The sequence below is a fragment of the Puia sp. genome, assembly GCF_036500295.1.
Taxonomy (GTDB): domain Bacteria; phylum Bacteroidota; class Bacteroidia; order Chitinophagales; family Chitinophagaceae; genus Puia.
This window is the reverse complement of sequence record NZ_DASYCH010000002.1, coordinates 1-112,600: the sequence shown is the minus strand read 5'-3', so window position 1 is coordinate 112,600 and position 112,600 is coordinate 1. Positions and strand designations below refer to the sequence as shown.

Below are 112,600 nucleotides of genomic sequence, written 5' to 3'. Positions count from 1 at the left end.
CCGAGGGTGTTCACCTCTTCCCATACCGAACAGAGAAGTTAAGCCCCTCATGGCCGATGGTACTGCACCACAATGCGGGAGAGTAGGTAGCTGCCATATTCTTTGAAGCCTCATCATTTATTTGATGAGGCTTTTTTTATTAGCATCATTAGCATTTCCTATTCAAACTCCTCTCCTTATCTTTATTGCTTCTAATCATCCCTCCAATGAAGAAGCAACTTATCTTGACCTTTGCAAGCCTGACACTAGCTACCGGACTTTTTGCCCAAAAGCCTTCGTGGACCTCCCTTTTTGACGGTAAGACACTGAATGGCTGGAAACGACTGGCCGGCACCGCTGACTATAAAGTAGAAGACGGCGCTATCGTTGGTACCACTGTCATGGGCTCCGGCAATAGCTTCCTTGTCACCGACAAGGAATACGACAATTTTATCCTCGAGATGGACGTGCGTATAATGGATACCACCAGCAATTCCGGCATACAGGTGAGGAGTCATTATGATCCCGCAGGTCACCAGGGAAAAGGGCTTGTATACGGCTGCCAACTGGAAATAGATCCTTCTTCGCGGCGCTGGTCCGGCGGTATCTATGATGAAGGAAGACGGGACTGGCTATACCCGGTTTCGCTCAATCCCGCTGCACACGACGCGTTTAAAGTTGGACAGTACAACCATGTCCGGATCGAATGCCTCGACCATACGATGAAGACCTGGATCAACGGCACCGCCATCGCCAGCCTTTCGGATGCTACCGATGCCAAAGGATTTATAGGCCTGCAGGTTCACGCTATCTCTAAAGCCGCACTGGCCGGTGAAAAAGTCTTTTTCAAAAATATCCGCATACAAACGACAGACCTCCATTCGACTGTCTTTCCCAAAGGCATCTACGTAGTTAACACTATTCCCAACACACTGACGCGGGATGAAAAGAATAGCGGCTGGCGCCTGCTATTCGATGGTAAGACATCCAACGGATGGATAGGCGCCTATAAGAAGACCTTTCCCGAAAAAGGATGGGAGATAAAGGATGGGAAGATCTCCGTGCTCGCTTCCGAAGGTAAGGAGGGCGCTAATGGCGGAGACATCGTTACCCCGGATGAATTCAGGGCATTTGATCTTTCTTTTGATTTCTTCCTTACACCCGGAGCCAACAGCGGAGTCAAATACTTCGTTACCCTCGAAGAGAACAATACTGGATCTGCTATTGGCCTGGAATACCAGGTGCTCGATGATACCCTTCATCCCGATGCGAAACTGGGCCGCAATGGCGACCGGACCATGTCCTCCTTATACGATCTTATTCCTGCAAAAAAACAAAAACGGTTCATCCACCCGATGGGGCAATGGAACACAGGCCGGATCATCGTCTATCCCAACAATCATGTCGAACACTATCTCAATGGCATAAAAGTGCTTGAATACGAAAGAGGTTCAAAAGAATACAAAGAACTGGTCGCTATCAGCAAATACAAGAAATGGCACAACTTCGGTGAGGCGCCACAGGGGCATCTTCTACTACAGGATCACGGCAATTTCGTCAGCTACCGAAGCATAAAGGTCCGCGAACTTAAATGAGCCGCGGACGCTGATGAAGGTCGGGACTTCTACACGACAGGTTCCCAACCCTTCTCATAGCTTCGTTGCCAGAGCGCAGCGGCTTCCGTGTTGTTTAGAATATGTCCATTTGAAGGATCACAATGTAGTGTACCCGAAGTTCGCTGTGCTATATTCGCCAGGTGGCAGAGGTGTACACTTTTATAAGCTTCGTCTACAGGAGCTGTCAAGGCTGCTTCTTCCCGTATGGCCTTTACAAAATTCTCAAAATGATAGAGATCCATGTTGCCGCTGGCTGCTACGGGATTAGTAGGATCTGCCTCCACCTCTGACTTCACCTCCTTGACCAGCTTGTTCTTATCATCGAAGATCTTATAATCACCTCCGCCCAGATTGAGCAGGCTGCCTTTGTCGCCATAGATAATAAAACCGCGGTCACTGCCTTCCACAGGGAAATGATTACAGCTGCGGCCTTCCCAGGTGATCGCTTTTCCTTCTGCAAATTCAAAGCTGGCTATCTGCGTATCCGGAGTTTGCCAGTCATCTTTGAAGGCATATCTGCCACCGGCGGAAACAACTTTTTGAGGGAAGTTCAGGCCCAGGAACCACCTGCAGCAATCGATCTCGTGCGTCCCATTGTTGCAAGCCTCGCCGGTGCCCCAATGCCAGAACCAATGCCAGTTGTAGTGTACCAGGTTATCCTGGTAATCTCTTCGGGGAGCCGGTCCCTGCCAAAGCTCAAAATCCAGCGTGGAAGGGACAGGAACCTTTTTGCCATACCCGATGGATTTCCGGTTGTTTGCATACCAGGCTTTTGCGAGATAGGTATTTCCAAGGACACCTTCTTTTACTTGTTTGGCGGCGTCTATCAGGGAAGGGAAAGACCTCCGCTGGCTTCCCATCTGAATATGCTTTTTGTATTTGTGTAAGGCAGCCGCCAGGAGCTCGCCTTCGTGCGGGTTTTGGCCGCAAGGCTTTTCTACGTATACATGTTTGCCATGTGATGCACCCAGGATGGCCGCCGGCGCATGCCAGTGATCAGGGGCTGCAATCACCAGGGCGTCAAAATCTTTTTGCGTGACAAGCTTCCTTATATCGTGGACTACTATAGGCTGCCGCGGGGCCCCCTTTAGTGCCGCCAGCCCATTCTGAATAGCTTTTTCCTCCACGTCGCAGATATATGCCACTTCTACATTCGGTAATTGAGAGAAAGATTTTGCAAGATAGGCGCCCCTGCCATTGACGCCCATGACAGCGAGCACGACTTTATTACTGGGTGCCATTTTGCCACGGATCGGGAAGTTAATAATTGTCAGGCCGGCAGTGGCGAGGGACGTGGTGCGAAGAAACTCTCTGCGATGCATGTTTTTACGTGGCATTGGGCAAACGTTTTGTTTCTTTTAAAGGTAAAGGTTAATCCTTTTAGCACAATTGGGGGCCGGAAAAAAGCAGTAAGGATAGTCGGCGTGATCGAGCAAATAAAAAATCCTTTCCGAATGACCGGAAAGGATTTTATTACAAAGATGTATCGATTGATTAGATTAATAATCCCTGTTGTAGCCACCACCGCCGCCGCCGCGATCGTAACCACCTTTTTTGTAACCTCCGCCACCGCCGCCGCCGCCGAAGGATCTCTTTTTGTAACCACCACCGCCGCCGCTACCGCCGCCTTGTTGTTTAGGCTGCGATTCGTTAACGATGATTTTACGGCCCATTACTTCGCTGTCATACAGGTTAGTAATAGCTTGCTGTGCTTCGCCATCGTCTTCCATTTCCACAAAACCGAAGCCCTTGCTACGGCCGGAAACTTTGTCTTTTACGATTTTAGCGGAAGCGACACTGCCATGTTGTTCAAAAAGGTTCCTAAGATCCTCGTCGGTCATCTGCCATGAGAGGTTGCCTACATAGATGTTCATTGTACAAAAAATTAAAAAATGAAAAAAACCACTCTACCTACTGTTAGACTATAACGACTGAGGAATCTGACTGAATAGAAAGTCACGACAGCCTACAATAACACTAAAAATAATAGAGCTATTGTAAAGATAGCAATTTTTATTACTTATTGAAATTTTGTACTAAATCTCGGAAATTTAGTATTGGTCAGGTTCTCAGCGCATTTGGTATGCGTGAAAAAACGATTTTGTACCTGTCGTATTTGATTATTTTCAAATAAATAGCAGAAATATAGATATAATAATAAAAAAGCCCATGATTTATTTCATGGGCTTTAAACAATTAGCCGATTTATTAGCAGATTTTAGCAATTCGAAGTTCTAAACCGGGCGCGACTCAGTTGTTACCTATTCCGCACCAACCTCGAACTCAATTTCAGCTTCATTACTGTTGCCGAAATCGACCCGGGCTTTGTAAGTACCCAGTTCCTTGACTTCGTCAAGGATATGGATCCTGCGGCGGTCAATCTCGTAGCCTTTCTGGTCGCGGATTGCGCGGGCCAGCTGTACCGAGGTAACGCTGCCGAAGATCTTGCCACTGGTACCTGTTTTGGCGCCCACCTTGAGAGGAGAAGCCTTGAGGACTTCGATCACTTTATTGACCTCAGCCAGCAGTTTGGCTTCTTTCTTTTGCAGCTGCTTGACCCTTTCGTTCAGCTGTTTCAGATTAGAAGGGTTAGCTTCAACTGCGAATTTGCGGGGGATCAGGTAATTGCGGGCATAACCATTCTTCACGCTTACTTTTTCATGAGCGGAACCCAGGTTATCTACGTCTTGAATTAAAATGATTTCCATCGTTTGTTTTTTGTTCACCGTTTTCCCAATCCGTATCTGCGAAGCCGTTTGAGGGCGATTGACACTGATCCGGACTGTCCTCCCTTTCCATAGAAAAGGGTTAGGGTGAGGTTACTATAAAAGATTCTACTTCAACAGGTCTGTTACATAAGGTAACAAGGCCATCTGACGGGCTTTCTTCACCGCATCGGACACTTTCCGCTGATATTTCAGGGAGTTGCCGGTAAGGCGGCGGGGTAACAGCTTACCCTGCTCGTTCAGGAACTTCTTCAGGAATTCGGCATCCTTATAGTCGATGTACTTGATGCCGTATTTTTTGAAACGGCAGAACTTTTTAGCACGTTTCTCCGGCTTAATGGCCGTCAGATACTTGATCTCGTTTGCTTTTGGCATGGATTAAGCCCCCACTTTTTCGTTTCCTGTAGGTACGCCACTTCTCTTCCTGGTATTGTACTCGACGGCGTATTTATCGAGTTTTGTACCCATGAAACGTAACACGGTTTCGTCGCGGAGAATCTGGATCTTCAGCTTCTCATTGAAGTCGGATGGCGCATTGTACTCCAGAACCCAGTATAGACCGGTAGTTTTTTTCTGGATGGGATACGCCAGTGATTTCAGACCCCAGGGATTTTCGTGCACCACTTCTCCGCCGTTGTCTTTGACGATAGAAGCGTATTTTTTCTGAGCGGCTTTGTAGTCCTCTTCAGAAAGCACAGGGGTAAAAATCACCATCAATTCGTAATTGTTCATGATCCCTGTTTACTTGTTTGTTGTTAAAAAATATGAAACGGGCTGCAAAGCTACGGATTTCGACCGGAACCAGCAAAACGGAAACCCCCTAAAATAGCGGCTTGACAGTGTGTCAGCCGGACGACAATGGCATTTTCTTTGATTTTGGCCATAGGCATTATTTTAAGCCTTATTAAACATACTATTAAACACTATTTGGCATGCAAAAAGGAAATATCAGGGTTCAGACGGAAAATATCTTCCCCATCATCAAGAAGTTCCTGTACAGCGATCATGACATTTTTATCCGCGAACTGGTCAGTAATGCGGTGGATGCCACCCAAAAACTGAAAACCCTTTCCTCCCTGGGAGAGGCCAAGGGTGATCTTGGCGATTTGGGTATTGAAATTCAATTAGATACGGAAAAGAAGACCATTACTATCTCGGATAAGGGGATCGGGATGACGGGTGAAGAGGTAGATAAATTCCTAAACCAGGTGGCTTTCAGCGGAGCGGAGGAATTTCTGAATAAATACAAGGGGCAAAACGAAGCCAATATCATCGGTCATTTCGGATTGGGTTTCTATTCCGCCTTTATGGTCAGCGAAAGGGTCGATGTCATCACCAAAAGCTACCGGGAAGGGGCCCAGGCCGTCAAATGGGAATGCGACGGTAGCCCCGAATATAGCCTGGAAGATATAGAAAAGGCCGATCGCGGTACCGATATCGTATTGCATATCAACGAAGAAAGCCAGGAATTTCTGGATGCCGAGCGTATCCGGACCATTCTGAAGAAATTCTGCCGGTTCTTACCCGTTCCCATCCGGTTTGAAGGGCAGCAGATCAACAATCCTAATCCCGCCTGGACGAAAAAGCCGAGTGAGCTGACGCCGCAGGATTATCAGGACTTTTATAAGGAGCTCTACCCCTATAGCGAAGCTCCCTTGTTCTGGATCCATCTGAACGTCGATTATCCCTTTAGTTTGACCGGGATTCTCTATTTCCCCAAGATCAAACAAAGCTATGAGATCCAGAAGGACAAGATCCAGCTGTACAGCAACCAGGTATTCGTCACCGATGAAGTGAGCGACATCGTTCCGGAATTTCTTATGCTGCTGCATGGCGTCATCGACAGCCCCGACATCCCCCTCAACGTAAGCCGCAGCTATCTGCAGGGTGATCCCAATGTCAAAAAGATAAACAATCATATCACCCGGAAGGTGGCCGACAAACTGGAGGAGATCTTTACAAAGGAGAGAAAGGAATTCGAAGAGAAATGGGAAAGCCTCGGACTGTTTGTCAAATATGGCATGATGACCGACGACAAATTCCTCGACAAAGCGGCCAAATTCCATATCATGGAAGATGCGAAGGGCGGGAAATTCTATACACTGGAGGAATACCGGACGGCAACCGAGGCCCTACAAAAGAACAAGGAAGACCAGCTGGTCATTCTCTATACTACAAACCCGGTGCAGCAGGATAGCTATATCCAGCAGGCGCAGGCAAAGGGATATATCGTGGTCAAATTGGAGACGATCGTCGATGCCGCATTTATCAACCAGATGGAATCCAAATGGGAGAAAGTCCATTTTGCCCGCGTGGATGCAGACATCGTCGACAATCTCATAGATAAAGCCGAAGCCTCGGGCAGCGTGCTTAACAGCGACGAGGAATCTACGTTAAAGGAATTGTTCGGCCGGCAGATACCCGAACTTCATGTTACCGTGGAGGTGAAAGGCCTGACGCCCGAAGCGCCTCCCGTCATCGCCACCCGGCCCGAATTCATGCGCAGGATGAAGGATATGGCGGCCATGAACGGACCGATGGGTAGCTTCTATGCAAACATGCCCGACGAGGTGACGCTCACGGTAAACGGAAATCATACCATTTATCAGACGATCCTGAAGGAAGGCGATAAGGAAAAGCAGGAAAAGCTGGTTCATAACCTGTCGGATCTGGCGCTTTTGTCGCAGGGTTTGCTCAAGGGCAACAATCTCACCAGCTTTATCCAGCGTAGTGTTGACCTGATGAGTGGAGAAGCAAAACCCAAGATCATTTTGGAAGCTTAAGCCGACGGATCCGTGGTCCGTCTAGGCAGACGGTGCAAGGTCGATGACCTTCAATTGCAATGACTTTATATTGTTCCATTCGTTCTCTTCCAGCGTGAATACCACATCAACCGGTGTTCCTGCCTGGAGGAGAGCGAATTTTGATGCCAGCCCGAATCCGATGCCGTCGGCCTGATGAATGCCTTGCTGGAGGCAAAAGCGGATATGCTGTTCTTTCACGATCCGCGACCCTTTATCCGTCAGCCGGCGGGCGACAAAAACCGGCTGTGGGTTGCCGGGACCGAAGGGCTGCATCTGTTCGAGGATCTTGTAAAGACCGGGCCGTATCGCCTCGAAAGGGAGTTCGGCATCGATGATCAGTTCAGGCCGGAGGGATTGGGGCTGGATAGTGCTTGCGACGACTTCCTCGAACTTCAGGATGAACGCCTGCATCTGGTCAGGCTGGAGCGTAATCCCGGCGGCCGCAAAGTGCCCGCCGTATCCGATTAAATGCTCGCGGCAGGCATGGATGGCCTCGTATACATTAAATCCATTGACGCTTCTGGCGCTGCCGGCGATGACCTCGCCGCTGCGGGTGAGTACCACGGTGGGACGATAATAGCGTTCGATAAGCCGGGAAGCGACGATCCCGACCACCCCCTTATGCCAATGCGGCTGGTAGAGGACGGTGGATCTGCGCTCCGAATAGATGGGGTCCCCTTCCAGCATGGCCAGGGCTTCTTCCGTCGTATTGCTGTCCGCCTCTTTCCGATCGCTGTTGTCGGCGTGTAGCTGTCCGGCATATGACAAGGCATCGGGCAGGCCGGAGGACGTAAACAAATGCACCACTTTCCGGGCATCATCCATTCTGCCCGCGGCGTTTACCCGGGGGGCGATCATGAAGACGAGATTGATCATCTTTAACTCCTTCTGAAGTCCGCTCAGCTGGATCAGCGCCCTGATCCCATTGTTGGGATCCTCATTTGCTTTCTTCAACCCAAAATAGGAGAGGACCCGGTTCTCCCCATCCACCGGAACGATGTCCGCGGCGACGGCGGTGGCTACCAGGTCGAGGTATTGGAGCGCCGCTTCTTTGGGAAACCCAAGCCGGTCAGCGAGAGCGGTTATCAATTTGAACCCCACCCCGCAACCACACAACTCCTTATAAGGATAGGGGCAGCCAGGCTGTTTGGAATTGAGGATCGCAATGGCGGGCGGCAGTTCGGCGTCGGGCAGGTGATGGTCGCAAACAATGAAATCGATCCCCAGCGTGGCGGCATAACCAATGAGATCAACCGATTTGATCCCGCAATCCAGCGAGATGATCAGGGAAAACCCATTGGCGTGTGCATGATCGATCCCCTGCCGGGAGATCCCATAGCCCTCCCGGTATCGGTGCGGGATATAAAAATCGATTGTTTCCGGGGGGCCGAATTTCCGAAGGAATTGAAATACACAGGCTACTGCCGTCGTGCCATCGACGTCATAGTCCCCATAAACCAGGATCTTCTCTCCGTTATCCCGGGCCCGGAGGATCCTGCTGACGGCTTTGTCCATGTCCTTCATCAGCCATGGATCATGCAGATCGGTCAATTGCGGCCGAAAGAAACTTCGGGCTCCCTCAAAGGTCCGGATGCCGCGCTGTACCAGGATCCGGCAAAGGATTTCGTTGATTCCCAAGGCCGTCTGTAAGGCGCGGACCTCATCGGCGTCCGACTGCAGTATGTTCCAGCATTTTTCCATCCGGTTCAGTATTTCCTGTCCGTGGTATAGCGGACCAGTTCCTCGAGCCCCTTACGGGCATCGTTGTCTTCAAATTCATGGAGAATGGCAAGGGCTTCATCCCGGTAAGCATTCATGCGCGCGGTAGCGTATTCGATCCCGCCCGCTTCGGCAACCTTTTTTATGACGTGCTGCACTTTCTCCTGGTCCTTGTTCCGATTCTTGATAATATAGATCAATTCGCGGCGGGAGGCTTTATCCAGTTTATTGAGGGCGTAGATAAGCGGAAGGGTCAACTTCTTTTCCTTTATATCGTTTCCGGTGGGTTTTCCGACATCCTCCGACCCATAGTCGAAGAGATCGTCCTTGATCTGAAACGCAATACCCACCTTCTCACCGAAAAGGCGCAATTTTTCGGTCATCGCCTCATCTTGAGAGGCGGCAAATGCGCCGGCGGCGCAGGAAGAGGCAAGCAGGGAGGCCGTCTTGTTTCGAATGATCTCGAAATAGACGGATTCACTTAGGTTGAGCGATCTCGATTTCTCCATCTGCAGCAACTCTCCCTCACTCATTTTGCGGACTGCGTCTGATAGCAACTGTAAGACCCTGAAATCTCCATGATCAAGGGAAAGCATCAACCCCTTCGACAACAGATAATCTCCAACCAGCACCGAGATCTTTGTCTTCCACAACGCATAGGTCGAAAAGAAACCCCTTCGCTCCAGCGATTCATCCACCACATCGTCATGCACGAGCGTTGCAGTATGCAGCAGCTCGACAAGTGAGGCCGCCCGGTAGGCTGACTCATTAACGGGACCGCACAGCTTAGCCGAAAGAAGCACGAACATCGGTCGCAGTTGTTTGCCTTTGCGATTGACAATGAACTGCATGATCCTGTCCAGCAAAGGGATCTGGCTTTTCACCGCCTCTTTGAACGTCCTTTCAAAAACCACCAGCTCTTCGCGTAATATGGACTGTGCTATCTTCATTAAAGGGGCAATATTACTACTTTGAAAATATTTTCGGGTGAATGCATCGGATTTTAAATTTAGGGTGTCTAATGGTGGTTTCAATACAACTTTAATTTTATATGTATTGTTAAAAAAATTTGGTTATTGCTCACCAATATCTATTTTTGCACCATATTCTTCTCAGGTTTAATTCATTCATTCACATAAACTTCAGTTATGGCAAGTAAAAAATTGACTCTTTTATTTGGGTTACTCTGCCTGTTTATGTCATACTCGCAAGCTCAGATGGTGGGCAGCAGTTATGATATTCGGGACTCTTCTCTCATTCCTACAAAACGCCTGGCGCAGCACAATGAATTCTTGAATAATGCTTATCCTTTTCCGGCTAAACCAAGGAATGAATGGGAGATTGGAGTAAAAGGAGGGTACACCAATGGGTTTACTTCCGTCACTAACTGGGGGCCTACCGGAGGTTTTGGTTTTCACATCCGAAAGGCTTTAGGTTATGTGGTTTCCCTGAGAGCAGAATATGACTGGATCCGGCTGAGAGGTTTGAATTACCAATACAGCCAGTCCTACGGCCGTAACCAATCGCTGACGCAACCCAACCTTTTCCCGATCAATAACGCTACCGCGAATTTCGATCCTATCTTCTACAACTATCGCTCTACCGTTCACGAACTTACCTTCCAGACTTTGTTCTCCTTCAACAACATCAACTTCCACAAGGCGAAAACCGGATGGAATGCCTATGTTTTTGTCGGCGGCGGCCCGATGACCTTCTCTACGCTGTACAAACAGGATGCTTCGTATCTCCCGGGTTATCAGAACGTGATCAATAATTTCCCCAACCCCAGCTACAGTCATAAAGGAGATATCCGCAAACAACTGAAGAGTGTGCTGACAGGAGACTGGAATCACATTGCGGAAAGACCCAACACCACTGCAACCCTTGGCGGTGTGCCCCTGGTGCTTGTCGGTGTTGCAGGTGTCGGTTTCGAATTCAAGCTGAACAACCGGGTCAATCTTGCCATCGAAGACAAATTTACGTTCACGACCACTCCCTTATTGGATGGTGAGCAATGGCAGAACAACTACCAGCAGGGGGTTACCCAGGCTGTTGCTCAGACGACCTCCAAGGATCGTTACAACTTCGTTTCTGTCGGCATCAACTACAATATTTTTGCAAAGCATGCTGTTGAACCCCTCTGGTGGCTTAATCCCCTGGATTATGCCTACAACGAGATCAACCAGCCCCGTCACATGAAACTGCCCAAACCGGTTCTGGATGATACCGACGGTGACGGTGTTACCGATCAGTTCGATCTGGAACCCAACACGCCGAAAGGTGCTCCGGTTGACAGCCATGGCGTAAGCCGCGATACCGACGGTGACGGTGTGCCTGACTTCAAGGATAAGGAACTGATCACTCCGACCCAATGTCAGCCCGTTGATGCTGATGGCGTTGGCAAATGTCCTGATCCCCAGTGCTGTAAAGATCTCCGCGCATACATCGACTCCAATGGTGTAGGAATGGGTACGAAATGCCATATCGGCGATCTCCCCAGCGTCACCTTCAAGGGTCGTTCGGTCAACCTGACCAAGGACCACAAAGCAATGCTGGCTACGGTTGCCTCGAAGATGCGTGACAACCCCAACTGTAAGGTAGCCGTCATCGGTTATGGCGAATCAAGCAAGGCCGCTCAGCAGCTCAGCTGGGATCGGGTAAACGCTGTGATTAACTATCTGGTTGAAAAAGAAGGTGTTAGCGCTGATCGGTTTATCTTCCGCTACGGTCAGAGTGGTGGCGAAGAGAACACCATCGACCTGAAGGATGGCACCGGCGAAGAAGGTCCCAACACGGTACCGGCTCCGCACCCCAACCTCCGCAGGAAATAAGAATCTATATAAATAGTTAAGAGCGAGCCCAAAAGGCTCGCTCTTTCATTTTCAGCCATATATTTGCCCAAAAACCTTAACTTTGCAGGCCTTTATGCGTCAATTTACTGTTTTAATCTTGGGGGTACTCTTGTTCACGTCTTGCTCTCACTTTTCTAAAGTGATGAAAAGCAATGATTATGATTACAAATTGCGGGTGGCGGATAAGTATTATGCGGACAAGGACTATGGTCATGCCCAGCAACTGTTCGAAGAGCTTTTTCGGATTTTCAAGGGTAGCGAACACTTTGAAGACATTTATTACAAGTTTGCCTATTGTGCCTACTACCTGAAGGACTACGCCAATGCCGAAAACCTGTTCAAGGGATTTGTAGAGAACTTCCCCAACAGCAATAAGGCCGAAGAGATGGATTATATGCGGGCCTACACTTTTTACAAGCAGTCGCCAAAGGTAGACCTGGATCAGACCAATACGACGAAGACCATCGGTTTCATGCAGGCCTTTATCAATACGCACCCGGGTTCGGACAAGATAAAAGAGGCTTCGTCCATTATCGATAAGTGCCGTGCCAAACTGGAGGCGAAGGAGTATAAAAGCGCCCAACTGTATTATGACCTGGCCTACTATAAGGCCGCCGGCGTGGCGCTTGGCAGCCTGATGAACAGCTATCCGGACTCAGAGAAGAGTGATGATTACAAGTTTTTGATAATCAAGGCGGACTATCAATATGCGCTGCAAAGCGTAGATGAAAAGAAACCGGAACGTTTTGGGACGGTCATTACACAATGTAATGAGTTTATCGATCGTTTCCCTGATAGCAAATTGAACAAGAGTGTTCAGGAATATCTGACCATCTCGCAGAATAACATTAAATCGCTAAACAATGAGCAGGTTAAGAAGGCAAGTTAACGCAAACACTACCAACGTAGTGGAAACCAAGAACCTTACCGATATCAAGGCGAAGACCGGCAATTTGTACGAGTCGATCGCCATTATCGCGAAAAGGGCTAACCAGATCAACATCTCTCTGAAAGAGGAGTTGCATAACAAACTGGAGGAGTTTGCCAGCCACACCGATAGCCTCGAAGAGATCCACGAGAATAAGGAGCAGATCGAGATCTCCAAGGCTTACGAGCGGATGCCTAACCCGGCTCTCCTGGCTACACAGGAATTCATGGAAGAGAAGATCTACTATCGTCGCAATGACGACGATCTCTTTAAATAAATTCAAAGGGAGCATAAGAGGGCGCCTTATGGCGCCCTCTTGTCATTAGTATGATACAGGGAAAAAAGATCCTACTCGGCGTAACGGGCAGCATTGCTGCCTATAAGTCCCTCCTGCTGGTCAGGCTGCTGATCAGGGATGGCGCCGCCGTCAGGGTGATCCAAACCCCCGCCTCCCGCGATTTCGTTACCCCGCTTTCTCTTGCCACTCTGTCAAAAAATCCTGTTCTTTCCGACCTCTTTGCGGGGGATACCTGGGCTAATCATGTCGAGCTTGGGCGCTGGGCGGATATCTTCGTCATCGCCCCCCTCAGCGCCAATACCCTGGCCAGGATGGCAACGGGTCTTTGCGATAATCTCTTGCTGGCTACCTATCTTTCCGCCGTCTGCCCGGTCCTGGTAGCTCCGGCCATGGATGAGGATATGTGGCATCATCCGGCGACCCGGGAGAACTTGCGGCGTATTCAGGGCTATGGCAACCGGATCATCCCGGTTGAGAAAGGGGAACTGGCCAGCGGACTATACGGCGACGGCCGGATGGCTGAGCCGGAAACGATCCTTGAATTCATCAAAACAACCCTTGCGGAGAAGAGCGGGTCGCTCAGTGGCAAAAAAGCCCTTGTGACGGCCGGCCCCACGCATGAGGCGATCGACCCCGTGCGGTTCATCGGCAATCATTCCTCGGGCAAGATGGGGATTGCCATCGCGGAAGAACTGGCAAGCCGGGGCGCGGAGGTCCATCTCGTATTGGGACCCTCGTCCCAGGTGGTGGACGGAGCCGGGATCATCCTTCACCCGGTGACTTCGGCGGAAGAGATGCATCAGATTTGTGTCGCGGAGTTTGCCGGCGCCGATATCGCCGTTCTCGCCGCCGCCGTAGCCGACTACACACCTGTAGAAAAGGCGTCTGAAAAGATCAAGAAAAAAGAAGACAGACTGGTGCTCGAGCTGACAAAAACGAAAGATATTTTAAAGACGCTCGGCGGCCTGAAGAAGCCGGGGCAAACCCTGGTTGGGTTTGCGCTCGAGACGACCAATGGCCGGTCCTATGCGCTGGACAAACTGCAATCCAAGAACGCCGACCTTATCGTTCTCAACTCCCTTCGCGATGAAGGCGCCGGATTTGGCATCGACACCAACAAAGTCACCATTTTCGGCAGGGATGGCTCGGAGCTCGCCTTCGAAAAAAAGCCAAAGCAACAAGTGGCGAAAGATATCGTTGATACCATTGTAAAAAGGTTGTATGCGTAAAAGCTCTCTTCTGATCCTCGCGCTGCTGGGTATCGTGACCTCCCGGCTCCACGCCCAGGAATTGCAGGCTAAGGTCGCCGTCGTAGCCAATAGGCTCCCGTCCTCGGTGGATCACAAACAGTTTCAAACCCTGCAGGCGGCTTTGTATGATTTTCTCAATAACCGGAAATGGTCCAACGAGACCTTTCAAAACAACGAGAAGATAGCCTGTAATTTCCTCATCGACATCAGCAGCAGTGGCGCTAACAATACCTTCCAGGCTATTCTGACGGTCCAGGCCGGCCGGCCGGTATTTAATTCTTCCTATCAGAGTCCCCTGATCAACTACCGCGACGAATCCTTTGCTTTCCGGTACGTGGAATATCAGCCGCTGGAATTCAACGAAAACCGCGTTCAGGGATCGGAACCCTTTGCCGCCAATCTTACGGCCGAGGTCGCCTATTATGTCTATATGATCCTGGGCCTTGATTTTGACACCTTCGCCCTGCGTGGCGGCGACCCCTATTTTCAGAAAGCGCTCAACATCGTGAACAATGCACCGGACAGCCGGGATATCAATGGCTGGAAGGCATTCGATGGGGTGCGTAACCGGTATTGGCTCATCGAGAACCTCACCAACAGCAAGTATACCCTGGTGCATGATGCCTACTACAGCTATTTCCGCTCGGGTCTCGATCAGATGTACGACAAGGAATCCGAAGGTCGTGCGGGCATCCTCAATGCCCTGAATATGCTCAACACCGTGAATACGGAAACGCCCAATACCATGATCATCCAGTTCTTTTTCCAGGGAAAGGGCACCGAACTGTCCAGGGTCTTTCAGAAGGCCGCACCGGACGAGAAGTCACGCGCGGTCGACCTGCTTGTGCGACTGGATGTCTCCAATGCCAATAAATACAAACAGGAATTGCAATGAGAAGGATAAGGGTAGGGTGGCTGGTCCTTGTTTTATGGATGGGAGGAACCGGCTGTTCGGATAAGAACAGCGTGCCTTCCGGCATCCTTGCCAGGCAGGAGATGCAGAATGTGCTTTGGGATATGATCCAGGCCGATCAGTATCTGGATTTTGTAGCAAAGGACTCCGCCCATATCAATGTCAAGCTGGAAGACCTGCGGTTGTACGACCAGGTATTCCAGTTGCATCATATCTCCCGGGAGAAGTTTTCCGACAGCTATAAGTATTATATGGCGCATCCCGAGCTTACCCAGACCCTGATGGACAGCCTGCTTGCCATGGGGAACCGGCTTCGCACCGAGAATTATACCCGGTCGGTCACCCGGCCCACCGTTACTCCTCCGCCAGCAACACCCCCCGGCGCAGTGCATCCCGGTCAAAGCAAACTTGACTCTCTTCGAAAAAAAAGATCCGGCCTACCGGTGACCCCAATGCGGCGGCCGCTGCATAACCCAACAGCGATTCCCGGGCGAAAGCTGGCTGAGCCCTGAGCCGCTTTATGCGCACGAATTCGTATTTTTAGGTCCAAAGGCGGCTGAAACCGCATCAAAATCTCTTGCCGATGAAAAAATTAGTTGCTGGCGCCGATGAAGCCATTCGCGACATTCCCGACGATGCCGTCATAATGCTTGGCGGGTTCGGTCTCTGCGGAATTCCCGAGAATTGCATTGAAGCCCTTAGCCGGAGCGGTATCCGCCGGCTTACCTGCATCTCGAATAATGCCGGCGTCGACGATTTCGGCCTGGGAGTTCTCCTAAAGACAAGACAGATAAAAAAAATGATCAGCTCGTATGTCGGGGAGAATGCCGAATTCGAGCGGCAGCTGCTGTGCGGAGAACTGGAAGTGGACCTTGTCCCCCAGGGAACCCTGGCGACCCGGATCCAGATGGCCGGAATGGGGATCCCGGCATTTTTTACGCCTGCCGGTTATGGGACCGAGATCGCCGCGGGGAAAGAGGTCCGGGTATTTGACGGGAAACCTCATCTGATGGAATATGCGCTCCACGCCGATTTCGCGATCGTCAAGGCCTGGAAGGGCGATACGCTTGGCAACCTCGTTTTTCGGAAGACCACGCGCAACTTCTCCACATCGATGGCAAAGGCCGGCAATATCACCATCGTGGAAGTCGAACACCTGGTTCAGCCGGGCCAACTTGACCCCGACCATATCCATGTCCCCGGTATCTATGTCCATCGCATCTTTCAGGGCGGGGACTATCAGCGGCGGATCGAACGGAAGACGGTTCGGCTCACGGATTCAAAACACTAGTACAAACCCCGAAACTCTTCTTTATGGCATTGGATAAATTCGGCATCGCAAAACGGATCGCGCAGGAATTACGTGATGGGATGTATATCAATCTGGGCATCGGCATTCCCACCCTGGTGGCCAACTATATTCCGTCCGGGATCTCCGTCATGCTCCAGTCGGAGAACGGAATGCTGGGCATGGGCCCCTATCCTACGGAAGAAGAGATGGATGCCGATCTCATCAATGCCGGCAAGGAAACGGTTACCGTCTTACCCGGCGGCGCTTTTTTCGACAGCGCGGAAAGTTTTGGGATGATCCGGGCGGGAAAGGTCGACCTGACGGTGCTTGGCGCGATGGAGGTGTCCGATACGGGCGATATCGCGAACTGGAAGATCCCGGGCAAGATGGTAAAGGGGATGGGGGGTGCGATGGATCTGGTGGCCAGTGCCCGGAACATCATCGTCGCGATGCAGCATACCAACCCGAAAGGAGAGTCCAAGCTGCTGACGGCCTGTAGTCTTCCGCTGACCGGAGTGAAATGCGTAAAGAAGATCGTCACCGATCTGGCGGTACTGGATATCGGCCCGGAAGGATTTCTGCTGCTGGAGCGGGCGCCAGGAGTGACTGTCGAAGAAATAAAGGCCAAAACAGCCGGCAGGCTGATCATTCCCCGAGAAGTGCCCGAGATGAAGCTATAGGCGTCAAAACCCGCTCTAAAGCGAAAATACCGCGATGATATAGGATAAGTATCTCAACAGCCCCGCCAGGCCCAGGAATAGCTTTTTTTCGGGGTCGGACGTCCCACCCGTCAGATGGCCGCCACCAATCCCGTCCAGCAGCAGGATCAGCAAAAGATAGAAGAGCGAGCCCCCCTCGATCCAGAAAAGCGGGATACGGAAGATCCTCAGCTCGGCATTTCGGATGAGCGTGGGAAGACTTACGCCGATGATGACGACCAAAAAGCCATCGAGCACCGTTTCGGGCACGAGGCTGGCGTCCCCCCAGCCTTTCAGCGACCAGTAGGTACAGATAACGGAGACCAGGGCGGTCATAAAAAGATTAAGGGCGTATCGGAACCGGCCTCCGAGGTTCGACCGGAAAGTAAGAAAGAAGAACAGGAAGAGCACCAGGGAGATGATCCGGAAGGCTGGATAGGGTTCGCCGGCGCCAACCGGGCTGAGCCCGCCGATGAAGCCCTGAAAAAAGCAAAGCAGACAGATGACGGCCAGAAAATTGAAGGGCTCCTGGCCGTAAAGCCTGCGCACGAGGATCAGCAACGCCGGTAAAAGCGGTAGGAAAGTAACCCCCAGTAAAAAATAATCGGCAAAACTATACCCCGGTTTAAACATATTTCATCGGTGACGCAGCCGGAGTGTTTATTCTCCGCAATGATGGATACGGTCTGGTCTAATCGATGAGGTTATTCTTGACGGCAAAGAACACCAAACCTGCCGTGTTTTTCGCCCCAAAGCGTTCCATGAGCCGGTCCTTTATCGCCTCCACTGTCCGGGGGCTCACATCGATCTTTTGAGCGATCTCCTGGGCGGTGAATTCCATGCAGATGTAACGCACGACTTCCCTTTCCCGGTCGTTCAGCGTGATCTCCGTGTTGAGACTCGGAATGGTCTTGGTACGAACATGGGATTTTTTTAGTAAAATCCGGTTGACGAAGTTATTCAGGTAATATCCTTTGGTTGCCACTTCGATAATGGCCCGTTTGATCTCGGAGGGGTCTGCGCTCTTCAGCAGATATCCATTGGCGCCGATCTCCATCATATGGCTTACAAAGCGTTCGTCCTCATACATGGTAAGGGCGATGATATGAATAGAGGGGTATTGCTTGGCGATGATCTTGGTTGTTTCGATCCCATCTTTCTGCGGCATCCGCAGGTCCATCAGTACGACATCGGGTTCGGAGGCGGCCAGTCCATCGAGCAGTTCCTGGCCGTTCTCGGCTTCCTGAACGAACTTTATAGCACTGTACGGCCGTAGAGATAAAATGACACCCTTCCGGAATATCTTGTGGTCATCGGCTATTGCAACTTTAATCACACCCATAGGCTATTGTTACACACTCCTCCTAAAGATACATATAAATTCTAATCCTGCTCCTGCAGCTTATCTTCCTCTTCCTTAATGAGTTCGATAGTGACTTTATAGTAGGTTTGGGACATGTCCTTTTCAAAGAATATCTTGCCATGAAGCACCTTCAGCCGGCTTTGGATGTTTTTCAACCCCAGCCCCACATTACTCTTGTTCAGCTTGTTGAAGTCGTTCTGGGTAATTCCCCTTCCATCATGGTGCAGCCGGATGAAGAATTTATCTCCGCTGGTATTCTGGGTCAGGTGGATAAAGCTGGCATTGCTGTGCTTCAGAATGTTATTGACCAGTTCCTGGATAACCCGGAAAATGATCAGTTCGTTTTCTGCCTGTAGTCTTTCCCGGTAGTCATGAAAGCGCGAACTGGCGTTCATGCTCCCGGAGCCACTGATCTTCTGGAACAGGTCGTTGACGGCCGACTCCAATCCAAAATTCTTGAGGGTAGGAGGCATCAGGCTATGCGAGATATTGCGGATCAACTGGATCGTGTCGTCGATGATCTGCTTGGCATTGTAGATGCTTTGCAACTGGGTGGTCTTATCCAGATTGACCAGATTTTCATTGAGATAAAGCCGGGCGGTAGCCAACAGGGGACCCGCATCATCATGCAGGTCGGCGGCGATCCGCTGGCGCTCCTCTTCCTGGAGGCGGATAGAGGCATTGAGAAGAAGTTTTTGCTGATCCTGCTCCATCCGCTGCAGCTTCTGCTGATAGCGGATAACCTTTCGCTGGTGAAAGATAATAAAGACGATCAGCCCGATAGTAAGCGCTAACATTCCGATAGTGCCAAAAAACAGCACCAGGGATACGTTACCAGGGCTAGTGACTTCTAGGAGTATCATGAATTGGGTCGTCTCAGGGACAGGTTGGTTAGGGGTTTAGTGTATTTCGGTTTTTGTTTAACGCATTAAGTCTCAAGACTATCCATTGAATAGGGGGGCTTATAATGCTTTTTCATTATAAACGAGATGCAGAAGAGGATATTCTTCAATATTTCAAAGAAATTATTGATTACCCAATAATTGGACCGTTGTTGTTCAGAGAGCGAACCCGCGTAGATAAAAAGGAATAGGGTAGATGAAAAATAGAGAAAAAAAGCGATAATGATCCAAAATTTCTTGGTATTGTAAACAAATATGATATTCGGATCGCGGATTTGTTCGTATAGAAGTAATATACAATACGAAATGACAAGAATGGCCTCTACGGAAGCGGGCAGGGAGTCGAAGATATGCTCGCTTTTACCCGCAAAATTACTGATGGCGATGCCGTAAAACAGTAAGGCTCCGATAATCGGGATATACCGGAATTTCTTTTCGTGGAGCGACAGGTAAAAAAAAAGGGAGAATAACGTGAATTCAACGATCGTGAAGGCGAAGTAGACGAAGTTCTGCTGGATCTCGGTTTGGAAGAACCCGAGGAAAAACTCGGTTGCCAACGATAGGGTACAATAGAGAAATATTACCCACAACCCTTCTCCACGGTTTCGCTTAAGGAAAACCGGGTAAAGGATGATAGGTAATATTTCAGAAAGAAAAGCTAGGTGTTTTAATTGGAGCAATACCCTATTTTTTACTCAAATATAAATGGCATTGTCCTATAATCCAAGCACAAAGACAGATTGATTACCAAGGCCAAAAACCAATGCGGTCAGCGATCGTCGCATGGTCGGTGCCGAGGCTGCCGTTCTGCATAACAACCGTTTTCTTCAAAAGGTCCTGTCCGTTTGCGTCGATGCCGACATAAACCAGGGTCTTTTGTCCTTCTTCGTTAAGGCCATAGTAAAAGCGCATACCGACACAGCCGGGTTGGGCGAGGATCTGATCGATAATGTTCCGTCCCAGGATATACCCTTCGCGCTCTCCAGCATGTTTTTGCTTGTAGCTTTCGACGAATTCCGTAGCGGTCTCATGGCTGATCTCTTCCCCAATAGCAGCGTAGTCTTTTTTGGTAATTAACTCTTTTTGCAACATACAAGCGAGTTTTTAGAGGTTTGTAAAATGTTAGTTTGTAAGGCTAAATAACCCCTAAAAAAAAATCTGGACAACGGTCAAAATTTCTGTTAAAATGCTTTAAATTGCCTGGAATTCAAGTCTGTATTGACTTTGGCGGGATTTTACTAGGAAGATTACGAAGGTAAAATTGAGTAGTTTCACGTATGAAAAATAGTATTTTTACTATCCTTATTTTCGTAAAACGCCCTCGGGAAATTCCCCATATATTAGGATATTCACAGATCAGCGCGCATTGTGGATAACCCGAAAAGAGGACCCGGATCAAGGGTAGCGTAATTTAATTCCTGATTTTTCGTTTTTAGGTTCGGCACAACCGGAAATTAAAGGTAAATTCAATACCACATCGGGGGAAGGTGTCGTTTGGAAGGGAAAGAAGTTGACTGAATCAGGCCTTACCTGTTTGGTTTTAAAGGACATTGAAATCTTTTACTGGACGGTAAAACGGGACATTTGGATGGTTTGAGGCAGAATCCTTTCAGTCAACTTCCAATACAAATGTAGCCCTCGTGGTTTTGCCCGGCAAGAGAACAAACGCCCGATTTGTGAAATGCGGAAATTACTTTTTAAATCGTAAATATTCTAAGGAGATTCACCCGATCGACACATCATTAACCTAAATTAAGACCTATACCTATTAATTCTACAAACCTGCCGGTATGACTGCTGAATTAGTAATCAAAGTATCGATCGCTGATGATCATAAGATTTTCCGTGACGGTATTAAAATGGCTCTAAAGAACAAGGAATATCTCAGGATTTTATGGGAGGCCGAAGATGGAAAAGACCTGGTGCATAAAATGCAGATCAAGAGGCCGGATGTATTGCTGATGGATATCCGGATGCCTGAAGTGGACGGGATCAATGCGATTGGATTGCTTCGGAAAGAATATGAGGACGTTAAGATCATCGTTTTGACCATGTACGATGACCAGGAAATGATCTCCAAGATGATGGAAATGGGCGCCAATGCCTATCTGACAAAGACCACGGACCCGGATGAGATATACCAGGCCATCCTTACCTGCATGAATGACGATTTCTATTTCAACGACCTGGTAAACAAAGCCGTTCTTTCCAAACTGCAGACCAAACGGCAGGTACGGCAATTCTACCCAAGTCCCATTAAATTTTCAGAAAAGGAGATCCGTATTCTGAAGCTCCTGGCGGAGGACAAGACCACTGAAGAGATCTCCAAGGAGGTGTTTCTCAGCACCCGCACGATCGAAACCATCCGCCAGAATATGAAAACAAAGATCGGCGCCAAAACAATCGCAGGCCTGATCATGTACGCCATGCGGAACAAGATCATTGACTAAGCGCTAATAGAATCCCGATAATTACCGGAATGAGCTCATTGCATAAAAAAAGGCTATCCGGCCGGTGGCGGGATAGCCTTGAAAAAACTTTTACAAACCAGAGAAGATACCAAAACTACCTGATACAGCAACGGCGCTGATAACATTCAAAATGGATATTGGCGAACATCAGGCTTTGGATTTCATAGGAACCTGGACATGGACTCTCAACAGATATTGGATTCTTGGCTTTATAGAGGATACCGAATGTTTCAGAATAAAGTTGATTGACTATTGGATTTTGCCGGGTTTCATAGAATATTGAAAAAGGTTCTGGACGGTTTCTAGGACATTGGACGGTCTGAGGTTGCTAATCCCGTCAATCAACTGATACAAAAATAGGTTTAGCCGGACTGGTGGGCAAGCGCAGAAACGCCCTATTTTAACTTTTCAGCTTTTACTGCCTGTATCGTAAAAGAACGAACACCCATATCGTATAAATTCCTCTTTTATATTGGGAAAAAACCACTTATCTTCGTAGAGATCGTATATTCCGAAAACAAGTTGTTACGTATTTTACCTATAGTAAGTATTGCATTTTTTGTGTCAATTTGCAGTTATATCAGGCATCCTGTAAATTCTAAATCGTATGAAAAGACCCGAGTTTAACCAGGCAATCAAAGTTGCCATAGCCGATGATCATGCCCTTTTCCGTGCAGGGGTCAAGACGGCTCTTGCCGTAAAGAAAGATGTAGAGCTGGTGGCGGAAGCTGACAACGGAATGCAGCTTCTCAACCTGCTTAAGCACGTTGAACCGGATGTGATCCTGCTTGATATTCAGATGCCTATAATGGATGGCATCCAGACTCTCCCCGAAATTCGCAAAGATCACCCCCACGTCAAGGTCATTATTTTGTCCATGCACAATGACCATTCGATGATCTCGAAATTGATGGAGATCGGGGCCAACTCCTATCTCACCAAAAACTCCGATTCCGAGACGATCTATCAGGCCATAAAGACCTGCTACGAACAAGAGTTTTTCTTTAATGAGCTGACCAACAAGGCCTTGTTAACCGGACTGCGAACCAAAAGACCGGAGATAGGGGCGATGCAGGATGTGAATCTCACCGAAAAAGAGCTCACGGTCCTAAAACTCATGTGCGAGGAGAAAACTACGAAGGAAATAGCCGATATCGTCGATATAAGCCCTCGCACCGTCGAGGCCATCCGGGATAAGCTAAAGACCAAGACAGGCGCAAAATCGATGGCCGGCCTGGTTATGTATGCCGTAAAGAACGGGATAATCCAACAGCAGTAAAGCAAGACCCAGGAAAGGTGAACACCTCCACTGATTGGATCGATCATAATGGCACCCTTCTTCCAGCCGGAAATCCCATTCTGACGGCCGGCAACCGGGGGTTTCGCTATGGCGATTGCCTTTTTGAAACCCTGCTGGTAAAGGATGGCCGGATCCGGCTTCGAAACTTTCATTTCGACCGCCTCTTTCACGGGATCGACCGGCTCCAATTCAAGGTCCCCGCATTTTTTACTCCTGAAGGCCTGGAAACCAGCATTCTGGAACTTTGCAAACGAAATAGCCATCTTGCCCTTGCCCGGGTAAGGCTCTCCATATACCGAGGCGATGGCGGACTTTACGACCCGGCGACACTCACTCCTCATTATCTTATTGAATCCTGGGCGCTGAGCCCCCCGGACATTGCGTTCAACGAGAATGGCCTGGTGGTGGACATTTACCCCGATGGGATAAAATCCTGTGATGGTCTGGCTAATCTGAAATCCAGCAATTTCCTTCTTTATGTCCTTGCCGCGCTCTATGCCAAAGAACATCGGCTCAACGATTGCCTGGTGCTGAACAGCCACCAGCGAATCGCGGATAGCACTATCGCCAACCTCTTTTATATCAAGGACAGGCATTTGTGTACCCCTCCGCTGTCCGAGGGTGGGGTGGCCGGGGTCATGCGTCGCTTCCTTCTCGCATCCCTTCCCGCTGCGGGATTTAACGCCCGGGAACAGCCTGTCACGGCAGAAGATTTGCTGGATGCCGATGAGGTCTTTCTCACCAACGCCATCAGGGGCATCCGGTGGGTAGGATCATTTCGTACGTCACAGTATACCGGGGAATTTTCCCGGATGATCTATAACCAACTGATAAAAGAATTAGCTTGAGACCGGCCGTTTGTATCTTTTGGTTCCGCCGGGATCTCCGGCTGGAAGACAATGCTGGGCTTTATCATGCCCTGAACAGCGGAAATCCCGTGTTGCCCCTCTTCATCTTCGACCGGAACATCCTTGATCTGCTGGAAAATAAAACCGACCGGCGGGTGGAATTCATTTATGAGACCCTTATTACCCTGCACAAACAGTTGAATGAATGGGGTTCGACGCTTGAGGTCCGATATGGCCGGCCCGACGGGGTCTTCCATCAGCTGCTGGCGGAGTATACCATCACCGGGGTTTACACCAATACGGATTATGAACCCTATGCCACTGAAAGGGATGGGGAAATAAAGAAGTTGCTGGCGGCAGGGGACATTCCCTTTTATAGCTACAAGGACCAGGTCATTTTTGAGAAGAACGAAGTGCAAAAGGATGATGGAAGCCCCTATACGATCTTTACGCCCTACAGCAGAAAATGGAAAGCCCTGGTGAACGATCTTTCTCTCTCTTCCTGGCCCATAAAGAAGTACTGCAACCGGTTCCTTCCCCATCCCGGCGGGCCAATTCCCTCGCTCGCATCGATGGGATTTAAAAAAGCCGGCGAGCCCTTTCCTTCCGCAGTGATAAGGACCGACCTGCTGAAGAAATACGCGCAGCAACGTGATTATCCCGGAATTCACGGGACGAGTCATCTTGGGGTACATCTCCGCTTTGGCACCGTCAGCATCCGGGCGCTTGCGCGAAAAGCGAGTGAGGCAAGTGATACTTTTCTCAATGAACTGATCTGGCGGGAATTTTACCAGATGATCCTTTGGCAATTTCCACAGGTGGGAAAGGGTAAGGCATTCAAGCCTGCCTATGATCATATCCAATTGCGGAATAATGAAAACGAATTCGAAAAGTGGTGTGCCGGCCAGACGGGTTATCCGCTGGTCGACGCCGGAATGCGCGAACTGAATGCCACCGGGTTCATGCACAATCGGGTGAGGATGGTGGTCGCTTCCTTTCTTGCCAAACACCTGCTGATCGACTGGCGGTGGGGAGAAGCCTGGTTTGCGGAAAAGCTGTTGGATTTCGACCTCGCTGCCAACAACGGTGGCTGGCAATGGGCAGCCGGCAGCGGCTGCGACGCCGCGCCCTACTTCCGGGTCTTTAACCCCACGCTCCAGGCCCGGAAATTCGATCCTGATCTCCGTTATATCCATCATTGGGTGCCGGAGTGGGCGGAGCATTCATATCCCCGGCCGATCGTCGAACATGAAATGGCCAGAAAAAGAGCGCTCGAAGTTTACGCTAAAGCAGTCAAAGAAAGATAGCTCCCGCATGCAGGCGTTCGTAGGTTTGCAGCAGGATCCCGATGGCTTTTTTCCCATCCTCCCCCAACGTAAGCGAATAGTCATTGACATAGAGATCGATGTGTTGCCGCATCACCTGTTCATCCATTTCCTGTGCGTGCGACCGTACAAACTCCGGCAGCTGCGGGTAGTGGCTAAAGGCATATTCCAGGCTCTTTCGGATGAGGTCGTTTATTTTTTGAGCCAGGCCTGCGTCGAGCCCTTTACGTACGACGATGCCGCCGAGCGGGATGGGCGCCCCTGTCTCCCGTTCCCAAAATTCTCCAAGATCGATCAGCTTGACCAATCCCCGTTGCTGATAGGTGAAACGGTTTTCATGGATGATAACCCCGCAGTCGACGGCGCCCGACAACACCGCGTCTTCCACGCCGGAGAAGACCATGAACTCCTTTTTGCGGGCCTCGGGAAATGCAAGCGAGAACAGGAGATGCGCGGTCGTGCGTTGTCCGGGGATCGCAATCCGGCAGTCGTTGATGGCCGTTAGAGGGATCGGCCGGCGGGAGATGAGCAATGGACCGACACCCTTCCCCAATGCACCGCCGGCATCCAGCAATTCGTATTGTGGTAATACCAGCGGTAAGACCCCATAGCTTATCTTGGAGATATCCAGCCTTCCCTGCATCGCCCATTGGTTCAGCGTCTCGACGTCCTCCAGGTGGAGATCGAAATCGATTCCTTCCGTGTCGATCTTTTTGTTGATCAGTGCATCGAAGATAAACGTGTCGTTCGGGCAGGGACTGAATCCGAGAGAGAATTTCATACCTTATATTGTTTTGATCCCGTTGATGGGAAGTCCATTTTCCAATTTTTCCAATAAAACGATCAACTCTTCATTGAGCCGGGCAATGGCCAGGGGAATATTCCATTTTGTCTTATCCCGTACCCCTACGGCATTGGACACCGCCCGAAGCTGCAGGAAGGGAACACCGGCCTGTAAACAAACGTAATGCAGCGAGCCGCCTTCCATGCTTTCAACAACCGCAAACGTATTTTGTTGATGCCATTCGATCCGGGTGGGATCAGTCGTTATTTCATTGACAGTCATACCCCTCACAGGCTCAAGACCGGTCAGCGCAAGCAACCCGGAATGAGGGTTTACCAGGCGGCCGCCGGAAAAGGGGGGGGCATTCGGATCGGCCAGCTTCATATCGAACAATGATTGGAAGCGTTGTCCTTCCCATACTCCGACATCGGCCAATACTTCTTCACTGACGGCCAGCACTTCGCCGGGCTTTTTGCCGGTTAAACAACCGGCGATACCGGCTTGAATGACAAGCCCCGGGCCGGCGCTGTCGATCCCCCGGGTGAGGGCATAACAAGTCGCGAGAGGACCGACCCCGGTGATCAGCGGCGTAACGGAAACGAACCTGTTGTCTCGCGTCCGGTTTCGAAGATAGTCGATGGTTGGTTGGATCTCAAAGCCTGTAGCAGCGGCCAGTAGGATTTCCATTCCACAAATATCTGCATCTTAATTGTTACCTTTGCGGGAATTTTATCTCTAATAATACGGAAGAAAGAAATGGTGTATCTGACGCGCCTGGAACATTTCAATGCGGCCCATAAACTGTATAATCCGGGCTGGAGCAAGGAAAAGAACGAAACCGTCTTTGGCAAATGTGCCAATGAGAATTGGCATGGACATAACTATGATCTTTATGTGACGATAAAGGGAGAGCCGGATCCCGATACCGGCTTCTTATTCGATGCAAAAGTTTTGAGTGAGACCATCCGGGAACATATTATTGAAAAACTGGATCATAAGAATCTGAACCTGGATGTCGATTTTATGCGGGATAAAATGTGTTCTACCGAGAACCTGGCCATTGCCATCTGGCAACAGCTGTTACCGCATCTGCCGGCGGGCGTCGTGTTGCATGGGATCAAACTGTATGAGACGCCAAGGATCTATGTGGAATATTTTGGCTAACAGACATAAAAAATAAAATATGAGCGGCAACGAAAGAAGAGTGGCGGTCTTCCGCAAGGAGCATTTCAATGCGGCGCATCGGATCTTCAACCCCGCATGGGATGACCGGAAGAATGCCGAAGTCTTTGGGAAATGCAGCAATCCGCATTACCATGGGCATAATTACGAGTTGATCGTCAAGGTGACGGGTGTGCCCGATCCCGAGACCGGATACGTAATGGATATGAAAGTGTTGTCCCGGTTAACGACAGAAGAGGTGATCGAAAAATTCGATCACAAGAACCTTAATCTCGACACGGTCTATTTCCGCGACCTGAACCCCACGGCCGAGCACATCGCGATGGTGATCTATGATCTGCTTCGTGCAAGGATCGATCCGCGGCTGGACCTGCAGGTGCGGCTTTATGAAACGGAGCGGAACTTTGTGGAATACCCTGCCTGACACGATGGAAAATATTCAAGTAAAAGCAATATGGCATATACGAAAATCGAACAGTACGACGAGAAGACAACAGCGGCACTGACAAAAAGCTATCGCGAGTCAATCGATCTGTTAGGTGAGGATAGCAACAGGGAGGGTCTTCAGAAGACACCCGAGCGCGTTGCAAAAGCGATGCAGTTCCTCACACAGGGGTACGGGTTGGATGCGCATGCTATTCTGAACTCGGCAAAGTTTCATGAAGAGGTGAGTGAGATGATCCTGGTAAAGGATATCGAACTGTACAGCCTCTGCGAACATCATATGCTTCCCTTTTTCGGGAAGGCGCATATCGCCTATATTCCCAATGGATGGATCACGGGCCTCAGCAAGGTGGCCAGGGTGGTAGATGTCTATGCCCGCCGGCTGCAGGTTCAGGAACGGCTCACGACCCAGATCATGCACGCCATCAAGGAAACCCTCAATCCGCTTGGCGTTGCCGTGGTCATCGAAGCATCTCATCTTTGCATGATGATGCGGGGTGTTCAAAAACAAAATTCCGTCACCACTACATCGGCCTTCTGGGGTGAGTTCGAAAAGAACGAGACCCGTAACGAGTTTACCAAACTCATCTCTTCCAACCTGCACTAAAGCCGGGTGTCTTCGACTATTCACGCAAAGATTTTCTTTGCTGAGTCCGTCCTTTGTGGCATATTTGCCGTCCAAACTCGGATTAGTATGAAGCATGCGTACGTTTTCCCGGGACAGGGATCACAATTCCCTGGAATGGGAAGAAACCTATATGAGAATAGTGCTTTTGCCAAGAAGTTATTCGAACAAGCCAACGAGATCCTGGAATTCCGGATCTCCGATATCATGTTCAATGGCACCGAGGAACAATTGCTCCAGACTTATGTGACCCAACCGGCTATCTTCCTTCACTCCGTTATCGCCTTCAAGGGTATCGAGAACAGCAAACCCGAAATGGTTGCCGGCCACTCCCAGGGCGAATTCTCCGCACTTGTCGCCAATGGCGTATTAAGTTTTGAAGATGGGCTCAAATTGGTATCGGCCCGTGCCGAGTCGATGCAGCACGCCTGCGAACGCGAACCTTCGGGGATGGCCGCTGTGCTGGGATTGCCCGATGAAGTGGTGGAGAATATCTGTGCCGAAGTGCAAAAAGAGACGGGCGAGATCGTCGTACCGGCCAACTATAATTGTCCCGAGCAGCTGGTCATCAGCGGCTCGCCCAAAGGACTGCAACTGGCCGGTGAGCGGGCGAAGGCCGCCGGTGCGAGGAAGATCGTTCCACTAAAGGTAAGCGGTGCCTTTCATTCTCCCTTCATGGCGTCCGCCCAGGAAGAGTTGAGGGATGCCATTGAAAATACTACGTTTTATACACCGACCTGCTCCGTCTATCAGAATGTGGTTGCCAGAGCCGTTGTCTCGAAGGACGAGATCAAGAAAAATCTTATTGAGCAATTGACGGGCCCTGTCAGATGGACCCAGTCCATCAGGGCCATGGTTGCGGACGGCGCTTCTCATTTTACGGAGGTGGGGCCTGGTAAAGTGCTACACAAGCTGATCCACAAGATCAATCATGATGTGCTGATGGATGGGGTGCATTAGTCGACGGAACAGTTGACCCATCCCGCATCGAATTGGGCCGAGTATTTCTTGTAAAACCGGATGGCCGGTTCATTCCAGTCAAGTACCTGCCACACCATTCCCTTAAAATTCTTTTCCCGGACCTCCTGGATAAGGCGGTCGAAGAGTAATTTGCCGAGTCCCCGGCCCCGCATCTCCTGGGTAACGATAAGGTCTTCCAGATAGAGCCGCTGACCCTTCCAGGTGCTATAGCGGATGTAATACAAGGCAAAACCTTCGATCCGTCCTTCGACGGTGACGACAAAAGCCCACCATACGGGTTGTAGCCCGAAGCCGCTTTCGATGAAATGGTCAAGTGTAACCGTCACTTCCTGTGGGGCTTTCTCATATTCCGCCAGTTCGCGGATCAGTTCCAATAAGCGCGGGCAGTCCTCACGGACTGCCCTGCGGATAGTTATATTTTCCATATAGGTTAGTATCCCCATTTGACCCAGGTAGCGCCCCAGGTAAACCCACCGCCAAAAGCGGCTAATACGAGGTTATCTCCTTTTCTGAGCTTGTCTTCCCAGTCCCAGAGACAGAGCGGGATGGTCGCAGCGGTAGTATTGCCATACCGCTGAATGTTGATCATCACCTTCTCTTCCGAAAGTCCCATGCGGTGTGCTGTCGCATCGATGATCCGCTTGTTGGCCTGGTGGGGTACCAGCCAACTGATATCATCTCCGGTCAGTTTATTGCGTTCCATCAGCTCGGCACTGACATCGGCCATGCCTTTTACGGCAAATTTGAAAACGGCCTGCCCTTCCTGGTAAATATAGTGCTCCTTTGCGGCGACGGTCTCAAAAGAAGGCGGCCGCAGCGAACCGCCGGCCTTCATGTGAAGATGGTTCCGGCCGCTACCATCGGTTCTCAGGATACTGTCCAGTATACCATATCCCTCCATATTCGGCTCCAGCAAAACGCCGCCCGCGCCATCTCCAAAGATGATGCAGGTGGTCCGGTCGCTGTAGTCGACGATACTGCTCATTTTATCAGCGCCGATGACAACCACTTTTTTGAAACGGCCGCTTTCGATATACATGGCGCCGCTGGTAAGGGCAAATACAAAACCCGAGCAGGCTGCACTCATATCATATCCCCAGGCATTCTTCGCGCCTACCTTGTCACAGACGATGTTGGCCGTGGAAGGGAACAGCATATCCGGAGTAACCGTAGCTACGATGACACAATCGATCTCCATGGGGCTGATGCCCCGTTTGCGGCAGATCTCCTCCAACACCGGAACGCACAGGTCGGAAGTCGCCTTGCCTTCTCCCTTCAGGATCCTTCTTTCCTCTATCCCCGTGCGGCTGCGGATCCACTCATCATTGGTATCAACCATTTTTTCCAGGTCGGCATTGGTCAGACGGTCTTCGGGTACATATCCTCCTATCGCGGTGATAGCGGCGGTCATTTTCTTGCTCATTATAAATTTCCAATCAGGTGAAGAAAAGTTTTTTGCAAAGGTGGGGAAAAATATTCAAATCCGCCCCCCTAAGTCCCTTGCGCCGGCAAGTGCCATAAAAGTCGCCAGAGGCGATTGGTCCGAAGGACAGACATTAGCGTTTTGCCGGAAATGCGCTATTTTTCGGGTAGCGCATTTCCGGCCCATATTTTACCCTATTTTCGCGACTATGATCGCTTTTTTACGTGGTTCTTTCGCTTTTAAAAGCCCGGCGCTGGTTCACATGGACGTTGCCGGGGTGGGGTATGAGCTCCAGATCAGCCTGAATACCTATTCCCGCATCGAGCAACTGGAGAGCGGGATCTTACTTACTTACTTGCATATCCGGGAAGACGCGCATATCCTCTACGGGTTCTTCGACAGGGCGGAGAAAGACCTCTTTATCCAGCTTCTCAGCGTATCCGGGGTGGGCGCTTCCACTGCGCGAATGATGCTGTCCTCGATGAAGCCGGAGGAGATCACCCGGGCCATCCTCCAGGGCAACGCAAAACAACTGGAAAGTATCAAAGGGATCGGTAAAAAATCCGCCGAAAGGATCATCCTCGAACTGCGCGACAAACTGGGCAAATCAAGGGAAGAAAACACAAATATTTCATCTCTGATAAGCAATACCTTAGAACAGGACGCGTTAAATGCACTGATCACGCTGGGAATAGCCAGACCTGCCGCTGAAAATGCCATCAAAAAAGTCTTGAGTGAAGGGGCCGGAGCAGAAAAGATCGAGGACGTTATTAAGAAAGCTTTAAAAATTTTGTAAGCCTATCGGTGGAAATCTACCTAACTAATTCTTGAGGAAAGTTTGACCCGCCATTTGTTTCTGCTGATCCTGGCAACGGTAGTGTTGACGGCTGCCTCAGTTGTGTTTTGTACGACTGTTTCGGCTCATCCATTCCAGCAACGTCGGGATACAACAGCACCGGGTACCCGGCGGGATACGACAGGCCGCCGGACTGATACGGTAGGCCTGGCCGACTACTATCTCAGTCAGATGAGAAGAGCCGCCGACTCGATCCGCAGACAACGGGATTCCCTCCGGCGCGCGGGCAATGCACCCGCCTCTACGGGCAACGCTCCCGCTTCCACAGGCAACGATACGACACTTCGCACGCGCGACAGCCTTCAGCCGCGACCAGCCGTCAAAGACACGGCACGGCCCGGTGACAGCCTCCGCTTCCCCATCTACGATCGCCGCGGCGACCGGTTCTCCTATCCGAACAGGAACCCATTCGACCTCAAGAATCCGCCCAACCTGCGCGACTCCATCGTCTATGACCCGGTGACCCAGCAGTATTACATTATTGAAAAGATTGGTAATCAATACTATAGAAAGCCGACTTATTTCACAGCCGAAGAAATGCTGAAAATGTCCGGCGATTCGGCCGAGGATGACTATTTCCGCAAACGCGCAGATGCCCTGGATGCCCTTAACCGCCGCCTCCTGCGGCCCAAGCTGTCCGTCAGCGACAATCTCTTCAATCGCATCTTCGGCAACGGAAAGATAGACATCAAACCCCAGGGGAACGTGGACGTCACCGCGGGCTATCTGGGCCAGAATATCCAGAACCCGACCCTGCCGGAAAGCGCCCGCCGAACCGGCGGCTTTGACTTTAACGAAAGCGCCAATATCCAGGTCCTGGGTAATATCGGGGACAAACTAAAGCTTCCTATCAGCTATAATACTTTAGCAAATTTCGACTTTGAGAACCAGTTAAAGCTGGATTACACCGGCGGACCGGATGAGATCATCAAGAAGATCGAGGCCGGGAATGTGTCTTTCACCACCCCCAGCACGTTGATGACCGGCGCGCAGTCCCTCTTTGGGATCAAGACCAAACTGCAGTTCGGAAAACTCTCCGTCACCGCGGTTCTGGCCAACCAGCGCTCGCAAAAACAGAATGTTTCCTCCCAGGGCGGCGCCGCGGTGTCCACGTTCCAGTTCAAGGCGGACGACTACGACGAAAACCGGCACTTCCTGTTGGCGCAGTACTTCCGGAACAATTTCAACCGGGCGATGGCTACCATCCCCGTCGTCAGTTCCCAGGTGAACATCCTGCGCATCGAGGTCTGGGTAACCAATCGCAATGGGGTCGACACCGGTTCCCGCCAGATCGTGGGCCTGATGGACCTTGGGGAATCCTCGCCTTACAACAACCGGATCGGCCGCGGTAGCAATACCACCGGACTCCCTGACAACGATGCCAACTCCGAATACCGGAGCATCATCAACGACCCCGCCAGCCGGAGCCCCTCGACTGCCGCAACCAAGCTTAATTCCCTGGGTTTGACCCAGGTGCAGGACTTTGAGATCGTTTACGCCCGGAAACTGAATTCCTCGGACTTTTATTTCAACCCACAGGTGGGCTTTATTTCGATCAACCAGACCCTGCAGGCCAACGACGTCCTGGGTGTAGCCTATCAGTACAGCTATAACGGTCATATCTACCAGGTAGGAGAGTTTTCCAACGATGTCCCGCCCGACACCACCGCCACCGGCGGCGGCGGCGCCTCCAAGGTGCTGTATCTTAAATTGTTGAAAGCCACTTCCCAACGTACCAACCTGCCTATCTGGCGGCTGATGATGAAGAACGTTTACTCCCTGAAGACGGCTACCGGCAGTTTCCTGGCCAATATCCAGCAACAGGGATTTCAGTTCAATGTCAACTATGACGAGCCGAGCAAAGGTACCAAGCGCTACCTGCCCGAGGGACCCAAGGCGAATTTCCCGCTGCTTTCCATCCTTGGTCTCGACCGGTTGAATGCGCATAACGACCCAGGCTCGGACGGGATCTTCGATTATATCGAAGGGCTGACCGTCATTTCCAACCAGGGCCGGATCATCTTTCCCGTCCTGGAGCCCTTTGGCCGGGACCTCGATACGCTGGCCTTTTTCGGCGCGCCGCAGGCGCTGAAGAACAAGTATGTATTCTATCAACTGTATGATACCATCAAGGCCGTAGCGCAGACATTTGCTAACGTCGACCGATATGTGCTGAATGGCTCCGCCAAAGGACAGTCCACCTCCAGCCTTTCTCTCAATGCCTACAACGTTCCTCCGGGTTCCGTCGTGGTCACCGCCGGCGGTCAGACCCTGAGAGAAAATGTCGACTATGTCGTCGATTACAATTTAGGCCAGGTGCAGATCATCAACCAGGCCATCGTCAATTCAGGCGTTCCTGTCAATGTATCCTTTGAGAACAATGCCAATTTCGGATTGCAGCAACGCAGCTTTATGGGGGTACGCCTGGACTATCTCGCAAAGAATACGGCCACCGAGTCCCTCAATCTGGGCGCCACATTCGAACGGCTGAACGAACGGCCCTTCTTCAGTAAAACCAACTATGGCGAAGACCCGATCCGCAATACGATGATCGGCACCGATGTCAACTACCGGGGGCAGCTACCCCAGCTGACCCGGCTGCTGGACAAGCTGCCCTTCTATTCGACAAAGGAGATGAGTACGATCAATGCCTATGGAGAAGCCGCGATCCTGCGGCCCGGCCATCCGCCGCAGATCGGCAAAGGCAATAGCGGCGCCGTATACGTCGACGACTTCGAAGGCAGCACAAGCGCAATCGACCTGCGGTTCCCGCTCACCAGCTGGGCACTCGCGTCCACGCCTTCCGTACCCCCCAGTTCGGTGCCCACAAACCCGCCGCTCTTTCCCGAGGGCAATCTCAACGATTCGCTGGACTATGGATTCAACCGGGCAAAACTTGCCTGGTACAATATCGAACCTACCCTCCAGGATCAAAGCAATGCGAACAACCCGGACAAATATGAAAATTCCCTGCTCGATCCGCGCATCGGGCCGATACAGGTGCAGCAGTTGTTCCCGGAACAGACCGTGCAGACCGGGCAGGCCCAGCTGGTCACTTTTGATATGGCCTATTATCCCGGCGATCGCGGTCCGTATAACTTCGACGCGCGGCCCGGAAGCATCGCGCAAAACGGAAAACTGAACAATCCGACAAAGCGCTGGGGCGGTATCATGCGCGCCCTTGACCAGACCGATTTCGAAACGGCGAATATCGAAGTCCTCCAGTTCTGGGTATTGAGCCCTTTCGCGCAAGGGCCGAACGGCGGCAACAGCACCGGCGGTCAGTTGTATATCGATTTGGGAAGTGTCTCGGAAGACATCCTGAAAGATGGAAAAAAAGAATTTGAGAACGGCCTTCCCACTCCGAATATCGCCTCCGAACCGGATAACACCTCCGTCTGGGGCACCGTGCCTGCCAATCCGATCCAGGTGACCACGGCATTCAGCAACGATGCAGCCGATCGCCAGTACCAGGACGTAGGTTTTGACGGTATCGGTGATGTGGAAGAACGGACCAAGTTCGGGCGTTATCTGACGGCCCTCGGCGCGACGATCGGCACCGGCAGCACTGCCTTTACGAATGCCTCCAATGACCCGTCCAGCGACAACTTCATCAATTACCGGGATGCAAGCTACGACCAATCGCAAACGGGTATCCTTGGCCGGTATAAGAATGTCAACAACCCCCAGGGTAACTCCCCCGTTGCCAATACCGGCGCGACGACGATCTCGGCCTATACGCTTTATCCCGATCAGGAAGACCTGAACAAGGATAATACCATGAACACCCTGGAACAGTATTTCGAATATAAGGTCAACCTCACCAGGGACAGCCTCGGCCGGACCATGGGCTATGACTATGTCACGGACTCCGTGAGCTTCCGGCCAACAGGAGGCGTCCAGCAGACCTGGTACCAGATGACCATCCCGCTGGCGGAGTATTACCAGAACGTAGGCAATATGCCGGACTTCCGGTCGATCCAGTTCATCCGGATGTATCTGACCAACTGGTCGGACTCGGTGGTCCTCCGTTTCGCCCAGCTGCAACTGGTGCGAAACTCCTGGAGAAGCTTTGCCTATACCATCGACACGACAGGGAATATGACCCTGTTGCCCAACAGCAGCATCACGAGCTTTAACGTAACGGCGGTGAACATCGAGCAAAACAGCTCCCGCCAGCCGATCAACTACGTCTCACCTCCCGGGGTCGTCCGTCAGCAGGAACTGAGCAACAACAATGTCAACCTGCTGCTCAACGAACAGGCGATGAGCCTGCAGATCTGCAGCCTTTTGCAGGGAGATGTCCGCGGGGTTTACAAAACGACCAACCTCGACTTACGGCGCTATGGGACGATGGATATGTTCGTTCATGCGGAAGCGGTAACTCAGGGGACGGTGAACGACCGTGATATGTCTTATATCGTTCGTCTTGGCAGCGACTTTGTCAGCAACTACTATGAGATCCGTGTGCCCATCGTGGTAAGCCAATGGGGCGATTCCTCCGCGGAGTCGGTCTGGCCTGCTCAGAATAACCTCGATCTGGCATTGAGCCGGTTAGTCAAGTTGAAGGTGGACAGAAACAACGGCGGCACCTCCAATGCTTATTATAAGGAGACAGATGGGGACGGCCGGTCGTATGCGATCCTCGGTAACCCAAACCTGGGCGCTATCCAGGCCTTCTTCCTGGGGGTTCAGAACGTCAACCGGCCGACGGTATGTACGGAAGTATGGTTTAATGAGCTTCGGCTCACGGATATCAGCGAGAAGGGGGGCTGGGCCGCGGTCGGCAAGGTGGACATGAAACTGGCCGATCTTGGTACGCTGACCGTTTCGGGCAGCAACAAATCTGTCGGTTGGGGTACCATCGACCAGAGTACCAACCAGCGATCGTTGGAGAACGATGCCGAGGTCGATGCCGCCATCAATATCGATGCCGGCAAGCTATTGCCCAAAAAAGCCGCGGTGTCGATCCCGATATATGCCGGGATAACCCAAACCACGAGCACACCCGAATACGACCCATTCGATCTGGATATAAAACTGAAGGACAAACTCAGCGCGGCGCCTGCGAAGGAGAAGGATTCCATTCGCAAACAGGCGGTGGATCAGACGACCATTCAGACCGTCAACTTTACAAACGTTCATAAGAACAATACCACGAATAAGAAACTAAAGGTCTGGAGCATCGAGAATGTGAATGTCAGCTATTCCTACAGCCGGAGCGAACACCATAGTCCCCTGGCCACGGAAGACGAACTGATCACCCACAAGGCCATTCTCGCCTACAACTACACCCATACGGCAAGGTATATCGAGCCGTTTAAGAAGCTGATCAAATCCCGGTCACCCTGGCTGGGACTTGTCCGGGATTTTAATTTCAACCTGATGCCGAACGTCCTGGGTTTCCAGGCGAATATTTACCGGCAATTCGGCGCCTATCGATCGAGGAATATCGGCGGGCCGGATGTCCTTCCGGAGACCTTCAACAAATTCTTCACCTTCGACCGGCTGTATACGCTTAGATGGGATTTCACGAAATCCCTGTCCCTGGATTTTACCGCCACCAATAAGTCGTGGATCGACGAGGACAGTGGAAGATTGAATAAACAGCAGCGCCGACAGATGTGGCAGCGGTTTTGGCGGGGTGGCCGTACCGTGCTGTATACCCAGAATACGAACATTTCCTATACGCTGCCGACCAGCAAGATCCCGGCGCTGGACTGGACGACCGTAAAGGCGGGCTATTCGGCATCCTATATCTGGACCGGGGCTTCTCAGTTTCTCTACGCCCAGGCCCTCGGTAACAGCATTTCCAATACGCAGCAACGCACCGTCCTGGCCGATCTGGATTTCACCCGCCTGTACAGCAAATGGAAACTGTTGCGTGGCCTCGATCAACCGCCGCCAAGAACGACCACTGTCGGCGGGAGACAGGTGCCCGACACCTCCCGACGAGCCGGTTCGGCGCCACAGGCGGCCGGCCTCACCGGCATTCCCAAGGCGCTGGCAAAATTGATCACGTCATTGAAGCATATCACCTTCAACTATTCGGATAACAGTTCATCAACCATCTATGGCTTTCTCGACAGCAGCCGTGCTTTGGGGATGGACTTCCGATCCATGCAGCCGGGTTGGGGCTATGTCTTTGGCAAACGGGCCGACACCAACTTCATCAACAAACTGGGGAGCAAGAACCTGATCTCCCGGGATTCCGCGTTGAACAGCCAGAACCTGATCAGCTATGCGCAAAAGATCTCCGCTTCGGCCGTACTGGAACCAATACGTGACCTGCGTATATCGCTCAACGTCGACAAGACCTTCGGCCAGAACTACTCCGAACTGTTCAAAGACACCATCGGCGGCAATGGGTTTGCCCGGCTGAATCCCTATATCGCGGGCACCTTCAGCATCAGCTTTATCTCCTATAAGACCCTTTTTGAGAAATACCGGCCGGATCAGATCTCCCGCACGTTCGAACGATTCGAAACCTACCGGCAGATCATCTCCGCCAGATTGGGATCGATCAATCCCTATACGGGTGGGTTGACGGGCAGTGACGGCTATGCCGTAGGATATGGCCGTTATGCCCAGGATGTGCTGATCCCCGCCTTTATCGCCGCCTATACCGGGAAAAGCCCCGACAAGGTGGCGCTTCTCGACGAGAAGGGCGGCAACGTCACCAGCAATCCTTTCTCCGGCTATCTGCCGAAACCCAACTGGCATATTACCTACAACGGCCTCAGCCGGCTGCCCTGGTTCAACAAGATCTTTACCAGCTTTAATCTTACCAATGCCTATACGGGTAACCTGAGCATGAACAGCTTCAACTCCCAGCTCAACTATAGCGACCCATCCAGGTATGGACAACCGGGCTTTATCGATACCCTGACCGGGAATTTCATTCCCTATTATGCGGTTCCTAATATTTCTATCTCCGAGCAGTTCTCGCCCTTGCTGGGAGTGGATATGGCATTCGTGAATATGATGACCGCCCAGGCCAGCTACAGCCGCTCGCGGCAGCTGAGTCTCAGCCTGATCGATTTCCAGCTGAGCGAGACGCATTCCTCCGAGCTGAGTCTTACGTTGGGGTATAAAAAGCGGAATGTCGGACTGCCTTTTGGCTGGAAGATCCCGGGCAACGGCAAGACCCCGCCAAACGGGGCTCCGGGCAGTATCAATGCGCAGAAAGGTTCGAATGATCTTACATTGAAGCTAACCGTCAGCGTCAGGGACGACGCCATGTCCAGCAGCTATCTGGATCAGAATTCCTCACTTCCCACGGGCGGTCAGCGGGTGGTTCATATCGGTCCAACGATCGACTATGTTTTGAACAATCGCATCAACCTGAACTTCTATTTTGACCAAACCCGTACTACGCCGAAGATCTCTACCACTCCACCGATCGTTACCACCCGGGGGGGCATCCATATCCGCATAGCGCTTGCCCCCTAACGGGATCTTAGTCTTTTTTGTAGAAATAGATGGCATCGGCCTGTGCCGTACAGGTCATGACCAGATCGTTTATGCAGACGTGCGCCGGCAGGTTGGCGCAGTAATAGATAGCGTCTGCCACATCCTCCGCCGTAAGCGGGGTATAGCCCTCATAGATCTTTTTTGCCTGGCTGTCATCGCCTTTGAACCGGACATTGGAGAATTCGGTCTCCGCTGCACCGGGTTGGATGGCCGTGACCTTTATCCCATGCCGCAAAAGATCGATGCGCATGGATTTGGAGATAGCGTCGACGGCGAATTTGCTGCCGCAGTACGCATTGCCCTTTTCATATACTTCCTTGCCTGCCACGCTCCCGAGATTGATGATATGTCCGTTGCCGACCGGGATCATCAGGGGAAGAACGGCCTTTGAGACATACAGCAGCCCCTTTACGTTGGTGTCGATCATGGTCTCCCAGTCGTCGAGATTGGCATCCTCGAAGAAATCCCTGCCCAGTGCAAGTCCGGCATTGTTGACAAGGATATTGATCTTCCGCCAGGCTTCCGGCAATTCTGCTACCGCGGAGAAGACCGCATCGCGGTCCTGTACGTCGAATATAAGCGGCAGCACCTGTACGCCTGTGCGGGCCTCCAACTCTTGTTTGAGCGTCATCAGCCGGTCCTTCCGTCTTCCGGTAAGGATAAGGTGATCGCCGCCGGCGGCGAATTTCCGGGCGCAGGCCTCTCCAAAGCCGGAGGTGGCGCCGGTGATAAAAATGGTTCTGTTCATGAGTATTGTACAAAGTTTAGAAATGATTGCAAAAGGGCGCTGCTGCGTTCCGGCTCTTCAAGCATCCCCATGTGTCCTGCATGGTCCAGCGTATGGATGATCGAGAGGGTAGGCTGGTGACATTGCTGTATTGACTTCTCGTAGGGGATCACCGTATCCTTCGCCCCCATGAGAAAGAGTATCGGCCCGGGGAATTGCCGGAGCACCGAAACCCGGTCGGGCCGCCGGATCATGGCCTCGTAATAATAGATCAGTGACTCCGGTGCGAATCGGGAATACCGGAGGATGGTCTCTTCCACCAGGGAAGCCCGGCTTTCCCTTGTTTCCAGGGCAAAGAGATTGGGTGTGGACTGCCGGATGAATGGGACTGCGCCGTGCTGCCGGATGAATTCGATGCTCTTGCGGCGGGTGGCTCTTTTTTCTTCACTGTCGGCATAGGCCGTGGAATGAAAAAAGCCAAAGGCCTTCAACCGGCCGGGATATTTTTCGGCAAAGGCAAGTGCGATATAGCCGCCCATGCTGTGACCGATCAGCACGGCCGTCTCGATTCCCAGTTGGTCGATGAAGATCTTTATCGCGTCTGCCAAAGCGTCGATGGATGGCTCGCCGGGTAACAGCATGGACTTCCCGCTGCCGGGGATATCGGGGATCAGCAGCCGGCAATGGCCGCTGAGGCGCGGAACGATCTCATTCCAAACCTCGCCGTCTTCGGCGAAGCCATGCAACAGCAACACCGGTAACCCACTCCCTTCTTCCCGGTAAAAAAGTGTTCGTCCATCCTGTATAAGGGTCTTATCCACGACTCATTCTTGTTTTGATAAACGTTACGATATTCCAGATAACGAAGATCAGCGCCAGGGCCAGCATGAGTTTGGAGAGGCAGTCTCCATACCGGACATAAAAGGTCTGGGTATTCTCTGTCGGGACGGATGTTTTGATAAAGGCGGCCTCATTCCAGGGACGCGATTCGATGATCTTACCCACGGGATCGATGATACAGGATACTCCGGTGTTTGCGCTCCGGATCACCCATCGCCGCGTTTCTATCGCCCGCATCCGGGCATAGCTTTCATGCTGTTTGTATCCCGGGGTGTCCCGCCACCACCCGTCGTTGGTGATGATGGCAAGGATATTAGCGCCGTTATGAACATACTTCGAGATGAACTCGCCGTAAATACTCTCAAAACACACTATCGGTGCGATCCGGTAGAGATGATTGGGGGTTTCGAACACCGTCCTTTCGTCCTGTCCTGTATAGCCTGACGTCGTTCCGCCAAATTTTTCAAACCAGGCGTCCAGGACATGCAGAAAAGGCGGCAAGCTTTCCGCGCCGGGCACCAGCCGCGATTTATGATAGAAATCGAGCGGTCCCGAACTATCCATCAGCACGGCTGCATTGTAGCTTTCGAGGTATTCGTTGGTATCAGAAAGGAGAAAGGCTGTTGGCGAATGTTTCTCTTTGAAAAGGCGCACGCTTTCGATGCCGGTCAGCAGATCGATCCGGGGATGACGGCGTAGAAAATCCCAGAGCGGGTTGAGAAAGTAGCTTTGTTTCAGTCTGTCCTCCAGGAACCCATTGTCATTATACAGGGCCGTTTCCGGCCAGACCAGCAGCGTGGTGTTGCTATCGACTGCGGACTCGCTCAGGCGAAGCAGCTTTTGCAATTGAGCGTCAAAGCTGCCGGTGGAGAGCTTTTCGTAAGGATCGATATTCGGCTGGATGATGACGATGTTGCCGGCCGGCGCCTTGTGGTCGGGCTCGTGGGGAGTCAATATCAGCGAGACCAATATTGGAACAGCCAACAATCCGGCTACCCAGAAGATCCGCTGCCGGACCAGTTTTTTTTTCTGCACCCAATCCCAGGCCAGCAAAAAAAGCAGAACGTTGACCACCAGCACCCAGAGTCCGCCGCCGCTGGTGCCGGTGTATTCATACCATTGGATCCAGGCCGTCCGGGTCGCGAATACATTACCCAGCGTGAGCCAGGGCCAGCTGAGCCCCCAGTTTTGCAGATGGAGATATTCAAAGCTAAGCCAGAAAACGACCAGTGAAGAATAGCCGATCGTATCGCCCATCCTCCGTCTGACGGCGCGAAAACCAAGCCAGGGAAGGCACATCAGCAGGCTGTTTGCCAAAAAGGCCGCTATGGAGCCGGGCTCTGAAGCATTCCAGACCCACCAGGTGGCCGCAAGATTCCAGGTGAGCATCGCGAGATAGACCCAGCCAAAATAACGCCGGCTTCCCTGCCGCTCCAGCCATAAAAGCGGGATAAAGGCGACAAAGACCAGAAAGGTGAACGGGGACACCGGCCATGCGGCAAAAAGCAGGATACCGGAAAGGACTGACAACAGGAGGGGGTGGAACTTTTTCAAGCGAGAACAGTTTTATACTGCAGCCCCCGGGCGGCAGTGGGTTACCGTCGACTATAATTCGGTGCTTCCTTCGTGATCTCTACATCATGCGCATGGCTCTCTTTCATCCCTGCGTTGGTGATCCGGATAAACTGGGATTGCTGCTGCAGGGTCTTGATGTCCTTCGCCCCGCAATAACCCATCCCGGCTCTTAGTCCCCCGACATATTGCTGAACGACTTCCGAGAGACTGCCCTTGAAGGCTACGCGACCTTCGATGCCTTCCGGCACCAGTTTCTTGATATCGTCCTCCACATCCTGGAAGTACCGGTCGCTGCTGCCCTGGGACATCGCGCCGATAGAACCCATACCCCGGTATTGTTTGAATTTCCGGCCTTCGTAGATAATCGTTTCACCGGGGCTTTCCTCTACACCCGCAAACACGCTGCCCATCATTACGACATTGGCGCCGGCGGCCAGCGCCTTCACCATGTCACCGGTATAACGGATACCGCCATCGGCGATCACGGGGATGCCTCTCGGGTTGAGGGCCGATGCCGCTTCCATGACGGCCGTGATCTGCGGAACACCCGCGCCGGCCACGATCCGGGTCGTACAAATGGAGCCGGGACCGATCCCGACCTTGACCGCATCGGCACCCGCATCGGCAAGCGCCTTTGCTCCCGCCGCCGTACCGATATTTCCCGCGATGACCTGCAGGTTCTTAAAGGATTTCTTCAACGATTTTAAGGCGTTGATCACGCCGATATGATGACCGTGCGCACTGTCCAGCGTAACGACATCCACCCCGATCTGCTGGAGTGCACCGGCCCTTTCCAGCAGGTCCTTGGTAATGCCGAGCGCGGCGCCGACGAGCAGACGGCCGTAGGAATCTTTGACGCCATTGGGATAGCTCGACACCTGCAGGATGTCCCGATAGGTGATCAGTCCGATCAGCTTGCCCTGTTTGTTGACGACGGGCAATTTTTCGATCTTGTATTTCTGCAGGATCTTCTCCGCTTTTTTCAGATCGGTTCCCTCGGGCGCCGTTACCAGCTTTTCTTTTGGGGTCATGACCTCACTGACCAATTTCCGCTTGCTGTCCTCAAAGCGCAGATCGCGGTTGGTAAGGATACCCACCAGTACTTTATTATTGTCGGTAATGGGAATGCCCCCGATCTTATTCTCTTTCATCAACCGGAGCGCATCGCCGATGGTGGCATTTTCATGCAGGGTGACAGGATCGATGATCAGCCCGCTCTCGCTTCTCTTCACTTTACGCACCTGCTCCACCTGTTTCTCGATACTCATGTTCTTGTGCAGTATGCCGATGCCGCCTTCCCTGGCCAGCGCGATTGCCAGGTTTGCTTCCGTGACGGTATCCATCGCGGCCGAAAGCATGGGAGTATTGAGGGTGATCGCCTTGGTAAGCTGGGTCCGGATATCTACTTCCCGGGGCAAAACCTGCGAAAATGCGGGCAATAAAAGAACATCGTCAAACGTGAGTCCGTCTCCAAAAAATTTTGAGGGGGATGCTGATCTTCCAGCGGGAGAATTTATTCTTGCCATGTGCAAAGATAGGTCAGCGGACCGGTACGCTCCAAATTTTTGTCGGTATACCGGCAAAACCTGCGTCAGGCGCGGATTGCGGGCGTTTTGAATTTATATCTTTTCCCCGGTAAAACGCTGATCAAACCCTGCAGTTCAAGCTTGAGCAGCAACAGGGCGAGAGACGAAGGCGCAAGCCCGGTTTGGGCAGCGATCTCATCGATATAAACGCAGTCCCTTTGTTTCAGCAATTGCAGCAGACTGTCTTCCGGATCTGGCCCGGCATCTTCCGGATCTGGCCTGCCGCCTTGCGGGTTCGTTCCCTCTCCTCCGGGTGAAGCCAGCCGCAGCCTGGTTTGCACACCCCTGCCGCCTTCCGGCCATTTCCATCCCGCCATCGCCTGCAACTGGTCGCCCGAGGTCAGCAGGGTTGCAATTTCCTGCCGGATAAGCCAGTTACAACCCGAACTGCGGGGATCCGTTACCCTGCCCGGAACGGCAAAGATCTTTCGGCCATATTTCCTTGCTGTCTCCACAGTGAGCAGACTGCCGCCTCTACGCGCGGTCTCTACCACTACCAGCGCATCACAAAGGCCCGCGACGATCTCATTGCGATCGGGAAAACGATAACCTTCGGGTTTAACGCCATAGCCAAACGAGGTAAGCAAGCCGCCATCGCAGATCATCGACTTTGCCAGCTGCCGGTTCTCGGGCGGGTATAGATGACCAAACCCATGACCAAGGATACCAACCGTGGGCAGATGGTGGTTCAATGCCGCCTCATGCGCCGCGGTATCGATGCCCAGCGCCAACCCGCTGATAATAAGCAAACCCGGTTGAGCTATTTGTCTGATCAGCTGAGCCGTTATCTGACGTCCGTAGTCGCTCGCCCGACGGGTGCCTATGACGGCCACGATCCTGTCGGCATTGAGATCGGCATTGCCGCGGTAGAAAAGAAGGGAAGGGGAGTCGGGAATATTGTTCAGGCGCGAAGGATAGGCGGGGTCGGTGAAGAAAAGGAGCCGCACGCCCTTTTTCCCGAGCAGCCGAACCTCTGCTTCCAGTGCGGGTCTTCCGCAAAACCCCGCGATCGCGGCGACACGGTCTTCCTTCAGGCCGGTCGACCGGAGCATTTGCGGGTCCGCCCGAAAAACAGAAACGGCATTCCCAAATTGCGCAATGAGTTTCTTCGTTTGTACGGGACCGATACCCGGTATCCGCGTCAGCGCGATGCGATACAACGCCTCTTCTTCCAAAATCGCCTCCATTCAACGAATTTACAAAAATCGTCCGGGGCTTTCGGCCTCTTCCGCGTCTGTGGATATTTTCATCGGCTGATGACGCTCAATTCAGTCCGCCGGTTCTTTGCCCGGCCATCCGGCGTTGCATTGTCGGCGATAGGCTGGGTATCCCCAAATCCTTTATAGGACAAGCGCGTTGCCGCGATACCTTTGGTAGTGAGATAGTTGGTCACTGCCTTGGCCCTGTTCTCCGAAAGGCCCTGATTGTCCGTGGCCTTACCTGAATTGTCGGTATGGCCATTGATCTGGATGCGGAGCGTGGGATTTTCTTTCAGGAGTTGCACCACTTCATTGAGCTCGGCCTCTGACTCGGATTTCAGCTCGTATTTATTGGATTCGAAAAAGATATTCTTCAGGACGATGGCCGCGTTTGCTTCAAGCGGCTGCAGGGGAATATCGATATGATAGGCGCTGTCGGTCTGCTGCTCCTTGCCAAGCGCAAAATTATCGGAGTAGAAAAGGTAGCCCCGCCGGTTGACGTTGAAGGCATAGTCCTTTCCCTTTGGAAGAGTGATCAGATAGTTTCCCGTCTCATCGGTTTGTAATTTACTCACCACATCCCGGCTGGCGAGATCGGTCAGGATGACACTGGAAGGCAATCCTTTGCCGGTTTTCCGGTCGAAGACCCGGCCCTTTACCCAGGTGGTTGGCGCGGGCCGGATGTCTTCCCGCATCTCGAAGGAATAAAGATCCAGTCCGCCACGGCTGTCGGCGCGGTCGCTTGCGTAATAAGCCGTCTTGCCATCTGCGGTAATGATCAGACTGCCTTCGTTCTCGATCGTATTGATCGGATAGCCGAGGTTTTCGGGTTTGCTCCAAACGCCCTCGGGTCCTTTCCGCGAGACGAAAAGGTCGTCGCCGCCATAGCCGGGATGCCCATTGGATGTAAAATACAGACTTTGGTTATCGGCATGGATAAAAGGCGTTCCCTCGTCGCCGACGGTATTGATCGTGGGGCCCAGGTTTTCGGGCATGCTCCAGCGGCCATTCAGCAGCCGGTGACTTACATAGAGATCGCTTCCGCCATATCCATCGGGCTGGCGACTGGAAAAATACAGATCCCGCTTGTCGGGGGAGAGCGAAGGCGCGGATTCCCAATACTCGGAGTTGATGCTGTCGCCGAGATTTTCAGGCGTGCTCCAGCCGTCGGCAGTCAGGTAGGAAATATAAAGATCACAGCTGCCGTGTCCGTCGGGGAAATTGCAGCCGGTAAAGATGAGCCATTGCCCATCCTGTGACACGTTTTGGGCGCCTTCATTCTGATTGGTATTGATATTGCCGGGCAGACTCCCGCTCTTGCCCCAGGACCCGTTCTGCTTGTCGGACTCGTAAAAATCCTCATTGAAATTATTGACCCGGCGGGTATAGATCAGCTTACTGCCGTCGATGGTGACGGTGGGATAATATTCTGATACCCTGGAATTGATACTGTCACCGAGATTATGCGGTTCGAATTTATAGCCGCCCGCAGCATGATTTGCCGCATAGTCAAGCGCAAAACGATAACATCTCAGCCGGTATTCCCCTGCCTTTTTGCTCGTTTCATTGAGATCGGTGACGGTAAGAAAGACGTTTACGGCGTCCAGCGCCTTCTGAAATTCGCCGCTCCCGGCCAGGTTGATCGAATAGGGAAGGTTGTAGTCTTTGAAATAGTTGGAGTCGATCGCTTTTGCCTTCTCATAATTGTCGATGGCGTCTTGATAGTCCTTCAACTCGCCATACATCCCGGCCATCGAAAGATAAGCCTCCTCGAAATTCCGGTCGATGCCCACTGCTTTCTGCAGCGCCGCGATGCCACCCTTAAAATCATCACCCTGAGCGAGTTCGAGCGCCTTGGTATACAACTGGGCGGCTTTTTTATTCACCTTATCCGGGTTATACTGGGCCTTTGCCAGAACGCCGGCCAGCAGGGCTATGACAACAAGTAGGCTTCGGTTTTTCATATATGGGAATTACTAGACTATCTGAAACGAAAGTTACGACAATTTATGCGGTTACTCCAGTACGTATTCCCTTATGGCACATGGATATACTTGTGTAATTGCAGGGAGAATTCCCACCGGGGATGGGCCTTGATATAGTCGATGATCAGGGGGGTGACCGTCGCCGATTTACTCCATTCGGGCTGAAGAAAGAGCCTGCAGGCCGGGGATGTCCGGGCTGCCCATTGCTCGGCCCATTCGAAGTCCGATCTATTATATATGACAACCTTCAGTTCATTGGCCAGGGACACGATGCCGGGCAGGGGGGCCTTGAATTTTTTGGGGGAAAGACATATCCAGTCCCATTCCCCGCTAAGCGGCCAGGCGCCCGAGGTCTCGACATGGGTGGCAAAACCGGCCCGGTGCAGCTCCCTGGTGAGCCCGGTACAGTCATGCATCAGGGGTTCGCCGCCGGTGATCACAACCAGCCGCCCCGGATGCTCGCCGGCGGAAGCGACCAGTTCTTCCACCGAAAGCCGGGGGTGCTTATCCGCATCCCAGCTTTCCTTTACGTCACACCACACGCAGCCCACGTCACATCCGCCCAGCCGGATGAAAAACGCCGCTCTTCCCTGGTGAAACCCCTCCCCCTGAAGAGTATAAAAGGATTCCATGACGGGTAGCCCCGCTTCTATATTATTCATTTCCATTTCTCTCCTCGCAGGCGGTAAACGTATTTTTCATCAGGGCGGCGATGGTCATTGGACCGACTCCGCCGGGGACCGGGGTGATATAGCTGCAAAGCGAAGCCACTTCGTCAAACCTGACATCCCCTTTCAGGGCAAAACCGCTTTTTTTGGTCGGATCGGATACCCGGGTGATCCCCACGTCGATGACGATCGCGCCTTTTTTGATCATCGGGGCGGTGATGAATTCCGGCCGTCCCAGGGCTGCCACAATGATATCCGCCTGGAGACAAAGCTCGGCGATATTCCGGGTCCGGGAATGGCAGAGGGTGACGGTACAGTTGCCCGGGTTGGTATTGCCGCTGAGCAGGATGCTCATGGGCCGACCCACGATATTGCTCCGCCCGACGACAACGGCATGCATTCCCCGGGTATCAATTTTATAATGCTCCAGCAGCAGGAGGATGCCATGGGGGGTCGCCGGGATAAAAGCGGGAAGCCCCTGCACCAGCTTTCCCACATTCTCGGGATGGAAGCCGTCCACATCCTTGGAAGGGTGGATGGCATTGATCACTTTTTCATCGGAAATATGTTTCGGTAACGGCAACTGTACCAGGATGCCATCCACATCGGGGTCGTTGTTCAATCCTTCGATCGTTGTGAGAAGCCGGTTCTCCGTAATGCTGTCTTCCAGCCGGATCAGGGTCGACCGGTACCCAATCTCGGCACAGGCTTTCACTTTTGCGCCTACATAGGTCTCGCTGGCCCCGTTGTTTCCGATCAATACCGCCGCGAGATGGGGGACCTTCTTTCCTTCCGCTACCAACTGTGCCACCCTGAGGGTAAGGGTATCTTTTATCGCCTTTGAAGCAATTTTACCGTCTAATAATTCCATGGCGCAAAGGTAGGATTTGAAAATTTAAATTTTTTGACTGAAAGCGTGCATGGAACATACTAGCTTTTTTTAGCAAATATTTTATTTGCATGTATATGATTTTATGGGAGTTCGATGTCAAAAATGTGCGCTCATATGAGTTTTTAGCAGATGCGTTAATTAACATTTTTTTGGCTAATAAATGAAGTTCCCCTAATTTAGAAGTCAGACAAAACTAACACACATGAGAATTTCCTTCACACTGCCTGCGGTGCTTTCAGCACTTTTTGCGCTCACCCACATTCATCGAAGATCGGTTCCACTTTTTATTCCCGCTTAAACATTGATCTTTTTTTGCACGTGAATTTGTAAGAATTCGAGTGACATATTATTGTTTGTCACATCCGTAACCTGGGGAGATCCAGGCTAATTGCCGACCGAATAATTCACCAAACGTTCGTATTTAAATAAAAATCAGAGTCACATGAGAAAATGTCTAATGCTGCTGACATCGCTGATATTTCTATTTATATCGGTGCATGCGCAAACCAAAACTACAACCGGCAAGGTCACCGATCAACAAGGCCAGCCAGTCCCTTTTGCGACCGTTCAGGTAAAGGGTAGCAAGGCTGCTACCAGTGCCGATGCCGAGGGGAATTTTTCAATCAAAGTAAAAGAAGGCGATCTGCTGGTGGTCAGCGGCGCCGGTTTCGAATCAAAGACGATAACGGTTGGCGCCGGCGCCATCACGGTCCAGGTGTCGAGGAAAGAATCGAACATGGCCGAAGTCGTGATCACGGGCGCCCTTGGTGTTCAACGACAGGCCAAGGAACTGGGATATTCCACCGCCAAGATCTCCGGCAAGGATCTAGCCCAGGCCAAGCCCATCAGCGCCGTCAACGGGCTGACAGGGAAGGTCTCCGGTCTGCAGATCAACACCGTCAATAACGGCGTATTCGCGCCCACCCGCGTTACGCTTCGCGGTAACCGCTCACTCACCGGTAATAACCAACCCCTTTACGTAGTCGACGGAGCCATTTTCTACAATGATATCAGCACGCTCAACGCCGATGATATCGTGGATATCACTGTCCTGAAGGGTTCCAGCGCTTCCGCGGTCTATGGTTCCGACGCCTCCAACGGCGTTATCATCGTTACCACGAAAAAGGGTAACCGGGGAAAGCCCATCATCACCGCTTCCACCACTTTGCAGAAAGAACATGTGTCCTATATGCCCGCCTTCCAGGATCGCTTCGGCGCCAACGGCGGGGAACATTGGATCAATGACTTCAACGATCTTTCCGGAATGGTTCCGTATGAGAACCAGGCCTATGGTCCTGAGTTTCGTCCCGGTGTACTGGTTCCGCTCGGCCGGCCCGTCTTCGACGGTACGCACCAGATGGTTCCTTATATGCCTGTCAAGAACCAGAAATCAGCCTTCTTCGAAAGCCCTATCACCACGCAGAACAACTTCTCTTACAGCGCGGGTGATGACAACAGCCGTTTCTTCGTCAGCGCCCAGGATATCCATACCAATGGCGTTGTCCCCGGTGACAAGGGTAGGAGAGATGCCTTCCGTGTCGGCGGTTCCCGGACGTCCGGCATTCTGACCGCAGACTTTACCCTCGCCTATACCTACAAGAAAACGGACCTTAATTCGGTTCCATCTACGATTTATGATAACCTGCTGAATACCTCCGCCAGCGTTCCGATGACCAGCTACAAGAACTGGAAAACAGATAAATTCGCAACGCCGGATGGGTATTACAACGACTACTACAACAACCCTTACTGGGCGGCAGCCAATGACCGCAGCGTAACGCAGGACAATAACCTCGAGGGGAATATCCACGTGCAGGCAAAACCCACCTCCTGGCTGACCCTGTCCTATCGCTTATCGCTCAATAATCTGAACCGGGCGAATGATGTCTCCAACGCGGGCTACACCTACTCCGACTTCGCCACCAATGGCAGCGGTCTGGTGCTCTATTCCAATGCCGCCGGTACAGGAGTCGATTCCGTACAGGAATCGCCTAAGTTCAATGCGCAAGGCAATCCGCTGCCTACCTACCAGACTACCTCCTTTAACAACTTCCTCGTCACCTCCGACTTCCTTGCCACCTTCAGCAAGAACCTGACACGGGATTTCAACCTGGTAGCTACCGTTGGTACCACCTATCTGGACAACCAGATCAAGGGTTCCCAGATAAACGCCGGCAACCTCTTCTTCCCGGTTTATAATGTAAGCAGCCTCACCGGTATCCCCGGCGTGAGCAGCGGTCGTTCGGAAGCAAGAAAGATCGGTTATTTCGGGGAGGCTACCGTCGGGTATAAAGGTTTTGCCTATGTGCACGGGTCCTACCGCACCGATCTGGACTCAAGACTCTCCAAGGAAAACAGATACATTCCTTATTATGATATAGATGGATCTCTTGTTGTCAGCGACATGATCCCGGCCATCGCAAACAGCAGCACCATCAATTTCATCAAATTACGCTACGCCCACTCCCTGACAGGTAACGTATCGGCCATTGCTCAGGGCTCGCCCTATATGGCCGACGGCGCTTATGCCACGGACCCCATCCTGCTTAGTTCCAGCGGCATCGGCTTCCCCTACAATGGCGTAGGCGGTTATTCACTCAGCAATACCATTGCCAACCCCAATATCAAGCCCGAGAAAGTCGTTGAAAATGAGGTCGGTCTTGAACTCGGTTACCAAAACCTGGTGTCTTTGACCGTGGGCGCTTATCAGCAGACCCTCCGCGATGGTATCGTGTATGCGCAGATCCCCAACTCCAGCGGTTATACAAAGGCCCTGGTCAATGCCGCCAGCACCAAGAACCAGGGCATCGAAACCGAACTCTCGGTTACTGCCGTCCATACAAAGGACTGGAACTGGCGCGTCAACATGAACTATACGCACACCAGGAGCCGGGTTCTCGCCATCAACGGCGGTCAGAAGAGCCTCGGTCTCAGTCAGACGGTTAACCCTTATCTCAATGCCGGCCAGAACAACGGGGGCAATGCCAACTCCTTTGCCGTCGTTGGTCAGCCATATCCCGTCATCGAGTCGTATGACTGGAACCGCGATGCCGACGGACATGTCATTGTCGATGCCGTATCCGGCCTGCCGACCAAGGCATCCGCACTTTCCATCCTCGGCAATGCCAACCCCACCGATATCCTCGGTATCAGCACCACCCTCAGCTGGAAGAGGTTCAGCTTCTCCGCTACCGCCGATTACCGCAGTGGCTATAGGATCTTCAACGCGATCGGCAGTTCGATGGACTTTTCCGGCAACGGCGTAACCACCGCCGCCACCGGCAGACAGCGTTTCGTTTTCCCGAACTCCGTTATTATCGTCAATAACAAATCGGTTCCGAATACCAACGTGACGGTGTCCGATGCGAATTTCAATTTCTGGCCCAATCTCTACAACTCCGTCGGCGCCAACTACGTAGTAAGCGCCGCTGCATGGAAATTGCGGGAAGCAACGATCAGCTATGATATCCCCCGCACCATTTTCGCCGCAACTAAGGTCATCAACCGGGCGACCCTCACGCTTGCCGGAAGGAACCTGCTGATGATCCGCCCTTCGACCAACAAATGGACTGACCCCGAATTCAATGAAGGTACAGGTAATGACGTTGGCCGCACCGGTGAGGGACAGGCTCCGCCCACCCGCATCTATAGCGCCACCCTCAGCCTCCAATTCTAATCATTGTTAATGAAGTCAAAACGAAAAATTATGTTTCAACGAATAAAAAATTATCTGACTATTTCGACCGCGCTGCTGCTGATCTCTGTTGCAGGTTGTAAGAAGGGTACGTTCGATATCAATGACGTGAATCCGAACACGCCTTCCAAGGTTGACCCGCAATTCCTGCTTTCCTCGGCGCTTACCGCTTCGGCCTATTCCTCGTTTAATGCCAGCGGCTTTACGGAATTCGCCAACCTCTATATGGGCTATTGGGCTTTCAGCGGCGACTACGGCGGATATGGCACCACCGCTACCTATAACATCAACAACGGTAGCTATACCAGCAACTGGGATTATGTGTATTCCACCATCCTCGTTAACTACCAGTATATCATCAACAACTCCCGGAAGGATCCCAAGCAGGCTTACTTCTTCGGAGCTGCGCAGATCATGGAGGCCTTTCATTATCAACGGTTGGTGGATATGTATAATAACATTCCCTACACCGATGCGTTGAATGGCGGTGTCGTCAACTACCCCAAGTACACCGATGCCGCGACAGTCTATGCCGGCATCATCAAGCAGGTAGATTCCGGCATTGCGGCAATTAAAGGCGCCCCTGCTGATGCCGTCTCCATTCCTGAAAGTTATGACGTCATGTTTGGCGGCGATATGGATCAGTGGACAAAGTTTGGGAATACGGTAAAATTGCGCATCCTCCTCAACCTTACTTCGAAGGATGAGGCAACCGTCAAGAGCGAACTCAGCGGGCTGACCACGAGCGACTTCCTCGAGGCTGGTGAAGATGCCGCTGTAAACCCCGGGTACTCGAACTCCAATACTGCGCAGCAAAACCCCCTCTATGGAGCGGTAGGTTTCTCCCCGAGCGGCGCCCAGACCGGCAATCATCAGTTCTATCGCGCCAATGCTTTTGCTGTGGCTTTTTACAAGGCCCATGCGGATCCAAGGCTTAACCGGTTCTACGATACCACGGCAGACGGTACGGTCCAGGGTCGTGTCTTCGGCAGCCAAAATGGCGCCGAACACAATACCGTTATCTCCGCTATCGGGAAAGGTGTCCTTCAATCTGCCTCACAAAATGCTTACATTCTCCCGGCCTTCGAGAGCCTGTTCATGCAGTGCGAGGCCGTACAGCGGGGTTATATCACCGGCACCTCGGCCGATGCTCTGTATAAAAGCGCCGTCGAAGAATCTTTCCGCCTTTTGAAAACAGGCGCGACCGACGCAGCATCAAAAACCGCTGCCGATACCTATCTCGCCCAGTCGGATGCTTCCGTAAACTGGACTTCGGCTTCCAACAAACTGACATTGACGCTCACCCAGGAATGGGCAGCCCTCAATATGTACGATCCCGTCACTTCCTGGAACAACTGGAAGCGATTGGGCATCCCTGCCAACCTGCCGGTATCGATCTATCCGGGGACTACCGCACCGCACATCCCGATCCGCCTGTTCTATCCTCAAAGCGAATACACGGCCAATACGGCCAATGTCAACGCCCAGGGAAGTGTGGACGTAATCAATGGAAAGATCTTCTGGATGCCTTAAACACATTAACATTTACATCATGAAAAGGATATCGATAATAATTGCTTTTTTCGCCGTTTGCAGCCTCACGGCCTGTCTGAAGGACAAGCCGAACACGGATTTCTCCGGCACCCAGGGAACGTATATTGCGGAGATCACCACGTCGAATGTCAATAGCACGCCGAATGCGCCTTCCAGCGGCGCTGCCAATTTCTCCGGAGCCGTCATGAGCATTGCCGGGACCGACCCCGATACGATATGGTTTACCGTCAACATCGCATCGGATTATCCGCCCAAAAAGGACATCCCTGTCACGATCGCGGTCGACGGGAAGAACCTTTTCTCCCCCAATGCGGTGGTATACACTCTGCTGCCTGACTCTACCTACAAGATCCCGACAACGACGGGAACCATCAAGGCGGGCAGCCGGCTGGACACTTTTTATGTCATCATCGATCCGAATAAGGTCGACCCCACGGAAAGTTATGAGTTGCCCATCACCATCACTTCGGCAACCGGGGCGACGATCAGCGGTAACCTGGCAACCATCTATTTGCATGCGATCGGTAACCCGCTGGCAGGATACTATAACTCCACGGGAACGCGCTGGAATTATACCGGGGTCATCGGTTATGGCGGCGGACCTATCCCCAGCGGCGGGACAGCCACCAATCTCGGTCCCCTGAGCCCGAAATTTGGATCGCCGCTCGATCCGACTACCCTCGGAATGGACTACGCCAATCTCGGCCCCGGCGATTATTACGTTATCACTTATGATCCGTCAGACCCCGATGCCATTTCGGTGACCGTGAATGATTCATTCCTTGCATCCATCTCCAACTTCAAAGTGATCACACAGACTTACGATCACACTACCAAGACGATGCATATCGTCTCCACGTATAATAACGGTGCGGGAGGCTCGGGGTCCGACCGTATCGTCGATGAGACCTTCGTTCATCAATAAAAGATCATCCTGAATACCATGAAGAAGGCCGGCTTTGCCGGCCTTCTTCTTTTCATTAAGATTGTATTAAAGTGCAGTAAGCCGTTACGGAAAATTCGTATCTTGAAAACAAAAAACGTATGAGAAAACTCCTGCTCCTGCTTCCCCTGGCAGGCTCCTTATCCCTCTCTTCCATCGCCCAATCCAACGCCACTTCCGTCAGCGTGGAGAACTCACTTATGGATCTGACAGCCATTGTAGCCGGTAACACCGATGGCCGTACCCACGCCGTCGGCAGTATCGCTTCATTCCACCAGAAAGATGATACCAAGGGAAGCCGGCTTCTGCTTCATGACTGGGCAAAAGGATATGTCATTGCGAATAATGATTCCATCCTGCGCAATGACAAAGCAGGCTTCAACTATGATAAGATAAGTCATATCCTCTATTTCACTCCGGATAAACAAACCGTCGTCGAAATAGAAAAAACCGCCTTCAAGGGTTTTATTTTTACTGAACCGGACGGCGAGCATTATTTCATCAAAGTCGACGCCATCAAGCCCGATGTCTTTTTCGAATTGGTCGGCGGTGACGGCAGCACGGCTCACATCAACGCCTACAAACTGACCAAGACCCAGTTCAAAAAAGCGGATTATCACACCGATGGAATGGTGGAATCGGGAAATAATTACGATGAATATGTCGATACGAAGGAATATTATATCGTCATGCCCGGCGGCAAAGAAGTTCAAACCGTCGAGTTGAAGAAAAAATCCATTCGCACTGCACTCTCTTCGCAGAAAGCAAAAGTTGAGGAATATTTTTCCCAACACAAAGCCAGCGACATCAACGAGAATTTCCTGGCCGATCTTATCTCCTACATCAACAAGAGTTAGAACGCGTTTCGCTTAACGACGCATTAACAAAACTGCGCCGGTGCACGATAATTGCATAACATCGTGTTCCTGCGCAGTTTTTCTTTGGCCCTACAGGTTTTTTTCAACTCTTGCAGCATCCACCATAATTTTCTTGTCAAACTAATTACCTAATATTGGTAAAATTTAACTATTTGATAAGTTAAGTTTTTCACAGAGAAACTAGAGTTAACATTAAGTCACACAAAACCTGTAAACATGAGGAAACTTTTGACCTTGTTTGCAATGGGCATGCTATTCTCATCGCTGGCCATTGCGCAAACAAAGACCTTATCCGGGAAGATCACCGATGCAAAAGGCCAGCCTGTACCTTTTGCCACCGTCCGGATAAAAGGTACAAGAACGGGCGTCAGCGCGGACGCCGACGGCAACTACATCATTAAAGTCTCGCCCTCTCAAACACTGGTCGTCTCCGGCGCCGGAGTTGCGCAAACCGAAGTCGTTGCGCCCAACGCTGCCGTTTTCAACATCACCGTTAGCATGAAGGATGCCAGCATGACCGAGGTTGTGGTAACGGCTCTGGGTATCCGTAGAAACAAGAGCGAACTGCCCTATGCCGTACAACAGATCGGCGGGGAGGATGTCAGCAAAGAACGCAGCGCCAACTTCATCACGAATATGGAGGGCAAGGTCTCCGGCGTGACGATCAACCAGTCCAACACGCTCGGTGGTTCCACCAACGTGGTCCTCCGCGGTTACAAATCCATCCTGGGTGATAACCAGGCGCTCTTCGTGATCGACGGCGTGCCCTTTGACAACTCCAACACCAATCAGTCCAACAACACGCCCGGCAACGCGACCAAGCAAATCTCCGGCGGCGGCGGCTACGATTATGGTAATGCCGCAGCGGATATCAATCCCGACGACATCGCCTCCATCAGCATTCTGAAGGGGGCGGCCGCAAGCGCCCTCTATGGCGAACGCGGTTTCAACGGGGTCATCCTGATTACCACCAAGAAAGGCCGCAAGGGACTTGGCGTCACTATCAACGGCGGTGTCACCACCGGCGCCATCGACAAGAGCACCTTTGCAAAATATCAGCACCAATACGGCGCTAACTACGGATCGGAGAATGGCTACGGTTCGCCTGATGGCAACTTCTTTTACTTCGACGTCAACGGTGACGGCGTTCCCGATCTGGTCACCCCCACCACCGAAGACGCATCCTGGGGCGCCAAATTCGACCCGAATCTGATGGTCTACCAATGGGAAGCCTTTGACCGCACCTCCTCCACCTATCATAAGGCGACTCCCTGGGTGGCCGCGGCGCACGATCCGACCACCTTCTTTACAAAGCCCTTCTCCTACAACACCAGCGTGTTGATCGATGGCGGGAATGACAAAGCCACCTTCAAAGTAGGCTATACGCGTAACAGCGATAAAGGGATCCTGCCCAACAGCCAGATCCTGAAAGATATCGTTAACACCTCCGCCACCTGGAACCTCGATCCCAAACTGACGGCCGGCGCCAGCATCAACTTCTCGAAGATCGATGGACTGGGCCGGTATGGCACCGGTTATGACCCCAACAACGTCGCCACCAACTTCCGCGAATGGTGGGAAACCAATGTGGATGTCAACGACCTCAAGAATGCTTATTTCCGCACCCACAAGAACACCACCTGGAACTGGGCCGACCCTTCAGACGAGGTGAATGGTCTGGTCCCCATCTACTGGAACAATCCGTATTACAATCGTTACGAAAGCTATGAAACGGATAACCGCTTCCGTTATTTCGGGAATGTCTATCTCAACTATAAGCCGACGGAAGGATTGAATTTCCTGGCCCGCGTCTCGCTTGACAGCTATGACGAACTCCAGGAAGAACGCTATGCCATCGGCAGCATCGGCGTACCCTACTACTCCCGGTTCAACCATACGTACCGCGAGTACAACTACGACTTCCTGGCGAGTTACAATAAGGACCTGACGCCCGACCTAAACCTGAAGGCGCTGTTGGGTACCAACCTTCGGCAGGACCTCAACAACTCGATTTACGCGACAACCAACGGCGGACTCTTCGTTCCCCGGCTGTATACGCTTGCCAACTCGATCAATACCCCCAACCCTCCCACGGAAAATCAGTCCAATGTAGAAGTGGGTGGGGTGTTTGCAGGTGCAACGCTTACCTGGCGCAGAATGCTGACCCTCGACGCAACAGTTCGCCGGGACCAGTCTTCAACGCTGCCTGCCGGGAACAACTCCTATTACTATCCTTCGATATCCGGCAGCTTTGTCTTCTCCGAACTGCTGAAGGATAACCTGGATTGGCTGTCTTATGGAAAGCTGCGGGCCAACTACGCGGAAGTGGGACATAGCGCACCCACCTATTCCATCTTCGATACCTATACCCTGGGGACGTCCTTTGGCTCCCAGCCTGTTGCCTCGGCCAACGGCACCAAGAACAATCCCCTGCTTGTCCCCGAAAGGAATAAGAGCTATGAGTTCGGCGCCGAAGCCCAATTCTTCAAGAACCGCTTGGGATTTGACGTCACTTATTACAATGCACGCACCCTGCACCAGATCCTGCCGACTCAGATCTCCGATGCCACGGGTTACGACGCCCGTTTCCTTAACGCGGGTGAAGTAGAGAACAAAGGCTTCGAAGTGTCGCTGACGGGTACTCCCATAAAGACCCGGGACTTCTCCTGGGACATCACGGTCAACTGGACCCGCAACCGGAACAAGGTCATCGCCCTCTATGATACGGCGTCGAATATCCAGATTGCCGCTTTCCAGGGTAACGTAACGCTCAACGCGACAAAAGGCCAGCCCTATGGAACCATCCGGGGGAATGACTTTATCTATACCAACGGACAACGTACGGTTGAGAACGATCCCAACAACGGCACCCCGGGGTACTATCAGCTGACTCCCACTTCGAACAGCGTCATCGGCAACCCCAATCCCGACTGGGTCGGTAGCGTTACCAATACTTTCCGCTACAAGAACTTCTCCCTCAGCGTGCTCATCGATACCCGCAAAGGCGGCGATATCTTCTCGCTCGATATGTACTATGGTCTGGCCACGGGACTCTATCCCGAGACGGCAGGCAAGAACGATCTGGGTAATCCCGTTCGCAATACGGTTGCAGACGGCGGTGGTATCATCTACAAGGGTGTCACGCCGGACGGCAAAGCGAATACGCAACGCGTCGATATCAGCGGACTCTTCGGCGCTTATGGGTACTACCGTAATCCTGCCAAGGCCTTTGTATATGACGCCGGATTTGTGAAACTGCGCGAAGCGGCGTTGAACTATTCGATCCCGGAAAAAACAGTGGCGAAATTGGGCAACAATGTCTTTAAGGGTATCGATATCTCCGTGGTAGGCCGCAACCTGTGGATCATCCACAAGAACCTGCCTTACGCCGATCCGGAAGATATCATCAGCAGCGGTAACGCCGCGTTGGGCTACCAGGTTGGTTCCTACCCGACCGCCCGGACCTTTGCCTTCAATCTTAAACTTCGCTTCTAAATTCATTCGAAATGAAAAGAATAATTTATTTATCCCTATCCATACTTGCGCTGGCCTCCTGCCAGAAGCATATGACGGATCTGAATATCGATCCAAAAAATCCGACTGTTGTTCCGTCGTCGACGCTGATGACAAAGGCACAGGTCAACCTGGCGAACAACCTGGCAAGCGCCGATGTGAACGTCAACATCTTCCGGCTGATCAGTCAATATTGGACGGAAACGACGTACACGGACGAAAGCAATTATAACTTCGCCGAACGCAGCATCCCTGACAATTGGTGGAACGCCTGGTACCGCGATGTCCTGAACAATCTGCAGCAGGCGCGCATCTTCGCCCGCACCGATGTCACCGCAGTGGATCCCGGCGTCCTCAAAAACGACTCCGCCATCATCGACATCCAGCAATGCTATGCATTCTATGTGCTGCTCACCACCTATGGCAACGTGCCTTATACACAGGCGCTGGACCCTAACGTCACATTCCCCAAATATGACGACGCAAAGACGGCCTATTATGATATCCTGAGCAGACTGGACGCCGATATCGCCGCGCTGGATCCCAATTCCGCCTCCTGGGGTGGCGCCGACGTCATCTACAACGGCGACCCCGCGGCCTGGAAAAAGTTTGCGTACTCGTTGGAGTTGAAAATGGGTGTGCTCATCGCCGACGATGATCCTGCCAGGGCAAAGACTGTCGTAGAAGCCGCCGCGCCCAATGTCTTCACGTCCAATGATGACAACGCCAGCTTACCTTTCCTGCAGGCTCCGCCGAATACTAACCCCATCTGGGTCTCTCTCGTGCAGAGCGGGCGGCAGGATTTCGTGGCAACGACCACGATCATCAACATCATGGATTCGCTGAACGACCCCCGGATCGCTGATTTCTTTACTGAAGATGGGAACGACAGTTACTCCGGCGGCGTCCCGGGTAAAAGCAATACCTATTCTTCGTTCTCGCATGCCGGATCGGCGATCGTCAAGCCCGACTTTCCGGGTTTGATCCTCGACTACGCCGAAGTGGAACTGGCCCTCGCCGAAGGCGCTGCCCGGGGTTTCAACGTTGGCGGCACAGTGGAAACGCACTACGACGCCGCGATCACGGCTTCCATCACGTACTGGGGCGGTTCGGCAACGGATGCCACCACCTTCCTTGCCCAGCCGACTGTGAATTATGCGACGGCCGGCGGGACCTGGCAGCAAAAGATCGGTCTGCAGTCCTACCTTGCTCTTTACAACCGGGGCTTCGAAGGCTGGACCGCTATCCGCCATCTCAACTACCCGTCACTGCCCGCACCAAAGAATGCGCTATCCGTATTCCCTCAGCGCGTGCTCTATCCGACCAAGGAAGAAAATGCCAATACCGGCAGCTGGCAGACCGCGGCCAATGCCATCGGCGGCGACAATGTCGGCACCAAACTCTGGTTCGACAAGAACTAGATCATATTCGAACTAACTTTACACAAAAGGACGCCCATAAAGCGTCCTTTTGTATTTTTACGAAAATATTCTGCATGACAGACCAACCAACGGGAAATAATCAACTCAACATCGAGATCAGTGAAGAAATGGCCGAGGGGCAATATGCCAACCTGGTGATCATCACTCATTCACATGCCGAATTCGTGATCGACTTCGTCAATGTCATGCCCGGCACGCCCAAAAGCAAAGTAAAGTCCCGGTTGATCCTGACCCCACAGCACGCCAAGCGTTTTATGAAGGCGCTGACGGAAAATATTACCCGTTTCGAGGCGGGGAACGGGAAGATCCAGGACCTGGAAGAAGTTCAACTACCCATGAATTTTGGCGGCCCGACCGCTCAGGCCTAGGGCATGCAGGTTCTCCCGGCTTTGCTCGGACCCTGTAGGGCATGCCGATTCTCCCGGCTCCGTTCCGTTCAGGCCAACCGCCCTTCATCGGCGAAACTGAAATATCCTTCGTGACCGATGATGATATGGTCTAATAGTTTGATATCCATATACTTAGAGCCATTCAGGATCTTTTGGGTCAGCGCCTCGTCCGCCTTGCTGGGCCGCACGTTGCCGGAAGGATGATTGTGGGCAACGATGATACTTACCGCCCCGGTCTCCAGGGCCCGGCGAAAGAGCCGCCTCGGGTCCACCGTGGTGCTGGTGATGCCACCCGTACTGATCGGCTCAAAATCCTGGATGATCCGACCCGACTGGGACAGAAAGAGCGCCCCAAACACTTCATAAGTATAATGTTCCAGATGTGGCCGGAGATAACCCGCGACCTCCCGGCTGTCCTTTATTATCGGGTAATGCGTGGCTTTCTTGCTGTACCACCTTCGCCCCAGTTCCAGGGCGGCCACGAGTGTGCAGGCCTTTGCCATGCCGATGCCCTTCACCTTCATCAGGTCGTTCACTGAGCGTCGTCCCAATTCAAGCAGGCTGTCCTGGCAGGCATTCAACACCACCCGGCCGATATCTACCGCACTTTTTCCCGCCGAGCCCCCGCGTATAAAAATGGATAATAGCTCGGAATCACTTAGCGCCGCCGCTCCTTTTATCATCAGCTTTTCCCTGGGCCTGTCATCCGGCGCCCACTCCTTTATCGCCCTTTTCTTCCCCTCCATAAAATCCGCATTTTCGCTTGCAAATATCGAAAATTAAGATTATTTTGTGATTCTTACGGCGGGATGAAATATCTGTTTCGTTCTTCCGTTTTGTGATCCGGTACATACAGTTTATCACAACTGTAACCTTTTGAAAACTAATCTAAAATCCAATGAATCGAACTACTTTTAACGCAATCGGCGGCTGGCAGCCCTTCTTTTTTTGTGTTGGCATGTACGTTGTCGCCCTCTTTTTCTCCATTTTCGTTTGTTCCTCTATTTTTTACGCCTTTAATGCCAAATCTCAGGCAAAAGCCGAGAAGGCAATCGTGGTCAATACCAGCGCTCATCAGGAGCTGGCATCGGTTAGCCACTAACGGGAATCGAAGCCTTCAAAAAAATTGAGGCCGCTCCGTCGTTCAAAGACGGAGTGGCCCCTTCGTGCTTTCGGCGGGCCACCGGCTTGTCCGTGGCCTTTTATTGTTGGTCCGATCCTAAGAGAAACTCCTTATTTTAGGGTTTCCAGTATTGTTGCCATACAGTATCTTCGCCCATATTTTATCACATCTATGCAGCATATAGCCAAGATCTTTTCCGGCACGGGATCCCAGTACCTCGCCGAGAAAATTGCCCAGCAATTCGGCCACCCTTCGGGAAAGATCACTATCCAGCATTTCAGCGACGGTGAGATCCAACCCATTTTTAACGAAAGCATCCGCGGCGATATGGTCTTCCTGGTGCAAAGTACCTTCGCTCCGGCAGAGAACCTTCTCGAACTGCTGTTGATGATCGACGCCGCCCGCCGGGCTTCCGCTTATAAAGTGGTCGCCGTCATTCCTTATTATGGCTATGCCCGGCAGGACAGGAAGGACAAGCCCCGGGTGGCGATCGGTAGTAAATTGATTGCCAATATGTTAGTATCTGCCGGCGCCGACCGGGTCATCACCATGGACCTGCATGCACCCCAGATCCAGGGGTATTTCGATATCCCGGTCGACCACCTCGACAGCTCGGCCATATTTATTCCCTATATTCAGCAACTTCCGGTGGAAAATCTTACCTTTGCGGCCCCTGACGTGGGTAGCGCCAATCGCATCAGGGAGATCGCCAGCTACTTCAGTGCGGAAATGGTCATTTGTGACAAGCATCGGAAAAGGGCAAACGAAATAGCGAGTATGGTGGTGATCGGGGATGTAACGGACAAGGATATCGTTCTGATCGACGACATCTGCGATACGGGCGGCACGCTCGCGAAAGCCGCAGGACTGCTGAAGGAGAAGGGGGCGCGAAGTGTAAGAGCCCTGTGCACACATCCGGTACTCAGCGGCAAGGCATATGAGAACATCGAGAACAGCGTACTGGAAGAACTGGTAGTCTGCGATACGATACCGTTGAAGCGGTCCAGCCCGAAAATAAAAGTGCTCAGCGTCGCGGAATTGTTTGCAGTAGCCATCCGCAATGCGCACGAGAACAGGAGTATCACAGGCTTGTTCATCCACTCCCAGCTGAAGGAGAAGCGTTAGTTGAAGCGTTAATTAATAAACACTCATAAAAATGAAGACAATTACAATCGAAGGACAACTCAGGACCGAAATTGGCAAACAAGCCACCCGCCAACTTCGCTCTGAGGAAAAAGTGCCCGGTGTAATTTACGGGGGTGCAAAAGAGGTGAATTTTTCAGCTCCTTTGACGTCGTTCAAAACACTGGTTTACACACCTGATTTCCAATTGGCCGAGATCAAGGTTGACGGCAAATCCTACAAATGCATCCTGAAGGATCTGCAGTTTGACAAGGTGACCGACTTCCTGATCCATGCCGATTTTCTCGAGTTGGTGGAAGACAAAAAGGTTATTGCAACCATTCCCATCAAATTCACCGGCGCTGCAAAAGGCGTAAAGGATGGCGGTAAGCTTATCACCAAGATGAAGGCGCTGAAGATAAAGACGCTGCCGAAATATCTGAAGGAAAATATCGAAGTCGATCTGACCGAATTGGAATTGAATGGCAACGTTCGGGTTGAAGACGTAAAGGCCGACAACTATGAGATCCTGAACTCTCCCCGGATCCCCATTGCGTCCATCGTACTGACCCGTCAGTTGAAACAGGAAGAAGCAGCCACAACCGCGCCGGCAGCAGCAGGAGCCAAGCCCGCAGCAGCTGCCCCGGCAGCAGCAGCAAAGCCAGCGGGAGGTAAAAAATAAATTATTTTATTAGTAGGAACCCGGTTAAACTTTAACCGGGTTTTTTGTTATTTTTAATGCCCCCTGAAGGACCGGACCAGCTACCGGTGGCCCATCCCGGGGGCGACCAAGATAATATGGGAAAGTTCCTGATCGCCGGTCTCGGTAATATAGGAGCCGAGTATGCCGGCACCCGTCATAACATTGGATTCGACATGGTAGATGCCCTGGCGGCAAGCCTGGATGGGAAGTTTAGCACCGAGCGCTTAGCCGGAAAAGTGGAATTGAAATGGCATGGTCATATCCTGATATGTATTAAGCCGACCACCTATATGAATGAAAGCGGCCGTGCCGTGAAATACTGGTTGGACAGGGAGAAGATACCGCGTGAGCAGCTCCTGGTCCTCGTAGACGAACTGGCTCTTCCGCTTAGCAAAATAAGGCTGAGGCCCGGCGGCAGCGATGCCGGGCACAACGGCCTCCGTAGTATCCAGGAAACACTCGGAACCGACGCCTATCCAAGGCTGAGGTTTGGCATCGGAAACAATTTCCCCAAGGGCAGACAGGTGGATTTCGTGCTGGGAAGATGGTCGGACACTGAATTACCCATTGTCCATAGGAAGATAGAAAAATGTGTGGAAGTCGTTGAAAGCTTCGCCACCATTGGGCTTGAGCGAACCATGAACCAGTACAATAAATTGGAGTTTGAACTATGATTTATAAAGGGGAATCTTTATTTTCGCATAAATATTGCATTCATCCTTAATGAGTAAGTATTTTGATATTCAATATGCCTATGGTGAGTGCCCCGGGCCTTTTCAGGCCAAATGAAAGCTAAACAAGAATTTTCCTAAGCCACCTTCAGTGGCCCCCGAAGGACAGATATTAAACTTATTGCAGGAGATGTGCTAATTTTCTGTTAGCCTATCTCTCGCACATAAAAACCCTGATTGAATATGAAAATATTCTGCGTTGGCCGTAACTATGTGGCTCATGCCAAGGAGTTGAACAATGAAATTCCGGATGAGCCGATCATTTTTATGAAGCCTAAGAGTGCATTGCTGCAGGCTCATACCCCGTTCTATTACCCCGAGTTCACGAACGAACTGCACTACGAATGCGAACTCGTTCTTCGCATATCCAAAAACGGGAAATACATCCAGGAAAGATTTGCTTCCAAGTATTATGATGCCATAACAGCGGGAGTCGACTTCACTGCGCGCGATATCCAAACCGAGCTCAAGGAAAAAGGCCTGCCCTGGGAAAAAGCAAAAGCCTGGGATAACTCTGCGGCCATCGGAAAATGGATCCCGCTGCAGAATGTCAAGAACAAGAAGGATATCAACTTCTGCATGTACAAGAATAAGGAATTGGTGCAGCAAGGCAACTCCAATCTGATGATCAACAACTTTGACAAGATTGTTGCCTATATCTCCAATTACTTCTCCGTGAACATCGGCGATCTCGTCTTTACGGGGACACCCGCTGGTGTCGGTGAATGCGTGGTTGGAGACGAGCTGGAAGGCTTTATCGAAGACGATAGCTTATTTACCGTTGAAATAAAATAAGATCGATTACCGTTGATCTCTCTTGATATCTTGCTAAGAGCCTGGCAGCTGATGTGCACAGCGGCGGAAATGGCCGCCACTTACGAGAATAATCGCTCCATCTGCAAATATGTCCATTCCACTTCCCGCGGACACGAAGCCATCCAACTGGCAACGGCCTTCCACCTGCTTCCCTGCGATTGGATAAGCCCTTACTACCGGGACGAAAGCGTTCTACTGGGATTGGGCTTCGAGCCTTATCACCTGATGTTGCAGCTGCTCGCCAAAGGAGACGATCCGTTCACCGGCGGGCGCGAATACTATTCCCATCCAAATTATTCGGGGAACGACCGGCCGCGCATGCTCCATCAAAGCAGCGCCACCGGGATGCAGGCGATACCTGCCACCGGTCTGGCCCAGGGGCTGCAATATCTGGCAAGTATCTCATCCCCGCTATTGCGCAAGTCACCGGAAGGCGGGTCACCCATCGTCGTCTGTTCACTCGGGGACGCAAGTGTCACCGAAGGCGAAGTAAGCGAGGCCTTCCAGTTTGCCGTGCTTAAAAAGCTTCCCATCCTCTACCTTGTTCAGGACAATGGATGGGGTATCAGCGTGCGGTCGGAAGAAGCGCGGTCGATGGATGCCTATGAATACACGGCAGGGTTCAAAGGAATGGAACGCATCCGCATCGACGGAAGCGATTTCCTCGGCGCCTATGAGGCGATGGGGGAGGTCATCGATTCCCTGCGCAATGGCCAGGGCCCCTGGCTGGTTCAGGCGAAGGTCCCGTTACTGGGACATCACACCAGTGGGGTACGCCGGGAATTTTATCGGGATGCCGGGGACATGTCCCGCCATGCCGCAGATGATCCCCTGCCCAAACTACGGGCACGCCTGCTGGCTTTGGACGTCGAAGAGTCGCTATTGACAAATATTGACACGGAAGCAAAGGCGCTTGTCGCCCGGCAATTTCAACAGGCGGTAACCGCACCCGAACCCGATCCTTCCACGGTAACCGATCATGTCTTCGCGCCCACTCCCGTCATCGAAGAAACGGGAACCCGCACACCCGGGGATGGCGAAAAAGTGATCATGGTCGATGCCGCGTTGTTCGCCATCCGGGAGATCATGGAAACACATCCCGAAGCCCTGCTCTACGGCCAGGATGTAGGCCGCCGGCTTGGCGGCGTATTCCGGGAGGCGGCTACCCTGGCGGAACAGTTTGGCGACCATCGGGTATTCAATACCGCAATCCAGGAGGCTTATGTCGTCGGTTCGACCGTGGGAATGAGCGCGGTTGGCGCCCTGCCCATCGTCGAGATCCAATTCGCCGATTACATCTATCCAGGATTCAATCAATTGGTGACGGAAATATCCAAATCCTGTTATCTCAGCCAGGGTAAGTTTCCCGTTCGCACGGTCGTCCGGATACCCATCGGCGCCTATGGCGGCGGCGGTCCCTATCATAGCGGCAGCATCGAAACGACCCTGCTTTCCATCAAGGGAATAAAAATTGCCTATCCCTCCAATGCCGCCGATATGAAGGGGCTCATGAAAGCCGCCTTCCTCGATCCCAATCCGGTGGTAATGCTGGAACACAAGGGACTCTACTGGAGCAAGGTCCCCGGAACAGAGGAAGCAAAAACGATAGAGCCTTCAGCCGACTATATTTTGCCGCTGGGCAAAGGATTGGCGATCGTCGCGGCCGATGAACACCTCATCGCCGCCGGCGACACCGCTTGCATTATCACCTACGGGATGGGCGTGTATTGGGCTAAGGCCGCAGCCACCCGCTTTCCCGGGCAAATAGAGATCGTCGATCTTCGCACGCTTTACCCGCTGGATGAAGCCCTGGTCTATGAAACAGTCTGCCGGCATGGGAAATGTCTCGTGCTGACGGAGGAACAACAGAATAACTCTTTCGCCGAAGCCCTGGCGTGGCGGATCACCCGCAACTGCTTTTCCCGGCTGGATGCGCCTGTTGAAGTGGCCGGCGCACTCGATCTTCCCGCCGTGCCGATGAATACCGGCCTCGAACAGGCTATGCTTCCCAATCCCGACAAGGTCGCCCGCATTCTCGAAAGCCTGCTCAACTCCTAGTACTTCGTCAGCTCCGGTTGTATCTGGTCCACCCAGGCAAGGATGCCGCCCTTCAGATTATAGAGATTGGTATATCCGAATTTTTCTTCCAATTCCCGAATCGCCTTGGCACTGCGACCGCCCACCTTGCAATGTACGACCACCTTCCTGTCGCGATCGATCCTGTCGCTGTTAGCCGACACAGTCGCCAACGGGATCAGCTCCGCGCCGATATTGACAATCTCATATTCATGCGGTTCCCGGACGTCGATCAGCTGGAACGATTCACCCTTTACCTGCATGTCGTACAGTTCTTTTACCGTCACTTCCTTCAACGGCTTTTCCTCCACGGCCCGCATTCCGCAAAATTGTTCGTAGTCGATCAATGCATTGATGGTAGGGTTCTTGCCGTTGACCGGATTGTCTTCTCTCGGCCGGATACGGAAGGTTCTGCTTTCGAAATTCAGCGCGTCGAAGATGTAGAAGCGACCCGACAGCGTATCGCCCACTCCGGTGATCACCTTGATCACTTCCAGCGCCTGCAGACTGCCGATGATGCCCGGCAATACACCAAGTACGCCGCCCTCGGCGCAACTGGGTACAAGACCCGGCGGGGGCGGGGTGGGGTAGAGGTCCCGGTAATTGGGACCCAGCTGACCCTGCTTGTCGCAATAGTTGAAAACCGACACCTGCCCTTCAAACTGGAAGATGGATGCATACACATTCGGCTTGCCCAGCAATACGGCCGCGTCGTTCACCAGATAACGCGTGGGGAAATTATCCGTGCCGTCTGCAATGACATCATAGTCGCGGAGGATCTCCAGCGCATTCTGGGAATTGAGATGTGTATTGTAGATATTGAGCCGGATATACGGGTTCAGCGCCTCGATCCGGCGTTTGGCCGCCTCGACTTTTGGCTTGCCGATCTCGTCGACGCCAAACAGGACCTGCCGCTGCAGGTTGCTGTCATCGACGACATCGAAATCCACGATACCGATGGTCCCGACACCCGCCGCGGCCAGGTACAGCAGCACCGGACTGCCAAGACCGCCCGATCCGATGACCAGAACCTTTGCTTCTTTTAATTTCTTTTGCGCCTCATAGCCAAACTCCGGGATGATGATATGCCGGTTGTACCGGGCCAGCTCTTCTTTGCTGAACACAGTGCCATTCGTAGCGCCTGTCGTAGCGCCTGTCGTGGCGCCTGTCGTGGCGCCATTCGCTGCACCGCCCGTGGCGCCGTCCGGACTGCCACCCGCAATCGCCGGAACGATGCTGATGACGGTGTCCTCTTTTACCGCGGTGTTCTCCGCCTCGAGATCCCGGATATCATCGTTGCCGATAAAGATGTTGACAAAACTGCGGATCTTGCCCTGCTCGTCGAGCAGATGCTTTTTCAAATCGGGGAAATTTTGTGTAAGCTCCCGGACAGTGTCCCGGATCGTGCCGGCGCCAACCTGCAGCCGCGCCGTATTATTGGTGAACTTCCGCAAAGGAGTGGGAATGATAACCGTTGCCATGGTATTTGATGCTTTTTTTTTTAAGAGTATATATAATCAATGATCTTTTCTTCTTCGAATTGCCGCTTGTCGTTGAGCAACCAGCTGCGCAGCTCCGTCGTGTCCTTGTCCAGGATGGAGATGATCACATAGGAAAAATATGGCTGCGCCGACTGCCGGTCGGTTTCCGAGGGAATGGCCGGATGTTTGGGGTGCGAATGGTAGATCCCCAGCAAGGTCCAATCGTGATCCAACGCATGGGTCTCCGCTGCCATATAGTCCTGGGGCGAGATCTCGAATCGTCTTGTTTTGTCCCCCTCTTTTGAATTGTCTACGACGAGAATATCTACGACAAGCCTTGTTCCATCATGTTCTTCCCTGCCAAAAAGAAAACCGCAGCATTCATCCGGAAACGTATTGAGCGCGTCATCTATCAATAATTGTCTGACCCTGGGTTCGATAATGATCATACGATAAGTTTTTGAATGATTTCACTGTACTTGTCGGCATTGTCGGGTAAAACAGTAACAACAACCCCTTGTTCCAATTGTTTGGCGACGCGTATTGCACCCGCAAGATTGGCCGCTGATGAAGGGCTCAATAATAACCCTTCTTTGTGCCAGGCCTCGATGATCAGGGCATGGGCCTCTTCGGTACTGACCTCTTCGTTCACATCGGCCACCAATGGATCGTAGATCTCCGGCACGAGGGCTGTTTCCATGTGCTTCCACCCCTCCAATCCATGCATCGGCAGGTTGGGCTGTAAGGAGATCAGCCGGATATCGGGGCGCAGTTCGCGCAGTCGTCTGCCGGTTCCGACAAAGGTTCCGGTTGTTCCCAACCCCGCCACAAAATGGGTGATCCCCGGCAGCGCCTCTACGATCTCGGATGCAGTGCCATAATAGTGAGCTTTCCAGTTGTTGGGGTTCTTGTATTGATCGGCATAAAAATACGCCCCCGGATCGGCTTCCGCAAGTGACCGGGCTACCTGTTGGGCGCCGTCGGTCCCCTCGAACCGGGACGTCAGGATCAGCTTTACCCCAAGGGACTGGAGGATATCCTTTCGCTCACGCGAGGCATTTTCGGGAAGACAAAGCGCGACGGGAATGTTCAATTTTTTGGCAATATGGGCATAAGCGATACCCGTGTTTCCGCTGGTCGCATCCAGCAGGGTTTTCTCCCGCGTCAGTTTCCCATCCTCGATGGCCCGGCGGATGATCGAGTAAGCGGCCCGGGCTTTAACACTGCCCGAAAGTTGCATCCACTCTTTCTTGGCGTAGATCTGCACCCGGGGATGCCGGAAAAGCCCGGTGACGGGATGCAGCGGTGTGTGACCGATCTCTCTTTCCAGGGCTCGCACCGCGGAAATAAGCGTGGCATCTGCAGGATATAAGGTCATTGTCGACATAAAACGCGCATTGATATATAGGCCATGAATAAAAAAAGCTCCACTGGTGGTGGAGCTTTAAACTATTGTTAATACAGTTCGATCAGCTTATAAGAGGTCATCCTCCACCCAAATAACCGTGGCTTGCCGACAACAGCAACAACAACAATTTTTATTTGCAACGAATTGGGTCATGTGAATGATAAAGTGGATGACAAAACAAAAGTAGGGAAATTTGTAGTATTTCCTACCGATCTACTAGGAAATTGGAAAAAAGCCCGGAAAATTAATGATGGACGGTATCCCGAAGCCCCCTATTTTTACAGCAAAAATCCGCCGGAAACGGCGTATTTATTCGCGCATTTTAACCTCTTTTCTCATGGACAATCAAGCCGTTAATGGCAAAAAGATCGCTGCCGGAAAGGCCATCGAATACGTTCGGAATGGCATGACCCTCGGCCTGGGAACCGGCTCTACGGCCTACTGGGCCATCCAGGGCATTGGTGAAATGGTAAAGCAGGGACTTACGGTACGCGCCGTTGCTACCTCGGTCCAGTCGGAGAGCCTGGCCCGCGAATTGAACATTCCCCTCATACCTTTCTCTGAGGTCGATCGCCTCGACATCACGATCGACGGTGCCGATGAAGTGGACGAAAAGCTCAATCTCATAAAGGGCGGTGGCGGCGCCCTGCTTCGCGAAAAGATCGTAGCGGCGGCTACCCGGTTTTACATCATCATCGTAGACGAGTCAAAGCTGGTCCGTCACCTGGGCAAATTTCCCCTGCCCGTCGAGGTCGTGCCCTTTGCGTGGGAACTCACTCAGCGGCGGCTTGCCGAATTGGACTGCATCCCCCACATGCGAATGGCGGGTGACAAGCGCTATCTCACCGACAATCATAACTATATATTCGATTGCCAGTTCGGCCAGATCCTGGACCCCGCTGCCCTGCACAGAAAAGTCAGTGATATCACCGGCGTGATGGAAGATGGGTTCTTTATCAATATGGCCGATATTGTCGTCGCGGGCTCGCCGGCCGGCGAAACCCGGATCATCAACAAGCCTTCCTGATCCCATGACTCCCAACAAAATAAAAGCAGCGCTTTTTTCCCTGTTTCTATTCGCAGCCGCCTCGCTGTGCGCCCAAAGCAGTCACCGCTTCACGCTCGGCAAGACGGATTTCCTGCTCGACGGAAAACCCTTTCAGATCATCAGCGGCGAAATGCACCCCGCCCGTATTCCCCGGGAATATTGGCGTCACCGCATCCGGATGGCGAAGGCCATGGGCTGCAACACCATTGCGGTATACGTCTTCTGGAACTATCACGAGAGCACTCCGGGCGTTTTCGATTTTACCAGCGGTAACAAGGACATTGCCGCCTTTATCCGGCTTTGTAAGGAGGAAGGCCTATGGGTGCTGCTCCGGCCCGGCCCCTATGTCTGCGCGGAATGGGATTGGGGCGGGTTACCTCCCTGGCTGCTGAAGATACCCGATATAAAGGTGCGATGTCGTGACCCCCGCTATATGAGCGCCGTCAGCCGCTATGTAACGCGGCTGTCCAAAGAGATCGTGCCGCTTCAATGTGATCACGGCGGCCCGATCCTGATGGTTCAGGTGGAGAACGAGTATGGCAGCTATGCCAACGACAAGGGCTATCTCGCCGATCTCCGGCGGCTCTGGCAACAACAAGGCGTGACCGTACCCTTCTATACGGCGGATGGACCTACCGACTTCATGCTGGAAGCCGGGAATCTCGATGGCTGTGCCATCGGTCTTGACAGTGGCGGCAGTGATGGAGATTTTGAGCATGCCAGTAAACATAACCCCAATGTCCCGGCCTTTAGCAGCGAGACCTATCCCGGCTGGCTCACCCACTGGAAGGAGAAATGGCAGCATCCCGATACGGCCGGTATTATGAAAGATGTCCGTTACTTGCTTAGCCACCACCGGTCTTTTAATTTATACGTCATTCATGGCGGCACCAACTTCGGCTATACCGCCGGCGCCAACGCCTTTACCCCCGTCCAGTTCCAGCCGGATGTAACGAGCTATGACTATGACGCGCCCATCAACGAACAGGGCCGCGCCACGGCGAAATACCAGGCCCTGCGACAGCTGATCGCGCAGTACACCGATCACCCGCTGCCCGAACCCCCGGCCCCCATCCCGGTGATGGAGATCCCGGAGATCCCGATGGAAAAAACCGGCACCCTTTGGGAGCATCTGCCGGCGCCAAAACATTCCCCGCAACCGCTGCCGATGGAACATTTCGATCAGCAGAGTGGGATGATCCTCTATCGGACAAAACTCATCGGTCATAAAAGCGGCACCCTGACCATTACCGAACCGCATGACTATGCACTGGTTTTCCTCAACGGAAAATTCATCGACACGGTCTATCGCGATGGGGGCAACTGGACCGTCAAGCTGCCAAAGACCGATGTGAAGGATCCGCAGCTGGATATCCTCGTCGAGAGCATGGGGCATATCAATTTTGCGCAATACCTCATCGACCGGAAGGGGATAACCGATCGTGTCACGCTCAACGGCATGACGCTGTTCAACTGGGATATCTATAATCTCCCGCTCGCTGAGCCACCCGCGATGAAAATCACTCCGGGCGCGAACGCAGCCCAAGCCGCGAATGCTGCCGCCGGCAAAAGCGCGAACACCGGGGTCTCCGCGGCCTTCACCCCCCAGGACAAAGCCACCTTCTTCAAAGGCAGCTTCCCCCTCGACAAAACCGCCGACACGTACTTCGATGTCAGCGGATATAAGAAGGGCGTTGTCTGGGTCAATGGGCACAACCTCGGCCGATACTGGTATGTCGGTCCGCAGCAACACCTTTATTGTCCCGCCACCTGGCTAAAGAAAGGAACCAACGAAATAGTCGTTCTCGAACTGCTTCAAGATACTCCGGCGCCCATCAAAGGCGTCACCACCCTGGAGTAGGCGCCACCACCTTTCCTGCCGGGAACAATTTTTGATCCCTGTCCCGGGGAGGGCCCCTTTAAACACAAATGGACACGCTGACACATATCGTACTCGGAGCGGCCATCGGCGAAGTACTCGCCGGTCGAAAACTCGGCAAGAATGCCCTTCTCTTCGGCGCCGCCGCCAACAGCCTGCCCGATATCGATTTTGTCGCCTCTTTCTGGCTGCCTACGGCGCGGGACGTATGGGCGCATCGGGGTCTGACGCATTCGTTCCTGTTTCTCGCCTTCATGACCCCCGTGCTCGCCTTCCTGGCGGCCAGGGCCCTTCCACGCAGCGGTATGACCCGCCGGGACTGGTGGCTCTTTTTTGGCGTGGAGATCTTTGCCCATCTGTTTATCGATGCTTTCAATGCCTATGGCACCGGCTGGTTCGAACCCTTTAACCACTACCGGGTCTCCTTCCACGTCCTTTTTGTCGCGGACCCCTTTTTTAGCGTCTGGCTGGCCATCTCCTTTGCAGCCCTGCTGATCCTGCGGAGAAATCATCCGGCGCGGCGAAAATGGGCCTGGGCAGGCCTCCTGCTCAGCACCGCATATCTGTGCTACTGCATCACCAACAAGCTGCGCATCGACGATCACGCAAGAGCGGACCTGCAGGCCCAGCACCACACCTATACCCGGTATTTTTCCACGCCGACCCCACTGAACAACTGGCTCTGGTATATCGTCGCCGAAGACAGCGGTGGTTTTTACACCGGCTACCGGTCCATGTTCGATCACAAGCCCACCCAATTCCGGTTTCAACCAAAAGCAAAGCGCTTGCTGAAACCATATCTCGAGCATCCCGACGTGCATTATCTTATGCGATTCTGCCAGGGGTTCTACACGGTGGAAGAATGGGGCGACACGGTCGTATTTAATGACTTGCGTTTTGGAGAAATGAAAGGATGGGAAGACCCGAAGGCCCGGTTTGTATTTCACTATTATCTGCAACGGCCCGATGAGAATGAGATAATCGTACAGCGGGGACGCTTTGCCGGCTGGGATCGCCATTCGCTGCGCATCTTCATCCGGCGCATCCGGGGGAACTAGCCGCGCGTCCGTAGTTGTCATCCGGGAGCGCCCGCGTTGCGTCCGGTCCGCTGCTAAAGGCGCCGCGCAGACCCCGTCTCGCGCTCCTGCCGCCAGTAAAAAGTAAAAAGGAAGAAGAGCACCCGCACCGTCTCGTAGGCTCCCCACTGGAGAAGCCGTCGCAAATGCCCGGTATGTTGAAAATATTCCTCGGCGATGATCTCCTTGCAGTGATCCCGGATCAACGACTCCAGTTCCTGCTCGACACAGGAGGCGAATTTTTCATTCCGCACGTCTAAATTCAGTTCGACGCTTGCATAGGCGCTTATCTGGTTTACATTGTACGAACCGCCCGTCACCCATGCGCCATCATAGGTCGCCATCTTGCCGTGCAGCACTGTGTCCTGGTATTCGAATACCCGGATCCTGTTGCGAAACAGCCAGCGATACATGTACTGTTCGGCGAGCCGCGAGATCGGTACATCCGAAACGCCGCCGACGATGATCCGGATGGCCACCCCCCGCCTCGCCGCCTGCGTCATCTGTTTCCGCAGGATCGCACCGGGCAGGAAATAGGCTGAGAGAACGATGATATGCGATCTCGCCTGACGAAACATCTCTACATAGCTGCGCGAGATCTCGTTCTTCCCCTGCACCCAGTCATTGCGGCGCACCCGGACCAGGCATTCCGCATCCGGCACAAAGGCCGGCACCCAGGTGAACTCATCCTTCTTTGGGTTTGTAGTCTTCCAATAGGCCCTGGTCCACATATCGCGACAGATGATATGCAGCTTTAAAGCGGCCTGTCCCTCGACAAACAGGGCGCGGTCGAGCCAGGCCTTTACATCGCCGATATCATTGTACCGGTCGCTGATGTTCACTCCCCCGGCCATCCCCCGGGCGGCGTCCACCACGATCACCTTGTGATGCAATCTTCTCCCAAGATAAAATTTCTTTGCCTTCAGCAGCGGCCAGAACCAACGGAAACGGATACCCGCTGATTTCCATTGACCGATGATCTCCCGGGAAAGGCCCTGAGAGGCATAACCATCCAGCAGTACGTTGATCTCGACCTTCCGGGCCGCGGCGCGCAGCAGCGCATCGGATACCATCAGGCCCGTCTCATCTCCGTCGAATATATAGGTCTGTAGGTGGATCGTCTTTTGTGCGCCGTCGATCAGCCGGACGATCATCTCGAAATAATCTTTACCGCCGTGGACCAGGCGCACTTTGTTGTGATGCGTATAACCCTTCAATAGACGCGCGGTCTTTTTTCTTGCCATAGAATCAGGGAGGTCAGTTCGTAAAGATCGGGTTTTGCCATCAACCCAGAACGCATGGGCGAAAAAAACCAATCAAGATAATTGAAAATATATTTCGTCGTGTATTACTAAATTGTTAACTTAAATAGACAAACTCATTACAATGAAAGCTTGCCATAACTTCTTGATTGGGTGCCTTGTAGCCCTATTGGCACCCACTCTTGCCTTCACACAGGAGGAATACCATCCCGCCGTCTACACCTATAATGAAGGCGGTTCGGCAATCTCCAGCAATGTTCCGCTCAACGAGATCAATACTCATGCCTACCGGCATTTTCAACGGCTTTTTCCCGCCGGCACCAGCAACGAATACTGGTATGTGTCGGCGGAAGGCTATCAGGTATCGTTCCAAATGGGTGGTCTCCGGCATCAGGCCTTTTTTGACAGGCATGGCGCCTATCGTTATTCGCTGATGTACTATCCGGGAAAAGAGATCCCCCGGAATCCGGGGGATTGGATCAGGGTTAAGTATCCTGACTATCGTATCGATGTCGTTACCGAGATTACCGATGGGGAAAAGACCTTCTATCTCGTGAAGATCGTCAATCCGCTTAGCATAAAGACTCTTTCTGTCACCGACGGAAAGATCGATGTGATCGAAACCCTCCAGAATGAAACCCCGGATTCGCCGCTTATTTCCCTACTGTCCTACCCTTAAGGGTCCTGGACTTCCGCTCCATCTTGTCGAGGATGCTCTTCTTGATCACGAGCGTTGCCGAAGCCACATCCGAACAACTGCCGCAACGCGCGCGATACTTATTTGAATCATACGTCACCAGCGCGGTGCCGTTCTTCCATTCCGTCCCGTAGAGCACATATTGATTAAAGGTATAACCGCTGCCGGGGCCAAAGGCCAGGTCGTTATTGCCTTTTTCAAAGCTGATCATCAACTTATCCCCATCCACCACGTCGCAAAGACCCGGGGTCAACGTGGGAATGATCACCTCATTGATATATTTCCCGTTTTCCAGCTTGACCACCCCGCTGCTGACCACCACTTTCTGGTCCCCGAGATTGCGATTGAGAATCAACTTCTGGTCTACGTAAAATTGCACCTGCTTCAAGTCAATATTCTCTTTTTCAAGCTTTTGCTTTAGGTCTCGGGTGAAGGGTACAAAGCCGGACAGCTTTTTGCTGCCGCTGCAGCTGCTTAATAATAGGGTTAGCGATGTAAAACAAAGGATCACGGTGAAGATTCTTCTCATATAATGCACTTATTTGTGGGTGGTTTGACCACCCTGAAACGAAATAGTTGAGTCTGGCTTATGTTATAAAAATGTTAAAAGGATTCGGCTTTTTTGTAACATTTGTGAAAATCCCGCGTCCTTAGCTTTAAACGCCGCTGCCATGCTAAAAAACTTCCTGAAAGTAGCCCTTCGAAACCTTTGGAAACACAAGGGTTATACCTTCCTCAACGTTTTCGGCCTGGCAATGGGCATGACCTGTAGCCTGCTGATCCTTCTCTGGATCACCGATGAGCGCAGCGTCGACAACTATCATCTCAACGGCCCCCGGCTGTACAGCATATACGAACGTCAATACTATGACGGCAATATCTCCGCCGGCTTTTACAGCCCCGGAGTCCTTCCCGAACAGCTAAAGAAAGACCTCCCCGAGGTAGAAATGGCCACCGGGTTCAGCTATTCCGATCGCACGACCTTCCAGGTGGGTGACAAGATACTTAAGGAGGCGGGCCGCAGCGCCAGCCCCGATTTTTTCAGCATGTTCACCTATCCGCTGTTGGTCGGGACCCCCGCGACGGCCCTGGCCACGCCAACCAGCCTGGCCATCTCCCGGAAAATGGCCAACGACTTCTTCGGCACCCCCGAGGCGGCCATCGGTAAATCTATCGGCTTCGATAACCGGAAGCAGTTTAGCATCACTGCCGTCTTCGAAAACCTGCCCGACAACAGTTCCGGTAAATTCGATTATCTCATCCCCTGGAAAGCCTGGCTCGACGACAACACCTGGGCGAAGGATTGGGGCAACAACGGACCCCAAACCTTTATCCTCCTTCGAAAGGACGCCAACCCCGCCGCCTTTGAGAAAAAGATCACCCGGTTTCTCGACGCTTACAATAAAGATCAGGGCAAATCCTTTCGTATCGAGCTCGGCATGGCGCGCTACGGTGACGTCTACCTGCACTCCAATTTCCGTCAGGGCCGGATCGAAGGCGGCCGCATCGAATATGTCCGGCTCTTCAGCATCGTTGCCATCTTCATCCTGATTATTGCCTGCATCAATTTCATGAATCTCACTACCGCCCGTTCGATGGGCCGGGCAAAGGAGATCGGTATCCGCAAGGTCGTGGGTGCATTGCGCCCCGCGCTCATTCGTCAATTCATCGGGGAAGCCATCGTGCTATCCACGTTCGCCGTTATCCTCGCGATGGCAACGGTCTTTCTGATCCTTCCTGCCTTCAACCATCTCACCGAAAAGAACATCCATTTCCCCTTCGGCGCGGCTTCCTTCTGGTGGAGCATGGCTGCCCTGACCCTCATCACGGGATTCATCAGCGGCAGTTATCCCGCGCTCTTCCTTTCGGGCTTCCAGCCGATCCGCGTCCTGAAAGGGATGATGAAATTCAGTTCGGGAGCCACCTGGTTCCGCAAGGGGCTGGTCGTCTTCCAGTTTGTCCTTTCCATCGTCCTGATCATCGGAACCATCGTCATATCTGAGCAGGTGAACTATGTCCAGTCGATCAACTTGGGTTATGACCGCGAAAATCTCGTTTATGTCCCGCTGGAAGGCGAACTGCCGGGCAAGTACACCGCTTTCAAGGCGGCAGCGCTCCAATTACCCTCCATCGCCGACGTGACCAAAACAAGCGAAGATCCTGTTGATATCGGCAACGGCACCGGCGGGATCCAGTGGGACGGCAAAGACCCGAACAACCTCGTTATGTTCACCAATGTGGCCGTGGGCTATGATTTTGTCGGCACGATGAAACTGAAGTTGACCCAGGGCCGTGAATTCTCGCCGGATTTCGCTACGGATACCGTCGGCTACATGGTCAACGAAGAAGCCCTGCGGCGCATCGGCTACAAGGATCCTATCGGGCGCAACCTCACCATGTGGGGCAAAAAGGGCAAGATCATCGGTATCGTAAAGGATTTTCACTATAGTTCCCTGCATGAACCGATCCGCCCGCTGATCATTCGCTACGGTGATCAGGGTTCCGGCGTCAACTGGGGGAATGTGCTGCTGCGGGTTCGCGCCGGCCAGACAAAACAGGCGTTAAGCCAGCTCGAGGCGCTTTGCCATTCCATGAACCCTAAATTCCCATTCACGTATAGATTCGCGGATGAAGAATATCGCAATCTCTATAAAAGTGAAGCCATCGTTCACAGCCTTTCCAACTGCTTCGCCGTGCTGGGGATCGCCATCTGCTGTCTCGGTCTGCTGGGACTGGCGATGTTCACCGCCGAACAGCGCACAAAAGAATTCGGTATCCGCAAGGTGCTGGGAGCAAAGGCCGGCACCCTCTTCGGCCTGCTGTCAAAAGATTTTCTCGTGCTGGTGGGAGTGGCCTTCATCCTGGCTTCGCCGCTGGCCTGGTGGGCCATGCACGCCTGGCTGCAAAATTTTGCCTTCCATATTGGCCTGGAGTGGTGGGTCTTCGTGCTGGCCGGGGTGCTGGCCCTGCTTATCGCATTGCTGACCGTCAGCTATCAGGCGATAAAAGTGGCGGTCGCCAATCCGGTGAAGAGTTTAAGAACCGAATGATCCCTTGTTGGAATGCTTGAAATAATTGATCACCGCGCGGATCTCCCCAAATGAATATGCGTCGCCTAACCGCCCGCGGATCGGCCCAACTGCGCCGGGACCAAGTTCTTTGATCACGGCGAGAATTGCATTTACCCTGGGCTCGGGAACCAGTTCCTTTACATCGACCTCACCGGTGAAGATAAAAGAGGCGAGATGCCCCTCCACCGTCGAGACGGTCAGGTCCCGCTGCTTCGCAATGTCCGCGATCGACTGTCCCTCCCGGAACAACCGCAAACTCATCCGCTGGGTATCGCCGCGCTGCCCACGGCCCGGGGCCGCTTCCTCCGCCCCGGCCGGATCTCCGGCCGCAACCTCCCGGTGTTTTCGCTCGCCATTCAATCCCGTCAGCAGTTGCGTTGTATCCATCCCGTTCCGCAGACCTTCCACGATCTTCACTGCATCTTCCACCTGCTGCTTCTTCCGCACCACCAGGCCCCTCAACACCTGCAGCTCCTGCACATATTTCTTAGCCTTCGATTTTCCCCGCAATTCCGCGAGATGTCCCTGCAAGGGTTCGATCAGCTCGCTCTCCAGTTGCTTCACGAAATACCCGGCGGCCGCCGCCGTCCGTTCGGCCAGCTGGCGATAGCCATCCCGCTCCGCTCCGGGCAACAGTTGCTCCAACTGCCGCGAGAACTTCTGCGCCACCTCCTGCTGCGAAACACCACTATCCAGCCATTGCTTACCGAGCAGCACCGCCGCCTCCCTTTCCGGTATCTTCCGGTGCGCATAGCCGGTATAGTGATCCTGTAGTTGCTCGACCAGCCGGCTCCACTGAAACGCCTTGCGCAGCGTATCGCCGATGTAGGCGATCTGCTCCTGCTCCAGCTGCCTCTCTGGGCTCTCCGCCTGCCGGTCCTCGACATAAAATACCACCCGGGGATCGGTGCTGATCGAATTTGACGCGATCCGGCTCCGCAGTACAAGTCCCTCCAATCCCCGCAGCCGGCTCAACGCAACGTATACCTGGCCCGGCGCAAAAGAAGCACCCGCATCGATCACCGCCTTGTCAAAAGTAAGTCCCTGACTCTTATGGATCGTGATCGCCCAGGCGAGCCGGATAGGATATTGCCGGAAGCTGCCCAGTTCTTCCTCCTCGATCTCGTCCTTCTCCCGGTTGTAGGCATAGCGGATATTCTTCCAGGTTTCTTTTTCGAGCACCAGCTCGTCGGGTTCATCGGGGAACTCGATGGTCAGCTTGTCCTCCACCATCCGTTTGATGATGCCGATCTTCCCGTTAAAATACCGCCGCACCTCACCTTTATCGTTCTTGATCAACATGATCTGCGCCCCTTCCTTCAGCGTGAGACTCTTTTCCGCGGGATAGGCCTTGTCGTTGAATTCTCCCGTTACCGACGCTTCGAATACCTGGGTCCGGCCGCGCAGCTTGGCCAGTTCTTCCTGGTTGATCGCATCCGCCTTCGTGTTGTGCGAGGTCAGCGTGATATAGTTGTCCCCCTTCGAGGCAACGAACTCCGGCTGATAATGATCATGCAGCCGTTCAAGATCCTCCCAGGATGCGCGGTTGTTGCGAATATTATTGAGGATCTCGATAAACCGCCCTTCCTTCTGCCGGTAGATCTTTTTCAGTTCGAGATATACCGGCGGCGCCTGTTTGATCACCTGGGCATCAAAGAAGAAGGGACTGGAATAATATGCCTTGAGAACATCCCATTCGGTATTGGAGACCACCGGCGGCAGCTGGTAAAGATCACCGATATATAGCACCTGTATCCCGCCAAACGGCGCCAGGGGTTGCTGCCGGTAATGCCGGAGGATCGTATCCACCGCATCCAGCATATCCGCCCGCACCATACTGATCTCGTCGATGACCAGCAACTCCAACTCCTGCAACAATTCCCGTTTGGCGGCATTGAAGCGGATATTCCGGAAAAGGGAGTTCACATCCGAGAATCCGGGTTGCTCGGGATTCCAGCCGCTGCCGGTTCGGGGTAAAAATGGCCCGAAGGGCAGCTGGAAAAAAGAATGCATGGTGACGCCACCCGCATTTATCGCCGCCACACCCGTGGGGGCCACAACGGCCATTTTCTTAAAGCTGTTCTCCCGGATATATTTCAGAAAAGTGGTCTTGCCCGTACCGGCCTTACCGGTCAGGAAGAGAGGCCGTGCAGTCTGATTGACATATTGTACGGCTAATTGAAAATCCACATTGGTCGTGTCGGTCGACATAGCAACCCGCAATTTAATGGAAATTTAAACGGCCCACTCTCCTGATCTGGAACAATTAATCCAAACCACCCTTGCGGATAGACTTTGTGGGCTGCGGCCATTTTGTTTGTTCGCCGGTACGCGTACTCATCGGCAATACGCTCTTCTCCCGGCTGGTCGTCACCGGGTCTTCACTCGCCATATAGGCAAGCGTTGCGGCGAGGATGGCATTGTTCCGCAGATCGTCGAATACGATCTTGTCATAGGTGTCGCGGTTGGTATGCCAGGTATAGGTACCGTATGACCAGTTCAGCGAACCCAGCGAAAAAGCCGGTGCACCCATCGCCACAAAAGAGGCGAAGTCCGATCCGCCGCCACCGGGAATGCCGGGGAAGGTCGTCTTTATCGAATCCCGGATATAGGAAGGCACCTTGAAAAGCCAGCGTTGCAGGTAGTCGTAGGAGTTGAGAAAGCCCTGGCCGGACATGTTTACCACCCTGCCCGTACCGTTGTCCTGGTTGAACACTGCCTGGATATGCTGTACGATCTCCGGATGATCTTCCACAAAGGCTCTCGACCCGTTGAGCCCTTCTTCCTCGCTGCCCCAGTGCCCTACCAGGATGGTCCGTTTTGGATGCGGATAAACCGCCTTCAGGATGCGCATGGCTTCCATCATCGTCAGCGTCCCGGTTCCGTTGTCGGTGGCTCCGGTACCACCGTCCCAGCTATCGAAGTGGGCCGAGAGGATCACATATTCGTCAGGTTTTTCACTGCCTTTTATTTCGGCGATCGTATTGAAGGTCGGCACGACGCCGCGTTCCTTCGACTCGGTATGCACGCGGATCGTCGGTTTATCCCCGGATTCGGTCAGCCGGTAGAGCACGCCGTAGTCCTCCAGCGCGATGTCGATGGTGGGGATCTTCTTCGTATAAGCGCCAAAGATCTTGTCTACACCAAAACCCGCACTCCAGTTGTTGATCACGACACCTGCAGCACCTGCCTTCTCCAATGCGGCGGGAAGGGTCCGGTTGGTATAACCCGTTTTCCTGATCCGGTGGGCCCAGGCCTCCTGTTGCGCGGTCCGTTCTTTTTTCATTTTTTCAAAAGACGCCGGCGTACCGAATTCCTGCCAGTTATAATCCGGCCGGCCTGTCGGCTGGAGCATCGAGATCATCACAAACTTTCCTTTTACTGCGGGCAGCCATTGCTGAAAAGCGACAGAGTCGGTAAGATCGGGGAGGATCACCAGCTCGGCGGTGATCGTTTTATCCCCCATGCCGGGACTCCACGCCAGTTGCGTTGCCTCCAGGCTCTTCACCCGGGGGGTTAACATATCGATATGCGAAATGCCCCGTTCCCAGCCATGCCATTCCCCCCATTTCTCATTTCGGGCAGCGATGCCCCAGGAAGTGTATTTGGCAACGGCCCATTCATTGGCCTTATCCATCTGCGGAGTGCCTACAAGCCGCGGCCCGATACGGTCGAACAACTCGTGCGCCAGCACCTGCAGCTGGGAGTTATCCGTTTCTTCCTTGACGATATTGTCGATTACGGGATCCTTTTGCTGGCCGAAGCCCGGGATGGAAAGCAGGGTCGAAGCCGCTAAAACGATAGCGGCGCCTTTGCTGAAAATCGAAGACATAGCAGTATAATTTTTAATTGGAGAAGACAATTTACGGTATTTGTGATAAATTTAGGGCGATGAACAAAATGTCCGCCATGAGAAAACTTTGTTTGCTGGTCTTCGCCGCACTCGGCGTTCTGCCCGGCGAGGCTAACGTACGCCTTCCGCATGTCCTTTCCAGTAATATGGTCCTGCAACAACGATCGCAGGCCGATCTATGGGGTTGGTGCGAACCGGGTGAGAAGATCAGGATCGTCGCTTCCTGGAATAGCAAGGTGGATTCCGTTCAGGGAAGCCGCGACGGCCGCTGGAAGATGACGCTGGCTACCCCGGCCGCCGGTGGTCCCTATACCATCACCATCAAAGGAGAGAACACCGTTGTCCTGGACAATATCCTTGTCGGCGAAGTGTGGGTTTGCAGCGGCCAGTCGAATATGGAGATGTGCGGCAACTGGGGGCTCCCGGATATAAAGGCCGAGTTGCCCACCTGCAATAACCCCAATCTCCGTTTCTTCCGTATCCCCCGGACGACCTCTACCTCCCCGCAGGACGATTGCCCGGGCAAATGGACACCCTGCGATTCCAACGAGCTGAAATCGTTCAGCGCGGCAGCCTATTTCTTCGGGAAGAAACTCAATAAGGATCTCAACGTACCCATCGGCCTGATCGAAGCTGCCTGGGGCGGCACTCCCGCGGAAGTGTGGACGCCGGAACATATGGTCACCGGCGACCCGGTACTCAGAATTGCCGCCGAAAAGCTCCAACCTGCAAATGGCTGGCCCTATCTTCCCGGCTACTGTTACAACGGGATGATCGCGCCGATCACTCCATTCAGGATCGCCGGCGCCATCTGGTATCAGGGCGAAGGCAATACGGCAAACGCCGACACCTACTCGAAAATATTTACGGCGATGATCGCGTCCTGGCGCAGCGCCTGGAACGAACCGCTGCCTTTCTACTATGTCCAGATCGCCCCCTTCACTTACGGTGCGAACAACCAGGGAACCCTTGTCCGTGAACAGCAGGCCAAAACCATGAATCTTGAGAATACGGGAATGGTAGTCGTCAGCGATCTGGTCACCGACACCACCGACATCCATCCCAAAAATAAACACGACGTCGGTTACCGACTCGCCGGCTGGGCCCTCGCCGAGACCTATCATCAACCCGGCATCACCTATAAAAATCCCACCTATCAAACCATGGAGATAAAAGGCGACAAGGCGACGCTCACGTTTACGGACGCACCCGGCGGCCTTGTCCTGAAGGGCAGCGAACCCAGGGAACTGGTCATCGCCGGTGAGGACCATGTATTCTATCCGGCAAAAGCAAAGATCGAGGGAAACAAGCTTATCGTAAGCGCCCCCGCGGTAAAGAAACCCGTTGCTGTCCGCTATCAGTTTGACAATGCCGGCATCGGTAATATTGCCTGCAAGGAGGGACTGCCGCTGGCGCCCTTCCGAACCGACGACTGGCCGGTGACTCTTTAATCAATGGAAAATCCGATCTGCGCTTTCCCGCCATCAAAAACCAGGGGGATGGCTTCCAGGCCGGGAACAAAATTGAACAGTCGCCGGCCCGCAGCCGGCAGCGGCACGATCGGCTGATCGGTCTCGACCACAACGGTTGCGCGAGGTTTTCGCAGCAGCATTTTGCGATCGTTTATCAATTCCACCGCTTCGCCGCTACGCGAGATGACCGGGACAATGATCCACGCCCGGGGATCATCTACGGCAAACGACAAGGTGACTTTTTCCGGTGTGAACAGATACTCACAGCGACAATACAGGGCTCCGGCCGGTGGGTCCCGCTGATCCCTGTCAACAAGTCGTCCCCGGGTTCGGGCGATTATCCGGCCCTTGTCGCCGGTGACCTCGACCGTCGCTTCCAGATTGCTGCAACTCAGATAAGTCACGCCATCTACAACCAATTCGATCCTTGGCGTAAGCGGCATCGAAAGGGGATCGGTGTCCGCCTGCATATTCCCGGCCTCCACCAGCTGATAGGCATTCATGCTTGCCGCCAGCAACGGTCCGGTGCGGTCATGCCATAGCATCGAAAGCGCTCCACCGGTAGCATGTCCGTTGTGCATGGCTTTGTATTCCCGGTCATAAGCCGTTACCGTCGCGCGATAGCCGCCGACAGCGATAAGCCAGGTCTGGATATCCGGAAAGAACTTGCGCCCGTAGGCTTCCTCCCGCGGCAGCTGCGGAACACCGGAGGCCGCTGCCGGCAACCCATGATCCAGCACGGTCGTCAATGCCTTGCTATGGCAAAAGCTGTGATGAACGCTCGGCAGTACCCCGTGCGAAAGATAGTGCGGTCCTCCATACAGTAAACCGTCATGCGTGCATTCCCGCAGCAGCAGCGCGTTTTTGTGCGCGACACGCGCGAACCTGGCATCCCGGCCCGCAAGCAGTGCATACGCCGGCTGACATCCGTCCGAGGTCCGGCTTCCCCAATAGGTCCATTTGTAATTGCGTGTTCCCCAGCTGTTGTCCCAACCTCCGTCGGGAAGCATGAACTCCATATGCGTTTGCAGGCTGCGCGTCACGTGGTGTAACAATTCCTCGTCTTTGTTCAGTAGTCCATACAGGGCCAGCGAGGGGAGCGTCTCCTCGACGTTGTACCCGAGGTCCACGGAAAAACAACCCTTGGGGCTGGGCTGATAATAAGGAGTTCCCTCGCCGAATATGAATCCGTCCTGTTTCGAGAAGAACCTGATCGCCTGCTGGGACAAAACCCGACCCCGTTCCCTATACCGCGGCACGTCCTGCAAGGTGCCCAACAGCGACAAGGCGTAGGAAGCCGAAAGGGGATAGTTGATATTTCCGTAATCGATATCGACAGTGGTATAGATAAAATCGCCGGCCTTCCGTAACCGGGCTTCAACGGTTTGCCGAAACTGCGGTTCCATCAGGTCGCCGTGATAATGAAGCGCCTCGCAAAGCGCGATCACCGTGAAGACCGTCGTCCCTTTCCAGGAATCTTTTATCTCGTTCAGCCAGGAGCCGTCCGGTTGACTGACATGCCCTTCCATCCAGCGAAAAAGCAATACCGACGCATCGATATACCGATGGTCACCGGTCCGGCGCGCCATATGCATAAAGGGATAGATCGTATCGCCGACACGGCCATGGACCATCTTGCGGGTCGGACAAAAGATCCCGCCATAATCATTGGTCCGGCTTGCATCGACCACCTGTAAGGACAACAGGGTCCGTGCCCAGGTGGCGGTCAACTCCCGGCACAAGGCCGCCAGCTCTTCCTGCGCCGGTGGGGGAGTGCCGGGCGGCGAAAGTGCGGCGCCGGGCGGCATAAGCCCCAGCCCGATGCCGCCCAGCGCCAGTCCCAAAAAATTCCTTCTTGATAAATTGGATCTCATAATCTTATTGCGGCGTCGGTCCACCGGTTCGTGTTACGGCCGGGCTATTCCGCTTTTCGAGCCAGGAATCGAAGAGGGTATAGGACACCGATAGGATGATGGCGCCTTTGAACATCCCGGTAAAGCCCCAGGCGGCCAGGCCCCCGACGACCCCGAGAAAAAGTACTAGAAAGGGTAGCTTGCCGCCGCTTTTCGCGATCAGCAACGGCTTCAGAAAGGCGTCGATGATCAGCAGCCCTACTCCGTAGATGATCAGGAAGATCGTCATCCCGGTATGTCCCTGGCTGGCTGTCCAGATCACCAGCGGTACCCATACCGCCAGGGGGCCTAATTGGATCAGCACCAGGAAGAAGATCAGTGCAGAAAGCAGGATGGCATAGTGCACCCCGGCGATAAGCAGGCCAAGCCAGGAGATGATGGCCGCAATAAAGGCCGTCCCCATTACGCCGATGGACACACTCTTGATCGCGACCGTCGTAGCCTGTATCAGCGAAAGTCCATCCCGTCTGCCCAGCAGGTGTTGGGTCACCGCTTTCACGGGCGCCAGGGCTTTTTCTCCCGAAACCAGCAAAAAGGCGGAGATCACGATCCCCGCGATGAACTGCAACGCCGTTCCGACCATACCTGCCCCGCTGGTAAGGATATGCCGCAACGCCGTGCGAATCGGCTCACCATGTGTCGCGATCGTTTCTCGCGGACTGTTTTGCAGTTGCTGCCAGAAATCTTTGATGTCCTCGCCGGCAAGCGGTAGACTGCTGATCCACGCAGGCAGCGGCGGAAGGCCGTTTGTCTTGATATCGTTCATCCAGGCGATCGCCTCCTTCACATGATGCCGGAGTGCGGAGATGATCAAAGTGATCGGCAGGGCGACGAGTGCGATAAGGACCACCGTATAGATCACGGCTGCCAACGTTCGCCGTCCGCGAACCCGCCGCACAACCCACTCGAAGGCGCCGGCAAAAGAGACGGAAAAGATCAGCGCAAAGGTCAGCACGCCAAAAAACACCCGTAAAACGTCATATACTGCCAGCATCAGGGTGAGCAACAGCAGGACCACCAGGATGGTTTCGATCAGACTACGCGAACCGGAAGGAAGGGATCTGTTCATAACGGGGTGCTTGATGCAAACGCGAACCTAAATTTATACTTATTTAGGCATACCCGCAATGGTCATGCCTCCAGCCCGCTGATCGCCCGCTGGATCGCCTGCTTGTCGGCCTGTGTTCGGGCAAGCGCTTTTGCGTTCCGCAAATGATCCGCGGCTTTCTCCCTGTCCACCTCTTTGTAAAGCTCACCCAACAACATATGGTAATAAGGATTTTCGGTCAGCGTCAGCTTCTCCGCCGCCGCAATGGCCTCCTCCCTTCCCCTGGCCTTGAACAGGGCAAAGGTTCGGTTCAGCGCGGCGACCGGTGAATAGGCAAGCCTCAGCAGCCGGTTGTGCAGTTGCAGGATATTCTCCCATTTTTCCGGGCTATCGGTCTTGATCGTATGCCAATACGCAATGCCGGCTTCCAAATGATATTTGGAAAACATCTCGCCCTGTGAAGACTGATGAAGATGCCAGGCGCCCTGCGCGATCAGCGACTGATCCCACAGGGCTTCATCCTGATCGGCATACAGGATCATCTCCCCGTTTGCGGCTTTTCGGGCGGGGAACCTGGATGCATGAAAACACATCAGGGCAAACAGGGCATCCACAGCCGGTAGATGGGTGGAGGCATTGTCGATAAGCAACCGGGTGAGCCGCATGGCCTCTCCGCAAAGGTCCTCCCGCAAAACATTATCCTGGCTTTCGGAATAATAACCCTCGCTGAAAAGAAGATAGATAGTCAGCAGCACGGCTTCCAAACGCTGCGCAAACTCCGCCCCGGCGGGGAAAATGATGGCTGAGTGCCCGCTCCGCAGCTTTTCCCTCGCCCTGAAAAGCCGTTTGTTGATCGTTTCTTTATTGGTGAGAAAGGCGGTGGCGATCTCATCGATGCCAAAGCCACAAAGGATGCGCAGCGCCAGACAGATCTGGCTTTCCATGGAAAGAGAAGGATGGCACACCGCAAACAGCATCTGAAGCTGGCTGTCGCTGATATTCTTCTCGGTCAGATCGATCTCCATCTCTTCCGCGCCGGGAGTTCCATGCGTTAGCGCGGGCATCACCTTCACCGTAAAGATCTGATCGCGATGCAGATAATTCCTGGCCTTGTTTCGGGCAATCGCATACAGCCATGCCGTCGGGTTGGGCGGAATGCCTTTGTAGGGCCATATCTCCAACGCGGCCAGAAAAGTCTCGCCGGCGATATCCTCTGCGATCTCTATGTGTTGGAGGCCAAACAACCTGGACAGCACTGCCACGATCCGCGAAAACTCCCGCCGGAAAAGATGAGGGATCAAAGCCCCGGTGTCGCCGGGGCTTTGTAAAGGTTCAATGGGGATCATCGCCCCGCACGATTTTTCTTACTTCCACGGTGTTGCCTTCCCCCTGCAGGACGGGCGACCCCTTGGCAAACTCTACCGCCTCTTCGACCGAATCGGCTTTGACGATGATATACCCGCCAATCGTCTCTTTTATTTCCCCGAAAGGTCCATTGGTCACCAACTTATTGTGGTGGACCACTTTGGCATCGTCAAAGGGTAACCCATTGCCGGCCGAGAATTTGTTCTGCGCCGCGATCCCGCCGATCCAATCCATCGTTTGTTTCATCCAAACCTGGATCTGTTCGGGCGAGGCGACCTTCCGGCCGTCTTCATGTCTGAAAATCAAGATGTACTCGTCCATTTTGCATACATTTTTAAGGTGAGTGAATGTTGCTTACAAGACAGTATAAAATGAAGTTAGGCAAATTGGACAGGCACGGCACACATTTTCTATCCACTCTTTTTTTAATTATGTAGTTAACTACGTAGATTAATACATACATTTGCTCTATGGAACCGCAACTCACCATTCGCCCTCTCTCCAACGCCAGTCGCGACGCGGTGGCGGCGTTGATCCTGCCGATCCAGCAGATAGAGTTCAGCGTACCGATAACCCTTGCAGATCAGCCCGATCTGATGGATATCGACACCGCCTATTTCCGTCCCGGCGGCCATTTTTGGGGCGCTTTTGCCGGCGAAGAAATGGTCGGCACCATCGGCCTGCTGGCTCCCGGCGCCCCTGGCCTGCCGGTCCCGGCGAAATCTCCCGCGCCCCCCCGCAAGGCGCCTATCGGGGTCATCCGAAAAATGTTTGTAAAGCCGGATTTCCGTGGCAAACAATGGGGTGCCGCGCAGCGGCTCCTCGAAACCCTCGTGGCCTATGCCCGCAAAAACGGCATGGAAGACATATATTTAGGAACAATCGACCGGATGAAAGCCGCCCATCGATTCTACGAACGGAACAATTTCAAACGAATGGCTAAGGAAGACCTTCCGGCGGAGTTCCCGCTTATGCCGGTGGACAATGTCTTCTATCATCTGGAAATGCCGGTTTCAAATCCCACCCCGTCATGAGTGTCATCGACGATTCAGGCGTATTGGCCATTGCCACCCGGCTGATGCGGCTAAGCGATCAGTTCCGCAAGGACGGACATCTTGTCTATAAGGAATATGGCATCGACTTCGAGCCGAAATGGTTTCCCGTCATCTATGCCCTTCACCACAAGAAACAACTCAGCGTCGTCGGGCTGGCCGCGGAGATCGGGTATACCCATCCTTCCACGATCAGCCTGTTGAAAGAACTGGAAAAGCAGAAGCTGGTCCGTAGCCAAAAAGACAAAACGGACGAACGAAAACGCATTATCCGTCTCTCGGAGAAGGGCCAGGAGCTGGTGGTGCAAATGGAACCCGTCTGGCGGGTATTTACCGCGGCTATCGGCGAGCTACTCGATACGCCAACCTCTCTCCTGGCGGCCCTGACGGAAGTGGAAGCCAACTTCAGGGAAAAGAGTCTGTTGCAGCGGGCGCTTCAAAACCAGCGATAGCGGTTGGCGGCGCCGGATCCGACCGCCGGGTACGGCCATCGGATTGCGCTTACGCGTTTCACCATCCTCTCACGGATTCCATTTCGTCTTCTCTGTTACCGGCCCGCGCCTGCCCGGCTTCGGCGCCTCGTCCGTATAGCCCATATAAAGCATCCCGAGAAGGATGTCTTCTTCGCCAATCCCGAGAAAGGTCTTCATAACCGGCTGGATAACCACTCCGCCCGTACTCCACAGTACGGCGATGCCCAGCGCTTCGGCCCCCAGCAGGATATGTTCGACGGCAGCGGCCGTAGCGCAGATCTCCTCTAATCCGGTGATATTAGGATTGTCACCCCGCTTCATATAGATGACGATCAGATGCGAAGCTTTGTCGCCGTTATGCTGTTGTTTTTCGTATTTCGCAGTCGTGAATTTCTCCTGGGGCGTGCTTTGCCGGTAGAGTTCGGCATGCCGATGACAAAACTCCCAAACCGCTTCGCCGCTGTAAACAATGAATCGCCAGGGCTCGGTATTCCCATGCGTAGGGGCCCAATTGGCCAGCTCCAGCAGCTGCCGGATCACCTGGTCATCTATCTTCTTTCCATTCAGGGCAACCGGCTTGGTGCTGCGCCTGTGCAGGATCACATTCCATAGATGCTTGATCTCTTCCATGGATTAAAAATCCGACAATATTCCGATATAACCCTTCTTTGATTATATTTATACCATGCATCCCGGCTCTATCCCTTTGTTGACCTGGCTCATCGCCGGAATATGGATCATCAACGGACTTTATTGCAAACTATTGAACCGGGTTCCAAGGCACCGGCTTATTGTTGCCCGGATCGCCGGCGCGTCATTCGCGGGTTCGTTGACAAAGCTTATCGGCGTGGCCGAACTCCTGATGGCTGTCTGGATCCTCAGCGGCATCGAAACCCGGCTCGCAGCCATCACCCAGGTTATGGTGATCGCGGCTATGAATAGTATTGAATTTTTTATGGCTCCCGATCTGCTCTTGTTCGGCCGGGGCAACGCGATACTCGCAGGAGTGTTGGTGGTCTGGGCCTATGTCACCGTCGTGTTCTTTGTCGTTGCCATGCGAATGCGGGGAAAATGATTTTTTTTGGCGTTAACTTGGTATAAATCGCTATATTGGTATCGGGTCAAAATCAGTATTCCCATGGGAAGCTCTTCATTAATCGTTCTAATGCTTGCCGGCATCGCCTTCTCTGCCGGCGGGATCGCTGCGGCCCGCTTCTTTGTGAAAGGGAAGAAGAACCCACAAAAAGGGCAAGCCTACGAATGTGGTATCCCCTCCTCGGGAACCCCGTGGAATCAGTTCAATGTCGGCTATTATTTATATGCATTGATTTTCCTCATCTTCGATGTTGAGCTCGTCTTCATGTATCCCTGGGCTGTAGCGGTCAAAAAGATCGGCATGCCGGCCTTCGCCGAGATCATCGTCTTCCTCTTCATTCTGTTCATGGGATTTTTGTACGCGCATAAAAAGGGGGCCCTGAAATGGATGTAAATTCATCGATAACAGACCGGCCGTTCCCCGGGGAAGTACACCCTACTGCAGGGGGCGGTATCCTGGTCACAAAACTGGACGAAGTCATCAATTGGGCGCGAAGCAACTCCCTCTGGCCCCTGGTCTTCGGTACGAGTTGCTGCGCCATCGAAATGATGTCCACCGCCGCGGCGAAATATGACTGGTCCCGATTTGGATTTGAAGTGGCAAGGGCTACCCCGAGACAGGCGGATGTGATCATCATCGCCGGGACGATCGTTAATAAAATGGCTCCCGTGCTCAAACGCCTTTATGACCAGATGCCCGACCCTAAATACGTCATTGCAATGGGCGCCTGCGCGACAAGCGGCGGCCCCTTCTTCTATAATACTTATTCGGTGGTAAAAGGCGCGGACCATGTGATCCCGGTGGATGTCTATGTCGCGGGTTGCCCGCCCCGGCCGGAAGCATTGCTCCATGCCCTCATCACCCTGCAGGAGAAAATAAAGAACGGCACCCGATGAATCCCGAAGAATTAAAAAAACAGCTTGGAGCCCTGCTTCCTTCCACGACCTTCGAGGAAGGTGGCGAATGGGTGACGATCGCCATTGATCCGGCAGGCTGGGCCGAAACGGCCCGGCAGCTGCGCTCGACAGGCGGGCTGGACTTTGACTACCTGTTTTGTGTGACGGCCGTGGACTGGAAGACGCATTTTACGATGGTCTATCATCTGACCTCCATCGTTCATCGTCATACGCTTGTCGTAAAGATAAAATTGAACCGGGAAAATCCCGAAATCGCGACGGTGGCCGACATCTGGCGGACGGCGGAATTTCATGAACGCGAAGCTTACGATCTCATGGGCGTGGTTTTCATCGGCCACCCCGACCTTCGCAGACTGTTCATGACCGATGACTGGCAGGGCTGGCCGCTGCGCAAAGATTATGAAGACCCGGTCAACATGATTAAGTTATAATCAGGCTGTTCGTGCACGAAGTGCACAGACATTGTGGTTTTTGAGGCAAAAAATTATTTTTTGAAAATTTTTTGACGAAAAAAAAATGATCGAAGAAATAGGCACGACGGAACAAGGCGAGCTGGTGGTCAACCTGGGCCCACAGCATCCTTCCACGCATGGCGTGCTGCATCTGGTGATCACCCTTAGCGGGGAAACCATCAAAAAGGTGGAACCCCACCTCGGGTATATCCATCGCAGCATCGAGAAAATGTGCGAAAGCCTGTCCTACCGGCAATTTATCTATGTCACGAGCCGGATGGACTACCTTTCTTCGCATATCAATAACCATGGCTGCGCTCTCTGCGTGGAAAAAGGCATGCAGATCGAAGTGCCGCCGCGCGCAAAAGTGATCCGCGTCCTGATGGATGAATTGACCCGGCTGGCTTCGCATCAGCTCTGGTGGGGTGCGATGGCCATGGATGTGGGTGCGCTCACCCCGTTCTTCCACGCCTTCCGCGAACGCGAAGCGATCAATGATATTATGGAGAAGACCTGCGGGGCCCGGCTCACCATGAATTATATGTGCCCCGGTGGAGTATCATTCGATCTCCATCCGGACTTCCAACAGGAGGTAAAGGCGTTCCTAACCTTCTTCCGGTCGAAGCTTTACGAGTATGACGAACTGGTTACGGCCAACGTCATCTTCCGGGGCCGGATGGAAGGTGTCGGTACTCTCTCGCGGGAGGATGCCATATCTTATGGCTGCAGCGGACCTACGGCCCGCGCCAGCGGCGTAAGCTGCGACACCCGGAAACATTCCCCGTATGAAGTATACGGCCAGGTAAAATTCGAAGAGATAATGGATAGCGGCGGCGATTGTTTTGCCCGCTACAATGTCCGCATGCAGGAAATGCTTCAATCGGTCACCATTATCGAACAGCTGATCGACAATATCCCCGAAGGCGAATTCCAGGCAAAGACAAAAGCCGTCCTGAAGCTGCCGAAGGGCGAGTTCTATTCAAAGGTGGAAACGGCAAGGGGTGAATTCGGCGTGTATATCATCAGCGAAGGTGCGACGACGCCCTATCGCATCAAATTCCGCTCCCCCGGCTTTTCCAATCTGTCCGCGCTGGACCATATGGCGCGGGGCCATAAGATCGGCGACCTGGTCGCGATCATGGGAACGCTTGATCTGGTGATACCCGATATCGATAGATAGTGGCCGGGTGCGCCATCAACATATAACGATGCTTAGCATAGAAAATATTACCCATTCCATCGATGCATGGCTGAACCGGGCATTTAGCCCCGCTATGGCCACCCTCCTCGAAGGCCTCCTCGTCGGACTGGGTGCGATAACGCTCTTCGCCCTGCTCGGCCTCGTCCTGGTGCTGATGGAACGCAAGGTCTCCGCCTATATGCAGATCCGGCTGGGCCCCAATCGTGTCGGTCCCGGCGGGTCACTCCAGACACTGGCCGACACCCTCAAACTGGCCATGAAAGAAGGGCTGGTCCCCGACGGCGCCGACAAATTCCTCTTCAACCTGGCGCCCTTCGTGGTCATCGTGGTCGCCATGCTGATCCTCGTTCCCATCGCCTTTGCAAAAGGCACCCAGATATGGGATATCAATATCGGCATACTCTATGTTTCCTCCGTGTCCTCCCTTTCGGTCATCGGCATCCTGATGGCGGGCTGGGCCAGCAATAACAAATACTCCCTGCTTGGCGCCATGCGCAGCGGCGCCCAGATCGTCAGCTATGAACTGTCCGCCGGATTTGCGGTCCTGTCCATCGTCGTGTTGACCGGCAGCCTACGGATCTCCGATATCATCAATTCGCAGCAGGATGGCTGGTGGATCTTCAAAGGACATATCCCCGCGGTCATCGCCTTTATTATATTCATCATCGCCGTCACGGCCGAGACCAACCGCGCACCTTTCGACCTCGCCGAAGCCGAGTCGGAACTCACCGCGGGATTCCATACCGAATACTCGGGGATGAGATTCGCCCTCTTCTTCCTGGCCGAATATGTCAACATCTTTATCGTTTGCTCGATAGCCGCCACGCTTTTTCTTGGTGGCTGGATGCCGCTGCATATCGGCCACTGGACGGGCTTCAATCACGTGATGGATTATATTCCCTCTTCGATCTGGTTCGTCGGCAAGACCTTCTTTCTCATTTTCGTGATCATGTGGTTCCGCTGGACCTTCCCGCGGCTCCGCATCGACCAGTTGCTGAACCTCGAATGGAAATATCTCCTGCCCCTGAGTCTTATTAACCTGTTATTAATGACCCTTATCACGATAAAAGGATGGCATTTTTAAAAGACTATATCACCGATATCTACCGGGGCGCCCGCTCTCTCCTGAAAGGGATGAAGCTGACGGGCTACTACTTCACCCATCGCAAAGAGATCATCACCCAGCAATATCCCGACAATCGCGCCACGATGGTCCTGCCCGAACGCTTTCGTGGTGAAGTGGTCATGACCCACGATGCAAACAATGAACACGCCTGCACAGGCTGCACCGCCTGTGAACTGGCCTGTCCCAACGGAACGATAAAGATCATCACCAAATTCGATGTGACACCCGAGGGAAAGAAAAAAAAGGCGCTGGACACCTTTATCTATCACCTGGAGCTTTGTACGATGTGTAATCTTTGCGTTCAGGCCTGCCCGACAGATGCAATAAAAATGGCGCAGAATTTCGAACATAGTGTGTATGACCGCAGTCAGCTGACAAAAAAATTAAATAAACCCGGTTCTAAAATCAGAGAGGGCGTTGAATAATGGAGGCGTCTGTTGTCGTTTTTTATATCCTTTCCGCATTTATCCTGGTGACCGGCGCACTCGCGGTCACCTCCAGGAAAATATTCCGTTCGGCCATCTGGCTGCTCTTCTGTCTCACCGGCATCGCGGGACTTTACTTCTGGCTGGACATGCAATTCATCGCCGCCGTACAGATCGTCGTCTATGTCGGCGGTATCGTCGTGTTGATCATCTTTTCCATCTTTCTGACCCAACAGTCGGGAAAGGAGCTTCCGCCGCCTATCCGCAGCAGCGCCGTATTTTCCGCTCTTGCGGTCTGTGCCGGCTTCCTGCTGACCTGCATCCTGCTCGGCCAGTACGGCCGGTTCCGCGTCCCGGAACCGCGATACGATTATGGGGGGCCTGACATGAGTGTTTCCGCCATCGGCACCCAGCTGCTGAGCACGACCGAGCACGGTTATGTGCTGCCCTTCGAAGTGGTCAGCATCCTCCTGCTGGCGGCAATGATCGGCTGCATCGTTCTTGCCATAAAACCAAAATCCGACGAAAAATGATCCCTCTTCATTATATCCTCTTTGTCAGCACCGGCCTTTTCTTCATCGGGATGTTCGGGCTCTTCACCCGCCGGAACATGATCACGATGCTGATGTCGGTGGAACTGATCCTCAACAGCGTCAACATCAACTTTGTCGCCTTTAACAAATACCTGTATCCCGAAAAGCTGGCTGGTGTTTTCTTCAGCCTGTTCATCATCGCCATTGCCGCCGCCGAAGCCGCCGTGGCTATCGCGATCATCATCAATCTGTACCGGAATATCCGCTCCATCGACGTGGAAGCGGCCGACGAACTGAAATTCTGAACAAGGTCATATGCCAAACACTGCTTATATCATCCTGATCCCTTTGCTGCCGTTCATCGGATTTGTCATCCTCGGGCTGTTCGGCAGGAAATATATCCGGTCATTCGCCGGGGCCATCGCCACGGGACTCCTGCTCGTCTCCACGGCACTGTCGCTGTGGGTAGCCTATTGGTATTTTTTTGTGGGTGGGATGGTGAACGGCGCTTACCGGCCGGTTACGGCTCTGAAACTGGAGTGGTTGTCCTTTTCCCATGACCTGTCTATCGACATGAGCATTATCCTCGATCCGATCTCGGTGATGATGATCGTCGTGGTCAGCCTCGTCTCGCTCATGGTCCATCTGTTTTCTCTTTCCTATATGAAGGGCGAGGAGCGCTTTGCGACCTACTACGCCTTTCTCGGCCTCTTCACCTTCTCGATGCTCGGATTGGTGGTGTCCGGGAATATCTTCGAGATCTATATCTTTTGGGAGCTAGTGGGCTGCTCCAGCTATTTGCTCATCGGCTATTACTACGATCGGCCGACTGCCGTGGCCGCGGCAAAAAAGGCCTTTATCGTTACCCGATTCGCCGATCTGGGATTCCTGGTCGGCATCCTGATCCTCTCCTTTCAGGCCCATACGCTCGATTTTAATATCCTCATCAGCCGGCTTCTGAGCGCCGTGATGAATCCTTCCGACGCCGGGTTGGCATCGTTTTGGGGCGTCTCCCTGATATCCTGGGGGCTGATCCTGGTATTCATCGGCGGTGCAGGCAAATCGGCTCTGTTCCCGCTGCATATCTGGTTGCCCGACGCGATGGAGGGGCCTACCCCGGTATCCGCCCTCATCCATGCCGCGACGATGGTCGTAGCCGGTGTATACCTCGTGGCTCGTCTGTATCTCCTTTACGCGCTTATCGATCCGGCGGTAACACAGATCATTCTCTACGCCGGGGCCATCTCCGCCCTGCTGGCAGCGATCATCGCCTGTACCCAAACGGATATCAAGCGGGTATTGGCCTATTCGACCATGTCGCAGATCGGTTACATGATGTTTGCCCTGGGGACCTACCATCCCGGCGAAGATCCCGCACTGGGCTACACGGCCTCTCTTTTCCATCTTTTCACCCATGCCTTCTTCAAAGCCCTGCTCTTCCTCTGCGCCGGCGTGATCATCCATAACATCCACAGCAACGAGATGAAGGATATGGGCGGCCTGCGAAAATCGCTTCCGCTTACCCACGCCTGTTTCCTCATCGCCTGTCTGGCAATCGCCGGCATCCCGCCTTTCGCCGGCTTTTTCAGTAAGGAAGAGATCCTGCTTGCCGCCTGGAATTCCAATAAGCTGGTCTATGGCATCGGGTTATTCACCTCCGGGCTAACGGCCTTCTATATGTTCCGGCTTTATTTTTCCGTGTTCTGGCATAAACCCGCGACCGGACATCGGCACAGACAACCTCTGGTCGAATCCCTTCCGCTGGTGATCCTCGCGTTGGGCGCCGTCTTTGCGGGCTTCATTCCTTTTTCCCGGTTCGTCACGGCCTCCGGTTTCCCGGACAAGCCTTCGGGCATCGGCACGAATGCCATCGCGCCCGTCCTGATCGCCGCTGTTGGTATCGGCATCGCTGCCTGGCTCTATGCCAAAGCAAGCGACCGGCCGGCAAAAGCTGCAGCATCCCTTCGTGGGCTCTACACCTTTGCTTATCATAAATTCTATATCGACGAACTTTATCTCTTCATCACGAAGAAGATCATATTTAATTGCATCGGCCGGCCTGCCGCGTGGATCGACCGGAATATCGTCGACGGATTTATTAATGGCGTCGCGATCACCACCGGCCGCATCTCGACTGCCATCAAAGGCGTACAATCAGGGAGGGTTCAGGACTATGCCTGGTTCTTCTTTATCGGAATAGCTGGATTAGCCGTTTTATTCATTTATATCGTCACATGAATCTGTCCATACTTGTCATAGTACCATTACTGACCGTTCTCGCCCTGCTTTTCAGCCGGGGGCAGAACGCCATCCGCTGGTTATCCTTCGCAGGGGTCACGGTGCAATTGGTTCTTTCCTTTGTTTTGCTTGCCGTATTTTGGAAGGAACGCGCCGCGGGAAATCCCGTTTCGATGCTTTTCGAATACCGGCACGCGTGGTTTTCGGCCCTTAACATCGACTACCATGTGGGTGTTGACGGCATTTCGGTCGCCATGATCCTGCTCACGGCCGTGATCATGGTGGGCGCCGTGCTCGTCTCCTGGAAAATAGGGCCCCATTCCAGGGTATTCTTCATCCTGCTGCTCTTGCTAAGCGCGGGCGCCTATGGCTTCTTCATCTCTCTCGACCTTTTTACCCTCTTTTTCTTTCTCGAGATCTCGGTTATTCCAAAATTCCTGCTTATCGGCATCTGGGGGTCGGGTAAAAAAGAATACGCCGCGCTAAAGCTCGCGTTAATGTTGATGGCCGGCTCGGCGCTGGTATTCATAGGCATCCTGGGGATTTATTATAACAGCTATGGGCCGCCCAGCCTCTACTGGCCCGATATTCATCCGGCCGTAAGCGTCCAACGCATTTTCTTCCCCTTTCTTTTTGTCGGCTTTGGCATCTTTACCGCGCTGTTTCCCTTTCATACCTGGGTCCCCGACGGTCACTCCTCCGCACCTACCGCGGCGTCGATGTTCCTGGCGGGTATCTCCATGAAACTCGGCGGCTATGGCTGTCTGCGGGTGGCGATCTATATGATGCCCGCCGCCGCCGCTGAATACTCGCCCTATATCATCGGACTCGCCACCATCGCCATCGTGTACGGCGCCTTTGCGACGATGATGCAGAAGGACCTGAAATATATCAACGCCTATTCCTCCGTCAGTCATTGCGGTTTTATCCTTTTAGCCATCGGCATGGGAACACGCACGGCCATCGTCGGCGCCGTGATGCAGATGATCTCCCATGGGCTGATGACGGCCCTTTTCTTCGCGGCGATTGGGATGATCTACGACCGGACCCACACCCGCCTCGTCGAAAAGCTCGGCGGGCTGCTCAAAATAATGCCGTTTACCGCCACCATCTTTGTCATCGCGGGCCTGTGTTCACTTGGCCTGCCTGGCCTCAGCGGCTTTGTTGCGGAGATGACCATCTTCATGGGCTCCTGGCAGCGACCCGAAACCGCCAGCCGCCTCGCGACCATCCTTGCCTGCGCATCGATCGTCATTACGGCGGTGTATATCCTGAGGGCGACGGGTCAGACCATTATGGGACCTATAAAAGACCCCCAATATAACAGCCTCACCGACGCTTCCTGGAACGAAAAACTGGCGGGTGTCCTGCTGATTGCCGGGATCGTCGTCATCGGCGTGGCGCCTTTTTGGCTGAACCAATTGATCAATAAATGAACAAGCGTTTATGTGGAATGGAATTATCGTTTCTTTAAGACAGGAGTTGATGGTGACAGGCATCCTCTTCCTGTTGCTTTTTATAAAGGTGGCGTCCACGGAATCCCGGCCCGGTCCGATCCTTACCCTCATCAATGTTTTGCTGACGGTAAATCTTGTCCTCGGATTCTTTCCGGCCACCGGCGCAACCTTGTTCAACGGGATGTTCCATACCGATGGGCTGATCGTGCTGGAAAAGAATATCCTCAACCTGGGCACGCTGATCGTCTCGCTGCTGGCGTATGACTGGCTGAAGACCCATCGGCAGATGCTGGAATTTTATATGTTGCTGCTGGCGACCCTGACCGGCTTCTTCTTTATGATCTCCGCGGGCAATCTGCTGATGTTCTATCTCGGGCTGGAGTTATCGACCATCCCGCTGACTGCCCTCTCGGGCTTCGATCTGGAAAAACGGCAATCCTCGGAGGCCGCGATGAAATTCATTATCTCCTCCGCCTTTTCCTCGGCTCTCCTGCTCTTCGGCATCTCCCTGTTATATGGCGCCACGGGAACGCTTGGATTTATCGAGATCGTCCATCACCTTGACGGCAGCGCCTTCCAGCTCTTTGCTTTTATCCTCCTCTTCTCCGGCTTTGCTTTCAAAGTTTCAGCGGTTCCGTTCCATCTTTGGACGGCGGATGTCTATGAGGGCTCGCCCGTCCCCGTTACCGCTTATCTTTCAGTGATCTCCAAGGGCGCCGTCTTCTTTATTTTCGTCCAGACCCTGTATACCGTATTTAAGCCTATGGCCGGAGACTGGCGGCGCATATTGGTCCTCATCTCGGTGCTGACCATGCTCACCGGCAACCTCTTCGCCATTCGCCAAAACAACCTGAAGCGGCTGCTGGCCTTTTCTTCCATCGTTCAGTCGGGTTTCATCCTTGCCGGGATGTCGGGCAGTTCGCGCACCGGGGATGCATCAGTGGTTTATTTTATACTCATCTATATCTTTTCGAATCTTGGCGCCTTCGGGGTCGTCGCCCTTATCAGCGCGCAGACAGGCCGGGAGACCATCGACGACTATAAGGGACTCTACACTCATAACCCCCTGCTTTCCTGGGTCATGGCCATTTCCCTTTTCTCCCTCGCGGGTATCCCGCCCACCGCGGGCTTCTTTGGCAAATTCTTTTTGCTGATGGCCGCCGCGGGAAGAGGAAATTATGTCTTTATAAGCATCGCGGCTTTGAATATGGTCATCTCGCTGTATTACTACCTGCGGGTGATAAAGGCTATCTTTATGGATAAGCAGCCGGAACCGATCGGCAAGCTGAAAGTTCCGCTTCTCCCTAATATCGCATTTGCGATTTGTCTGGCCGGCATCCTGGTGACGGGGCTGGCGGGCTGGGTCTATGATTATATTTATTCACTGAGTATCGGGGTATAAACCAGGCAATAATGGCGATCAATCAAAACCATCTGTTTGAAGAGCTGGACGGCGTTAAATGCGCCATTGTCGAAAAGAATGTCCCGCCCGCCCGTGTCGGGTTCCTGCGACGGGTCCTTGAGTACAATCGCTTCACCGTGGTCGTCGTAGCCAGCCCGCCGCCAAAAGTCGCCCCTGCCGCTGCCGCCAAACCCGCCGCCGCTACCCCTACCGCCGCCCCTGTTGCCGCGCCTGCCGCCGCATCTGCTGCGTCGCCCTCTGCGGTGCCGGAGGCTCCACCACAACCCGTGCCCCCGCCACCCCCGCCACCTCCTGCACCAGAAACCTTCACTGTCGGCGTCACAGATGTCGCGTTCAACGCCATCAATGCCATCTTCGGCCGGCTGTTGAAAACCTCCGACGGCCACATCGTCACGCTGGCCTACTGGCAGCAGAAGGATACCGAGTCCCGCGACGACACGCCGTATTTTGAGGCGTAATAACTTTCGTATATTCATAACGATCTTATCTTTCCATATGCGTCACCTCATAAAAAACGTCTTAACGTCGGTCATCGCCCTGATCATCGGCGTTTCTGCGGTTGCCCAGGCGCAGCAGCGATACCTGTATGTCGCCACCCCGGGCATCCGTGACTACCTGGGATACGGCGGTCAAGGCATCCTGGTCTTCGACATCAACAACAACCACCGGTTTGTAAAGCGGATCCGCACCCGCGGACTTCACCCGAACGGGAAACCCTCGAACGTAAAAGGGCTCGCCGTAAGCATTCCCCTGAATAGTATCTATGTCAGTACACTTGAATCATTGCAGCGCATCGACCTCCGCACGGATTCCATTTTATGGGAACGGCAAATCGACGGTGGCTGTGACCGCATGGCCATCTCACCCGACGGCCTTACCATGTACCTGCCTTCCCTCGAGAACACTTTCTGGAACGTGGTAGACTGTAAAACCGGTGACATCATCAAAAAGATCCCGGTATATAAGCGGGCGCATAATACGATCTACGGCCGGGCAGGGGATGTCGTATACCTCGATGATATCGGCAGCCCCTGGCTTTTTGTGGCCGATGCTCATAAGCACGAGCTGGCCCGAAAGGTGGGTCCGTTTGCCAATTTTATCCGGCCGTTTACCGTCAACGGCAAAGAGGACCGGGTCTATGTGACCGTGGACAGCCTGTTGGGGTTTGAGGTCGGAGATCTCAGATCCGGGAGAAAGATCGCCCATGTGGTAGTGGAAGGGTGGGAGCCCGGTCCCGTGAGAAGGCATGGCAATCCCAGCCATGGCATCGGCCTTACGCCGGATGAGAAGGAGCTATGGCTTTGTGACGGGCATAACATGCGGCTTCATGTATTCAGCGCAAAACCGCCTTATCAGCAATTGACAACCATTCCGCTACAGGATATGCCCGGGTGGGTCACCTTCAGTATCGACGGAAAATATGCTTATCCCTCCAGTGGGGAAGTGATAGACGTAAAGACCCGTAAGGTCCTCCTGACCCTGAAGGACGAATTTAATAACAGTGTGGCCAGCGAGAAAATGGTGGAAATACAATTTGACGGGAAAAAGCCGGTGCGTGCAGGGAATCAGTTTGGCATCGGCGGGATCACGAATTAATTGTAACCTTTTGCGGAAATGCAGGTATTCAGAAAAGAACCACTATTCAGAAAAGAACCACCTTTTCTATGCTCAAAAACTACTTCAAAACCGCCTGGCGCAGTCTCTTCAAGAACAGGCTTTCCGCTCTTATCAATATTGGCGGCCTTTCCATAGGCATGGCCGTAGCCATGTTGATTGCCTGTTGGATCTACAATGAATGGTCCTTTGACCGGCAGTTTGACAACTATGCCCGGGTTGCCGAGGTGTGGGAATTGTACCCCGGCAAACATGGCGCTCAACCACAGTTGCCCGCTCCCGTTGCCGATGAGCTAAGGGCAAAGTTCGGGAGCAACTTTAAGCGGGTGGTTCTTTCCTCCCAGACACGGGAGCACGTTTTCGCGTTCGGAGAAAAGAAGCTGATAAAGAGAGGGAACTTCATGGAACCCGATGGCCTGGAGATGTTGACGCTGCCGATGTTGCAAGGAAGCTGGTCCGGGTTGAAAGACCCTCACTCGATCGTGTTGTCGGCCTCCCTGGCCCGGGCGCTGTTTGCCGGCGCTGATCCTGTCGGCAGGATACTAAGCATGGATGATACCGTGTCGGTTAAAGTGACCGGTGTTTATAATGACTTCGCGTATAATAGCACGTTCAGGGATGTTAGTTTTCTGGCGCCCTGGGACCTCTATGCTGCGATAGACCCCGAGACCAGGAGCAACCGGCGTAGCTGGGGTGACAACAACTGGCTCACCTATGTGCAGCTCGCGGATAATACGGATATCGAAAAGATTTCCGCAAAAATAAAAGACATCAAAAGGAACAGCGACCCCTGGATCGACTCCACAGGTAAGAACCAAAATATGTTCGAGTTGTTTTTGCACCCGATGAGCCGATGGCATTTATACTCCGACTTCAGCAATGGCTACGATGCCGGCGGAAGGATCAGGTATGTACGGCTTTTCGGGCTGATCGGCATCCTCGTGCTTTTACTGGCCTGCATCAATTTCATGAACCTGAGTACGGCCCGTTCGGAGAAAAGGGCCAAAGAGGTCGGGATCCGCAAAGTGGTCGGCTCGCTGCGCAGTCAACTGATCGGGCAATTCTTCAGTGAATCGTTGCTGGTGACCTTCCTCGCGCTGGGAATCGCGATGGGCCTTGCGCAATTATCGATGCGATTTTTCAATGAATTGGCAGACACGAAAATGTCTATTCCCTGGCTAAACCCCGTTTGGTGGATCACCTGCGTCGTTTTCAGTACCATCACCGGCATCATTGCGGGGAGCTACCCTGCGCTGTATCTCTCCTCCTTCCAACCCATCAAGGTATTAAAAGGGGTGTTCCGGGTGGGCCGCCTGGCCTCTCTCCCGCGTAAAATATTGGTGGTGGTGCAGTTTACGGTTTCCATTGCCATGATCATCGGTACGGTCATTGTTTTCCGGCAGGTGCAATATGCCCGGAGCAGACCGGTGGGGTATGATCAGGGCGGGTTGGTCATGATGCAGATGCACACGAAGGATGTCCATGATCATTTTTTAGCCTTCCGCAGCGATCTGCTACGCACGGGTGCGATCGAAGAAGTGGCCGAATCCGTAGCCCCTGTGACGGAATCCTGGCCATTCAACGGGGGCCTTACCTGGAGCGACCATCACCCGGCACCCACGGGAGACCCCGATTTTTCCATGAAGGGAGTAACAGAAGGTTATGCGAAAACGGTCGGGTTGCAGGTTACGCAAGGAAGGGATTTTCGGACCGGGCCCTCCGGTGCAGATGCCATGACGATGATCCTGAATGAAACGGCCCTCAAGGCGATGGGCTGGAAGGACCCCATCGGCAAGACGGTGACCTGGATGAACATGAATTTTACCGTGATCGGTGTGGTAAAGGACGTGGTTATGGAATCACCTTATGAGTCGCCCATTCCGGCATTATATTATCTGGCGCCCTATCAAATGTCGAATGTAACGGTGAAGATCGATCCCCGGTTTAGCGCCCGGGAAGCCCTGAGCCTGATCGCACCCATATTCTCAAGATATAACCCGGCCGAGCCATTTGATTATAAGTTTGTTGACCAGCAGTATGACGCCAAGTTCCGCGACGAGTTGCGCATCGGACAATTGGCCGGATTCTTCACCTTCCTGGCCATCCTCATCTCCTGTCTCGGGCTGTTCGGTCTGGCTTCCTTTGTTGCGGAGCAGCGCATCCGCGAGATCGGCGTTCGGAAAGTGTTGGGCGCATCCGTCTTCAGTCTCTGGAGATTGCTCTCGAAGGATTTTATCCTTTTAACCGGACTTTCTATCCTGATCGCAATTCCCATCGCCTCGTGGCTGCTCGATCGATGGTTGCAACAATATGCCTACCGGACGACCATCTCCTGGTGGATATTTGTCGCGGCAGGCAGTGCCGCCCTGGCCATCACTCTATTGACGGTTAGTTTACAGGCCATCAGGGTCGCGAGGACCAACCCCGTAAAAAGCCTGCGGACGGAATGAGTTTGCTTAGGAGGGGCCATCCCTATTCGTGAAAAATATAGATCTCCACTCTTCGGTTTAGGTCTTTTGTTGGGTACACCCTGGATATGCCCCTGCCTTCCGCGTCTATCAAAGCAGGTGGGATATCGAACTTCGAAGCGAGCAGCCGGGCGACCTCATTTGCTCTTTTTTTAGAAAGGTCCAGATTGTAGGCTTCCGAGCCGATATCGTCGGTAAATCCAACCACCTGGATCCTCTTTATGCCGGGCTTGGTGAGGAGGCTTTTATAACGCTGTAAGGTGTCCGGGTTTTGTACCAGGTATTTGTCGAAATCAAACTGAATATTATGGATAACAATGGTATCCGTCAACGGCGGGCGTCGAATGCTATCCGCTGAACGTTGGGGGTGTTGTTCCGGCGGCGTGACTTTCTTCTCTTCGGTATTGGGTATGGAATCCCCGGGATCGGGGTCCAGATCCTCGGAATGCCTATCGGAATGTCGTCTGCGGATGGAATATAGAGAGTCTTTTATTTTCTCATAACCCGCGCAGATCGGCTTCTTCATCGGGACGACAGCAAGATCGTCTATCAGGATATCGATGGAGGGGTTGGTATTGTTCCGTTGGTCCATGATGTCGATGTTAGCGGTTCTCACGAAGTTGCCGACGATCAGGATCGTGGAATTAACGGTAGGGACATATTCTTTTTTGATCTCGAACCAGCCGTTCTTCAGATCCCGGACCGACGCACCGGTGAAACTGAGGTACCTTGCGGGTTGCAAAATGGAGTCGCCCTGCACAAACACAAATCGGGTGGTAAACCATATCCCGATATCCCGCAGATTGGGGCAAACGGTAGCAAGCTCGGTATCGTTGCGTGGGCTGGCGATCTTCAGGCTGACAGTATATCGTTCTCCGGCTTCAAGGGGGCAAAGGAGCAGGGTTTCCCAATATTGGCGGTCGACTGACTGGCGGCTGGCGGCGACCAGTTGCAGGTGGCGGCTACCCGTGGCAGAGGGAAACCGCGGAAAGTAACCGGTTGTCAACTTTCTGCTTAAATAGAACCACGCGGAGGGACTGCAGGGCTGACCAAACTCAGCGCAGGTGTTGATATCTTCAAAGGAAGGATTCGCCACCAGGTTCTGGCCTTGGAGCCGTTGGCCCAGCAGGAACAGGAAGAGGGTCGGCCAGGCTGCATATTGAAAAAAGGATTTGCCTATCAGGGTCATAGAAATAAGAATGCTGAAGATAGCAATTAGATCGGTGCGGTCAAATTCCTATCGGGCATCTGGTTAATCCGGGGTATATGAATCAACAGGAAAAATTTATAATATATTGAAAATCAATTGCATGCGACCGTATCACATGATCCCGAGGCGGTTGCGGAGCGAATCGCGGTAGGTGCTGCCAATGGGGATCTTTTCACCATTGATGGTAAGTTGATGAACTTCGATCATGCTGACATGCCTGATCCCAACCACGTACGATTTATGCACCCGGATAAAATCCGCTGGCGGTACAAGGTCAAAAATGTCCCCCATATTTTCGCGGATCAGCAGATTTCCATCTTTACGGTGAACGGTTATGTAATTGCCGTTCTTTTCCAGGTATAGTATCTCGCTCACTTTAACCCGGTAGGTCTGCGGTCCGCTTTTGATGAATACAGCGGCGGCGTCATCGGGACCCGGGGCATTTTTTGACGAAAATGCCGCCGCGGCTTTGTTGACGGCCATAAGGAAACGCTCAAATGTTACCGGCTTCAGCAGGTAATCCAGCGCGTTCAGCTCATAACTTTCCACGGCGTATTTGCTGTAGGCGGTAGTGAAAATGATCAGGGGTCGCGGCGACAAGGTTTGCAGCAGCTGCATTCCGCTGATATCCGGCATATTGATGTCGAGGAAGATCAGGTCCACGTTTTCGCGGTTCAGAAACTCGATCGCCTTGAGTGGTTCCCGAAAGCTAGCCTTCAGGCTGACTGAACTGATCTTCTGGCAATACCGTTCTATCACCTCCAGGGCCTTCGGTTCGTCGTCAATGGCGATGCAGGTCATCATGAGAGATCGATTTCCAGGTTAACCATAAATTTCTCCTCTTCATTATTGATCTTCAGCCGGTGTTTACCCGGGTAAACAAGTTCCAGCCTTCGTCTTACATTCTCCAGCCCGATACCGCTTATTTCCATTTCCATTTTCCGGATCTTGCTATAATCCGTATTGACGCAGTCAAAGATCAGTTTTTCGCCGGAAACGGCCATGGCGATCCGGATGGCCGCTCTTTGCCCGATGGCGACGCCATGCTTAAAGGCATTTTCCACGAAGGGGATAAACAGCATTGGAGCGATTCGGATATCGGTAGTCTGCGGGGGGTGATCAAACGTTATTTTTACTTCCTCATCGGCATAGCGCAGTTTGTTGAGGGTGATGCATTCTTCCAGGTAAGTGATTTCCTTGCAGAGCGGAACACTTTCTTCATTGCTGTCATACAGCATATAGCGCATCATCCCTGAAAGTTTTGAGATGCCGTCGGCCAGTTCGTCGTTTCCTTTGCCTTGCGCCATCGAGAATAGGTTGTTGAGCGTATTGAACAGGAAATGCGGGTTGATCTGCGATTTAAGAAACTTGATCTCGGTGACCAGCTGATTGGCCTGTAGCCGGGTTTGGATGAGTTCGCTTTTTATCCAGGCGTTCAGAAAAAAATAGGCGATAGCAATACCCTCGATCACCAGGAAAGCAAACAAGATCACCGACTGTATTTGGCGCCAGCCATCGATCATGAAGCTGATGGCCTGAAAACGGGGATGGGGAAGAGGGTCACCAGGCCGCACCGGCCTGAATGCCTGCGACGACCTGAATGTGGTGTCCCCTTTTACAACCGAAATTTCCAGGGGCCGTAGCTTGGGCGCTGGATTCGCCCGGTCGAACAAGGGGCCAACGATAAGGTAATTCGCGCCAAATACCGTCGTAAGCCATGCGGAGCAGATGATCAGCCGGACCAGGATATTTTTATTACGGATAACTTTTCGGAATACCCAATATACATTACCATAAAAAAGTGCCGCCAGGAAAACCAGCATCACGTATACATAGACCGAGATGGGCTTGTCATCATAAGAATCTCTCATTGCCATACCTAGCTCAGCAGGACCGACCTTTGCCCAGATGCGAATATGCGAGCTGTCCAATGACGTGAGCACATAAAAAACGCCCGCCCAAAACACGAGGTGGACCAGTATTTCTATCCAAAGTCTTTTTTTAGCCGGGAGCATATCAACAAAGATAAACTATCACGCTTACCGTCAAAAACAAGGTGAGTAACAGGCCGGATCGGTAGCTAAATGAGACGTTTTTGAAATCCAGGATAACAAATTTCCCCTCTTCAGTCCTGCCAAACCCCGATTCATACCAAAGTTTTCGGGAAGCGGGGCCCCGGGAATAGGTTTGTTTAAAAATAGTAAGGATTATGAAAATGCAATTCCTATTTGTCGTCGGTTTACTGGCGGCATTTATCAGCGCAAAAGCGCAAAAGCCCGATACGGCGTGGCTGATGGTGCATTACAAATTTACCCATATAAGGGATACTACGAGCCGGGACCACCCTTACACAGAGAATATGGTATTATTCCTAGGTAAGAACGCAAGCGCTTATAGAAGTTACGACGGGTTTGTAGCAGGTCAACAGTTTAAAAAGGCCTATGCCGAGGCGGTGGCCAGCAGTCCGGACGGACAGCCGAGGATCAACCGGCATGGTGTTGGTTCGCCCACCCAATATTATCAATATCCGGGTGAACAGAAATTGTTCACAAAAGATGTCATCATGGTTAACGAATACCTGATCGAAGGCCCACTACCCGCCATAGACTGGAAGATCGGCAACGACACGGCCACCTTCGGCGGACTGCACTGCCAGAAAGCCACCGGCCATTTTAAAGGCCGGGATTACATAGTATGGTTTTGCCCCGATCTTCCGGTGCATAGCGGCCCCTGGAAATTGAACGGCTTGCCCGGCGTCATTGTCGATGCCCGCGACTCTAAAAACGAAGTAGTATTTGCTTTTGACGGGGTGGAAAAAACGGTTCCGTCGGCAAAGGATCAGTCGACCGCCGGTAACACCGATGAAAAGGATATCCCGCCAGTCTTGCGGGATTTGATCGATGACCCGAATTTGATCGTGCCGCCAGCCAGATTGGTCAAAACCACGCAAAAGGAATTCTACAAACTGCGGGAGACCATGAGGAAAGATCCCGCTGCATTTGCGCAAGCCATTAATGCGGCCAATGATCATGGCGACGGCCCTAAAATGGATCATGTCGTGGTTGGTCATAGGAGTGGTCCCCCACCTCCGGGTTCTGTCACCAATAACCCCATCGAACTGACCGAAAAATGACGAACAGGTACTTAAAGGGTTTGAGCCTGCTTGTTATCGCGGTATTGCTTTCCCTGACAGGCTTCGCGCAAGCTATCAGGGGTACGGTAAAGGATAGCACGGGCAAGGGCATCCCTTATGCCAGTGTCAACCTGAAAAATTCCCTTGTCAATCGGATTGTCGGCTATGCTGTTACAGACGTCGGCGGCGCTTATAAGTTACAGATCCCGGCCAACACGCCATTAAGCGGGCTGGTGATAGAAGTAACGAGTATCGGTTACAAAACGATGAGCCGGCCGGTAGCAGACGTACACCTTGCCTACGACTTCACCCTGGACGTTTCGGCAAACCAGTTGCAGTCGGTCGAGATCAAAAGCAGCCGGCCCGTGTTACGAACGCATGGCGATACGCTTGGCTACAACGTATCTGATTTTGCCAATGCACAGGATATGGTGATCGGGGATGTGCTTAAAAAATTGCCGGGAATAACCGTCGCTACTGATGGAACGATATTTTATAATAACAAGCAGATCTCTAACTTGTATATCAACGGGGATAACCTGCTGGATGACAAATACAACATCGCCACCACCACTATCCCGCACAGTGTTGTAGCGCAGGTGCAGGTGATACAGGGCGACCAGCCTGTTAAGGTGTTGCGAAATAAGGTGATGAGCGACGATGTAGCCCTCAACCTGACGATAAAAAAAGGTGCGAAAATGCAGATTATCGGCCAGGAGAGCGTAGCAGCGGGTTCGCCGGGAAATTATGACGTCGACCTGAACGCGATGCTATTTAAGGACAATTACAAGGCCATTAATTACCTGAAAGGAAACAATACAGGATACGACCTGCAGCAGGAACTGGTTGCTCATAATTTAACCAACTATGAACAGCTCATCGATAATTCTATGCCGGCCGCGCTGCTGTCCCTCGGTACGGTAAATACCCCGGGGCTATCGCGTAACAGGTATTTGTTCAATCAATCCGGGTTGCTCAACCTCAACAACCTGGTCAAGCTACCTAATGACATACAGCTCAGGGTCAACGCCTGGTATTTCCATGACAACCAGCGGCAGGATTTCAGCCAGCAGAGCTCCATTTATTTGCCCGGCGACACCATCCGGTATAATGAGACGCAACACAATCGTTTCCAGCCGGACAACCTGCATACGCAATTCACGCTGAACATCAACAAGGACAAGTATTATCTGAATGATGCCCTGGTACTGGATGATAACCGGTCTGCTTCTCATTCGTCGCTGAACACGGGCGTCGCCGTGGTAAATCAGGTATTTCATGACAACCAGTTGAGCTTCTCCAATGAATTTAATCGGATTATATCGTTAAAGTCGAATGATATTATACAGACCTATTCCTATATCAGTCATTCGGCCGAACCCGAAAACAGGGCCGTCGGCCCCAACTATCAGCCGGCAATTTTTAATGCGGGTAACGAATATGCTCAATTGATACAAACCGTAAATGTGCCCACCTGGTACACCACTAATTATGTATCACTCAAAATACCTTCTGGCCTCATCACGCAGAGTTACAAGACGGGGTTTAGTGTCCAATCGCAGGAATTGACGTCAAACCTTAATGTGGCGCAGGTTGATACCAAGCTAACCCCGGAATCGGACAGCTCGATGAATCATCTGAACTGGACCAGGACGAAAATATACGGGGAAGCGGACTATGACTTGCCCGGAAAGATCCTTCAGGCAAACCTTAGCTTGCCCGTGAGCCTGCAGCAGATCGATTACTCCGATAGACTGTATACACTGGACAAACAGTTGAAGCGACTCTATTTTAACCCGCAGTTCAGAGTAAAATATCAGATTGGCGCTGAGAATTATCTTTCTCTCTCCTACCTGTATCGCAATGAAACCGGCACGATCGAAGATCTTTACCAGGGGTATATTCTGAAAGACTACCGGACGATATTCGCCAACACCGCAGCCCTGATCGAAAAACGGAACCAGCATGCCGCTGCCGGATTTAGTTACCGTAAATCGCTTCTCCTGCTATTCGCCAGCCTGAATATCAGTTATGACCATCTCGCTGCAAATAAGATTGCTTCGGAGATCATTACCAATAATTTGCAGCAACAGGTCGTGCTGCCTTATTCCAATGCTACCGGCTCATGGACGGTCAGCAGCACGGTGAGTAAATACGTTTTTCCGTTGAAAACCACTTTTAGTGCCGGTTTGCAATGGCAAAGCTCCCGATCGGTGCAGCTGCAGAATGGGCAATTATTGCCGTTCAACACCATCACCGAAACCGGTTCACTCGGCGCCGACACCAAAATAGGGGAGCATCTGGTTTTTGCCTATAAAGCCACGCTCATCCAAACGGCCAGTCATTCGGCGGTAGATGCATCAGCCAATCATCTCGACCAGTTGCAACAGCAGGCCTCGTTGGAATACAACCCCCTGACCAATGTTCAATTTAAGTTGTCGGGCGAGCATTATTTTACCCGGCAGCAGGGCAACCCCGACCTGAAGTATTTTTTTGCCGATGCTTCGGTGCGGTTCAAGCCAAATAAATGGAAGACCAGGTTCGAACTCAGCGCTGTTAATTTCCTGAATGTTAAGGACTATAGGGCGTTCTATCTTTCGGCCAATACGTTTACGGCCAGCTCATATGCCCTGCCAGGGCGGATCGTTTTGCTGAAGGCGATGTTTAATCTCTGATCATCAAAGAAAAAGGGCTGCTCTTTG

At 52.8% G+C, this 112,600-nt stretch carries 99 protein-coding genes and 1 rRNA gene; 60 read left to right on the top strand and 40 right to left on the bottom strand.

Features of this window, described 5'->3' with window-relative positions; translation table 11 throughout:
- Together rrf and VGM48_RS00780 are read left to right on the top strand one after the other, a co-directional pair.
- Nucleotides 1-99, top strand: a 5S ribosomal RNA gene (gene rrf / locus VGM48_RS00785); the annotation flags it as partial.
- 107 nt (nucleotides 100-206) lie between these two features.
- On the top strand, nucleotides 207-1,574 hold the full coding sequence (locus tag VGM48_RS00780) for a DUF1080 domain-containing protein (RefSeq protein WP_331575606.1): 1,368 nt from the start codon (nucleotides 207-209) through the stop codon (nucleotides 1,572-1,574).
- Between the two features lie 29 nt (nucleotides 1,575-1,603).
- On the opposite strand, the gene VGM48_RS00775 is transcribed toward VGM48_RS00780, so the two are convergent.
- The 5 genes from VGM48_RS00775 to rpsF all read right to left on the bottom strand — a co-directional run bounded on the left by VGM48_RS00775 (nucleotide 1,604) and on the right by rpsF (nucleotide 5,053).
- On the bottom strand, nucleotides 1,604-2,932 hold the full coding sequence (locus VGM48_RS00775) for a Gfo/Idh/MocA family oxidoreductase (protein ID WP_331575604.1): 1,329 nt from the start codon (nucleotides 2,930-2,932) through the stop codon (nucleotides 1,604-1,606).
- A 162-nt stretch (nucleotides 2,933-3,094) separates the two neighbouring features.
- On the bottom strand, nucleotides 3,095-3,469 hold the full coding sequence (locus VGM48_RS00770) for an RNA-binding protein (protein ID WP_331575602.1): 375 nt from the start codon (nucleotides 3,467-3,469) through the stop codon (nucleotides 3,095-3,097).
- Between the two features lie 387 nt (nucleotides 3,470-3,856).
- The gene (gene rplI / locus VGM48_RS00765; RefSeq protein WP_331575600.1) at nucleotides 3,857-4,303 is read right to left on the bottom strand and encodes a 50S ribosomal protein L9; all 447 of its coding nucleotides are present in this window, start codon (nucleotides 4,301-4,303) and stop codon (nucleotides 3,857-3,859) included.
- A 126-nt stretch (nucleotides 4,304-4,429) separates the two neighbouring features.
- Nucleotides 4,430-4,696, bottom strand: a complete 267-nt coding sequence (gene rpsR, locus VGM48_RS00760; protein WP_331575598.1) for a 30S ribosomal protein S18 — start codon at nucleotides 4,694-4,696, stop codon at nucleotides 4,430-4,432.
- Nucleotides 4,697-4,699: 3 nt separating this feature from the next.
- Nucleotides 4,700-5,053 (bottom strand): 30S ribosomal protein S6, encoded by a 354-nt coding sequence (gene rpsF / locus VGM48_RS00755; protein ID WP_331575596.1) that lies wholly within the window; start codon nucleotides 5,051-5,053, stop codon nucleotides 4,700-4,702.
- Between the two features lie 200 nt (nucleotides 5,054-5,253).
- Between rpsF and htpG the strand changes: the two genes are divergently transcribed.
- Nucleotides 5,254-7,104, top strand: a complete 1,851-nt coding sequence (gene htpG / locus VGM48_RS00750; protein WP_331575594.1) for a molecular chaperone HtpG — start codon at nucleotides 5,254-5,256, stop codon at nucleotides 7,102-7,104.
- Nucleotides 7,105-7,125: 21 nt separating this feature from the next.
- On the opposite strand, the gene recJ is transcribed toward htpG, so the two are convergent.
- Together recJ and VGM48_RS00740 are read right to left on the bottom strand one after the other, a co-directional pair.
- Nucleotides 7,126-8,826 (bottom strand): single-stranded-DNA-specific exonuclease RecJ, encoded by a 1,701-nt coding sequence (gene recJ / locus VGM48_RS00745; protein WP_331575592.1) that lies wholly within the window; start codon nucleotides 8,824-8,826, stop codon nucleotides 7,126-7,128.
- Between the two features lie 5 nt (nucleotides 8,827-8,831).
- The gene (locus VGM48_RS00740) at nucleotides 8,832-9,794 is read right to left on the bottom strand and encodes a polyprenyl synthetase family protein (RefSeq protein WP_331575590.1); all 963 of its coding nucleotides are present in this window, start codon (nucleotides 9,792-9,794) and stop codon (nucleotides 8,832-8,834) included.
- A 246-nt stretch (nucleotides 9,795-10,040) separates the two neighbouring features.
- On the opposite strand from VGM48_RS00740, the gene VGM48_RS00735 reads away from it, so the two are divergent.
- The 8 genes from VGM48_RS00735 (at nucleotide 10,041) to VGM48_RS00700 (ending at nucleotide 17,056) form a co-directional block, all read left to right on the top strand.
- Nucleotides 10,041-11,675: an OmpA family protein gene (locus VGM48_RS00735; RefSeq protein WP_331575588.1), complete on the top strand. Its 1,635-nt coding sequence runs from the start codon at nucleotides 10,041-10,043 to the stop codon at nucleotides 11,673-11,675.
- 94 nt (nucleotides 11,676-11,769) lie between these two features.
- Nucleotides 11,770-12,585, top strand: a complete 816-nt coding sequence (locus VGM48_RS00730) for an outer membrane protein assembly factor BamD (RefSeq protein ID WP_331575586.1) — start codon at nucleotides 11,770-11,772, stop codon at nucleotides 12,583-12,585.
- Complete coding sequence (locus VGM48_RS00725) at nucleotides 12,560-12,901, top strand: DNA-directed RNA polymerase subunit omega (RefSeq protein ID WP_331575584.1); 342 nt, start codon at nucleotides 12,560-12,562, stop codon at nucleotides 12,899-12,901. The genes VGM48_RS00730 and VGM48_RS00725 overlap by 26 nt, the downstream gene beginning before the upstream one ends.
- 50 nt (nucleotides 12,902-12,951) lie before the next feature.
- A complete protein-coding gene (coaBC, locus tag VGM48_RS00720) occupies nucleotides 12,952-14,151 on the top strand; it encodes a bifunctional phosphopantothenoylcysteine decarboxylase/phosphopantothenate--cysteine ligase CoaBC (protein ID WP_331575582.1) in 1,200 nt (399 codons plus the stop codon).
- Entirely contained in the window at nucleotides 14,144-15,067 is a 924-nt protein-coding gene (locus tag VGM48_RS00715) for a DUF4835 family protein (RefSeq protein ID WP_331575580.1), read from the top strand. Before coaBC ends, VGM48_RS00715 begins: the two co-directional genes overlap by 8 nt.
- Nucleotides 15,064-15,597: a DUF4296 domain-containing protein gene (locus VGM48_RS00710; protein ID WP_331575578.1), complete on the top strand. Its 534-nt coding sequence runs from the start codon at nucleotides 15,064-15,066 to the stop codon at nucleotides 15,595-15,597. Before VGM48_RS00715 ends, VGM48_RS00710 begins: the two co-directional genes overlap by 4 nt.
- 71 nt (nucleotides 15,598-15,668) lie before the next feature.
- Nucleotides 15,669-16,376, top strand: coding sequence for a CoA transferase subunit A (locus tag VGM48_RS00705; protein WP_331575576.1), 708 nt, complete (start codon nucleotides 15,669-15,671; stop codon nucleotides 16,374-16,376).
- 23 nt (nucleotides 16,377-16,399) lie between these two features.
- Nucleotides 16,400-17,056 carry a 3-oxoacid CoA-transferase subunit B gene (locus VGM48_RS00700; RefSeq protein WP_331575574.1) on the top strand — a complete coding sequence of 219 codons (657 nt, stop codon included), beginning with the start codon at nucleotides 16,400-16,402 and terminating at the stop codon, nucleotides 17,054-17,056.
- 15 nt (nucleotides 17,057-17,071) lie between these two features.
- Here VGM48_RS00700 and VGM48_RS00695 read toward each other — a convergent pair whose 3' ends face one another.
- The 5 genes from VGM48_RS00695 to VGM48_RS00675 form a co-directional block, all read right to left on the bottom strand.
- Nucleotides 17,072-17,707: a hypothetical protein gene (locus VGM48_RS00695; RefSeq protein WP_331575572.1), complete on the bottom strand. Its 636-nt coding sequence runs from the start codon at nucleotides 17,705-17,707 to the stop codon at nucleotides 17,072-17,074.
- 58 nt (nucleotides 17,708-17,765) lie between these two features.
- The gene (locus VGM48_RS00690; protein ID WP_325583682.1) at nucleotides 17,766-18,416 is read right to left on the bottom strand and encodes a response regulator transcription factor; all 651 of its coding nucleotides are present in this window, start codon (nucleotides 18,414-18,416) and stop codon (nucleotides 17,766-17,768) included.
- A 41-nt stretch (nucleotides 18,417-18,457) separates the two neighbouring features.
- Nucleotides 18,458-19,300, bottom strand: a complete 843-nt coding sequence (locus VGM48_RS00685; RefSeq protein WP_331575567.1) for a sensor histidine kinase — start codon at nucleotides 19,298-19,300, stop codon at nucleotides 18,458-18,460.
- Nucleotides 19,301-19,365: 65 nt separating this feature from the next.
- Nucleotides 19,366-19,929 (bottom strand): hypothetical protein, encoded by a 564-nt coding sequence (locus tag VGM48_RS00680; RefSeq protein WP_331575565.1) that lies wholly within the window; start codon nucleotides 19,927-19,929, stop codon nucleotides 19,366-19,368.
- 154 nt (nucleotides 19,930-20,083) lie between these two features.
- Complete coding sequence (locus tag VGM48_RS00675; RefSeq protein WP_331575563.1) at nucleotides 20,084-20,431, bottom strand: hypothetical protein; 348 nt, start codon at nucleotides 20,429-20,431, stop codon at nucleotides 20,084-20,086.
- Nucleotides 20,432-21,129: 698 nt separating this feature from the next.
- Here VGM48_RS00675 and VGM48_RS00670 point away from each other — a divergent pair.
- From VGM48_RS00670 to VGM48_RS00655, 4 genes are all read left to right on the top strand, one after another.
- Nucleotides 21,130-21,789 (top strand): response regulator transcription factor, encoded by a 660-nt coding sequence (locus VGM48_RS00670; RefSeq protein WP_188937515.1) that lies wholly within the window; start codon nucleotides 21,130-21,132, stop codon nucleotides 21,787-21,789.
- Between the two features lie 628 nt (nucleotides 21,790-22,417).
- On the top strand, nucleotides 22,418-23,089 hold the full coding sequence (locus VGM48_RS00665; RefSeq protein WP_331575559.1) for a response regulator transcription factor: 672 nt from the start codon (nucleotides 22,418-22,420) through the stop codon (nucleotides 23,087-23,089).
- A gap of 17 nt (nucleotides 23,090-23,106) precedes the next feature.
- The gene (locus VGM48_RS00660; protein WP_331575557.1) at nucleotides 23,107-23,958 is read left to right on the top strand and encodes an aminotransferase class IV; all 852 of its coding nucleotides are present in this window, start codon (nucleotides 23,107-23,109) and stop codon (nucleotides 23,956-23,958) included.
- Nucleotides 23,955-25,265 carry a deoxyribodipyrimidine photo-lyase gene (locus VGM48_RS00655; RefSeq protein ID WP_331575555.1) on the top strand — a complete coding sequence of 437 codons (1,311 nt, stop codon included), beginning with the start codon at nucleotides 23,955-23,957 and terminating at the stop codon, nucleotides 25,263-25,265. Before VGM48_RS00660 ends, VGM48_RS00655 begins: the two co-directional genes overlap by 4 nt.
- Here VGM48_RS00655 and VGM48_RS00650 read toward each other — a convergent pair.
- Nucleotides 25,252-26,064: a 1,4-dihydroxy-6-naphthoate synthase gene (locus VGM48_RS00650; RefSeq protein ID WP_331575553.1), complete on the bottom strand. Its 813-nt coding sequence runs from the start codon at nucleotides 26,062-26,064 to the stop codon at nucleotides 25,252-25,254. The genes VGM48_RS00655 and VGM48_RS00650 overlap by 14 nt on opposite strands.
- Nucleotides 26,065-26,067: 3 nt before the next feature.
- Nucleotides 26,068-26,754 (bottom strand): futalosine hydrolase, encoded by a 687-nt coding sequence (mqnB, locus tag VGM48_RS00645; RefSeq protein ID WP_331575551.1) that lies wholly within the window; start codon nucleotides 26,752-26,754, stop codon nucleotides 26,068-26,070.
- A gap of 69 nt (nucleotides 26,755-26,823) precedes the next feature.
- On the opposite strand from mqnB, the gene VGM48_RS00640 reads away from it, so the two are divergent.
- The 4 genes from VGM48_RS00640 (at nucleotide 26,824) to fabD (ending at nucleotide 29,278) form a co-directional block, all read left to right on the top strand.
- Entirely contained in the window at nucleotides 26,824-27,231 is a 408-nt protein-coding gene (locus VGM48_RS00640; RefSeq protein ID WP_331575550.1) for a 6-pyruvoyl trahydropterin synthase family protein, read from the top strand.
- A gap of 19 nt (nucleotides 27,232-27,250) precedes the next feature.
- A complete protein-coding gene (locus VGM48_RS00635) occupies nucleotides 27,251-27,673 on the top strand; it encodes a 6-pyruvoyl trahydropterin synthase family protein (protein WP_331575548.1) in 423 nt (140 codons plus the stop codon).
- 30 nt (nucleotides 27,674-27,703) lie between these two features.
- A complete protein-coding gene (folE, locus tag VGM48_RS00630; RefSeq protein WP_331575546.1) occupies nucleotides 27,704-28,300 on the top strand; it encodes a GTP cyclohydrolase I FolE in 597 nt (198 codons plus the stop codon).
- 87 nt (nucleotides 28,301-28,387) lie between these two features.
- Nucleotides 28,388-29,278, top strand: coding sequence for an ACP S-malonyltransferase (fabD, locus tag VGM48_RS00625; protein WP_331575544.1), 891 nt, complete (start codon nucleotides 28,388-28,390; stop codon nucleotides 29,276-29,278).
- Here fabD and VGM48_RS00620 read toward each other — a convergent pair.
- Nucleotides 29,275-29,724 carry a GNAT family N-acetyltransferase gene (locus VGM48_RS00620; RefSeq protein ID WP_331575542.1) on the bottom strand — a complete coding sequence of 150 codons (450 nt, stop codon included), beginning with the start codon at nucleotides 29,722-29,724 and terminating at the stop codon, nucleotides 29,275-29,277. The two genes, fabD and VGM48_RS00620, sit on opposite strands and share 4 nt — an antisense overlap.
- A 5-nt stretch (nucleotides 29,725-29,729) precedes the next feature.
- The gene (locus tag VGM48_RS00615; RefSeq protein ID WP_331575540.1) at nucleotides 29,730-30,722 is read right to left on the bottom strand and encodes a beta-ketoacyl-ACP synthase III; all 993 of its coding nucleotides are present in this window, start codon (nucleotides 30,720-30,722) and stop codon (nucleotides 29,730-29,732) included.
- A gap of 208 nt (nucleotides 30,723-30,930) precedes the next feature.
- Here VGM48_RS00615 and ruvA point away from each other — a divergent pair, with 208 nt between their 5' ends.
- The gene (ruvA, locus tag VGM48_RS00610) at nucleotides 30,931-31,518 is read left to right on the top strand and encodes a Holliday junction branch migration protein RuvA (protein ID WP_331575538.1); all 588 of its coding nucleotides are present in this window, start codon (nucleotides 30,931-30,933) and stop codon (nucleotides 31,516-31,518) included.
- A 42-nt stretch (nucleotides 31,519-31,560) separates the two neighbouring features.
- The gene (gene sprA / locus VGM48_RS00605) at nucleotides 31,561-39,030 is read left to right on the top strand and encodes a cell surface protein SprA (protein ID WP_331575536.1); all 7,470 of its coding nucleotides are present in this window, start codon (nucleotides 31,561-31,563) and stop codon (nucleotides 39,028-39,030) included.
- A 7-nt stretch (nucleotides 39,031-39,037) separates the two neighbouring features.
- Here sprA and VGM48_RS00600 read toward each other — a convergent pair whose 3' ends face one another.
- The 8 genes from VGM48_RS00600 to VGM48_RS00565 form a co-directional block, all read right to left on the bottom strand.
- Complete coding sequence (locus VGM48_RS00600; protein ID WP_331575535.1) at nucleotides 39,038-39,799, bottom strand: SDR family NAD(P)-dependent oxidoreductase; 762 nt, start codon at nucleotides 39,797-39,799, stop codon at nucleotides 39,038-39,040.
- On the bottom strand, nucleotides 39,796-40,599 hold the full coding sequence (locus VGM48_RS00595) for an alpha/beta hydrolase (RefSeq protein ID WP_331575533.1): 804 nt from the start codon (nucleotides 40,597-40,599) through the stop codon (nucleotides 39,796-39,798). The genes VGM48_RS00600 and VGM48_RS00595 overlap by 4 nt, the downstream gene beginning before the upstream one ends.
- Nucleotides 40,592-42,172: an apolipoprotein N-acyltransferase gene (gene lnt, locus VGM48_RS00590; RefSeq protein ID WP_331575531.1), complete on the bottom strand. Its 1,581-nt coding sequence runs from the start codon at nucleotides 42,170-42,172 to the stop codon at nucleotides 40,592-40,594. The genes VGM48_RS00595 and lnt overlap by 8 nt, the downstream gene beginning before the upstream one ends.
- Before the next feature lie 41 nt (nucleotides 42,173-42,213).
- On the bottom strand, nucleotides 42,214-43,719 hold the full coding sequence (guaB, locus tag VGM48_RS00585) for an IMP dehydrogenase (protein ID WP_331575529.1): 1,506 nt from the start codon (nucleotides 43,717-43,719) through the stop codon (nucleotides 42,214-42,216).
- A gap of 65 nt (nucleotides 43,720-43,784) precedes the next feature.
- A complete protein-coding gene (gene dprA, locus VGM48_RS00580) occupies nucleotides 43,785-44,966 on the bottom strand; it encodes a DNA-processing protein DprA (RefSeq protein WP_331575527.1) in 1,182 nt (393 codons plus the stop codon).
- Nucleotides 44,967-45,025: 59 nt separating this feature from the next.
- A complete protein-coding gene (locus VGM48_RS00575) occupies nucleotides 45,026-46,942 on the bottom strand; it encodes an OmpA family protein (protein ID WP_331575525.1) in 1,917 nt (638 codons plus the stop codon).
- Between the two features lie 71 nt (nucleotides 46,943-47,013).
- A complete protein-coding gene (locus VGM48_RS00570; RefSeq protein WP_331575523.1) occupies nucleotides 47,014-47,625 on the bottom strand; it encodes a 7-carboxy-7-deazaguanine synthase QueE in 612 nt (203 codons plus the stop codon).
- Nucleotides 47,618-48,502 (bottom strand): bifunctional 5,10-methylenetetrahydrofolate dehydrogenase/5,10-methenyltetrahydrofolate cyclohydrolase, encoded by an 885-nt coding sequence (locus VGM48_RS00565; RefSeq protein ID WP_331575521.1) that lies wholly within the window; start codon nucleotides 48,500-48,502, stop codon nucleotides 47,618-47,620. Before VGM48_RS00565 ends, VGM48_RS00570 begins: the two co-directional genes overlap by 8 nt.
- Nucleotides 48,503-48,965: 463 nt before the next feature.
- Here VGM48_RS00565 and VGM48_RS00560 point away from each other — a divergent pair, with 463 nt between their 5' ends.
- The 7 genes from VGM48_RS00560 (at nucleotide 48,966) to VGM48_RS00530 (ending at nucleotide 60,915) form a co-directional block, all read left to right on the top strand.
- Nucleotides 48,966-52,199, top strand: a complete 3,234-nt coding sequence (locus tag VGM48_RS00560) for a SusC/RagA family TonB-linked outer membrane protein (RefSeq protein ID WP_331575519.1) — start codon at nucleotides 48,966-48,968, stop codon at nucleotides 52,197-52,199.
- A gap of 30 nt (nucleotides 52,200-52,229) precedes the next feature.
- Nucleotides 52,230-53,750, top strand: coding sequence for a SusD/RagB family nutrient-binding outer membrane lipoprotein (locus tag VGM48_RS00555; protein WP_331575517.1), 1,521 nt, complete (start codon nucleotides 52,230-52,232; stop codon nucleotides 53,748-53,750).
- A gap of 19 nt (nucleotides 53,751-53,769) precedes the next feature.
- Entirely contained in the window at nucleotides 53,770-54,696 is a 927-nt protein-coding gene (locus tag VGM48_RS00550) for a DUF1735 domain-containing protein (protein WP_331575515.1), read from the top strand.
- Between the two features lie 119 nt (nucleotides 54,697-54,815).
- Nucleotides 54,816-55,571, top strand: coding sequence for a hypothetical protein (locus VGM48_RS00545; protein WP_331575513.1), 756 nt, complete (start codon nucleotides 54,816-54,818; stop codon nucleotides 55,569-55,571).
- 237 nt (nucleotides 55,572-55,808) lie between these two features.
- Entirely contained in the window at nucleotides 55,809-59,087 is a 3,279-nt protein-coding gene (locus tag VGM48_RS00540) for a SusC/RagA family TonB-linked outer membrane protein (RefSeq protein ID WP_331575511.1), read from the top strand.
- A gap of 11 nt (nucleotides 59,088-59,098) precedes the next feature.
- On the top strand, nucleotides 59,099-60,526 hold the full coding sequence (locus tag VGM48_RS00535; protein WP_331575509.1) for a SusD/RagB family nutrient-binding outer membrane lipoprotein: 1,428 nt from the start codon (nucleotides 59,099-59,101) through the stop codon (nucleotides 60,524-60,526).
- 74 nt (nucleotides 60,527-60,600) lie between these two features.
- A complete protein-coding gene (locus tag VGM48_RS00530; protein ID WP_331575507.1) occupies nucleotides 60,601-60,915 on the top strand; it encodes a DUF3467 domain-containing protein in 315 nt (104 codons plus the stop codon).
- 68 nt (nucleotides 60,916-60,983) lie between these two features.
- On the opposite strand, the gene radC is transcribed toward VGM48_RS00530, so the two are convergent.
- A complete protein-coding gene (radC, locus tag VGM48_RS00525; protein ID WP_331575505.1) occupies nucleotides 60,984-61,682 on the bottom strand; it encodes a RadC family protein in 699 nt (232 codons plus the stop codon).
- 152 nt (nucleotides 61,683-61,834) lie between these two features.
- Between radC and VGM48_RS00520 the strand changes: the two genes are divergently transcribed.
- The 6 genes from VGM48_RS00520 to VGM48_RS00495 all read left to right on the top strand — a co-directional run bounded on the left by VGM48_RS00520 (nucleotide 61,835) and on the right by VGM48_RS00495 (nucleotide 67,489).
- Nucleotides 61,835-62,038 carry a hypothetical protein gene (locus VGM48_RS00520; RefSeq protein WP_331575503.1) on the top strand — a complete coding sequence of 68 codons (204 nt, stop codon included), beginning with the start codon at nucleotides 61,835-61,837 and terminating at the stop codon, nucleotides 62,036-62,038.
- A 192-nt stretch (nucleotides 62,039-62,230) separates the two neighbouring features.
- Nucleotides 62,231-63,184 (top strand): ribose-phosphate pyrophosphokinase, encoded by a 954-nt coding sequence (locus tag VGM48_RS00515; protein WP_331575501.1) that lies wholly within the window; start codon nucleotides 62,231-62,233, stop codon nucleotides 63,182-63,184.
- A gap of 31 nt (nucleotides 63,185-63,215) precedes the next feature.
- Complete coding sequence (locus VGM48_RS00510) at nucleotides 63,216-63,863, top strand: 50S ribosomal protein L25 (protein WP_331575499.1); 648 nt, start codon at nucleotides 63,216-63,218, stop codon at nucleotides 63,861-63,863.
- A gap of 116 nt (nucleotides 63,864-63,979) precedes the next feature.
- On the top strand, nucleotides 63,980-64,558 hold the full coding sequence (gene pth, locus VGM48_RS00505) for an aminoacyl-tRNA hydrolase (RefSeq protein WP_331575497.1): 579 nt from the start codon (nucleotides 63,980-63,982) through the stop codon (nucleotides 64,556-64,558).
- A gap of 240 nt (nucleotides 64,559-64,798) precedes the next feature.
- Nucleotides 64,799-65,410, top strand: coding sequence for a fumarylacetoacetate hydrolase family protein (locus VGM48_RS00500; RefSeq protein WP_331575495.1), 612 nt, complete (start codon nucleotides 64,799-64,801; stop codon nucleotides 65,408-65,410).
- 12 nt (nucleotides 65,411-65,422) lie between these two features.
- On the top strand, nucleotides 65,423-67,489 hold the full coding sequence (locus tag VGM48_RS00495; protein ID WP_331575493.1) for an alpha-ketoacid dehydrogenase subunit alpha/beta: 2,067 nt from the start codon (nucleotides 65,423-65,425) through the stop codon (nucleotides 67,487-67,489).
- On the opposite strand, the gene moeB is transcribed toward VGM48_RS00495, so the two are convergent.
- The 3 genes from moeB to VGM48_RS00480 are packed head-to-tail and all read right to left on the bottom strand — an operon-like array spanning nucleotide 67,486 to nucleotide 70,375.
- The gene (gene moeB / locus VGM48_RS00490; protein WP_331575491.1) at nucleotides 67,486-68,988 is read right to left on the bottom strand and encodes a molybdopterin-synthase adenylyltransferase MoeB; all 1,503 of its coding nucleotides are present in this window, start codon (nucleotides 68,986-68,988) and stop codon (nucleotides 67,486-67,488) included. The genes VGM48_RS00495 and moeB overlap by 4 nt on opposite strands.
- Before the next feature lie 20 nt (nucleotides 68,989-69,008).
- Nucleotides 69,009-69,437: a M67 family metallopeptidase gene (locus VGM48_RS00485; RefSeq protein ID WP_331575489.1), complete on the bottom strand. Its 429-nt coding sequence runs from the start codon at nucleotides 69,435-69,437 to the stop codon at nucleotides 69,009-69,011.
- Entirely contained in the window at nucleotides 69,434-70,375 is a 942-nt protein-coding gene (locus VGM48_RS00480) for a cysteine synthase family protein (RefSeq protein ID WP_331575488.1), read from the bottom strand. The genes VGM48_RS00485 and VGM48_RS00480 overlap by 4 nt, the downstream gene beginning before the upstream one ends.
- A 123-nt stretch (nucleotides 70,376-70,498) precedes the next feature.
- On the opposite strand from VGM48_RS00480, the gene VGM48_RS00475 reads away from it, so the two are divergent.
- The 4 genes from VGM48_RS00475 (at nucleotide 70,499) to VGM48_RS00460 (ending at nucleotide 74,381) form a co-directional block, all read left to right on the top strand.
- Entirely contained in the window at nucleotides 70,499-70,753 is a 255-nt protein-coding gene (locus tag VGM48_RS00475; RefSeq protein WP_331575486.1) for a hypothetical protein, read from the top strand.
- Nucleotides 70,734-71,423 carry a ribose-5-phosphate isomerase RpiA gene (rpiA, locus tag VGM48_RS00470; protein WP_331575484.1) on the top strand — a complete coding sequence of 230 codons (690 nt, stop codon included), beginning with the start codon at nucleotides 70,734-70,736 and terminating at the stop codon, nucleotides 71,421-71,423. Before VGM48_RS00475 ends, rpiA begins: the two co-directional genes overlap by 20 nt.
- A gap of 4 nt (nucleotides 71,424-71,427) precedes the next feature.
- Nucleotides 71,428-73,305 (top strand): glycoside hydrolase family 35 protein, encoded by a 1,878-nt coding sequence (locus VGM48_RS00465; RefSeq protein WP_331575482.1) that lies wholly within the window; start codon nucleotides 71,428-71,430, stop codon nucleotides 73,303-73,305.
- Between the two features lie 68 nt (nucleotides 73,306-73,373).
- The gene (locus tag VGM48_RS00460) at nucleotides 73,374-74,381 is read left to right on the top strand and encodes a metal-dependent hydrolase (RefSeq protein ID WP_331575481.1); all 1,008 of its coding nucleotides are present in this window, start codon (nucleotides 73,374-73,376) and stop codon (nucleotides 74,379-74,381) included.
- Between the two features lie 53 nt (nucleotides 74,382-74,434).
- On the opposite strand, the gene VGM48_RS00455 is transcribed toward VGM48_RS00460, so the two are convergent.
- Nucleotides 74,435-75,643, bottom strand: coding sequence for a phospholipase D-like domain-containing protein (locus tag VGM48_RS00455; RefSeq protein ID WP_331575479.1), 1,209 nt, complete (start codon nucleotides 75,641-75,643; stop codon nucleotides 74,435-74,437).
- A 142-nt stretch (nucleotides 75,644-75,785) separates the two neighbouring features.
- Between VGM48_RS00455 and VGM48_RS00450 the strand changes: the two genes are divergently transcribed.
- Nucleotides 75,786-76,340: a hypothetical protein gene (locus VGM48_RS00450; protein ID WP_331575477.1), complete on the top strand. Its 555-nt coding sequence runs from the start codon at nucleotides 75,786-75,788 to the stop codon at nucleotides 76,338-76,340.
- Here the strand turns inward: VGM48_RS00450 and VGM48_RS00445 are convergent.
- A complete protein-coding gene (locus tag VGM48_RS00445) occupies nucleotides 76,315-76,887 on the bottom strand; it encodes a hypothetical protein (protein WP_331575475.1) in 573 nt (190 codons plus the stop codon). The two genes, VGM48_RS00450 and VGM48_RS00445, sit on opposite strands and share 26 nt — an antisense overlap.
- A gap of 142 nt (nucleotides 76,888-77,029) precedes the next feature.
- Here VGM48_RS00445 and VGM48_RS00440 point away from each other — a divergent pair, with 142 nt between their 5' ends.
- Nucleotides 77,030-79,408 carry an ABC transporter permease gene (locus tag VGM48_RS00440; RefSeq protein WP_331575473.1) on the top strand — a complete coding sequence of 793 codons (2,379 nt, stop codon included), beginning with the start codon at nucleotides 77,030-77,032 and terminating at the stop codon, nucleotides 79,406-79,408.
- Here VGM48_RS00440 and VGM48_RS00435 read toward each other — a convergent pair.
- Both VGM48_RS00435 and VGM48_RS00430 read right to left on the bottom strand, forming a co-directional pair.
- Nucleotides 79,394-81,640, bottom strand: coding sequence for a helix-turn-helix domain-containing protein (locus VGM48_RS00435; RefSeq protein ID WP_331575471.1), 2,247 nt, complete (start codon nucleotides 81,638-81,640; stop codon nucleotides 79,394-79,396). The two genes, VGM48_RS00440 and VGM48_RS00435, sit on opposite strands and share 15 nt — an antisense overlap.
- A gap of 55 nt (nucleotides 81,641-81,695) precedes the next feature.
- Nucleotides 81,696-83,261, bottom strand: coding sequence for a M20/M25/M40 family metallo-hydrolase (locus VGM48_RS00430; RefSeq protein WP_331575469.1), 1,566 nt, complete (start codon nucleotides 83,259-83,261; stop codon nucleotides 81,696-81,698).
- Nucleotides 83,262-83,338: 77 nt separating this feature from the next.
- Between VGM48_RS00430 and VGM48_RS00425 the strand changes: the two genes are divergently transcribed.
- Nucleotides 83,339-84,733 carry a sialate O-acetylesterase gene (locus VGM48_RS00425; RefSeq protein WP_331575467.1) on the top strand — a complete coding sequence of 465 codons (1,395 nt, stop codon included), beginning with the start codon at nucleotides 83,339-83,341 and terminating at the stop codon, nucleotides 84,731-84,733.
- Here the strand turns inward: VGM48_RS00425 and VGM48_RS00420 are convergent.
- The 4 genes from VGM48_RS00420 to VGM48_RS00405 form a co-directional block, all read right to left on the bottom strand.
- Nucleotides 84,730-86,628: a hypothetical protein gene (locus tag VGM48_RS00420; protein WP_331575465.1), complete on the bottom strand. Its 1,899-nt coding sequence runs from the start codon at nucleotides 86,626-86,628 to the stop codon at nucleotides 84,730-84,732. The two genes, VGM48_RS00425 and VGM48_RS00420, sit on opposite strands and share 4 nt — an antisense overlap.
- Before the next feature lie 4 nt (nucleotides 86,629-86,632).
- The gene (locus tag VGM48_RS00415; RefSeq protein ID WP_331575463.1) at nucleotides 86,633-87,736 is read right to left on the bottom strand and encodes an AI-2E family transporter; all 1,104 of its coding nucleotides are present in this window, start codon (nucleotides 87,734-87,736) and stop codon (nucleotides 86,633-86,635) included.
- A 62-nt stretch (nucleotides 87,737-87,798) separates the two neighbouring features.
- Complete coding sequence (locus tag VGM48_RS00410; protein WP_331575461.1) at nucleotides 87,799-89,061, bottom strand: RNA polymerase sigma factor; 1,263 nt, start codon at nucleotides 89,059-89,061, stop codon at nucleotides 87,799-87,801.
- Nucleotides 89,048-89,401 (bottom strand): YciI family protein, encoded by a 354-nt coding sequence (locus tag VGM48_RS00405; RefSeq protein WP_331575459.1) that lies wholly within the window; start codon nucleotides 89,399-89,401, stop codon nucleotides 89,048-89,050. Before VGM48_RS00405 ends, VGM48_RS00410 begins: the two co-directional genes overlap by 14 nt.
- A 149-nt stretch (nucleotides 89,402-89,550) precedes the next feature.
- On the opposite strand from VGM48_RS00405, the gene VGM48_RS00400 reads away from it, so the two are divergent.
- Together VGM48_RS00400 and VGM48_RS00395 are read left to right on the top strand one after the other, a co-directional pair.
- Complete coding sequence (locus VGM48_RS00400) at nucleotides 89,551-90,114, top strand: GNAT family N-acetyltransferase (protein WP_331575457.1); 564 nt, start codon at nucleotides 89,551-89,553, stop codon at nucleotides 90,112-90,114.
- Nucleotides 90,111-90,584: a MarR family winged helix-turn-helix transcriptional regulator gene (locus VGM48_RS00395; protein WP_331575455.1), complete on the top strand. Its 474-nt coding sequence runs from the start codon at nucleotides 90,111-90,113 to the stop codon at nucleotides 90,582-90,584. Before VGM48_RS00400 ends, VGM48_RS00395 begins: the two co-directional genes overlap by 4 nt.
- A 69-nt stretch (nucleotides 90,585-90,653) precedes the next feature.
- Here VGM48_RS00395 and VGM48_RS00390 read toward each other — a convergent pair whose 3' ends face one another.
- Complete coding sequence (locus VGM48_RS00390) at nucleotides 90,654-91,235, bottom strand: nitroreductase (RefSeq protein ID WP_331575453.1); 582 nt, start codon at nucleotides 91,233-91,235, stop codon at nucleotides 90,654-90,656.
- Between the two features lie 55 nt (nucleotides 91,236-91,290).
- On the opposite strand from VGM48_RS00390, the gene VGM48_RS00385 reads away from it, so the two are divergent.
- From VGM48_RS00385 to VGM48_RS00315, 15 genes are all read left to right on the top strand, one after another.
- The gene (locus VGM48_RS00385) at nucleotides 91,291-91,680 is read left to right on the top strand and encodes a DoxX-like family protein (RefSeq protein WP_331575451.1); all 390 of its coding nucleotides are present in this window, start codon (nucleotides 91,291-91,293) and stop codon (nucleotides 91,678-91,680) included.
- A gap of 63 nt (nucleotides 91,681-91,743) precedes the next feature.
- Nucleotides 91,744-92,094 (top strand): NADH-quinone oxidoreductase subunit A, encoded by a 351-nt coding sequence (locus VGM48_RS00380; RefSeq protein WP_331575449.1) that lies wholly within the window; start codon nucleotides 91,744-91,746, stop codon nucleotides 92,092-92,094.
- Complete coding sequence (locus VGM48_RS00375; protein ID WP_331575447.1) at nucleotides 92,085-92,597, top strand: NADH-quinone oxidoreductase subunit B family protein; 513 nt, start codon at nucleotides 92,085-92,087, stop codon at nucleotides 92,595-92,597. Before VGM48_RS00380 ends, VGM48_RS00375 begins: the two co-directional genes overlap by 10 nt.
- Entirely contained in the window at nucleotides 92,594-93,049 is a 456-nt protein-coding gene (locus tag VGM48_RS00370) for an NADH-quinone oxidoreductase subunit C (RefSeq protein WP_331575445.1), read from the top strand. Before VGM48_RS00375 ends, VGM48_RS00370 begins: the two co-directional genes overlap by 4 nt.
- 85 nt (nucleotides 93,050-93,134) lie before the next feature.
- Nucleotides 93,135-94,250: an NADH-quinone oxidoreductase subunit D gene (locus tag VGM48_RS00365; RefSeq protein WP_331575443.1), complete on the top strand. Its 1,116-nt coding sequence runs from the start codon at nucleotides 93,135-93,137 to the stop codon at nucleotides 94,248-94,250.
- A 28-nt stretch (nucleotides 94,251-94,278) separates the two neighbouring features.
- Complete coding sequence (gene nuoH / locus VGM48_RS00360; protein WP_331575441.1) at nucleotides 94,279-95,355, top strand: NADH-quinone oxidoreductase subunit NuoH; 1,077 nt, start codon at nucleotides 94,279-94,281, stop codon at nucleotides 95,353-95,355.
- Nucleotides 95,343-95,822 (top strand): 4Fe-4S binding protein, encoded by a 480-nt coding sequence (locus VGM48_RS00355; RefSeq protein WP_331575439.1) that lies wholly within the window; start codon nucleotides 95,343-95,345, stop codon nucleotides 95,820-95,822. Before nuoH ends, VGM48_RS00355 begins: the two co-directional genes overlap by 13 nt.
- Nucleotides 95,822-96,355: an NADH-quinone oxidoreductase subunit J gene (locus VGM48_RS00350; RefSeq protein WP_331575437.1), complete on the top strand. Its 534-nt coding sequence runs from the start codon at nucleotides 95,822-95,824 to the stop codon at nucleotides 96,353-96,355. Before VGM48_RS00355 ends, VGM48_RS00350 begins: the two co-directional genes overlap by 1 nt.
- A complete protein-coding gene (gene nuoK / locus VGM48_RS00345; protein ID WP_331575435.1) occupies nucleotides 96,352-96,660 on the top strand; it encodes an NADH-quinone oxidoreductase subunit NuoK in 309 nt (102 codons plus the stop codon). Before VGM48_RS00350 ends, nuoK begins: the two co-directional genes overlap by 4 nt.
- A gap of 10 nt (nucleotides 96,661-96,670) precedes the next feature.
- Entirely contained in the window at nucleotides 96,671-98,593 is a 1,923-nt protein-coding gene (nuoL, locus tag VGM48_RS00340; RefSeq protein ID WP_331575433.1) for an NADH-quinone oxidoreductase subunit L, read from the top strand.
- Nucleotides 98,590-100,029: an NADH-quinone oxidoreductase subunit M gene (locus VGM48_RS00335; RefSeq protein WP_331575431.1), complete on the top strand. Its 1,440-nt coding sequence runs from the start codon at nucleotides 98,590-98,592 to the stop codon at nucleotides 100,027-100,029. Before nuoL ends, VGM48_RS00335 begins: the two co-directional genes overlap by 4 nt.
- Before the next feature lie 10 nt (nucleotides 100,030-100,039).
- Nucleotides 100,040-101,452 carry an NADH-quinone oxidoreductase subunit N gene (locus VGM48_RS00330; protein ID WP_331575429.1) on the top strand — a complete coding sequence of 471 codons (1,413 nt, stop codon included), beginning with the start codon at nucleotides 100,040-100,042 and terminating at the stop codon, nucleotides 101,450-101,452.
- An 11-nt stretch (nucleotides 101,453-101,463) separates the two neighbouring features.
- Entirely contained in the window at nucleotides 101,464-101,931 is a 468-nt protein-coding gene (locus VGM48_RS00325; RefSeq protein WP_331575427.1) for a hypothetical protein, read from the top strand.
- A 37-nt stretch (nucleotides 101,932-101,968) separates the two neighbouring features.
- On the top strand, nucleotides 101,969-103,069 hold the full coding sequence (locus tag VGM48_RS00320) for a hypothetical protein (protein WP_331575425.1): 1,101 nt from the start codon (nucleotides 101,969-101,971) through the stop codon (nucleotides 103,067-103,069).
- 68 nt (nucleotides 103,070-103,137) lie between these two features.
- Nucleotides 103,138-105,537 carry an ABC transporter permease gene (locus VGM48_RS00315; protein ID WP_331575423.1) on the top strand — a complete coding sequence of 800 codons (2,400 nt, stop codon included), beginning with the start codon at nucleotides 103,138-103,140 and terminating at the stop codon, nucleotides 105,535-105,537.
- A 22-nt stretch (nucleotides 105,538-105,559) separates the two neighbouring features.
- On the opposite strand, the gene VGM48_RS00310 is transcribed toward VGM48_RS00315, so the two are convergent.
- From VGM48_RS00310 to VGM48_RS00300, 3 genes are all read right to left on the bottom strand, one after another.
- On the bottom strand, nucleotides 105,560-106,744 hold the full coding sequence (locus VGM48_RS00310; RefSeq protein ID WP_331575421.1) for an OmpA family protein: 1,185 nt from the start codon (nucleotides 106,742-106,744) through the stop codon (nucleotides 105,560-105,562).
- A gap of 132 nt (nucleotides 106,745-106,876) precedes the next feature.
- A complete protein-coding gene (locus tag VGM48_RS00305; RefSeq protein WP_331575419.1) occupies nucleotides 106,877-107,569 on the bottom strand; it encodes a LytTR family DNA-binding domain-containing protein in 693 nt (230 codons plus the stop codon).
- A complete protein-coding gene (locus VGM48_RS00300; protein WP_331575417.1) occupies nucleotides 107,566-108,636 on the bottom strand; it encodes a sensor histidine kinase in 1,071 nt (356 codons plus the stop codon). The genes VGM48_RS00305 and VGM48_RS00300 overlap by 4 nt, the downstream gene beginning before the upstream one ends.
- Before the next feature lie 338 nt (nucleotides 108,637-108,974).
- Between VGM48_RS00300 and VGM48_RS00295 the strand changes: the two genes are divergently transcribed.
- Both VGM48_RS00295 and VGM48_RS00290 read left to right on the top strand, forming a co-directional pair.
- Complete coding sequence (locus tag VGM48_RS00295) at nucleotides 108,975-109,898, top strand: GLPGLI family protein (RefSeq protein WP_331575415.1); 924 nt, start codon at nucleotides 108,975-108,977, stop codon at nucleotides 109,896-109,898.
- A gap of 20 nt (nucleotides 109,899-109,918) precedes the next feature.
- Complete coding sequence (locus VGM48_RS00290; protein ID WP_331575413.1) at nucleotides 109,919-112,573, top strand: carboxypeptidase-like regulatory domain-containing protein; 2,655 nt, start codon at nucleotides 109,919-109,921, stop codon at nucleotides 112,571-112,573.
- Nucleotides 112,574-112,600: the final 27 nt, after the last annotated feature.

Excerpts from the sequence above, each read along its gene's own strand:
- VGM48_RS00535 (WP_331575509.1), top strand. The coding sequence starts at position 59,099 with ATGAAAAGAATAATTTATTTATCCCTATCCATACTTGCGCTGGCCTCC.
- VGM48_RS00520 (WP_331575503.1), top strand. The coding sequence starts at position 61,835 with ATGAATCGAACTACTTTTAACGCAATCGGCGGCTGGCAGCCCTTCTTT.
- VGM48_RS00315 (WP_331575423.1), top strand. The coding sequence starts at position 103,138 with ATGCTCAAAAACTACTTCAAAACCGCCTGGCGCAGTCTCTTCAAGAAC.
- VGM48_RS00465 (WP_331575482.1), top strand. The coding sequence starts at position 71,428 with ATGACTCCCAACAAAATAAAAGCAGCGCTTTTTTCCCTGTTTCTATTC.
- VGM48_RS00310 (WP_331575421.1), bottom strand. The coding sequence starts at position 106,744 with ATGACCCTGATAGGCAAATCCTTTTTTCAATATGCAGCCTGGCCGACC.
- VGM48_RS00305 (WP_331575419.1), bottom strand. The coding sequence starts at position 107,569 with ATGATGACCTGCATCGCCATTGACGACGAACCGAAGGCCCTGGAGGTG.
- rpiA (WP_331575484.1), top strand. The coding sequence starts at position 70,734 with ATGGACAATCAAGCCGTTAATGGCAAAAAGATCGCTGCCGGAAAGGCC.
- VGM48_RS00675 (WP_331575563.1), bottom strand. The coding sequence starts at position 20,431 with ATGTTGCAAAAAGAGTTAATTACCAAAAAAGACTACGCTGCTATTGGG.
- VGM48_RS00565 (WP_331575521.1), bottom strand. The coding sequence starts at position 48,502 with ATGGAATTATTAGACGGTAAAATTGCTTCAAAGGCGATAAAAGATACC.
- VGM48_RS00295 (WP_331575415.1), top strand. The coding sequence starts at position 108,975 with ATGAAAATGCAATTCCTATTTGTCGTCGGTTTACTGGCGGCATTTATC.
- VGM48_RS00500 (WP_331575495.1), top strand. The coding sequence starts at position 64,799 with ATGAAAATATTCTGCGTTGGCCGTAACTATGTGGCTCATGCCAAGGAG.
- VGM48_RS00705 (WP_331575576.1), top strand. The coding sequence starts at position 15,669 with ATGAAAAAATTAGTTGCTGGCGCCGATGAAGCCATTCGCGACATTCCC.
- VGM48_RS00770 (WP_331575602.1), bottom strand. The coding sequence starts at position 3,469 with ATGAACATCTATGTAGGCAACCTCTCATGGCAGATGACCGACGAGGAT.
- VGM48_RS00370 (WP_331575445.1), top strand. The coding sequence starts at position 92,594 with ATGAATCCCGAAGAATTAAAAAAACAGCTTGGAGCCCTGCTTCCTTCC.
- VGM48_RS00615 (WP_331575540.1), bottom strand. The coding sequence starts at position 30,722 with ATGAGCAAGAAAATGACCGCCGCTATCACCGCGATAGGAGGATATGTA.
- VGM48_RS00405 (WP_331575459.1), bottom strand. The coding sequence starts at position 89,401 with ATGGACGAGTACATCTTGATTTTCAGACATGAAGACGGCCGGAAGGTC.
- folE (WP_331575546.1), top strand. The coding sequence starts at position 27,704 with ATGGCATATACGAAAATCGAACAGTACGACGAGAAGACAACAGCGGCA.
- ruvA (WP_331575538.1), top strand. The coding sequence starts at position 30,931 with ATGATCGCTTTTTTACGTGGTTCTTTCGCTTTTAAAAGCCCGGCGCTG.
- VGM48_RS00410 (WP_331575461.1), bottom strand. The coding sequence starts at position 89,061 with ATGATCCCCATTGAACCTTTACAAAGCCCCGGCGACACCGGGGCTTTG.
- dprA (WP_331575527.1), bottom strand. The coding sequence starts at position 44,966 with ATGGAGGCGATTTTGGAAGAAGAGGCGTTGTATCGCATCGCGCTGACG.
- VGM48_RS00420 (WP_331575465.1), bottom strand. The coding sequence starts at position 86,628 with ATGAGATCCAATTTATCAAGAAGGAATTTTTTGGGACTGGCGCTGGGC.
- VGM48_RS00600 (WP_331575535.1), bottom strand. The coding sequence starts at position 39,799 with ATGAACAGAACCATTTTTATCACCGGCGCCACCTCCGGCTTTGGAGAG.
- htpG (WP_331575594.1), top strand. The coding sequence starts at position 5,254 with ATGCAAAAAGGAAATATCAGGGTTCAGACGGAAAATATCTTCCCCATC.
- mqnB (WP_331575551.1), bottom strand. The coding sequence starts at position 26,754 with ATGGAAATCCTACTGGCCGCTGCTACAGGCTTTGAGATCCAACCAACC.
- VGM48_RS00375 (WP_331575447.1), top strand. The coding sequence starts at position 92,085 with ATGGATGTAAATTCATCGATAACAGACCGGCCGTTCCCCGGGGAAGTA.
- VGM48_RS00670 (WP_188937515.1), top strand. The coding sequence starts at position 21,130 with ATGACTGCTGAATTAGTAATCAAAGTATCGATCGCTGATGATCATAAG.
- VGM48_RS00545 (WP_331575513.1), top strand. The coding sequence starts at position 54,816 with ATGAGAAAACTCCTGCTCCTGCTTCCCCTGGCAGGCTCCTTATCCCTC.
- guaB (WP_331575529.1), bottom strand. The coding sequence starts at position 43,719 with ATGGCAAGAATAAATTCTCCCGCTGGAAGATCAGCATCCCCCTCAAAA.
- VGM48_RS00710 (WP_331575578.1), top strand. The coding sequence starts at position 15,064 with ATGAGAAGGATAAGGGTAGGGTGGCTGGTCCTTGTTTTATGGATGGGA.
- VGM48_RS00455 (WP_331575479.1), bottom strand. The coding sequence starts at position 75,643 with ATGGCAAGAAAAAAGACCGCGCGTCTATTGAAGGGTTATACGCATCAC.
- VGM48_RS00430 (WP_331575469.1), bottom strand. The coding sequence starts at position 83,261 with ATGTCTTCGATTTTCAGCAAAGGCGCCGCTATCGTTTTAGCGGCTTCG.
- moeB (WP_331575491.1), bottom strand. The coding sequence starts at position 68,988 with ATGGCAACGGTTATCATTCCCACTCCTTTGCGGAAGTTCACCAATAAT.
- VGM48_RS00355 (WP_331575439.1), top strand. The coding sequence starts at position 95,343 with ATGGCATTTTTAAAAGACTATATCACCGATATCTACCGGGGCGCCCGC.
- VGM48_RS00510 (WP_331575499.1), top strand. The coding sequence starts at position 63,216 with ATGAAGACAATTACAATCGAAGGACAACTCAGGACCGAAATTGGCAAA.
- VGM48_RS00380 (WP_331575449.1), top strand. The coding sequence starts at position 91,744 with ATGGGAAGCTCTTCATTAATCGTTCTAATGCTTGCCGGCATCGCCTTC.
- VGM48_RS00365 (WP_331575443.1), top strand. The coding sequence starts at position 93,135 with ATGATCGAAGAAATAGGCACGACGGAACAAGGCGAGCTGGTGGTCAAC.
- rplI (WP_331575600.1), bottom strand. The coding sequence starts at position 4,303 with ATGGAAATCATTTTAATTCAAGACGTAGATAACCTGGGTTCCGCTCAT.
- VGM48_RS00415 (WP_331575463.1), bottom strand. The coding sequence starts at position 87,736 with ATGAACAGATCCCTTCCTTCCGGTTCGCGTAGTCTGATCGAAACCATC.
- VGM48_RS00780 (WP_331575606.1), top strand. The coding sequence starts at position 207 with ATGAAGAAGCAACTTATCTTGACCTTTGCAAGCCTGACACTAGCTACC.
- pth (WP_331575497.1), top strand. The coding sequence starts at position 63,980 with ATGGGAAAGTTCCTGATCGCCGGTCTCGGTAATATAGGAGCCGAGTAT.
- VGM48_RS00425 (WP_331575467.1), top strand. The coding sequence starts at position 83,339 with ATGAGAAAACTTTGTTTGCTGGTCTTCGCCGCACTCGGCGTTCTGCCC.
- VGM48_RS00635 (WP_331575548.1), top strand. The coding sequence starts at position 27,251 with ATGAGCGGCAACGAAAGAAGAGTGGCGGTCTTCCGCAAGGAGCATTTC.
- VGM48_RS00550 (WP_331575515.1), top strand. The coding sequence starts at position 53,770 with ATGAAAAGGATATCGATAATAATTGCTTTTTTCGCCGTTTGCAGCCTC.
- VGM48_RS00730 (WP_331575586.1), top strand. The coding sequence starts at position 11,770 with ATGCGTCAATTTACTGTTTTAATCTTGGGGGTACTCTTGTTCACGTCT.
- rpsF (WP_331575596.1), bottom strand. The coding sequence starts at position 5,053 with ATGAACAATTACGAATTGATGGTGATTTTTACCCCTGTGCTTTCTGAA.
- VGM48_RS00445 (WP_331575475.1), bottom strand. The coding sequence starts at position 76,887 with ATGAGAAGAATCTTCACCGTGATCCTTTGTTTTACATCGCTAACCCTA.
- VGM48_RS00400 (WP_331575457.1), top strand. The coding sequence starts at position 89,551 with ATGGAACCGCAACTCACCATTCGCCCTCTCTCCAACGCCAGTCGCGAC.
- VGM48_RS00715 (WP_331575580.1), top strand. The coding sequence starts at position 14,144 with ATGCGTAAAAGCTCTCTTCTGATCCTCGCGCTGCTGGGTATCGTGACC.
- VGM48_RS00515 (WP_331575501.1), top strand. The coding sequence starts at position 62,231 with ATGCAGCATATAGCCAAGATCTTTTCCGGCACGGGATCCCAGTACCTC.
- VGM48_RS00440 (WP_331575473.1), top strand. The coding sequence starts at position 77,030 with ATGCTAAAAAACTTCCTGAAAGTAGCCCTTCGAAACCTTTGGAAACAC.
- VGM48_RS00540 (WP_331575511.1), top strand. The coding sequence starts at position 55,809 with ATGAGGAAACTTTTGACCTTGTTTGCAATGGGCATGCTATTCTCATCG.
- VGM48_RS00350 (WP_331575437.1), top strand. The coding sequence starts at position 95,822 with ATGGAGGCGTCTGTTGTCGTTTTTTATATCCTTTCCGCATTTATCCTG.
- VGM48_RS00450 (WP_331575477.1), top strand. The coding sequence starts at position 75,786 with ATGAAAGCTTGCCATAACTTCTTGATTGGGTGCCTTGTAGCCCTATTG.
- VGM48_RS00335 (WP_331575431.1), top strand. The coding sequence starts at position 98,590 with ATGAATCTGTCCATACTTGTCATAGTACCATTACTGACCGTTCTCGCC.
- radC (WP_331575505.1), bottom strand. The coding sequence starts at position 61,682 with ATGGAGGGGAAGAAAAGGGCGATAAAGGAGTGGGCGCCGGATGACAGG.
- VGM48_RS00300 (WP_331575417.1), bottom strand. The coding sequence starts at position 108,636 with ATGAGAGATTCTTATGATGACAAGCCCATCTCGGTCTATGTATACGTG.
- VGM48_RS00775 (WP_331575604.1), bottom strand. The coding sequence starts at position 2,932 with ATGCCACGTAAAAACATGCATCGCAGAGAGTTTCTTCGCACCACGTCC.
- VGM48_RS00460 (WP_331575481.1), top strand. The coding sequence starts at position 73,374 with ATGGACACGCTGACACATATCGTACTCGGAGCGGCCATCGGCGAAGTA.
- VGM48_RS00690 (WP_325583682.1), bottom strand. The coding sequence starts at position 18,416 with ATGGGTGTGATTAAAGTTGCAATAGCCGATGACCACAAGATATTCCGG.
- VGM48_RS00395 (WP_331575455.1), top strand. The coding sequence starts at position 90,111 with ATGAGTGTCATCGACGATTCAGGCGTATTGGCCATTGCCACCCGGCTG.
- VGM48_RS00390 (WP_331575453.1), bottom strand. The coding sequence starts at position 91,235 with ATGGAAGAGATCAAGCATCTATGGAATGTGATCCTGCACAGGCGCAGC.
- VGM48_RS00555 (WP_331575517.1), top strand. The coding sequence starts at position 52,230 with ATGTTTCAACGAATAAAAAATTATCTGACTATTTCGACCGCGCTGCTG.
- VGM48_RS00385 (WP_331575451.1), top strand. The coding sequence starts at position 91,291 with ATGCATCCCGGCTCTATCCCTTTGTTGACCTGGCTCATCGCCGGAATA.
- nuoH (WP_331575441.1), top strand. The coding sequence starts at position 94,279 with ATGCTTAGCATAGAAAATATTACCCATTCCATCGATGCATGGCTGAAC.
- VGM48_RS00735 (WP_331575588.1), top strand. The coding sequence starts at position 10,041 with ATGTCATACTCGCAAGCTCAGATGGTGGGCAGCAGTTATGATATTCGG.
- VGM48_RS00740 (WP_331575590.1), bottom strand. The coding sequence starts at position 9,794 with ATGAAGATAGCACAGTCCATATTACGCGAAGAGCTGGTGGTTTTTGAA.
- VGM48_RS00665 (WP_331575559.1), top strand. The coding sequence starts at position 22,418 with ATGAAAAGACCCGAGTTTAACCAGGCAATCAAAGTTGCCATAGCCGAT.
- fabD (WP_331575544.1), top strand. The coding sequence starts at position 28,388 with ATGAAGCATGCGTACGTTTTCCCGGGACAGGGATCACAATTCCCTGGA.
- VGM48_RS00650 (WP_331575553.1), bottom strand. The coding sequence starts at position 26,064 with ATGAAATTCTCTCTCGGATTCAGTCCCTGCCCGAACGACACGTTTATC.
- VGM48_RS00330 (WP_331575429.1), top strand. The coding sequence starts at position 100,040 with ATGTGGAATGGAATTATCGTTTCTTTAAGACAGGAGTTGATGGTGACA.
- VGM48_RS00485 (WP_331575489.1), bottom strand. The coding sequence starts at position 69,437 with ATGATCATTATCGAACCCAGGGTCAGACAATTATTGATAGATGACGCG.
- VGM48_RS00570 (WP_331575523.1), bottom strand. The coding sequence starts at position 47,625 with ATGAATAATATAGAAGCGGGGCTACCCGTCATGGAATCCTTTTATACT.
- VGM48_RS00640 (WP_331575550.1), top strand. The coding sequence starts at position 26,824 with ATGGTGTATCTGACGCGCCTGGAACATTTCAATGCGGCCCATAAACTG.
- coaBC (WP_331575582.1), top strand. The coding sequence starts at position 12,952 with ATGATACAGGGAAAAAAGATCCTACTCGGCGTAACGGGCAGCATTGCT.
- VGM48_RS00620 (WP_331575542.1), bottom strand. The coding sequence starts at position 29,724 with ATGGAAAATATAACTATCCGCAGGGCAGTCCGTGAGGACTGCCCGCGC.
- VGM48_RS00320 (WP_331575425.1), top strand. The coding sequence starts at position 101,969 with ATGCGTCACCTCATAAAAAACGTCTTAACGTCGGTCATCGCCCTGATC.
- VGM48_RS00725 (WP_331575584.1), top strand. The coding sequence starts at position 12,560 with ATGAGCAGGTTAAGAAGGCAAGTTAACGCAAACACTACCAACGTAGTG.
- VGM48_RS00575 (WP_331575525.1), bottom strand. The coding sequence starts at position 46,942 with ATGAAAAACCGAAGCCTACTTGTTGTCATAGCCCTGCTGGCCGGCGTT.
- VGM48_RS00700 (WP_331575574.1), top strand. The coding sequence starts at position 16,400 with ATGGCATTGGATAAATTCGGCATCGCAAAACGGATCGCGCAGGAATTA.
- nuoL (WP_331575433.1), top strand. The coding sequence starts at position 96,671 with ATGCCAAACACTGCTTATATCATCCTGATCCCTTTGCTGCCGTTCATC.
- VGM48_RS00530 (WP_331575507.1), top strand. The coding sequence starts at position 60,601 with ATGACAGACCAACCAACGGGAAATAATCAACTCAACATCGAGATCAGT.
- VGM48_RS00325 (WP_331575427.1), top strand. The coding sequence starts at position 101,464 with ATGGCGATCAATCAAAACCATCTGTTTGAAGAGCTGGACGGCGTTAAA.
- VGM48_RS00685 (WP_331575567.1), bottom strand. The coding sequence starts at position 19,300 with ATGATACTCCTAGAAGTCACTAGCCCTGGTAACGTATCCCTGGTGCTG.
- VGM48_RS00695 (WP_331575572.1), bottom strand. The coding sequence starts at position 17,707 with ATGTTTAAACCGGGGTATAGTTTTGCCGATTATTTTTTACTGGGGGTT.
- nuoK (WP_331575435.1), top strand. The coding sequence starts at position 96,352 with ATGATCCCTCTTCATTATATCCTCTTTGTCAGCACCGGCCTTTTCTTC.
- VGM48_RS00480 (WP_331575488.1), bottom strand. The coding sequence starts at position 70,375 with ATGTCGACAATGACCTTATATCCTGCAGATGCCACGCTTATTTCCGCG.
- VGM48_RS00435 (WP_331575471.1), bottom strand. The coding sequence starts at position 81,640 with ATGTCGACCGACACGACCAATGTGGATTTTCAATTAGCCGTACAATAT.
- rpsR (WP_331575598.1), bottom strand. The coding sequence starts at position 4,696 with ATGCCAAAAGCAAACGAGATCAAGTATCTGACGGCCATTAAGCCGGAG.
- VGM48_RS00560 (WP_331575519.1), top strand. The coding sequence starts at position 48,966 with ATGAGAAAATGTCTAATGCTGCTGACATCGCTGATATTTCTATTTATA.
- recJ (WP_331575592.1), bottom strand. The coding sequence starts at position 8,826 with ATGGAAAAATGCTGGAACATACTGCAGTCGGACGCCGATGAGGTCCGC.